Annotated in this window: 107 protein-coding genes, 3 pseudogenes and 1 riboswitch; of the genes and pseudogenes, 53 read left to right on the top strand and 57 right to left on the bottom strand. The window is 71.9% G+C overall.

Annotated features, from left to right (window positions below; genetic code table 11):
- Positions 1 to 30: 30 nt before the first annotated feature.
- Complete coding sequence (locus G3I77_RS20945) at positions 31 to 1,668, top strand: phospho-sugar mutase (RefSeq protein ID WP_248505959.1); 1,638 nt, start codon at positions 31 to 33, stop codon at positions 1,666 to 1,668.
- A gap of 36 nt (positions 1,669 to 1,704) precedes the next feature.
- Here G3I77_RS20945 and G3I77_RS20940 read toward each other — a convergent pair whose 3' ends face one another.
- Together G3I77_RS20940 and G3I77_RS20935 are read right to left on the bottom strand one after the other, a co-directional pair.
- On the bottom strand, positions 1,705 to 2,064 hold the full coding sequence (locus G3I77_RS20940) for a DUF6204 family protein (RefSeq protein ID WP_248505956.1): 360 nt from the start codon (positions 2,062 to 2,064) through the stop codon (positions 1,705 to 1,707).
- Between the two features lie 231 nt (positions 2,065 to 2,295).
- Complete coding sequence (locus G3I77_RS20935) at positions 2,296 to 3,000, bottom strand: PH domain-containing protein (protein ID WP_248505954.1); 705 nt, start codon at positions 2,998 to 3,000, stop codon at positions 2,296 to 2,298.
- A gap of 124 nt (positions 3,001 to 3,124) precedes the next feature.
- On the opposite strand from G3I77_RS20935, the gene deoC reads away from it, so the two are divergent.
- From deoC to G3I77_RS20920, 3 genes are read left to right on the top strand one after another with little or no spacing between them, the layout of a single operon-like run.
- Positions 3,125 to 4,087, top strand: a complete 963-nt coding sequence (gene deoC, locus G3I77_RS20930) for a deoxyribose-phosphate aldolase (protein ID WP_248506125.1) — start codon at positions 3,125 to 3,127, stop codon at positions 4,085 to 4,087.
- Positions 4,088 to 4,092: 5 nt separating this feature from the next.
- A complete protein-coding gene (locus tag G3I77_RS20925) occupies positions 4,093 to 5,550 on the top strand; it encodes an aldehyde dehydrogenase family protein (RefSeq protein ID WP_248505952.1) in 1,458 nt (485 codons plus the stop codon).
- A complete protein-coding gene (locus tag G3I77_RS20920) occupies positions 5,550 to 6,440 on the top strand; it encodes an aldehyde dehydrogenase family protein (protein WP_248505950.1) in 891 nt (296 codons plus the stop codon). The genes G3I77_RS20925 and G3I77_RS20920 overlap by 1 nt, the downstream gene beginning before the upstream one ends.
- A 111-nt stretch (positions 6,441 to 6,551) precedes the next feature.
- Here the strand turns inward: G3I77_RS20920 and G3I77_RS20915 are convergent.
- Positions 6,552 to 6,957 (bottom strand): annotated as a pseudogene (locus tag G3I77_RS20915) (hypothetical protein).
- Between the two features lie 56 nt (positions 6,958 to 7,013).
- Here G3I77_RS20915 and G3I77_RS20910 point away from each other — a divergent pair.
- Positions 7,014 to 7,721, top strand: a complete 708-nt coding sequence (locus G3I77_RS20910) for a uridine kinase (protein WP_374385991.1) — start codon at positions 7,014 to 7,016, stop codon at positions 7,719 to 7,721.
- A 40-nt stretch (positions 7,722 to 7,761) separates the two neighbouring features.
- On the opposite strand, the gene G3I77_RS20905 is transcribed toward G3I77_RS20910, so the two are convergent.
- Positions 7,762 to 8,988, bottom strand: a complete 1,227-nt coding sequence (locus G3I77_RS20905) for a S9 family peptidase (protein ID WP_248505946.1) — start codon at positions 8,986 to 8,988, stop codon at positions 7,762 to 7,764.
- Positions 8,989 to 9,746: 758 nt separating this feature from the next.
- The gene (locus G3I77_RS20900; protein WP_248505944.1) at positions 9,747 to 10,535 is read right to left on the bottom strand and encodes a SigE family RNA polymerase sigma factor; all 789 of its coding nucleotides are present in this window, start codon (positions 10,533 to 10,535) and stop codon (positions 9,747 to 9,749) included.
- A 238-nt stretch (positions 10,536 to 10,773) separates the two neighbouring features.
- Here G3I77_RS20900 and afsQ1 point away from each other — a divergent pair, with 238 nt between their 5' ends.
- The 5 genes from afsQ1 to G3I77_RS20875 all read left to right on the top strand — a co-directional run bounded on the left by afsQ1 (position 10,774) and on the right by G3I77_RS20875 (position 14,614).
- A complete protein-coding gene (afsQ1, locus tag G3I77_RS20895; RefSeq protein WP_184987488.1) occupies positions 10,774 to 11,451 on the top strand; it encodes a two-component system response regulator AfsQ1 in 678 nt (225 codons plus the stop codon).
- Complete coding sequence (locus G3I77_RS20890; RefSeq protein ID WP_248505942.1) at positions 11,448 to 13,052, top strand: HAMP domain-containing sensor histidine kinase; 1,605 nt, start codon at positions 11,448 to 11,450, stop codon at positions 13,050 to 13,052. The genes afsQ1 and G3I77_RS20890 overlap by 4 nt, the downstream gene beginning before the upstream one ends.
- Entirely contained in the window at positions 13,052 to 13,669 is a 618-nt protein-coding gene (locus G3I77_RS20885; RefSeq protein ID WP_248505939.1) for a hypothetical protein, read from the top strand. Before G3I77_RS20890 ends, G3I77_RS20885 begins: the two co-directional genes overlap by 1 nt.
- Before the next feature lie 85 nt (positions 13,670 to 13,754).
- Positions 13,755 to 14,339 (top strand): VanZ family protein, encoded by a 585-nt coding sequence (locus G3I77_RS20880; protein WP_248505937.1) that lies wholly within the window; start codon positions 13,755 to 13,757, stop codon positions 14,337 to 14,339.
- 62 nt (positions 14,340 to 14,401) lie between these two features.
- Positions 14,402 to 14,614, top strand: a complete 213-nt coding sequence (locus G3I77_RS20875; RefSeq protein ID WP_248505935.1) for a PspC domain-containing protein — start codon at positions 14,402 to 14,404, stop codon at positions 14,612 to 14,614.
- Positions 14,615 to 14,695: 81 nt separating this feature from the next.
- Here G3I77_RS20875 and G3I77_RS20870 read toward each other — a convergent pair whose 3' ends face one another.
- Together G3I77_RS20870 and G3I77_RS20865 are read right to left on the bottom strand one after the other, a co-directional pair.
- Positions 14,696 to 15,049, bottom strand: a complete 354-nt coding sequence (locus tag G3I77_RS20870) for an ATP-binding protein (protein WP_248505933.1) — start codon at positions 15,047 to 15,049, stop codon at positions 14,696 to 14,698.
- Positions 15,050 to 15,191: 142 nt separating this feature from the next.
- Positions 15,192 to 16,349, bottom strand: a complete 1,158-nt coding sequence (locus G3I77_RS20865; protein WP_248505931.1) for an adenosine deaminase — start codon at positions 16,347 to 16,349, stop codon at positions 15,192 to 15,194.
- Between the two features lie 123 nt (positions 16,350 to 16,472).
- On the opposite strand from G3I77_RS20865, the gene G3I77_RS20860 reads away from it, so the two are divergent.
- Positions 16,473 to 17,231, top strand: coding sequence for an alpha/beta hydrolase (locus G3I77_RS20860; RefSeq protein ID WP_248505929.1), 759 nt, complete (start codon positions 16,473 to 16,475; stop codon positions 17,229 to 17,231).
- 71 nt (positions 17,232 to 17,302) lie between these two features.
- Here G3I77_RS20860 and G3I77_RS20855 read toward each other — a convergent pair whose 3' ends face one another.
- A complete protein-coding gene (locus tag G3I77_RS20855; protein ID WP_248505928.1) occupies positions 17,303 to 18,265 on the bottom strand; it encodes a LysR family transcriptional regulator in 963 nt (320 codons plus the stop codon).
- Between the two features lie 62 nt (positions 18,266 to 18,327).
- Between G3I77_RS20855 and G3I77_RS20850 the strand changes: the two genes are divergently transcribed.
- The 3 genes from G3I77_RS20850 to G3I77_RS20840 all read left to right on the top strand — a co-directional run bounded on the left by G3I77_RS20850 (position 18,328) and on the right by G3I77_RS20840 (position 22,010).
- On the top strand, positions 18,328 to 19,599 hold the full coding sequence (locus tag G3I77_RS20850) for an MFS transporter (RefSeq protein WP_248505927.1): 1,272 nt from the start codon (positions 18,328 to 18,330) through the stop codon (positions 19,597 to 19,599).
- Positions 19,600 to 19,694: 95 nt separating this feature from the next.
- Entirely contained in the window at positions 19,695 to 20,843 is a 1,149-nt protein-coding gene (gene dnaN / locus G3I77_RS20845; protein WP_248505926.1) for a DNA polymerase III subunit beta, read from the top strand.
- 150 nt (positions 20,844 to 20,993) lie between these two features.
- Entirely contained in the window at positions 20,994 to 22,010 is a 1,017-nt protein-coding gene (locus G3I77_RS20840) for a sigma-70 family RNA polymerase sigma factor (protein ID WP_248505925.1), read from the top strand.
- On the opposite strand, the gene G3I77_RS20835 is transcribed toward G3I77_RS20840, so the two are convergent.
- Positions 21,894 to 22,280: an STAS domain-containing protein gene (locus tag G3I77_RS20835; protein ID WP_248505924.1), complete on the bottom strand. Its 387-nt coding sequence runs from the start codon at positions 22,278 to 22,280 to the stop codon at positions 21,894 to 21,896. The genes G3I77_RS20840 and G3I77_RS20835 overlap by 117 nt on opposite strands.
- 136 nt (positions 22,281 to 22,416) lie before the next feature.
- On the opposite strand from G3I77_RS20835, the pseudogene G3I77_RS20830 reads away from it, so the two are divergent.
- Positions 22,417 to 22,723: pseudogene (locus G3I77_RS20830) on the top strand (AEC family transporter); the annotation flags it as partial.
- A gap of 122 nt (positions 22,724 to 22,845) precedes the next feature.
- Here the strand turns inward: G3I77_RS20830 and G3I77_RS20825 are convergent.
- The 8 genes from G3I77_RS20825 to G3I77_RS20790 all read right to left on the bottom strand — a co-directional run bounded on the left by G3I77_RS20825 (position 22,846) and on the right by G3I77_RS20790 (position 32,825).
- Positions 22,846 to 24,129 carry a thymidine phosphorylase gene (locus tag G3I77_RS20825; protein WP_248505923.1) on the bottom strand — a complete coding sequence of 428 codons (1,284 nt, stop codon included), beginning with the start codon at positions 24,127 to 24,129 and terminating at the stop codon, positions 22,846 to 22,848.
- Positions 24,130 to 24,214: 85 nt separating this feature from the next.
- Positions 24,215 to 24,619, bottom strand: coding sequence for a cytidine deaminase (locus tag G3I77_RS20820; RefSeq protein WP_308311406.1), 405 nt, complete (start codon positions 24,617 to 24,619; stop codon positions 24,215 to 24,217).
- The gene (locus G3I77_RS20815) at positions 24,616 to 25,881 is read right to left on the bottom strand and encodes an ABC transporter permease (RefSeq protein ID WP_248505922.1); all 1,266 of its coding nucleotides are present in this window, start codon (positions 25,879 to 25,881) and stop codon (positions 24,616 to 24,618) included. Before G3I77_RS20815 ends, G3I77_RS20820 begins: the two co-directional genes overlap by 4 nt.
- Positions 25,878 to 26,996, bottom strand: coding sequence for an ABC transporter permease (locus G3I77_RS20810; protein ID WP_248505921.1), 1,119 nt, complete (start codon positions 26,994 to 26,996; stop codon positions 25,878 to 25,880). The genes G3I77_RS20815 and G3I77_RS20810 overlap by 4 nt, the downstream gene beginning before the upstream one ends.
- Positions 26,996 to 28,567 carry an ABC transporter ATP-binding protein gene (locus tag G3I77_RS20805; RefSeq protein ID WP_248505920.1) on the bottom strand — a complete coding sequence of 524 codons (1,572 nt, stop codon included), beginning with the start codon at positions 28,565 to 28,567 and terminating at the stop codon, positions 26,996 to 26,998. Before G3I77_RS20805 ends, G3I77_RS20810 begins: the two co-directional genes overlap by 1 nt.
- 211 nt (positions 28,568 to 28,778) lie before the next feature.
- A complete protein-coding gene (locus G3I77_RS20800) occupies positions 28,779 to 29,825 on the bottom strand; it encodes a BMP family protein (RefSeq protein WP_248505919.1) in 1,047 nt (348 codons plus the stop codon).
- A gap of 274 nt (positions 29,826 to 30,099) precedes the next feature.
- Positions 30,100 to 31,143 carry a BMP family protein gene (locus tag G3I77_RS20795; RefSeq protein WP_248505918.1) on the bottom strand — a complete coding sequence of 348 codons (1,044 nt, stop codon included), beginning with the start codon at positions 31,141 to 31,143 and terminating at the stop codon, positions 30,100 to 30,102.
- Between the two features lie 449 nt (positions 31,144 to 31,592).
- Entirely contained in the window at positions 31,593 to 32,825 is a 1,233-nt protein-coding gene (locus G3I77_RS20790; protein WP_248506122.1) for a M20 family metallopeptidase, read from the bottom strand.
- Positions 32,826 to 33,124: 299 nt separating this feature from the next.
- On the opposite strand from G3I77_RS20790, the gene G3I77_RS20785 reads away from it, so the two are divergent.
- A complete protein-coding gene (locus G3I77_RS20785; RefSeq protein ID WP_248505917.1) occupies positions 33,125 to 33,817 on the top strand; it encodes a class I SAM-dependent methyltransferase in 693 nt (230 codons plus the stop codon).
- Positions 33,818 to 34,098: 281 nt separating this feature from the next.
- Here G3I77_RS20785 and G3I77_RS20780 read toward each other — a convergent pair whose 3' ends face one another.
- Genes G3I77_RS20780 through G3I77_RS20765 form a run of 4 tightly spaced genes read right to left on the bottom strand, consistent with a single transcriptional unit; the run spans position 34,099 to position 39,014 of the window.
- Positions 34,099 to 35,325, bottom strand: a complete 1,227-nt coding sequence (locus G3I77_RS20780; RefSeq protein WP_248505916.1) for a hypothetical protein — start codon at positions 35,323 to 35,325, stop codon at positions 34,099 to 34,101.
- Positions 35,326 to 35,372: 47 nt separating this feature from the next.
- Positions 35,373 to 36,311, bottom strand: a complete 939-nt coding sequence (locus G3I77_RS20775; RefSeq protein WP_248505915.1) for an N-acetylneuraminate synthase family protein — start codon at positions 36,309 to 36,311, stop codon at positions 35,373 to 35,375.
- Between the two features lie 13 nt (positions 36,312 to 36,324).
- Complete coding sequence (locus G3I77_RS20770; protein WP_248505913.1) at positions 36,325 to 37,599, bottom strand: N-acylneuraminate cytidylyltransferase; 1,275 nt, start codon at positions 37,597 to 37,599, stop codon at positions 36,325 to 36,327.
- Between the two features lie 44 nt (positions 37,600 to 37,643).
- Positions 37,644 to 39,014, bottom strand: a complete 1,371-nt coding sequence (locus G3I77_RS20765; protein WP_308311405.1) for a DUF6716 putative glycosyltransferase — start codon at positions 39,012 to 39,014, stop codon at positions 37,644 to 37,646.
- A gap of 198 nt (positions 39,015 to 39,212) precedes the next feature.
- On the opposite strand from G3I77_RS20765, the gene G3I77_RS20760 reads away from it, so the two are divergent.
- The 4 genes from G3I77_RS20760 (at position 39,213) to G3I77_RS20745 (ending at position 43,836) form a co-directional block, all read left to right on the top strand.
- Positions 39,213 to 40,199: a glycosyltransferase family 2 protein gene (locus tag G3I77_RS20760; protein WP_248505910.1), complete on the top strand. Its 987-nt coding sequence runs from the start codon at positions 39,213 to 39,215 to the stop codon at positions 40,197 to 40,199.
- A complete protein-coding gene (locus G3I77_RS20755; protein ID WP_248505908.1) occupies positions 40,199 to 41,530 on the top strand; it encodes an alpha-2,8-polysialyltransferase family protein in 1,332 nt (443 codons plus the stop codon). Before G3I77_RS20760 ends, G3I77_RS20755 begins: the two co-directional genes overlap by 1 nt.
- Before the next feature lie 173 nt (positions 41,531 to 41,703).
- Complete coding sequence (locus G3I77_RS20750) at positions 41,704 to 42,858, top strand: acyltransferase family protein (RefSeq protein ID WP_374385968.1); 1,155 nt, start codon at positions 41,704 to 41,706, stop codon at positions 42,856 to 42,858.
- Between the two features lie 63 nt (positions 42,859 to 42,921).
- Positions 42,922 to 43,836 carry a class I SAM-dependent methyltransferase gene (locus G3I77_RS20745; protein ID WP_248505907.1) on the top strand — a complete coding sequence of 305 codons (915 nt, stop codon included), beginning with the start codon at positions 42,922 to 42,924 and terminating at the stop codon, positions 43,834 to 43,836.
- Between the two features lie 14 nt (positions 43,837 to 43,850).
- Here the strand turns inward: G3I77_RS20745 and G3I77_RS20740 are convergent.
- The 3 genes and pseudogenes from G3I77_RS20740 to G3I77_RS20730 all read right to left on the bottom strand — a co-directional run.
- Positions 43,851 to 44,112: pseudogene (locus G3I77_RS20740) on the bottom strand (TetR/AcrR family transcriptional regulator C-terminal domain-containing protein); the annotation flags it as partial.
- A gap of 66 nt (positions 44,113 to 44,178) precedes the next feature.
- Positions 44,179 to 44,826 carry a leucine efflux protein LeuE gene (leuE, locus tag G3I77_RS20735; RefSeq protein WP_248505905.1) on the bottom strand — a complete coding sequence of 216 codons (648 nt, stop codon included), beginning with the start codon at positions 44,824 to 44,826 and terminating at the stop codon, positions 44,179 to 44,181.
- 51 nt (positions 44,827 to 44,877) lie between these two features.
- Complete coding sequence (locus G3I77_RS20730; protein WP_248505902.1) at positions 44,878 to 46,458, bottom strand: methylmalonyl-CoA mutase; 1,581 nt, start codon at positions 46,456 to 46,458, stop codon at positions 44,878 to 44,880.
- Positions 46,459 to 46,599: 141 nt separating this feature from the next.
- On the opposite strand from G3I77_RS20730, the gene G3I77_RS20725 reads away from it, so the two are divergent.
- Positions 46,600 to 47,448 carry a L,D-transpeptidase family protein gene (locus tag G3I77_RS20725; RefSeq protein ID WP_248505900.1) on the top strand — a complete coding sequence of 283 codons (849 nt, stop codon included), beginning with the start codon at positions 46,600 to 46,602 and terminating at the stop codon, positions 47,446 to 47,448.
- Between the two features lie 158 nt (positions 47,449 to 47,606).
- Here G3I77_RS20725 and G3I77_RS20720 read toward each other — a convergent pair whose 3' ends face one another.
- The 4 genes from G3I77_RS20720 to G3I77_RS20705 all read right to left on the bottom strand — a co-directional run bounded on the left by G3I77_RS20720 (position 47,607) and on the right by G3I77_RS20705 (position 51,281).
- Positions 47,607 to 48,665, bottom strand: a complete 1,059-nt coding sequence (locus G3I77_RS20720; protein ID WP_248505898.1) for a hypothetical protein — start codon at positions 48,663 to 48,665, stop codon at positions 47,607 to 47,609.
- Positions 48,665 to 49,339 carry an RNA polymerase sigma factor gene (locus tag G3I77_RS20715; RefSeq protein WP_248505896.1) on the bottom strand — a complete coding sequence of 225 codons (675 nt, stop codon included), beginning with the start codon at positions 49,337 to 49,339 and terminating at the stop codon, positions 48,665 to 48,667. Before G3I77_RS20715 ends, G3I77_RS20720 begins: the two co-directional genes overlap by 1 nt.
- Positions 49,340 to 49,748: 409 nt before the next feature.
- The gene (locus G3I77_RS20710) at positions 49,749 to 50,510 is read right to left on the bottom strand and encodes a hypothetical protein (RefSeq protein ID WP_248505894.1); all 762 of its coding nucleotides are present in this window, start codon (positions 50,508 to 50,510) and stop codon (positions 49,749 to 49,751) included.
- Between the two features lie 153 nt (positions 50,511 to 50,663).
- A complete protein-coding gene (locus G3I77_RS20705) occupies positions 50,664 to 51,281 on the bottom strand; it encodes an RNA polymerase sigma factor (protein ID WP_248505891.1) in 618 nt (205 codons plus the stop codon).
- A gap of 216 nt (positions 51,282 to 51,497) precedes the next feature.
- Here G3I77_RS20705 and G3I77_RS20700 point away from each other — a divergent pair, with 216 nt between their 5' ends.
- Positions 51,498 to 52,685 carry an N-acetylmuramoyl-L-alanine amidase gene (locus G3I77_RS20700; RefSeq protein WP_248505889.1) on the top strand — a complete coding sequence of 396 codons (1,188 nt, stop codon included), beginning with the start codon at positions 51,498 to 51,500 and terminating at the stop codon, positions 52,683 to 52,685.
- 2 nt (positions 52,686 to 52,687) lie between these two features.
- Here the strand turns inward: G3I77_RS20700 and G3I77_RS20695 are convergent, their stop codons facing one another.
- From G3I77_RS20695 to G3I77_RS20680, 4 genes are all read right to left on the bottom strand, one after another.
- Complete coding sequence (locus tag G3I77_RS20695; RefSeq protein WP_248505887.1) at positions 52,688 to 53,083, bottom strand: hypothetical protein; 396 nt, start codon at positions 53,081 to 53,083, stop codon at positions 52,688 to 52,690.
- A 155-nt stretch (positions 53,084 to 53,238) separates the two neighbouring features.
- A complete protein-coding gene (locus tag G3I77_RS20690; protein ID WP_248505885.1) occupies positions 53,239 to 53,793 on the bottom strand; it encodes a hypothetical protein in 555 nt (184 codons plus the stop codon).
- Positions 53,794 to 53,901: 108 nt separating this feature from the next.
- Entirely contained in the window at positions 53,902 to 54,444 is a 543-nt protein-coding gene (locus tag G3I77_RS20685; protein WP_248505884.1) for a hypothetical protein, read from the bottom strand.
- Positions 54,445 to 54,540: 96 nt separating this feature from the next.
- On the bottom strand, positions 54,541 to 56,136 hold the full coding sequence (locus G3I77_RS20680) for a glycoside hydrolase family 20 protein (RefSeq protein WP_248506120.1): 1,596 nt from the start codon (positions 56,134 to 56,136) through the stop codon (positions 54,541 to 54,543).
- 290 nt (positions 56,137 to 56,426) lie between these two features.
- Between G3I77_RS20680 and G3I77_RS20675 the strand changes: the two genes are divergently transcribed.
- From G3I77_RS20675 to G3I77_RS20650, 6 genes are all read left to right on the top strand, one after another.
- Positions 56,427 to 56,924 (top strand): 2-oxo-4-hydroxy-4-carboxy-5-ureidoimidazoline decarboxylase, encoded by a 498-nt coding sequence (locus G3I77_RS20675; protein ID WP_248505882.1) that lies wholly within the window; start codon positions 56,427 to 56,429, stop codon positions 56,922 to 56,924.
- 192 nt (positions 56,925 to 57,116) lie between these two features.
- Positions 57,117 to 57,497, top strand: coding sequence for a succinate dehydrogenase, cytochrome b556 subunit (gene sdhC, locus G3I77_RS20670; RefSeq protein ID WP_031107855.1), 381 nt, complete (start codon positions 57,117 to 57,119; stop codon positions 57,495 to 57,497).
- Positions 57,498 to 57,502: 5 nt separating this feature from the next.
- Positions 57,503 to 57,985: a succinate dehydrogenase hydrophobic membrane anchor subunit gene (locus tag G3I77_RS20665; RefSeq protein ID WP_107455798.1), complete on the top strand. Its 483-nt coding sequence runs from the start codon at positions 57,503 to 57,505 to the stop codon at positions 57,983 to 57,985.
- Between the two features lie 19 nt (positions 57,986 to 58,004).
- Positions 58,005 to 59,759, top strand: coding sequence for a succinate dehydrogenase flavoprotein subunit (gene sdhA, locus G3I77_RS20660; RefSeq protein WP_248505880.1), 1,755 nt, complete (start codon positions 58,005 to 58,007; stop codon positions 59,757 to 59,759).
- The gene (locus tag G3I77_RS20655; RefSeq protein WP_248505878.1) at positions 59,759 to 60,538 is read left to right on the top strand and encodes a succinate dehydrogenase iron-sulfur subunit; all 780 of its coding nucleotides are present in this window, start codon (positions 59,759 to 59,761) and stop codon (positions 60,536 to 60,538) included. Before sdhA ends, G3I77_RS20655 begins: the two co-directional genes overlap by 1 nt.
- 152 nt (positions 60,539 to 60,690) lie before the next feature.
- Entirely contained in the window at positions 60,691 to 61,311 is a 621-nt protein-coding gene (locus tag G3I77_RS20650) for a Uma2 family endonuclease (RefSeq protein ID WP_248505876.1), read from the top strand.
- Positions 61,312 to 61,567: 256 nt separating this feature from the next.
- Here G3I77_RS20650 and G3I77_RS20645 read toward each other — a convergent pair whose 3' ends face one another.
- Positions 61,568 to 61,885: a hypothetical protein gene (locus G3I77_RS20645; protein ID WP_248505874.1), complete on the bottom strand. Its 318-nt coding sequence runs from the start codon at positions 61,883 to 61,885 to the stop codon at positions 61,568 to 61,570.
- The gene (locus tag G3I77_RS20640; RefSeq protein ID WP_248505872.1) at positions 61,885 to 62,277 is read right to left on the bottom strand and encodes a hypothetical protein; all 393 of its coding nucleotides are present in this window, start codon (positions 62,275 to 62,277) and stop codon (positions 61,885 to 61,887) included. Before G3I77_RS20640 ends, G3I77_RS20645 begins: the two co-directional genes overlap by 1 nt.
- A 119-nt stretch (positions 62,278 to 62,396) precedes the next feature.
- On the opposite strand from G3I77_RS20640, the gene G3I77_RS20635 reads away from it, so the two are divergent.
- From G3I77_RS20635 to G3I77_RS20625, 3 genes are read left to right on the top strand one after another with little or no spacing between them, the layout of a single operon-like run.
- On the top strand, positions 62,397 to 62,804 hold the full coding sequence (locus G3I77_RS20635) for a hypothetical protein (protein WP_248505870.1): 408 nt from the start codon (positions 62,397 to 62,399) through the stop codon (positions 62,802 to 62,804).
- A 12-nt stretch (positions 62,805 to 62,816) separates the two neighbouring features.
- Complete coding sequence (locus G3I77_RS20630) at positions 62,817 to 63,311, top strand: DCC1-like thiol-disulfide oxidoreductase family protein (RefSeq protein WP_248505868.1); 495 nt, start codon at positions 62,817 to 62,819, stop codon at positions 63,309 to 63,311.
- A gap of 32 nt (positions 63,312 to 63,343) precedes the next feature.
- Entirely contained in the window at positions 63,344 to 64,090 is a 747-nt protein-coding gene (locus tag G3I77_RS20625; protein WP_248505866.1) for a TetR family transcriptional regulator, read from the top strand.
- 56 nt (positions 64,091 to 64,146) lie between these two features.
- Here the strand turns inward: G3I77_RS20625 and G3I77_RS20620 are convergent, their stop codons facing one another.
- Positions 64,147 to 65,655, bottom strand: a complete 1,509-nt coding sequence (locus tag G3I77_RS20620; RefSeq protein WP_248505864.1) for a metallophosphoesterase — start codon at positions 65,653 to 65,655, stop codon at positions 64,147 to 64,149.
- 23 nt (positions 65,656 to 65,678) lie between these two features.
- Positions 65,679 to 65,918: an SCO4848 family membrane protein gene (locus tag G3I77_RS20615; RefSeq protein ID WP_086838581.1), complete on the bottom strand. Its 240-nt coding sequence runs from the start codon at positions 65,916 to 65,918 to the stop codon at positions 65,679 to 65,681.
- Positions 65,919 to 66,090: 172 nt separating this feature from the next.
- Between G3I77_RS20615 and G3I77_RS20610 the strand changes: the two genes are divergently transcribed.
- Entirely contained in the window at positions 66,091 to 67,386 is a 1,296-nt protein-coding gene (locus G3I77_RS20610) for a D-alanyl-D-alanine carboxypeptidase (RefSeq protein ID WP_248505863.1), read from the top strand.
- On the opposite strand, the gene G3I77_RS20605 is transcribed toward G3I77_RS20610, so the two are convergent.
- From G3I77_RS20605 to G3I77_RS20590, 4 genes are read right to left on the bottom strand one after another with little or no spacing between them, the layout of a single operon-like run.
- Positions 67,334 to 68,251, bottom strand: a complete 918-nt coding sequence (locus tag G3I77_RS20605; RefSeq protein WP_248505861.1) for a YihY/virulence factor BrkB family protein — start codon at positions 68,249 to 68,251, stop codon at positions 67,334 to 67,336. The genes G3I77_RS20610 and G3I77_RS20605 overlap by 53 nt on opposite strands.
- Positions 68,239 to 68,691, bottom strand: coding sequence for a GtrA family protein (locus tag G3I77_RS20600; RefSeq protein ID WP_374385947.1), 453 nt, complete (start codon positions 68,689 to 68,691; stop codon positions 68,239 to 68,241). The genes G3I77_RS20605 and G3I77_RS20600 overlap by 13 nt, the downstream gene beginning before the upstream one ends.
- The gene (locus tag G3I77_RS20595) at positions 68,688 to 69,632 is read right to left on the bottom strand and encodes a decaprenyl-phosphate phosphoribosyltransferase (RefSeq protein WP_248505859.1); all 945 of its coding nucleotides are present in this window, start codon (positions 69,630 to 69,632) and stop codon (positions 68,688 to 68,690) included. The genes G3I77_RS20600 and G3I77_RS20595 overlap by 4 nt, the downstream gene beginning before the upstream one ends.
- Positions 69,625 to 70,146, bottom strand: coding sequence for a phosphatase PAP2 family protein (locus tag G3I77_RS20590; protein ID WP_248505857.1), 522 nt, complete (start codon positions 70,144 to 70,146; stop codon positions 69,625 to 69,627). Before G3I77_RS20590 ends, G3I77_RS20595 begins: the two co-directional genes overlap by 8 nt.
- Positions 70,147 to 70,279: 133 nt before the next feature.
- Between G3I77_RS20590 and G3I77_RS20585 the strand changes: the two genes are divergently transcribed.
- Positions 70,280 to 71,662 (top strand): FAD-binding oxidoreductase, encoded by a 1,383-nt coding sequence (locus tag G3I77_RS20585; protein WP_248505855.1) that lies wholly within the window; start codon positions 70,280 to 70,282, stop codon positions 71,660 to 71,662.
- Between the two features lie 19 nt (positions 71,663 to 71,681).
- On the top strand, positions 71,682 to 72,437 hold the full coding sequence (locus G3I77_RS20580) for a decaprenylphospho-beta-D-erythro-pentofuranosid-2-ulose 2-reductase (RefSeq protein WP_248505853.1): 756 nt from the start codon (positions 71,682 to 71,684) through the stop codon (positions 72,435 to 72,437).
- Between the two features lie 13 nt (positions 72,438 to 72,450).
- Here G3I77_RS20580 and G3I77_RS20575 read toward each other — a convergent pair whose 3' ends face one another.
- Together G3I77_RS20575 and trpS are read right to left on the bottom strand one after the other, a co-directional pair.
- On the bottom strand, positions 72,451 to 73,029 hold the full coding sequence (locus G3I77_RS20575) for a 2'-5' RNA ligase family protein (protein ID WP_248505851.1): 579 nt from the start codon (positions 73,027 to 73,029) through the stop codon (positions 72,451 to 72,453).
- Between the two features lie 140 nt (positions 73,030 to 73,169).
- Positions 73,170 to 74,183: a tryptophan--tRNA ligase gene (gene trpS / locus G3I77_RS20570; RefSeq protein WP_248505850.1), complete on the bottom strand. Its 1,014-nt coding sequence runs from the start codon at positions 74,181 to 74,183 to the stop codon at positions 73,170 to 73,172.
- A 237-nt stretch (positions 74,184 to 74,420) separates the two neighbouring features.
- Between trpS and G3I77_RS20565 the strand changes: the two genes are divergently transcribed.
- Together G3I77_RS20565 and G3I77_RS20560 are read left to right on the top strand one after the other, a co-directional pair.
- Positions 74,421 to 74,876 (top strand): hypothetical protein, encoded by a 456-nt coding sequence (locus G3I77_RS20565; protein WP_248505848.1) that lies wholly within the window; start codon positions 74,421 to 74,423, stop codon positions 74,874 to 74,876.
- Positions 74,877 to 74,892: 16 nt separating this feature from the next.
- Complete coding sequence (locus tag G3I77_RS20560; protein WP_248505846.1) at positions 74,893 to 75,096, top strand: hypothetical protein; 204 nt, start codon at positions 74,893 to 74,895, stop codon at positions 75,094 to 75,096.
- 13 nt (positions 75,097 to 75,109) lie between these two features.
- Here G3I77_RS20560 and G3I77_RS20555 read toward each other — a convergent pair whose 3' ends face one another.
- The 3 genes from G3I77_RS20555 to G3I77_RS20545 all read right to left on the bottom strand — a co-directional run bounded on the left by G3I77_RS20555 (position 75,110) and on the right by G3I77_RS20545 (position 78,351).
- Positions 75,110 to 76,609, bottom strand: coding sequence for a glycine hydroxymethyltransferase (locus tag G3I77_RS20555; RefSeq protein WP_374385939.1), 1,500 nt, complete (start codon positions 76,607 to 76,609; stop codon positions 75,110 to 75,112).
- A riboswitch (ZMP/ZTP riboswitch) is annotated at positions 76,591 to 76,677 on the bottom strand. Its footprint overlaps the gene before it by 19 nt.
- A 122-nt stretch (positions 76,678 to 76,799) precedes the next feature.
- Positions 76,800 to 77,981, bottom strand: a complete 1,182-nt coding sequence (locus G3I77_RS20550; protein ID WP_248505842.1) for a glutathionylspermidine synthase family protein — start codon at positions 77,979 to 77,981, stop codon at positions 76,800 to 76,802.
- 16 nt (positions 77,982 to 77,997) lie between these two features.
- Complete coding sequence (locus G3I77_RS20545; protein WP_248505840.1) at positions 77,998 to 78,351, bottom strand: hypothetical protein; 354 nt, start codon at positions 78,349 to 78,351, stop codon at positions 77,998 to 78,000.
- A 125-nt stretch (positions 78,352 to 78,476) separates the two neighbouring features.
- On the opposite strand from G3I77_RS20545, the gene G3I77_RS20540 reads away from it, so the two are divergent.
- The 7 genes from G3I77_RS20540 (at position 78,477) to G3I77_RS20510 (ending at position 88,013) form a co-directional block, all read left to right on the top strand.
- On the top strand, positions 78,477 to 79,322 hold the full coding sequence (locus tag G3I77_RS20540) for a hypothetical protein (RefSeq protein WP_248505838.1): 846 nt from the start codon (positions 78,477 to 78,479) through the stop codon (positions 79,320 to 79,322).
- Positions 79,323 to 79,459: 137 nt separating this feature from the next.
- On the top strand, positions 79,460 to 80,038 hold the full coding sequence (locus G3I77_RS20535; protein WP_248505836.1) for an antibiotic biosynthesis monooxygenase: 579 nt from the start codon (positions 79,460 to 79,462) through the stop codon (positions 80,036 to 80,038).
- Between the two features lie 30 nt (positions 80,039 to 80,068).
- Positions 80,069 to 82,900: an aminodeoxychorismate synthase component I gene (pabB, locus tag G3I77_RS20530; protein ID WP_248505834.1), complete on the top strand. Its 2,832-nt coding sequence runs from the start codon at positions 80,069 to 80,071 to the stop codon at positions 82,898 to 82,900.
- Positions 82,897 to 84,420: an AMP-binding protein gene (locus G3I77_RS20525; RefSeq protein WP_248505832.1), complete on the top strand. Its 1,524-nt coding sequence runs from the start codon at positions 82,897 to 82,899 to the stop codon at positions 84,418 to 84,420. The genes pabB and G3I77_RS20525 overlap by 4 nt, the downstream gene beginning before the upstream one ends.
- A gap of 23 nt (positions 84,421 to 84,443) precedes the next feature.
- Positions 84,444 to 86,024: a class I adenylate-forming enzyme family protein gene (locus G3I77_RS20520; protein ID WP_248505830.1), complete on the top strand. Its 1,581-nt coding sequence runs from the start codon at positions 84,444 to 84,446 to the stop codon at positions 86,022 to 86,024.
- Positions 86,021 to 87,199: an FAD-dependent oxidoreductase gene (locus G3I77_RS20515; RefSeq protein ID WP_248505828.1), complete on the top strand. Its 1,179-nt coding sequence runs from the start codon at positions 86,021 to 86,023 to the stop codon at positions 87,197 to 87,199. The genes G3I77_RS20520 and G3I77_RS20515 overlap by 4 nt, the downstream gene beginning before the upstream one ends.
- A gap of 13 nt (positions 87,200 to 87,212) precedes the next feature.
- The gene (locus tag G3I77_RS20510; RefSeq protein WP_248506118.1) at positions 87,213 to 88,013 is read left to right on the top strand and encodes an aminotransferase class IV; all 801 of its coding nucleotides are present in this window, start codon (positions 87,213 to 87,215) and stop codon (positions 88,011 to 88,013) included.
- Positions 88,014 to 88,072: 59 nt separating this feature from the next.
- Here the strand turns inward: G3I77_RS20510 and G3I77_RS20505 are convergent, their stop codons facing one another.
- Positions 88,073 to 88,540, bottom strand: a complete 468-nt coding sequence (locus tag G3I77_RS20505) for a carboxymuconolactone decarboxylase family protein (protein WP_248505826.1) — start codon at positions 88,538 to 88,540, stop codon at positions 88,073 to 88,075.
- A 49-nt stretch (positions 88,541 to 88,589) separates the two neighbouring features.
- Positions 88,590 to 90,011: a PLP-dependent aminotransferase family protein gene (locus G3I77_RS20500; protein WP_248505824.1), complete on the bottom strand. Its 1,422-nt coding sequence runs from the start codon at positions 90,009 to 90,011 to the stop codon at positions 88,590 to 88,592.
- 47 nt (positions 90,012 to 90,058) lie between these two features.
- On the opposite strand from G3I77_RS20500, the gene G3I77_RS20495 reads away from it, so the two are divergent.
- From G3I77_RS20495 to G3I77_RS20485, 3 genes are read left to right on the top strand one after another with little or no spacing between them, the layout of a single operon-like run.
- Positions 90,059 to 90,577: a carboxymuconolactone decarboxylase family protein gene (locus tag G3I77_RS20495; protein ID WP_248505822.1), complete on the top strand. Its 519-nt coding sequence runs from the start codon at positions 90,059 to 90,061 to the stop codon at positions 90,575 to 90,577.
- A complete protein-coding gene (locus G3I77_RS20490; RefSeq protein WP_248505820.1) occupies positions 90,574 to 91,020 on the top strand; it encodes a carboxymuconolactone decarboxylase family protein in 447 nt (148 codons plus the stop codon). Before G3I77_RS20495 ends, G3I77_RS20490 begins: the two co-directional genes overlap by 4 nt.
- Positions 91,017 to 91,736: an isocitrate lyase/phosphoenolpyruvate mutase family protein gene (locus tag G3I77_RS20485; protein ID WP_248505818.1), complete on the top strand. Its 720-nt coding sequence runs from the start codon at positions 91,017 to 91,019 to the stop codon at positions 91,734 to 91,736. The genes G3I77_RS20490 and G3I77_RS20485 overlap by 4 nt, the downstream gene beginning before the upstream one ends.
- Before the next feature lie 6 nt (positions 91,737 to 91,742).
- On the opposite strand, the gene G3I77_RS20480 is transcribed toward G3I77_RS20485, so the two are convergent.
- The 9 genes from G3I77_RS20480 to G3I77_RS20435 form a co-directional block, all read right to left on the bottom strand.
- Entirely contained in the window at positions 91,743 to 92,699 is a 957-nt protein-coding gene (locus G3I77_RS20480; protein ID WP_248505816.1) for an ABC transporter substrate-binding protein, read from the bottom strand.
- Position 92,700: 1 nt separating this feature from the next.
- Positions 92,701 to 94,650, bottom strand: a complete 1,950-nt coding sequence (locus G3I77_RS20475; protein ID WP_248505814.1) for a proline/glycine betaine ABC transporter permease — start codon at positions 94,648 to 94,650, stop codon at positions 92,701 to 92,703.
- The gene (locus G3I77_RS20470; RefSeq protein ID WP_248505813.1) at positions 94,650 to 95,756 is read right to left on the bottom strand and encodes a glycine betaine/L-proline ABC transporter ATP-binding protein; all 1,107 of its coding nucleotides are present in this window, start codon (positions 95,754 to 95,756) and stop codon (positions 94,650 to 94,652) included. The genes G3I77_RS20475 and G3I77_RS20470 overlap by 1 nt, the downstream gene beginning before the upstream one ends.
- Positions 95,753 to 97,285 carry a GMC family oxidoreductase gene (locus tag G3I77_RS20465; protein ID WP_248505812.1) on the bottom strand — a complete coding sequence of 511 codons (1,533 nt, stop codon included), beginning with the start codon at positions 97,283 to 97,285 and terminating at the stop codon, positions 95,753 to 95,755. The genes G3I77_RS20470 and G3I77_RS20465 overlap by 4 nt, the downstream gene beginning before the upstream one ends.
- A gap of 111 nt (positions 97,286 to 97,396) precedes the next feature.
- Complete coding sequence (locus tag G3I77_RS20460; protein WP_248505811.1) at positions 97,397 to 98,917, bottom strand: aldehyde dehydrogenase family protein; 1,521 nt, start codon at positions 98,915 to 98,917, stop codon at positions 97,397 to 97,399.
- Between the two features lie 397 nt (positions 98,918 to 99,314).
- A complete protein-coding gene (locus tag G3I77_RS20450; protein WP_248505809.1) occupies positions 99,315 to 100,304 on the bottom strand; it encodes a malate dehydrogenase in 990 nt (329 codons plus the stop codon).
- 346 nt (positions 100,305 to 100,650) lie between these two features.
- A complete protein-coding gene (locus G3I77_RS20445) occupies positions 100,651 to 101,928 on the bottom strand; it encodes an XRE family transcriptional regulator (RefSeq protein WP_248505808.1) in 1,278 nt (425 codons plus the stop codon).
- A gap of 384 nt (positions 101,929 to 102,312) precedes the next feature.
- Positions 102,313 to 102,804 carry a DUF3017 domain-containing protein gene (locus tag G3I77_RS20440; protein ID WP_248505807.1) on the bottom strand — a complete coding sequence of 164 codons (492 nt, stop codon included), beginning with the start codon at positions 102,802 to 102,804 and terminating at the stop codon, positions 102,313 to 102,315.
- Positions 102,794 to 103,648, bottom strand: coding sequence for a bifunctional methylenetetrahydrofolate dehydrogenase/methenyltetrahydrofolate cyclohydrolase (locus tag G3I77_RS20435; protein ID WP_248505805.1), 855 nt, complete (start codon positions 103,646 to 103,648; stop codon positions 102,794 to 102,796). The genes G3I77_RS20440 and G3I77_RS20435 overlap by 11 nt, the downstream gene beginning before the upstream one ends.
- Before the next feature lie 277 nt (positions 103,649 to 103,925).
- On the opposite strand from G3I77_RS20435, the gene G3I77_RS20430 reads away from it, so the two are divergent.
- The 4 genes from G3I77_RS20430 (at position 103,926) to G3I77_RS20415 (ending at position 107,859) form a co-directional block, all read left to right on the top strand.
- Positions 103,926 to 104,504, top strand: coding sequence for a hypothetical protein (locus tag G3I77_RS20430; protein ID WP_248505802.1), 579 nt, complete (start codon positions 103,926 to 103,928; stop codon positions 104,502 to 104,504).
- Positions 104,505 to 104,738: 234 nt separating this feature from the next.
- Positions 104,739 to 106,304: a protein kinase gene (locus G3I77_RS20425; RefSeq protein ID WP_248505800.1), complete on the top strand. Its 1,566-nt coding sequence runs from the start codon at positions 104,739 to 104,741 to the stop codon at positions 106,302 to 106,304.
- A gap of 83 nt (positions 106,305 to 106,387) precedes the next feature.
- Entirely contained in the window at positions 106,388 to 107,104 is a 717-nt protein-coding gene (locus G3I77_RS20420) for an FHA domain-containing protein (RefSeq protein ID WP_248505798.1), read from the top strand.
- Positions 107,105 to 107,259: 155 nt separating this feature from the next.
- Positions 107,260 to 107,859, top strand: coding sequence for a M23 family metallopeptidase (locus G3I77_RS20415; protein WP_248505795.1), 600 nt, complete (start codon positions 107,260 to 107,262; stop codon positions 107,857 to 107,859).
- Here G3I77_RS20415 and G3I77_RS41225 read toward each other — a convergent pair.
- Positions 107,843 to 108,076 (bottom strand): DUF397 domain-containing protein, encoded by a 234-nt coding sequence (locus tag G3I77_RS41225; protein WP_374386060.1) that lies wholly within the window; start codon positions 108,074 to 108,076, stop codon positions 107,843 to 107,845. The two genes, G3I77_RS20415 and G3I77_RS41225, sit on opposite strands and share 17 nt — an antisense overlap.
- On the opposite strand from G3I77_RS41225, the gene G3I77_RS20410 reads away from it, so the two are divergent.
- From G3I77_RS20410 to G3I77_RS20400, 3 genes are all read left to right on the top strand, one after another.
- On the top strand, positions 108,075 to 108,644 hold the full coding sequence (locus G3I77_RS20410) for a peptidase inhibitor family I36 protein (protein WP_248505793.1): 570 nt from the start codon (positions 108,075 to 108,077) through the stop codon (positions 108,642 to 108,644). The genes G3I77_RS41225 and G3I77_RS20410 overlap by 2 nt on opposite strands.
- Before the next feature lie 136 nt (positions 108,645 to 108,780).
- Complete coding sequence (locus tag G3I77_RS20405) at positions 108,781 to 110,526, top strand: serine/threonine-protein kinase (RefSeq protein WP_248505791.1); 1,746 nt, start codon at positions 108,781 to 108,783, stop codon at positions 110,524 to 110,526.
- A gap of 178 nt (positions 110,527 to 110,704) precedes the next feature.
- Positions 110,705 to 111,049, top strand: a 345-nt coding sequence (locus tag G3I77_RS20400) for an ALF repeat-containing protein (RefSeq protein WP_248505789.1), incomplete at its 3' end; no start/stop codon positions are given.

Genomic DNA, 111,049 nt, shown 5'->3' with positions numbered 1-111,049 from the left:
CGATCAACAAGCGAGAGGCTGACACCGACCGTGCACGACGAACTCATCGCACAGGCCCAGGCGTGGCTCACCGAGGACCCCGACCCGGAAACCCGCACCGAGCTCGCCCGCCTCATCGACGCCCGGGACCACGCCGAACTCGCCGCACGGTTCAGCGGCACCCTCCAGTTCGGCACCGCCGGCCTCCGCGGCGAACTCGGCGCCGGCCCCATGCGCATGAACCGCTCGGTCGTCATCCGCGCCGCCGCGGGCCTCGCCGCGTACCTCAAGAAGCAGGGCCACGACAACGGCCTCGTCGTCATCGGCTACGACGCCCGCCACAAGTCGTACGACTTCGCCCAGGACACCGCCGCCGTCATGACCGGCGCCGGCCTGCGCGCGGCCGTCCTCCCCCGCCCCCTCCCGACCCCCGTGCTCGCCTTCGCGATAAGGCACCTCGGCGCGGTCGCGGGCGTGGAGGTCACCGCCAGCCACAACCCGCCCCGCGACAACGGCTACAAGGTCTATCTCGGCGACGGCTCCCAGATCGTCCCCCCGGCGGACATCGACATCGCCGCGGAGATCGCCGCCGTCGCGTCCCTCACCACCGTCCCGCGCCCCACCGAAGGCTGGGACACCCTCGACGACAGCGTCCTCGGCGCCTACCTCGCCCGCACGGACGCCGTCCTGTCCGAGGGCTCCCCCCGCACGGCCCGCACGGTGTACACGGCGATGCACGGCGTCGGCAAGGACGTGCTCCTGGCCGCCTTCGCCCGCGCCGGCTTCCCGGAACCGGTCCTCGTGGCGGAGCAGGCCGACCCCGACCCGGAGTTCCCGACCGTCGCGTTCCCCAACCCGGAGGAACCCGGCGCGATGGACCTGGCCTTCGCGACCGCACGCGCCGGCGGGACCGCCCCTGACCTGATCATCGCCAACGACCCGGACGCGGACCGCTGCGCCGTCGCCGTACAGGACGGCACCGACTGGCGCATGCTCCGCGGCGACGAGGTGGGCGCCCTGCTCGCGGCCCACCTGGTCCGCCGCGGAGCGACCGGCACCTTCGCGGAGTCGATCGTCTCGTCGTCCCTCCTCGGCCGGATCGCCGAGAAGGCCGGCCTCCCCCACGTCGAGACCCTCACCGGCTTCAAGTGGATCGCCCGCGCCGAGGGCCTGCGCTACGGCTACGAGGAGGCCCTCGGCTACTGCGTGGACCCCGAGGGCGTACGCGACAAGGACGGCATCACGGCCGCGCTGCTGATCACGGAACTGGCCTCGCAGCTCAAGGAGGAGGGCCGCACGCTCCTCGACCTGCTGGACGACCTGGCGGTGGAGCACGGCCTGCACGCGACGGACCAGCTCTCGGCCCGGGTCGAGGACCTCTCCCTCATCGCCGCCGCGATGCGCCGCCTGCGCGAACAGCCCCCGACGGAGCTGGCCGGCCTGCCGATCACCCGTACCGACGACCTCACCAAGGGCACGGCCGAACTCCCGCCCACGGACGGTCTGCGCTACACCCTCGACGGCGCCCGGGTGATCGTCCGCCCGAGCGGCACGGAGCCGAAGCTGAAGTGCTACCTGGAGGTCGTGATCCCGGTCGGGTCCCACCAGGACCTCCCCGCGGCCCGGGCGAAGGCGACGGACGTCCTGACGGCGATCAAGCGCGACCTGTCGGCGGCGGCGGGCATCTGACGACACCGGTGTGCCCGGCCCACCGGCGCGACGACTTCAGGAACTCTTCCGGGCGGCCTCCCGTCGCTGCCGCTTGCCGAGAGGCGCCTGGGAGAGGTCCTCGGCCGCGGACCTGAGGTTCTTGTAGCCGTACCCGCGCTGCTCCAGCCAGGCCCGCGCCGACTCCTCGGCCCGCTCGGTCGCCTCCAGGACGTCCTCCTCGGCCTCCCCGGAGTCCAGGAAGCGGAAGGTGAAGGCGGGCCGCACGGCCACGTCGTACGTGAGGCTCCCCTCGGGCGTGAAGGCCGCGCGCAGCACGTCGTGCTCCGCGGCCCGCTCCAGCAGCTCGGCCCGCTGCTCGGCGCTCAGCCCGTCTAAGACGCCGCGGACGGTGACACGGAAGGTACGGGTGCTCATGCCCCGAACCTAGGCTCGGGGAGCGCACCGGCTCCACCGCTTTTCGCGGCGGTTCCGCCGCTCGGGCCGTCATCCCACCGCGACCGGAACCGCTCGGGCCGTCATCCCACCGCAACCGGAACCGCACGGACCGTCATCCCACCGCGACCCGAACCGCTCGGACTGTTCGGCCCGCGCAACCGGAACCCACCGGACCGTTCAGCCCACCGCAACCGGAACCCACCGGACCGTTCAGCCCACCACCAGCAGAATCAGCACCAGCACCGCCCCGGCCGCCGCCGGCCCCAGCACCTCGTAGGCCCACCGCACGGTCACCTCGCCCCGCGCCGACTCCGCCTGGTGCCGCGCCTCGCGCAGCCCCCGCAGCTCGTCCATGATCCGGTCGGTCTCCGCCCGCGCGGGCCCGTCCGACACCGGCTCCCGGCTGAGGCCCTCGCCGAGCCCCGCGGTCATCCCGAGCGCGCTGCCGCGGCCCTCGTCCCGCCCCATCTGCCGCCGCGCGCGCGCCGTGTCCCGCATCTCGCGCCGCGCGGCCTTCTTGCGCGCGCGCAGCGAGACGGGCACGGCCCACAGCTGGTACTTCGCACCGGACTCGGTGAGGACCTCGTTCGAGTAGGCGGAGCGCAACGAGGCGACCTGCCCCCAGGGCACGACGACGAGGCGGAAGGGGTTGCGGATCCGCAGCCGGTCGTCGCCGGCGTACACGGCCGGCCGCAGGGTGAAGGCGACGACCAGCGGCACGACGAGGAGCAGCACGGCGAGCGCCATCCAGGGCGTGCGCCCCTCCCCGGAGATCACCGCGTCGATGCCGAGCCACCCGCAGATGCCGAGCAGCAGCACGCCACCGGCGATGGCCGGGGCCGACCGGTACACCCGGTCCTTGGACTCGGGCTCCGAAGGCTGCGGTGCCGGCGGCTGGGGTTCGGGGCTCGTCATGTCTCGATTCTGCCGGACCCGTCCGCGCGCCCCTCATCGGCCCGGGGACAATCGGCGGATCCGCCCCGAGAGAACCCGGGGGCTGTACAGCCGCTACGCGCGTAGATATGCTCGTCTGGTGACCATGCCCAGTTCTGCACTCACCGCAGCTCACCCCCTCAAGGACGTCGCCGCGTCCGACAGCTCGCTGCGCCGCTTCCTCCACGGGCTCCCCGGCGTCGACGCGGTCGGACTCGAGGGACGCGCGGCCTCCCTCGGCACGCGCTCGATCAAGACGACCGCGAAGGCGTACGCCATCGACCTCGCCATCTCGATGGTCGACCTGACGACGCTGGAAGGCGCGGACACCCCGGGCAAGGTCCGGGCACTCGGCGCCAAGGCGGTCCAGCCCGACCCGACGGACCGTACGACGCCCGCCACGGCGGCGGTCTGCGTCTACCCCGACATGGTGGCCGCGGCCAAGGAGGCCGTCGCCGGCTCCAGCGTCAAGGTCGCCTCGGTCGCCACGGCGTTCCCGGCCGGCCGTGCCGCGCTCGACGTCAAGCTGGCCGACGTCCGTGACGCCATCGCCGCCGGTGCCGACGAGATCGACATGGTCATCGACCGCGGGGCGTTCCTCTCGGGCCGGTACGTGAAGGTGTACGACGAGATCACCGCCGTGAAGGAGGCCTGCGGGACGGCAGCCCGCCTGAAGGTCATCTTCGAGACGGGCGAGCTGTCGACGTACGACAACATCCGCCGCGCGAGCTGGCTCGGGATGCTGGCCGGCGCGGACTTCATCAAGACCTCCACCGGAAAGGTCGCCGTCAACGCGACCCCGGCGAACACGCTGCTCATGCTGGAGGCGGTGCGTGACTTCCGTGCGCAGACCGGCATCCAGGTCGGTGTGAAGCCGGCCGGCGGCATCCGTACCTCCAAGGACGCCATCAAGTTCCTGGTGCTGGTCAACGAGACGGCGGGCGAGGACTGGCTGGACAACCACTGGTTCCGCTTCGGCGCCTCCTCGCTGCTGAACGATCTGCTGATGCAGCGCCAGAAGCTGGCCACCGGCCGCTACTCCGGTCCCGACTACGTGACGGTGGACTGATCACCATGGCACCCGTATTCGAATACGCCCCGGCCCCCGAGTCGCGCGCGATCGCCGACATCGCGCCCTCGTACGGCCTGTTCATCGACGGCGAGTTCGTCGAAGCGGCGGACGGCAAGGTCTTCAAGACCGTCTCCCCGTCCACCGAGGAGGTCCTCTCCGAGATCGCCCAGGCCGGTTCCGAGGACGTGGACCGTGCGGTGAAGGCCGCGCGCCGGGCCTTCGAGAAGTGGTCGGCGCTCCCGGGCGCGGAGCGCGCGAAGTACCTCTTCCGGATCGCCCGCATCATCCAGGAGCGCTCCCGCGAGCTCGCCGTCCTCGAAACCCTCGACAACGGCAAGCCGATCAAGGAGACGCGCGACGCCGACCTGCCGCTGGTCGCCGCGCACTTCTTCTACTACGCGGGCTGGGCCGACAAGCTCGACCACGCGGGCTTCGGCGCGAACCCCAGGCCGCTGGGTGTCGCGGGCCAGGTCATCCCGTGGAACTTCCCCCTCCTCATGCTGGCGTGGAAGATCGCCCCGGCCCTCGCGACCGGCAACACCGTCGTCCTGAAGCCGGCCGAGACCACCCCGCTCTCGGCGCTGTTCTTCGCGGACATCTGCCGCCAGGCGGGCCTGCCCAAGGGCGTCGTCAACATCCTCCCGGGCTACGGCGACGCCGGCGCGGCGCTGGTCGCCCACCCGGACGTGAACAAGGTCGCCTTCACCGGCTCCACGGCCGTCGGCAAGGAGATCGCCCGCACGATCGCCGGGACCCGTAAGAAGGTCACGCTCGAACTGGGCGGCAAGGGCGCCAACATCGTCTTCGACGACGCCCCCATCGACCAGGCCGTCGAGGGCATCGTCAACGGCATCTTCTTCAACCAGGGCCAGGTCTGCTGCGCCGGCAGCAGGCTGCTGGTGCAGGAGTCGATCCAGGAGGAGCTCCTGGAGTCCCTGAAGCGCCGCCTGTCCACGCTGCGCCTCGGCGACCCGCTGGACAAGAACACGGACATCGGCGCGATCAACTCCGAGGAGCAGCTCACGCGCATCACCTCGCTCGTCGAGCAGGGCGAGGCGGAGGGCGCCGAGCGCTGGTCCCCGGCGTGCGAACTGCCGGAGAGCGGCTACTGGTTCGCCCCGACGCTGTTCACGAACGTCACCCAGGCGCACCGGATCGCCCGCGACGAGATCTTCGGCCCGGTGCTGTCGGTGCTGACCTTCCGCACACCGGACGAGGCGGTCGCGAAGGCCAACAACACGCCGTACGGCCTCTCCGCCGGCATCTGGACGGAGAAGGGTTCGCGCATCCTGGCGGTCGCGAACAAGCTCCGCGCGGGTGTCGTCTGGTCCAACACGTTCAACAAGTTCGACCCGACGTCGCCGTTCGGCGGTTACAAGGAGTCGGGCTTCGGCCGCGAGGGCGGCCGCCACGGCCTGGAGGCGTACCTCGCCCCGTCGAGCCCGGAGGGCGAGCGTTAATGAATGCAGTTGATCGGCTCAACGTCCTGAAGACCTACAAGCTGTACGTCGGCGGGAAGTTCCCGCGTTCCGAGAGCGGCCGGGTGTACGAGGTGACCGACTCGAAGGGCAAGTGGCGGGCGAACGCGCCCCTGTCTTCCCGCAAGGACGCCCGGGACGCCGTGGTCGCGGCCCGCAAGGCGTTCGGCGGCTGGTCGGGGGCGACGGCGTACAACCGCGGCCAGGTCCTCTACCGCGTCGCCGAGATGCTGGAGGGCCGCCGCGACCAGTTCACCCGTGAGGTGGCCGACGCGGAGGGCCTGTCGAAGTCCAAGGCGGCTGCGGTCGTGGACGCCACGATCGACCGCTGGGTCTACTACGCGGGCTGGACCGACAAGATCGCCCAGGTGGTCGGCGGCGGCAACCCGGTCGCGGGCCCGTTCTTCAACCTGTCCTCCCCCGAGCCGACGGGTGTGGTCGCCGTCCTGGCGCCCCAGGAGTCGTCCTTCCTGGGCCTGGTGTCGGTGCTCGCCCCGGTGATCGCGACGGGCAACACGGCGGTCGTGGTGGCGAGCGAGAAGTCCCCGCTGCCCGCCCTGTCCCTGGCCGAGGTCCTGGCCACCTCGGACGTTCCCGGCGGCGTGGTCAACGTCCTGTCGGGCCGCACGGCCGAGATCGCCACCCCGCTCGCCGCCCACCAGGACGTCAACGCGATCGACCTCGCGGGCGCCGACGAGGTTCTCGCGAAGGAGCTGGAGATCGCGGCGGCCGACAACCTCAAGCGCGTGCTTCGTCCACAGCCTGTGGATTACGCGGAGACTCCCGGCATCGACCGCATGACGGCGTTCCTGGAGACCAAAACGGTCTGGCACCCCACGGGGTCACTGGGCGCGTCGGGTTCCTCGTACTAGACCCGACCCCCTCGATACGGAAGCCCCGGCCCTCCTCCGTCCAGGAGGCCCGGGGCTTCTCCGCGTTCGCCTCAGATGCCGAGCCGCTGCCCGATGCCGTCGAGCGCGCGGCTACTGCGAGAGCAGCCCCGCCGCCTGTCCCACATCCGGGATGCTCCCGATCGACTGCGCCTGCGCCACCGGCCCCGTCAGCGCCTGGGACGTCATCGGCCTGAAGTCCGCGAGGTCGGTGCCGATGCCGTTGTCGAGCGGGTCGACTCCGGTGCCGGCGAGCGGGTTGGGCTTGAGACCGGCGACCGGGCCGGTGACGTGGCCGAGGATGCCGGTCGTGGCCTGGAGGCCGGACTGCGGGTCGATCCTGCCGAGGGAGGTGGGCCGGGTGTTCACCACGCCCAGCAGCGACTCGGTGTCCGCCGCGGCCGTCGCGGTGCCCGCCCCCCAGCGCCGCGCCCGCGGCAGCGAGGACGGCCAGGGCACGCTGGGCGGCCGGCTTCCTGGAAGAATCGAGTCGGGCCATGGCTGCCACCTTCTGATGCAATGGGTAATCGTTTCGTGCCCGTGGGTAGTTGAGGTGTGACGCGCGCATCAAAGGCGACCCGCGGGGTCGTACGGCCCCCGGTGGATGCCTCACACTGGTGTCCCGTGAGTTCTCCACTGCCCCTATCGACGCGAGTCGTGCTGCTCTGCGGCCCTTCCGGCTCCGGCAAGTCCCTCCTCGCGGCCCGCTCCGGCCTTCCGGTGCTGCGGCTCGACGACTTCTACAAGGAGGGCGACGACCCGACCCTGCCCCTGGTGGCGGAGAGCTCCGACATCGACTGGGACCATCCGGACTCGTGGGACGCGGACACCGCCGTCGCCGCGATCACCCGGCTGTGCCGCACGGGCCGTACGGAAGTTCCCGTCTACGACCTCGCCCTCAGCGCCCGCACCGGCGGCGAGACGGTCGACATCGGACGGACCCCGCTGTTCATCGCGGAGGGCATCTTCGCCGCGGAGATCGTCACGCGCTGCCGCGAACTCGGCGTCCTCGCCGACGCGCTGTGCCTGAGCCGCGGCCCCGTGAAGACCTTCCGCCGCCGGTTCCTGCGGGATCTGAAGGAGGGCCGCAAGTCGGTGCTGTTCCTGCTGCGCCGCGGCTGGCGGCTGATGCGGCAGGAGCGCACGATCGTCGCCCGCCAGACGGCGCTGGGCGCGTACGCCTGCGACCGCGACGAGGCGATGGGCCGGCTGGCGGCAGCGGCGGCCGGCCGGTGCGCGAGCCTCGACACGGTGGCCTGGTGAACCGTGCGGGCCGGTGTACGTCGGCCCGCTGACGGCAGGCCTATGGACGATGGCCCCGCCCCAGGGTGCCCTCCAGCCAGTCGAAGACGAGCTCGCAGTGCTGCTGCGGCGCCATCGGCGAGCAGTGCAACTGGGCACCGGTGGCCGCCGTCAGCAGCTGGAAATCCTTGGGGGCACGCAGCAATTCGTAGAACGCGCGCGGCTGGCCGGGGTAGAACTGCTCGTCGTCGTAGTCCAGCACGAGCGTGGGGCACTTGATACGGCCCACCACCCCGGTGATGTCGAGCGCCATGATCCGTTGGGCCGGCGTCCAGAAGTCGGTGAAGATCCGGCCCTGACGGGCGGCCAGCATCGCGGGGATCGAGAACGGCTCGACCCGCTTCTCGATCGTCGCCGCTTCGTCCGGGCTCAGCTCGGGGACGACCTCTTCGTTCCAGATGCGGTTGGTCTCCGCCTTGTCGGGGCTCACGATGCTCCGGAGCTCCGGCGGAAAACCCAGCCACGGTGAGAGCACTCCCGGCATCGCGGCCAGCGCTGCGATCCTGCGTTCGAAGGCCGCTGCGCGCGGCGCGAGGTCGCCGCCCATCGACAGCCCGGTCAGGGCGATGCGCCGCTCGTCGACGTCCCTGCGGCGCTCCAGCCAGTCCACCAGGGGAGAGACGACCCGCTCCCAGCGAGGGGTGAAGACGACCTGGTCGACGAAGAGCAGCTGGCCCTGGCCCGGTCCGTCGTACACGAGCGCGTTCCAACCGCGGGCGAGCGCTGCGGAGACCCCGTACGTCCACATGTCGACGTTCTGGCCGTCGCTGCCGTTGGTGAGGATGACGGTCGGCCTGGCCCGGCCGGAGGTATCGGGGCGGAAGAACCAGACAGGGATGGACGTCCCGCCCTCGTACGGGACCTGATCGGTGATCGCTGCCGGTGTGCACAGCCGGGCGAACGTGTCCCAGGAGCGGCGCCCGGCGAGGTAGAGCTCTTCCTCGTCGCCGGGGGTGTCCGAGCCGAGCACGAAGAACAGCGCCTGGTCGTAGTACTGCGCCGCCCGCAGCGAGCGGGAGCGCCGGGTCTGCGGATGCCGGGTCGCGGTGGCCGTCAGCCGGTCCCCCCAGCGCCGGAACTCCTCGGTGAAGGTCTGCTGGTCCGCCCCCGCGGCGTTGATCGCGTTGACCGCGGTCAGGACCTCGCCTACCTCGCTCGAGCCGAACCCGGCGCCGCCCAGGGCCAGCAGCGCGGCGAAGTTGAGCGCGGGGTCCGTGAACAGCTGCATGGCTCCGGGCGTCGGCGACGCGGCCGCGGTCGTGGACGACGGGCTGGACGTGGCTGACCCACGGGCTCCGGCGGGTACCAGCGCGGAGGCCGTCGGCGCCGAGGCCACAAGGGCCGCCCCGGCTCCGGCCGCCAGGCCTGCGAGCGCCCCCCGCCGGGTAGGCCTCGCCGCTGTCTCTGAGGATGCGTTCGTCATGCCCGGACACGCTAGAAGCCTGCGTAGCCCGGCCCGCGGCGCCACTCCCACCGATCCTCCGAACGGCCCGCGCCCCAACGCCAGGGCGAGCGGCAGGCTGCCGTGCCCGGCGACGGACCGGTGGGGCTGCAGCCGGGCTGACCGCGCCGTGGACGGTTCCCTGCGAGGCCTGCCCTGTCCGGTCGATCAGGCCGGATCAGCGAGCGGGTCTAGCATGGTGCATCGCAGGCCGGAGGATGGGGGTCCCCGCCGAAAGCAGGGGGAGAGCCCGCGGAGCGTAGGCGACTGACGCAACGCAGCGTGCAGGCATCTCCCGTGCTCGAAGGGCTACGGGCAGCGCCGTGCCAGGGCACACGAGCCCGGCAAGATCGGCCGGACGGGGCCTGGCGGCGGGGCACAAGAGAAAGCGGGACCGGACGGACCCCCCGGCCCTCCAGTCCCGCTTCTGTACTCCCCCGTTGTGCTCCCCCGAGCCCCCCACTCTCCTGTGGAGACGCCCCCCAGCGTCTCTACAGTTCCCCAGTTCCCCCGTGGGCTCCCTTTGTGGTGCTCCCCCCCGACCTTCAGGCGACAAGCTCGCCGAAGGCGTCCTCCTCGTCACGGCCGAAGCTGAGGACCTCGTCCTCGCGCAGCCGGCGGAGCGACCGCCAGATGCTGGACTTCACCGTGCCGACACTGATGTCGAGGATCTCCGCGATCTCCGGGTCCGTGCGGCCCTCGTAGTAGCGCAGGACCAGCATGGTGCGCTGGAGTTCGGGCAGCCGGGCCAGTGCCTGCCACAGGACCGCGCGCAGCTCGGTGCCGCGCATCGCGTCCGTGTCACCGGGCGTCTCCGGCAGTTCCTCGGTCGGGTATTCGTTGAGCTTGCGGCGCCGCCAGGCGCTGATGTGCAGGTTGGTCATGGTGCGGCGGAGGTATCCGCCGACCGCCGCCTTGTCACTGATCCGGTCCCACGCCCGGTAGGTCGAGAACAGCGCGCTCTGCAGCAGGTCCTCGGCCTCGAAACGGTCGCCGGTGAGGTGGTAGGCGGTTGCGTACAGGGAGGCGCGGCGCTCCTGGACGTAGGCGGTAAACGCCGCTTCGGCATCTACGGTCTCCGTCAGCGAACGGCGCTCCCCCGAGCCCTCCCCGTACGCTGCTCCCCCGACGGTGCCCGCCGCGGTTGCCGCCGCGGACCCCTTGTTGATCTCCCCCGTAGGTGCGTCGACCACCGTCATGAACCCGGTGTGCTGACGCCCGGTGCCGCGAGCGCACCCCCGCCCGCTCACAGCACCGGACTTCTCGGAACCCCGGTGCACATCGTGCAGACGCGTGACAACTGCGCTGGTGCTGATGCCGTGCAGCGTGTTCATCTCGCGCCCCCCGTCGTGGACTTCCGGTGTGCGGCCCGCCTGTCTGGCGGGCTTCCTTGCCTGTGCCGAGAAGCTTGCCGCGGCACTTTCATGGCCGTGTCCGCCGACTGTCACAGACCTGTCACAGGGGTCGGCCACAGCTCGACCACAGGTCCCGCACACGCGTCGGCGGTACCGGCCACAACGACTGGGCCCCCACCGGTCGAACCTCGACCCCTCCATGGGCCAGAATGAGCGCGTGCCTTCCCTGTTGCTGATCGAGGACGACGACGCCATCCGGACGGCCCTGGAGCTCTCACTGACGCGCCAGGGTCACCGCGTGGCGACCGCTGCCAGCGGTGAGGACGGTCTGAAGCTCCTTCGCGAGCAGCGGCCGGATCTGATCGTGCTGGACGTGATGCTGCCCGGCATCGACGGGTTCGAGGTGTGCCGGCGCATCCGGCGCACGGACCAGTTGCCGATCATCCTGCTGACCGCGCGCAACGACGACATCGACGTGGTCGTCGGGCTGGAGTCCGGCGCCGACGACTACGTCGTGAAACCGGTGCAGGGGCGCGTGCTCGACGCCCGGATCCGGGCCGTGCTGCGGCGCGGCGAGCGGGAGTCGAACGACGCGGCCACCTTCGGCAGCCTCGTCATCGACCGCTCGGCGATGACCGTGACGAAGAACGGCGAGGACCTCCAGCTCACGCCGACCGAGCTGCGGCTGCTGCTGGAGCTGAGCCGGCGGCCGGGCCAGGCGCTGTCCCGGCAGCAACTGCTGCGGCTGGTGTGGGAGCACGACTACCTGGGCGACTCGCGGCTCGTGGACGCGTGTGTCCAGCGGCTGCGCGCCAAGGTCGAGGACGTGCCGTCGTCCCCGACGCTGATCCGCACCGTGCGGGGTGTCGGCTACCGGCTGGACACGCCTCAGTGACCCAGGCGCACCAAGGGGGGGCCCACGGCTGGACCGGGGCGCGCAAGGGAGTTCTGTCGCGGCTGCGCTTCACCAGCCTGCGGCTGCGACTGGTCGTCGTCTTCGGCCTGGTGGCCCTGACGGCCGCCGTGTCCGCGTCGGGGATCGCGTACTGGCTCAACCGCGAGGCCGTGCTCACCCGCACCCAGGACGCCGTGCTGCGCGACTTCGAGCAGGAGATGCAGAACCGGGCGGGCGCGCTGCCCGAGCGTCCGACGCAGGACGAGTTGCAGCACACCGCGGGCCAGATGGCGGGCAGCGACCAGCGCTTCAGCGTGCTGCTGGTCGGCCGCGACACCGAGGGCAGGACCGTCTACGGCAGCTCCGGCGGGCTGAGCGGCTTCTCGCTGCGCGACGTGCCGGTCTCGCTGCGCACGGCGGTGAACAAGACGCAGAAGCTCGACGGAGCCAACAAGCACCCGTACCACCTGTACTGGCAGCGGATAGTCGACCACGACACGCCGTACCTGGTGGCCGGTACGCGCGTGATCGGCGGCGGTCCGACCGGTTACATGCTCAAGTCGCTGGAGCCGGAGGCCAAGGACCTCAACTCGCTGGCCTGGTCGCTGGGCATCGCCACCGGCCTCGCGCTGATCGGCTCGGCGCTGCTCGCGCAGGCCGCGGCGACGACCGTGCTGAAGCCGGTGCAGCGGCTCGGGGCGGCCGCACGGCGGCTCGGCGAGGGCAAGCTGGACACCCGGCTGCGGGTCTCCGGGACCGATGAACTCGCCGATCTGTCGCGGACGTTCAACAACGCGGCCGAGGCGCTGGAGAAGCGGGTCGCCGACATGGCCGCGCGCGACGAGGCGTCCCGGCGGTTCGTGGCGGACATGAGCCATGAGCTGCGCACGCCGCTCACCGCGATCACCGCCGTGACGGAGGTGCTCGAGGAGGAGCTGGAGGCGGAGACGGGCAGCATGGACCCGATGATCGAGCCGGCCGTCCGGCTGGTGGTGAGCGAGACGCGGAGGCTGAACGACCTGGTCGAGAACCTGATGGAGGTCACCCGCTTCGACGCGGGCACCGCCCGGCTCGTCCTGGACGACGTCGACCTCGCCGATCAGATCACCGCCTGCATCGACGCCCGCGCCTGGCTGGACGCGGTCGAGCTGGACGCCGAGCGCGGCCTCCACGCCCGCCTGGATCCGCGCCGCCTGGACGTCATCCTGGCCAACCTCATCGGCAACGCGCTCAAGCACGGCGGCTCCCCGGTGCGGGTGTCCGTGCGGGAGGCGGACGACTCGATCGTCATCGAGGTGCAGGACCACGGGCCCGGCATTCCGGAGGACGTCCTGCCGCACGTGTTCGACCGCTTCTACAAGGCCAGCGCCTCCCGGCCGCGTTCCGAGGGCAGCGGCCTGGGCCTGTCCATCGCGCTGGAGAACGCCCATATCCACGGCGGCGAGATCACCGCGGCCAACTCGCCCGACTCGGGTGCGGTGTTCACCCTGCGGCTCCCGCGCGGCACCTCCCCCGCGGAGGAGCCGCCCGCCGAGGACGAGCTGACGCCCGAGAGCGACACCGACCGGCCCCAGGGCGAGGACTCGAAGGGGGACGCCTGATGTCCGCACGTCTCACGGCCGTGTCCCGGCTGCTCGCCGTTCCGGCTCTCGCCGTGCTGCTGGCCGGCTGCGGGATCCGGGCCACGGAGGTGCCGACCAACTTCGGGCCCGCGCCCTCGCGGGTGCAGTGCTCGCTCGCCGAGCCGGACGTCTCCACGCAGGCCGCCCGGGGGCTGCCGGTGCAGGTGTTCCTGCTGTGCGGCTCCTCGCTGGTGACCGTCGACCGGACCGTGCGGGTCCCGGACGGCGCGGCCGACTCCGAGCGGCGCATGCTCGTCGCGCAGGGCCTGCTGGACCAGCTCGCCACTCAGCCGTCGACCGCCGAGAAGGAAGCCGGCCACAGCACGGACGTCCGTGGCGGCATCACCGTCGGCGGGCCGCGCCCGGGCGACCCGGAGGACACGCTGCGGCTGAGCACGGCACCGGCGAGCCTCACCTCGTACGCCCTCGCGCAGATCGTCTGCACCTTCTCCGACTCGGCGGCGGCCGAGGGGGACGGCTCGGTGGTCCTGGGCGGACCCGGGTCCGAGTCCCCGCGCCGCTACGAGTGCACCGACGAGGTCCGGGCCCGGCCGGGCAGCACGGAACCGCCCTCGAAGGACGTGGCCGGGGAGTGACCCGCCCGGGCTGTGGCGCATGCCTCACCGGGATACCGGGGCCCATCCCGGAACCGACCCTGCCGGAGGCCGCGTCTAGGGAGGCGTGCAGCGTCAAGGCTCCATCGGCGGCAGCGCCGCGTTCCGCATCCGTGTGACAGGAGGTGTCCTCCTCGTCGCACACCTCGCGTTCGTCGCCTGGCTCACGCTGCGGCCGCTGGACGTGCCCTGGGTGATGCCCGCCAATCTGCGGCCGTTCGCCGGGATCCGGGCCGATCTCGCCCTGGGCTGGCCCGAGGCGGCCCGCCGGATCGGTGAGGGGCTGGCCCTGCTCGCCCCGCTGGGTGTGCTGCTGCCGTCGGTCCGCGGCAGACTGGACGTCTCGCCGCTGGCGTCCCTGCTGCGCACCGTCGCGGCCGGCGCCCTGCTCTCCTGGGGCATCGAACTGCTGCAGACCGGCGTGCCGGGTCAGGTCGTCGACGTCGACTCGCTGTTCCTGAACACCACGGGCGTGGCCCTCGCGCATCTGGCGCTGGTTCCGGCGGGCCGCTCCTGGCTGCGCCGTCGCACCACCGTCGGCCTGCTCGGCGTGCCCCTCCCCGCGGAGGAGCCGGCTCAGGGTCGGACCCCGACGATTCCCAGGGTCGGGATCGCCCCGTGGAGCGACGCTTTGCCCCCTTCGTCTCCGTAGCGTGGAGTGCAGATGGGGTACTCGGACGAGAGACCTCACACACCCTCACGAAGGAGTCGCACATGTCCCGCCTCGCCCGCCCCACCCACGGCCGCATGATCGGCGGAGTGTGCGCCGCGCTGGCACGGCGCTTCGGCACCTCCGCGACGACGATGCGGGTGATCTTCCTCGTCTCGTGCCTGCTGCCCGGCCCGCAGTTCCTGCTGTACATCGCGCTCTGGATCGTGCTGCCCTCGGAGGACAAGGTGCACGGCAACACCCAGACGGCCTGGTGACGCCCGTCTGCGAGAACGCCGAGGGGGCGCACCCCGTGCGGATGCGCCCCCTCGGCATGTGTGGCCGCCTCGGCGGGAGGGTCAGCCGACCGGCACGCCGTTCACCGGCAGGCCGTGCGTGGGCAGGCCCTGCACCGGGAGTCCGCCCAGCAGCTTGGCGGCCGGGCCCGTCGGGCCGTTGGCGAGCACCTGCTCGGCGACCGGCTGGGCGGCGGCCAGACCGGCACCGGCCGCCGTCTGCCCCTGACCCAGCGCCCCACCCGAGCCCGGCAGCGTCGTGGAGAGCTGCTCCGCCGGGAGCGCCGCGGTGACGGTGTCCAGCGTCTGGGCGGTGTCCGGGAGGGCCGGGGCGGCGTTGGCGGCGCCCGCACCGGCGGCGGCGAAGGCGGCACCGAGAGCGGCGACACCGAGGGACTTGGCAGCAGACTGCTTCATGAAATGCGTCCTCGTAACGGGATGACGGGGGTGGGTGAACGGTCCAGCGACCGTAAACACCCAGCACCACCCCCCGCAAACATCGAAATGCGGACGGATGGTGAACACCGTCCGCATCCGCTGCGTGCCGAATACTCCCAGATCAGCCCTCTGAATCGGCAGAACCGCTGGTGGAAGCGGCCTGCCGGAACAGCCATTCGGATTTCAGCTCGGCGTATCCGGGCTTGATCACGTCATTGATCATGGCCAGTCGTTCATCGAAAGGAATGAACGCTGATTTCATCGCATTGACGGAGAACCACTGCATGTCGTCGAGCGTGTATCCGAACGCCTCGACGAGGTGCTCGAATTCCCGGCTCATGCTGGTGTGCGACATAAGACGATTGTCCGTATTGACTGTGGCACGGAAATGCAGCCTGCGCAGCAGCCCGATGGGGTGCTCGGCGTACGAGGCGGCCGCCCCGGTCTGGAGGTTGGAACTCGGGCACAGCTCCAGGGGGATGCGCTTGTCCCGGACGTAGGAGGCGAGCCGCCCGAGCTCGACGCGGCCGTCCTCGCGGACCTGGATGTCGTCGATGATCCGCACGCCGTGCCCGAGCCGGTCGGCGCCGCACCACTGCAGGGCCTGCCAGATGGAGGGCAGCCCGAAGGCCTCGCCGGCGTGGATGGTGAAGTGGTTGTTCTCGCGCTTGAGGTACTCGAAGGCGTCGAGGTGCCGGGTGGGCGGGTAGCCGGCCTCGGCGCCCGCGATGTCGAAACCCACCACTCCCAGGTCGCGGTGCCGGTTGGCGAGTTCGGCGATCTCCAGGGCACGGGCCGCGTGCCGCATGGCGGTGAGCAGCGCGCCGACGCGGATGCGCAGGCCGTTCTCCCGTGCGCGCCGCTCCCCTTCCCGGAAGCCCTCGTTGACGGCCTCGACGACCTCTTCGAGGCTGAGGCCGCCCTCCAGGTGCTGCTCGGGGGCGTAGCGCACCTCGGCGTAGACGACGCCGTCCCCGGCCAGGTCCTCGGCGCACTCGGCGGCGACCCTGACCAGGGCGTCGCGGGTCTGCATGACGCCGACGGTGTGCGAGAACGTCTCCAAGTACCGTTCCAGGGAACCGGAGTCGGCGGCCTCGCGGAACCAGGCGCCGAGCTTCTCCGGGTCGGTTTCGGGGAGCTGGGAGTAGCCGTTCTCGCGGGCGAGTTCGACGATCGTGCCGGGGCGCAGACCGCCGTCGAGGTGGTCGTGCAGCAGAACCTTGGGCGCCCGGCGGATCTGGTCCGGTGTCGGGGTGTTCGCAATGGTCTGGCTCGTCATTTCCGCACTCTAACTCCTACGCGCGTAGATGACGCGTTCCCGGATGCTTTGCGTTTTCGTCGATACGTAACGGTGACCCCGACGTCGGGTCGAGTACACCCGCGCTTCTGACACTGTTCTGTCATGGCACACCAAGCGACGCCGGTTCGCAGGGCCCGGCTGGGCAGGGCACTCGGTCCGGAGCCGACGGCGGTGAGCGGCGCGGTGCTGCTGCTCCCCGGCGGCGACCAGGTCTCCGGCCGCAGACCGTCGCCCATGCTGGCGACCGCCTCCGTGCGCGCCCTCGGGCGCCGCCTGGCCCGCGCGGGCCGGGACGAGGGTCTCGCCACGCACGTGGTGCACTACCGCTACCGCGGGTGGAACGGCGGCGAGGCCAATCTCGCGCAGGACGCGACATGGGCCGCGGGCGAGGCCGTACGGCGCTACGGGGACGTCCCGGTCTGCCTCGTCGGACTCGGGATGGGCGGCCGGGCGGGTTTGCGGGCGGGTGGCCACGAGGCCGTCAACTCCGTGCTGGCGCTTGCTCCTTGGCTGCCGGAGGAGGACGCCGCGGCGCCACCCGAACCGGTGAAGCAGTTGGTCGGGCGCCAGGTGCTGATCGTGCACGGCACGAACGACGGGCGGACCGATCCCGAGCTGTCGTTCCGGCTGGCGGCGCGGGCGAAGAAGGCGAATCGGGACGTGTGCCGGTTCGAAGTGCACGGGGACGGCCACGGGTTGCACCAGTACCGGGACGAAGTCCTCGCACTGGCGGAGGACTTCGTGATGGGTGCGCTGTTCGGGCGGGCGGTGTCGCGGCCCGTGCGGGACGCGTTCGCGGCGCCGCCGCCGTTGGGGCTGCGGATGCCGTTGGCCGCGGGGTTCAGCCCTTCTCGGCGGTAGCGCCGTCGGGGCGCCTGTGGTTTTCGGAGTGTGGGCGTCTGAGTGGTTGCTCGCGCAGTTCCCCGCGCCCCTTAGGTGGGCAACAAACTGCCTCTTCTTGAGAGCAGGAACTTCTTGAAAGCCGCTACCGGAGGCGTGTCCGGGTGGCCTTCCAACCAGGCGACCCCGATTTCGCGGGCCGCCCTTGGGGCCGTGACCGTCAGTTCCACCACTCCCGGGCGGGGAACGGCTGGTGGGGGCAGGAGGGCGACTCCGAGACCGGCCGCCACCAAGCCCCTCAGGGTTTCCGCCTCCTCCCCCTCGAAGGCGATGCGGGGCTTGAAGCCGGCCTCCTTGCAGAGGTCGTCGGTGATGCGGCGCAGGCCGTAGCCGGGTTCCAGGGTGACGAAGGTTTCGTCGGCCGCCTCGGCGAGACGGATGCGGCGGCGGCCTGCGAGGGAGTGGTCGGCGGGGACGACCAGGCGGAGCTTCTGCTCGTCCAGGCGGCGGGCCACCAGGTCGGGGGCATCCGGCACCGGGGACGTCAGGCACAGGTCGAGCTCGCCGGCGCGAAGGCGTTCCAGCATCGCCTCGCCGTAGTTCTGGACGAGGCTGAAGCGGACGCGCGGGTGGTCGGCGCGGAAGGCGTGCAGGAGGCCCGGGACGGTCTCGGCGCCCATGGTGTGCAGGAAGCCGAAGGCGACCTTCCCGGTGGTCGGGTCGGCGTCGGCGCGCACCTCCTCGACGGCCCGCTCGACCTCGGCCAGGGCGCGTTCGACGGAGGTCAGGAAGGTGCGGCCGGCCGGGGTGAGGGAGACCGTGCGGCCGTGCCGGGCGAACAGGTCGACGCCCAGGTCCTGCTCCAGGCGGGCCATGGACCGGGAGAGGGTCGACTGCGGGACGTCCATCTCCTGGGCGGCGCGGGTGACGTGCTCGGTGCGGGCGACGCCCGCGAAGTACGCGAGGCGCGGCGCCAGCACCTTCGACATCTCTGCCCTGTCTTCTGTGTCACTGCTTGGTGACAGGCGACCCTGTGAGCTCGGTTGATGCATCATGGGAACGATTATGACCGTTCCATGCATTGGACGGATGAGTGCGGCGTACGTAGGTTCGAGGCATGTCTCCCGCCAGTACCGGGGCGTCCACCATCGTGGGCGCCGATGCTTCTGTTCCTGCCGCCGACTCACGCGTGTCCCCGGGCGGCCCCGGCTACCGCCGGATGAGCTTCGCCCTCTTCCTCGCGGGTGTCGCGACCTTCGCGCTGCTGTACTCCACCCAGGCACTGCTCCCGCTGATCTCCGGCGAGTTCGGGGTGGCGGCGAGCGACGCGAGCTGGACGGTGGCCGCCGCGACGGGCGGGCTGGCGCTGTTCGTGCTGCCGATGAGCGCCCTGTCGGAGCGCTTCGGACGCCGTACGGTGATGACCGCCTCGCTGGCCGTGGCCGTCACGCTCGGGCTGCTGGTGCCGCTGGCCCCCTCCCTCGGAGTGCTGATCGCGCTGCGGGCGCTGCAGGGCGCCGCCCTGGCCGGGCTGCCGGCGTCGGCGACCGCGTATCTCGCGGAGGAGGTCAGCCCGAAGGCGCTGATCACCGCGATCGGACTGTTCGTCGCGGGCAACAGCGTGGGCGGGATGAGCGGCCGGGTCATCACCGGCTGGGTCGCGCAGGAGTGGGGCTGGCGGGTCGCCGTCGGCGTCATCGGCGTGATCGCGGTGGCGTGTGCGGTGGCCTTCCGGCTGCTGCTCCCCGCCCCGAAGCACTTCAGGGCCGGTTCGCTGCGGCCGCGCGTCCTGGCCCGGACGGTCCGCGACCACCTGTCCAACCCGCTGCTGTGCCGGCTGTACGCGATCGGCGCGCTGTTCATGACGGTGTTCGGCGGCGTGTACACGGTCATCGGCTACCGGCTGACCGAGGCCCCGTTCTCGCTGCCGCAGGGCATCATCGGCTCGATCTTCCTGGTGTACCTGGTCGGCACGGTGTCGGCGTCGACGGCGGGCCGCCTGGTCGGGCGGCTCGGCCGCCGGGGCGCGCTGTACGCGGCGGGCGGTACGACGACGGCGGGCCTGCTGCTGTCCCTGGCGGGCTCCCTCCCGCTGGTCCTGCTGGGCCTGGTCCTCATCACGGGCGGCTTCTTCGCGGGCCACGCGGTCGCCTCCTCGGCGGTCAGCAAGACGGCCGCGCACGGCCGCGCCCAGGCCTCGGCGCTGTACCAGTCGGCGTACTACATCGGCTCCAGCGCGGGCAGCACGGTCGGCGCGATCGCCTTCCACGCCGGCGGCTGGGCCGGGACGGTCGGGGTCGGACTCCTGGCGGTCGTCGGCGTCGTGACGATCACCGTCTTCGGGACCCGGGCGGCACGCCTGCAGCGCCGGCAACTGGCGGCTGCCTGAACACCGGTGACATCCCCCCTGCTGGGGGCCGGTTGTCAGTGGGTGCGGATACCGTCCGCGCCGACTGATCACCGGACCGAGCAGGGGGATTTTCCATGGAGTTCCGGGTCGACCGTACGGAGTTCGCCGACGCCGTGAACCGGGCGGCACGCGCACTGCCCGGGCGGACGCCGGTGCCGGTGCTGGGCGGGCTGCTGCTGGAGGCGGACGCGGGGCGGCTGGCCGTGACGGGGTTCGACTTCGAGGCGGCGGTCCGGGTGGAGGCCGACGCGGAGGTCGCGGCGCCCGGGCGGGTGCTGGTGCCGGGGCGGCGGCTGCTGGACGTCTGCCGGGTGCTGCCGGACGGGCCGGTGGGCTGTGTCCTGGAGGGCTCGCGGTTCACGGTGGAGGCGGACGGCACGCGTTTCGGGCTGTCGACGCTGCCGCTCGCGGAGTACCCGTCCCTGCCCGCGCCGCCGGGGCCCTACGGCACCGTCGACGCCGCCGCCTTCGCGACCGCCGTCGCCCAGGTCGCGGTCGCCGCCGGACGCGACGACACGCTGCCCCTGCTGACGGGCGTACAACTGCGCCTGGACGGCGAGGAGATGACCTTGTCGGCGTCGGACCGCTACCGGTACGCCGTGCGGCGGCTGGAGTGGAAGCCGGAGGCCACCGCCGGTGACGGGGTCGTGGAGATGCTGCTGCCCGCGCGGCGGCTGCTGGACGTGGCGCGGTCGCTGGGGCGCGGCGGGGACGTGCGGATCGGCTGGGAGCCGGGCGGGGGCGGCGGGCTGATCGGCTTCGAGGGCGGGCGGACGCGGACCGCGCTGCGGCTGCTGGACGGGCGGCTGCCCGCGTACACATCGCTGTTCGACATGACGGGGGCCGCGGTCGCCGAGGTGCAGCGCGAGGGGCTCGCGGAGGCGGTGCGGCGGGTCGCGGTGGTCGCGGAGGCGAACAGCCCGGTACGGCTGGACTTCTCGGCCGACGGCTCCGTACGGCTGCGCGCCGGCTACGGGGACGACGTGGCGGCCCAGCGGCTGGCCGCCGCGCTGAGCGGCGCCGACGAGATGCCGGTGGCGTTCAACCCGGCCTACCTGCTGGACGCGCTGGCGTCCTTCGAGAGCCCGCGGGTGCGGCTGGAGCTGCTGGGGGCGGGGCAGCGGGCGCTGCTGCACGCCGTGCCGGGCGACGGGGAGGCGGGCACGGCCGCGGCGGCCGGGGAGCACCGGCATCTGCTCATGTCGGTCAAGGAGCTCGTGTGAAGGCCCGCGGGCCCGTCGCAGCCGGTCTGGATCACTGCTTCCACCTGCGCGTTTGTGCGCTCGGGGGGCCGTTGTCAGTGGGCTGCGGTAGCTTCCGAAGTGCTGGGGCGCGAAGGCGCGTGAACAGAACTTCCACAGGGGTGGGTGGAGATGGCGAACGGCACGGCGACACCGACGGACCTGGACATCAGGCTGGAGGCACACCGAACCGAGCTCACGGGGTACTGCTACCGGATGCTCGGCTCCTCCTTCGAGGCCGAGGACGCGGTGCAGGACACGATGGTCCGCGCCTGGCGCAGCTACGCCACGTTCGAGGGCCGCTCCAGCCTGCGCTCCTGGCTCTACCGCATCGCGACCAACGTGTGCCTGGACATGCTGACCGCGGGCAACAAGCGCGCCCGGCCCATGGACCTGACCGAGTCCACCCCGCTCGCCCAGGCCGCCCTCTCCCCCCGACCGGACAACACCTGGCTGGAGCCCATGCCGGACGCCCGTGTGCTGCCCACGCCCGACGATCCGGCGGAGGCGGCGGTCGCCAAGGAGTCCGTGCGGCTCGCCTTCATGGCCGCCCTGCAGCAGCTCCCGGCCAAGCAGCGGGCCGTGCTGATCCTGCGCGAGGTCCTGGCCTGGAAGGCCAGTGAGGTCGCCGAGCTGCTGGACACCTCGGTGGCGTCGGTGAACAGCGCCCTCCAGCGGGCCCGCGCCACCCTGGCCGAGCGGCAGGAGCCGGGCGCCGACGCGGCCGTCTCCGACCCGCTGGACGAGGACCAGCAGAAGCTGCTGGACCGCTATGTGGCGGCCTTCGAGGGCTACGACATGACGGCGCTGACGGCCCTGCTGCACGAGGACGCGGTCATGACGATGCCGCCGTTCGACCTGTGGCTGACCGGCACGCGGGACATCACCGGCTTCATGACCACCCTCGGCGCGCCCTGCGCGGGTTCCCGGCTGGTGCCCGTCCAGGTCAACGGCCTGCCGGGGTTCGCCCAGTACAAGCCGGACCCGGACAAGGGCGGCTTCATGCCGTGGGCGGTCCAGGTGCTGGAGATCTCAGACGGCCGGATCACCGGGTTTCACTGCTTCCTCGACACCCAGCGCTGGTTCCCGCTCTTCGACCTGCCCCTCCACCTCGAAGCGGAGACCGACCAGGTCGAGCAGGGCGCGTAGGGCGGGGTCGGGGTCCCGCAACCGGATCCGGCCCCCGGCCCGGCGGGCGGCCAGCTGGAGCCTCGCCAACAGGTCGACGGCGGCGAGCCCCGGCGGCCCCAGGCCTGCCACATCGCACACCACGACCCGGGCACCGCTGCCGTGCAGCAGTGCCCGTACCTCGTCGCTGAGCCCTCTCACCTCGTCCCGGGTGACAGGGCCGGGCAGTACGAGCACGGGCGGTGTCATGGCGTCCACGATCGGTAGACCGGGCGGGCGGCTGTAACTCATCGCGTCTGTGCGTCCTGTCGGCGCCGCAAGGATCACATTGACCCGGGCGGCGCCTTCCCCAGAGGGTTGGCTGTATGCCCCAACCATCTGCCCCTGCCGCGCTGCCCGATGCCCTCTTCGCCGGCCGGGAGGCTCCGTGCAGGGGGTGCTGAGCAGGGTTCGCGGTCATCGCCGTCGTCATCGGCGTCGGCTATCTGATCGGCCGCCGGGGGTATCTGGGCGACGGCGGCCGCGAGGTCCTGACCAAGCTCGCCTTTCACGTGGCGTCCCCGGCGCTGCTCTTCACGACCCTCGCGCAGGCCGACCTGTCCGTGATCTTCTCCGACCGGCTGCTGGTCACGGCGATGAGCACGGCAGCGGCGGCGGGTGTCTTCGTGGCGGTGGGTGCGGCGCGTGGCTGGGGCGTGGGCCGCACGACGATCGGCGCGCTGTGCTCCAGCTGGGCGAGGTGCCGGCCAGGGAGGCGATCCTGCTGTCGACGGTGCTGGCGGTGCCGGTGCTGGTGGTGGCGGCGGTGCTGGGGTGACGGTGCCCGGGGGGACCGTCACCCCGTACCAGGCCGGGATCAGGCGATCCGCTCCAGCACGACCGGCGACGCCGTGAAGTCCGTGCCGGGTGCTGCGACGTCGTAGGAGTCCTCGATCGCCTGGAGGGCGTACTCGAAGCGCTCCGGGGTGTCGGTGTGGAGGGTCAGGAGGGGCTGGCCCTCGGTGACCGTGTCGCCCGGCTTGGCGTGCATCTCGACACCCGCGCCCGCCTGCACCGGGTCCTCCTTGCGGGCCCGGCCGGCGCCCAGGCGCCAGGCCGCGACGCCGATGTCGTAGGCGTCGAGCCGGGTCAGGACGCCCGAGGCCGGGGCCTTGATCACGTGCTGCTCGCGGGCCACCGGAAGCGTCGCGTCCGGGTCGCCGCCCTGGGCCGCGATCATGCGCCGCCAGACGTCCATCGCGGAGCCGTCGGCCAGGGCCTTCGCCGGGTCGGCGTCCCTGATGCCCGCCGCGTCCAGCATTTCGCGGGCCAGGGCGACCGTCAGCTCGACCACGTCCGCCGGGCCGCCACCCGCCAGGACCTCCACCGACTCGCGGACCTCCAGGGCGTTGCCGGCGGTCAGACCCAGCGGGGTGGACATGTCCGTCAGGAGCGCGACCGTCTTCACGCCGTGGTCGGTGCCGAGGCCGACCATCGTGGAGGCCAGTTCGCGGGCGTCCTCGATGGTCTTCATGAAGGCGCCGGTACCGACCTTCACGTCCAGGACCAGCGAGCCGGTGCCCTCGGCGATCTTCTTGGACATGATCGAGGACGCGATCAGCGGGATCGCCTCGACCGTGCCGGTGACGTCCCGGAGGGCGTAGAGCTTCTTGTCGGCGGGGGCCAGGCCGTCGCCCGCCGCGCAGATGACCGCGCCGGTGGTGTCGAGGACGTTCAGCATCTCCTCGTTGGACAGCAGGGCGCGCCAGCCGGGGATCGACTCCAGCTTGTCCAGCGTGCCGCCGGTGTGGCCGAGGCCGCGGCCCGACAGCTGGGGGACGGCCGCGCCGCAGGCCGCGACCAGGGGGGCCAGCGGCAGCGTGATCTTGTCGCCGACGCCGCCCGTGGAGTGCTTGTCGGCGGTCGGGCGGGACAGGGACGAGAAGTCCATGCGCTCGCCGGAGGCGATCATCGCGGCCGTCCAGCGGGCGATCTCGCGGCGGTTCATGCCGTTCAGCAGGATCGCCATGGCAAGTGCGGACATCTGCTCGTCGGCGACCTCCCCGCGGGTGTACGCGTCGATGACCCAGTCGATCTGTGCGTCGCTGAGCTCGCCGCGGTCCCGCTTGGTGCGGATGACGGAGATGACGTCCATGGCCATGGCTTGGCTTCCTTCCGAGGGTTCCAGAAGCCGTACGGCCCCCCTGAGCCGGTCGCGTGAGCAACTCAGAGGGGCCGCACGGAAGTTACTTGCTGAGGTGTTCCGGGCCGAAGGCCTGGGGCAGCATCCGGGACAGCGGCAGGATCCCCGCCGGTGTCTCCAGCAGGAGATCCGGGCCGCCGAACTCGTGGAGCAGCTGGCGGCAGCGGCCGCACGGGACGAGCGTGTCGCCGTCGCGGTCGACGCAGGTGAAGTGCGTCAGCCGGCCGCCGCCGGTGTTGTGCAGCTCGGACACCAGGCCGCATTCGGCGCAGAGTCCGAGGCCGTACGAGGCGTTCTCGACGTTGCAGCCGGAGATGATCCGGCCGTCGTCGACCAGGGCCGCCACGCCGACCGGGTAGCCGGAGTACGGGGCGTACGCCCGGGACATGGCGTCCCGGGCCACCGCGCGCAGCTTCTCCCAGTCGACGGCCGGGCCGGTGCCGGTCACTTGCCCTGACCCTTCCGGTACGGCATGCCGTTCGCCCGCGGCATCCGCAGCCGCTGTGCGGACAGGGCGAGGACCACCAGGGTGATGACGTACGGCGTGGCGGAGACGACCTGGTTCGGGACCTCGTCGGTGGTCGCGTACCAGGCGAACACCAGGAGGCCGGCGATCAGGGTGGACCCGGCCGGGACGTACTTCTTGCGGACGGCCAGCCAGATGGCGCCGATGATCAGCAGCAGGGCGCCGAGCAGCAGCAGGGCGTGGACGTTGGCGGAGCCGCCGCGCAGGTTGAGGCTGTCGGTGTAGCCGAACAGGCCCGCGCCGAGGGCGAGGCCGCCCGGCATCCAGTTGCCGAAGATCATCGCCGCGAGGCCGATGAAGCCGCGGCCGCTGACCTGGCCCTCCAGGTAGAAGGGGTTGGCCACGATGGACAGGAAGACACCGCCGAGTCCGGCCAGACCGCCGGAGATGACGACGGCGATGTACTTGTACTTGTAGACGTTGACGCCGAGGGACTCGGCGGCGACCGGGTTCTCACCGCAGGAGCGCAGCCGCAGGCCGAAGGCCGTACGCCACAGGATCCACCAGGTGGCGGGGATCAGCGCGACGGCGATCAGGGTCAGCCAGGAGACGTTGGTGACCAGGCCGCCGAGCAGGCCGGCGATGTCGGAGATGAAGAACCAGCCCTGGTTGTTGAGGTCCCTGAGCGCGTCGGACAGGCCCGGCACGGTGAAGTTGCCGAGGGATTCCACCGCCGGGGACTGCTTGGCGGAGCCGCCGGTGTGGCCCTCGAAGGCGAGGGGCGCGAGGTAGCGGGTGGCGCCGAGGGCGAGGATGTTGATGGCCACACCGGAGACGATGTGGTTGACGTTGAAGGTGACGGTCACGAAGGCGTGCAGCAGACCGCCGATCGCGCCGCCGGCGATGCCCACCAGGACACCGGTCCACGGGCCCCACTGGAAGCCGGCCCAGGCGCCGAACCAGGTGCCGAGGATCATCATGCCCTCGAGGCCGATGTTGACCACGCCCGCGCGCTCGGCCCACAGACCGCCGAGACCGGCGAGGCCGATCGGCACGGCGAGCTGGAGGGCGGTGGACATCTGGCTGACGTTGGTGATGCCGTCGGCGCCGGTGATGAGGCGGACGATCGAGGTGAGCGCCAGGCCTCCGGCGATGATGAGTAGCAGGACGGGCCACGACAGGCGGCGGCCGGTCGGCGCCGCGGGCTGCAGCGTGGGCTGGTTGACGTCGGTCGCGGTGGTCATCGGCCAGCCACCTCCTTCGTGTTCTGAGCGCCGAGGACGTGACCGGCGGCGAGTTCGGCACCGACGCGACGCTGCTGGCGGCGCAGACCCCATTCGCGGACGGCCTCGTAGGAGACCACGACCGAGAGGACGATCAGGCCCTGCATGATGACCGCGATCTCCTTGTCGTAGCCGTGGAAGTCCAGCTCGGGCGAGGCCTTGTCGAGCCAGGCCCACAGCAGGGCGGCGAAGACGATGCCGACGGGGCTGTTGCGGCCGAGCAGGGCGATGCCGATGCCGAGGAAGCCGATGCCGGTGGGGAAGTTCAGGCTGTAGGTGTGGGTGTCGCCGAGCAGGATCGGCAGGCCGGCGAGGCCCGCGATGCCGCCGGAGATCAGCATGGCGCTGAGCACCATGCGCCCCGGGTCGACGCCGCTGGCCGCGGCGGCGGTCTGCGAGGCGCCGGAGGCGCGCAGGTCGAAGCCGAAGCGGGTGCGGTTGAGGACGATCCAGTAGCCGATGCCGAGCAGGGCGGCGAGCAGCACCAGGCCGTAGATCTCACCGGCGTCGCCCATGGGGATGCCGGGGATCCAGCCGGACTCGTACATCTCGCCGGTGGTGTTGTTGTTGCCGACCTTCACACCGAAGACGTTCGGCAGCCACAGGTAGGCGATCACGGAGGTCGCGATCGCGTTGAGCATGATCGTGGCGACGACCTCGCTGACGCCGCGGGTGACCTTGAGGACACCGGCGATGCCGGACCAGAAGGCGCCGGTGAGGACGGCCGTCAGGAGCAGGAGCGGGACCTGGAGCGCGGCGGGCATGTTCACGTGGGCGCCGACGACGGCGGCCATCATGGCGCCGAGCTGGTACTGGCCGTCGACGCCGATGTTGAACAGGTTCATCCGGAAGCCGATGGCCACCGCGAGGGCCGCGATGTAGTACATCGAGGCCTGGTTGATGATCAGGACCTGGATGTCGGAGAAGCCCAGCTGCTCGAACATCAGGGCGAACGGCTCGATGGGGCTCTTGCCCGACGCGAGCAGCACGATCGCGCTCAGCACGAAGGCCACGGCCAGCGCGATGACCGGTCCGGCCACCGCGAGGAGCACGCGCTCCTTGTCGAACTTCTTCATCAGCGGGCCTCGTCTTCCGGAGACTCGGGGGCGTCGGCCTTCGAGATCTCGGGGGTCTCTTCGTGCTCGAGGTGCCCGGTGGCGGCGCCGGTCATGGCCGAGCCGAGCTCCTCGGGGGTGATGGTGGCCGGGTCGGCGTCCGCGACCAGCTTGCCGTTGTAGATCACGCGCAGCGTGTCGGACAGGCCGATCAGCTCGTCCAGGTCCGCGGAGATCAGCAGCACGGCCAGACCCTCGCGGCGGGCCTCGCGGATGTGGTCCCAGATGGCGGCCTGGGCGCCGACGTCCACGCCCCGGGTGGGGTGGGCGGCGATGAGGAAACGCGGCTTGTGGCTCATCTCGCGGCCGACGATCAGCTTCTGCTGGTTGCCGCCGGACAGGGAGGCGGCGGTGACGTCGATACCGGGGGTGCGGACGTCGTAGTCCGTCACGATCCGGCGGGTGTCCTCCTGGGCCGCCTTCGGGTCCAGCCAGACGCCCTTGGCGAGGGGCTTCTCGGTGACGTGGCCGAGGATGCGGTTCTCCCAGAGGGGCGCCTCCAGCAGGAGGCCGTGGCGGTGCCGGTCCTCGGGGATGTAGCCGATGCCCTGCTCGCGGCGCCGGCGGGTGGGCCAGGCCGTGATCTCCTCGTCGGCGAGCCGGATGGTGCCGGAGTCGGCGTGCCGCAGACCGATGAGGGCGTCGACGAGCTCGGTCTGGCCGTTGCCCTCGACACCGGCGATGCCGAGGACCTCACCCGCGTGGATGGTGAAGCTGATGTCGTCGAGGAGGGCCTTGCCGCCGGGGGCCGCGAGGCGCAGCTTGTCGACGGTGATGACCGGGCGGTCGGTGACCGTGGACTCGGCCGTCTCGGGCGTGGGCAGCTCGCTGCCGACCATCATCTCGGCGAGCTGACGGGGCGTCGTCTCGGCGGGGACGGCCGTACCGACGGTGGTGCCGCGGCGGATGACGGTGATCTCGTCGGCGACGGAGAGCACCTCGCCGAGCTTGTGCGAGATGAAGATGACCGACAGGCCTTCGGAGCGCAGTTCGCGCAGGTTGGCGAAGAGGGCGTCCACTTCCTGCGGCACGAGCACGGCGGTCGGCTCGTCGAGGATGAGGGTGGTGGCGCCGCGATAGAGGACCTTGAGGATCTCCACGCGCTGGCGGGCGGCGACGCCGAGCTCCTCGACGAGGAGGTCGGGCTTGACGTCGAGGCCGTAGCGCTCGGAGAGCTCCTTGATCTTGCGGCGGGCCTTGGCGCCGATGCCGTAGAGCTTCTCGCTGCCGAGCACCACGTTCTCGAGGACCGTGAGGTTGTCGGCGAGCATGAAGTGCTGGTGGACCATGCCGATGCCGCGGACGATGGCGTCGGCCGGCGACGAGAAGCTGACCTGCTCGCCGCCCACGGCGATGGTGCCCTCGTCCGGCTTCTGCATGCCGTAGAGGATCTTCATCAGCGTCGACTTGCCGGCGCCGTTCTCACCGACGAGGGCGTGCACGGTGCCCTTGCGGACGCTGAGGTGGATGTCGTGGTTGGCCACGACTCCGGGGAAACGCTTGGTGATCCCGGCGAGTTCGACGGCGGTCACCGATTCGTTGACCGCCGCTCCGGCCGGAGGGCTGCTGGACGCGTTGATGGCGCACTCTCCTGGGGACGGGGGCCGTCTACGCGCGTAGCGCCCCTACGGCATACAAAGGGGCCGACGCCCCGCGCCAACGGGGTACGAGGAGCAGCCTCCCCGCACCCCGTCGAGCGGACGTAACCCCGGGGGTTACCGCCTGCTTCGAGGCAGTCGCTCGTCAGCTGCTCTTGACCTTGATCTCGCCGCTGATGATCTTCTCCTTGGCCGTCTTGATGGCTGCCTGGAGCTCGGCGTCGTCCGCGAACTTCGGGTTGGAGTTCGACAGGCCCACCTCGCCGGTCTTCAGATCGCCACGAACGATACCGGTCTCGGGCTTGCCGTCCTCGACCGACTTCGCCAGGTTGTACACCGCCTTGGCGACGTCCTTCATCGCCGAGGTCAGGATGGAGTCCTTGTACTTGGCAAGGGCTTCCTGCTCGTACTGGTCGGAGTCGACGCCGATGGCCCACACCTTGTTGGCGGCGGCGGCCTCGATGACACCCTGACCGGACAGGCCGGCGGCCGCGTAGACCACGTCGGCCTTCTTCTCGATCTGACCCTCGGCAGCCGTCTTGCCCTTGTCGGGGCTGGCGAAACCGCCCTCCTCGGCCGTCTGGGTGAGGTACTGCGAGAGCACCTTGACCTTCGGGTCGGTGTCCTTGACGCCCTGCGCGAAGCCCGCCTGGAACTTGTGGATCAGCGGGATGTCGACACCGCCGACGAAGCCGACGACCTTGGACTTGCTGGTCTTGGCGGCGGCGACACCGGCCAGGTAGGAGGCCTGCTCCTCGTTGAAGACCAGGTCGGCGACGTTCTTGGTGTTGATCGTGGCGTCGTCGACGATGCCGAAGGTGGTGTCCGGGAACTTCTCCGCGGCGCCCTTCACGGCCGAGGCGTACGCGTAACCGACGCCGATGACCGGGTTGTAGCCCTGCTTGGCCAGCGAGGCGAGGCGCTGCTCCTTGTCGGCGTCAGTCTCGCCCTCGGTGGGCTCCACGTCGGCCGTCTGGTACCCGAACTCCTTCTTCGCCTGCTCGAGGCCGGCGTAGGCCGCGTCGTTGAAGGACTGGTCACCCTTGCCGCCGACGTCGTACGCGATGGCGAGACCCTTGTCGCCCTTCGAGTCCGACGACCCGGAGGTCGAGGTGCTGCCGCAGGCGGAGAGGGCGAGGGCCAGGGAGGCGGTCGCTGCGCCTGCGACCGTGATCCGGGAAATCCGGCGCATGTGTGGGTGCTCCTGTCGTACAAGCGCCGGGACGGAACAGCTTCGGCGCTGGCTTCGCCGCAGATTAACGCGCGTAGACCTGCCTGAAAACCCCTTCTGTCCACCTTGTTATGCGCCCGTGGCCAAGCCATCACCGGGCCTTGGCCGGGGTGTTGCCGACCGCAAACGGGAGGTGGCGCTGGGTGATCCGGTTCCGGGGCGCCGGGAAGCACGGAGCGGGCGGACACCTGGGTGTCCGCCCGCTCCGTCGCCCTGCGACAGCGTTCTGCTCGGTCTACTCGGTCTTGACCTTGATGGAGCCGTCGTTGATGCCCGTCTTGGCCTTGTCCACGGCCTCCTTGAGGCCCGCGACCTTGGCGAACTCCGGGTTGGACTCGGAGAGGCCGACGCCGTTGACCTTCAGGTCGAAGGTCTGCGTGCCGTTCAGCGGCTTGTCGTCCTGGACCGACTTGGACAGCGCGTAGACCGCACCGCCGACGTCCTTGAGCGCGGACGTGAGGATGGAGGCCTTGTACGGCGCGAGAGCGGCCTGCTTGTACTGGTCGGAGTCGACACCGATCGCCCAGACCTTCGCCTTGGCGGCGGCCTCGATGACACCCTGGCCGGACAGACCGGCGGCCGCGTAGAGCACGTCGGCCTTCTTCTCGATCTGCCCCTCGGCGGCGGCCTTGCCCTTGTCGGGGCTGGCGAAACCGCCCTCCTCGGCCGTCTGCGTGAGGTACTGCGACAGGACCTTCACCCCGGGCTTGGTGTCCTCGACGCCCTGCTTGTAGCCGGCCTCGAACTTGTGGATCAGCGGGATGTCCACGCCGCCCACGAAGCCGACGACGTCGCTCTTCGTGGCCTTTGCGGCGGCGACACCGGCGAGGTACGAGGCCTGCTCCTCGGCGAAGACGAGGGAGGCGACGTTCTCGCCCTCGACCACGGAGTCCACGATGCCGAACGTGGTGTCCGGGTACTTGGAGGCCACGGCCTTCATCGCCGGGCCGTAGGCGAACCCGACGCCGATGACCGGGTTGTAGCCCTGCTTGGCCAGCGACGCCAGGCGCTGCTCCTTGTCGGCGTCCGTCTCGCCCTCGGTGGGCTCGATGTCGGCCGTCTTGTAGCCGAACTCGTCCTTGGCCTTCGTCAGGCCGGCGTAGGCGGCGTCGTTGAAGGACTGGTCGCCCTTGCCGCCGACGTCGTACGCGATGGCGACGCCGCGTTCGCTGCTGTCGCTGTCGCCGCTGTCACTGCTGGTGCCGCCGCAGGCCGTGGCGACGAGCCCGAGCGACGCGACCCCCACCGCGACACGGGTCAGTTTGGAAATCCGACGCATCTGAAGTTCCCCATTCTCCAAAGCCCCGCAGTGGGTGCTCGGTTCGGCGCACATTAACGCGCGTAGACACTCCTGGGAACGGTTCGCCGCGGGGCCGTTATCCATTCGTGCCGATGGCCGGTTACGCCCTTGTGAACCACGGGATCGAACGGGGTCGAAAGGTGTACTCGGGGACACGGCACGTGCCTGCTCGCCACGGGCTCCAGGCTGCCGTGGGGCTGCGCCGCTCGCAACCGGAGGCTCCGCCGGGGTTGGCGAGCGGGTCGGCCGGGGGCCCAGGGGTTGTCGCCGCCGGGGCCGGCCAGGGCCAGGGGGCTCGGGGCGTCGCCGCCGGGGCGGCCTGTGGGGGCTCGGGGTGTCGTTCCCGTGCGGCGCCGTCGTGGCTGGTCGCGCGGTTCCCCGCGCCCCCGAGAAGGTGGGACCTCCCCGCGCCCCCAAGTGGGCGGGATCTAGCGGAGCCCGTTGACCAGGGCCGCTGCCGTGAAGAGTTCCACGCCGACGGTGATGGCCGACTCGTCGACGTCGAAGTCGCCCTGGTGGAGGTCGCGCACCTGGCGTTCGCCGGGGGTGCGGACGCCCAGGCGGGCCATGGCGCCGGGGACGCGCTCCAGGTACCAGGAGAAGTCCTCGCCGCCGAGGCTCTGCTCGGTGCCCTCGACGGACTCGACTCCGCGCCGGGCGATCATGGCGTCGCGCAGCAGCTCGGTGACGCCGGGCTCGTTGACGACGGGCGGAACGCCGCGCACGTAGTTGATCTCCGACTTGGCGCGGTACAGGTTGGCGATCTCGTCGATGGCCGCGACCACGACGTCGGGGGCCTGCCGCCACGCGTCGATGTCGAGGCAGCGGACGGTGCCGGAGAGCTCGGCGTGCTGCGGGATCACGTTCGGCGCGTGGCCCGACTCGACGCGGCCCCAGGTGATGGCGAGCCCGCTGCGACTGTCGAAGCGCCGGCCGACCAGCGCGGGCACGTCGGTGACGACGCGGGCCGCGGCGGTGACCAGGTCGGTCGTGAGGTGGGGGCGGGCGGTGTGGCCGCCCGGGCCGTCGAGACCGATCTCCAGCCGGTCGCAGGCGGAGGTGATGGGGCCCTCGCGGAGTCCGATCTTGCCCGCGTCCACGCGCGGGTCGCAGTGCACGGCGATGATCGCGCCGACGCCTTCCAGCGCCCCGCACTTGATGACGTCGGCGGCGCCGCCGGGCAGCACCTCCTCGGCGGGCTGGAAGATCAGCCGCACGGGGCGGGGCAGCGCACCCTGCCGGTGCAGTTCGGCGAGGACGAGGCCGGCGCCGAGCACGACGGTGGTGTGCACGTCGTGACCGCAGGCGTGCGCGCGGTCGGGCACGGTCGAGCGGTACGGGCAGTCCGCCTTGGTGTCCGGGATGGGCAGGCCGTCGATGTCGGCCCGCAGGGCGAGCATGCTGGGACCTCCGTCCCACTGCTCGCCCTCCACGCCGATGTCACAGACGAGTCCGGTCCCCACGGCGAGGACGCGCGGCTTGAGGCCGGCCCGCTCGAGCCGCTCCTTGATCGCGGCGGTCGTGCGGAACTCCTGGTTGCCGAGCTCCGGGTGCATGTGCATGTCGCGTCGGAACGCGATGAGCTCGGCCCGCAGAGCGTCGGGCAGCGCACCGGGAAGTACGGCTCCCCCGGGAAGATCGACCTCGGACTCCGGTGACATCAATTGCTTCACCCTCTGAAGGGTAGGGCGCCGGGGCGGTCTCCTGACCCTGGATCAACAAAACTTCAACCCGATAGGGGAAGAAAATATGACCGCCGGGCGCATAGCTATCAACTGAGATGGGTAAACTGGCCTGCTTTTTAGGCCGGGCCGGGCCGCCCATCCCCCAGAGTGTGACTTCGGCCACATCGGCGTCACGACTCCGGTATCCATCCATCCTCTCCACGGATACCACGCCCTGCGCGGCGAACACGGGCTTGTTCATCTGCCGGACGCGCGCCCCCGCTAGTGTGCGCCTCGTGCGCGCCCCCGATTTCCTACAGTCCACGCAGGCCTCGTACGACGTCATCGCCGAGGCGTATGCCGCCGAACACCCCGACAGCCTGGCCGGGAGACCGCTGGAGAGTGCGCTGCTCACGGTCTTCGCGGAGCTGGCCCGGGCGCTCGAGGGGCCTTCGCGGGCTCCGGTCGCCGACCTCGGCAGCGGCCCCGGGTACGTGGCGGCGCGGTTGCACGGTTTCGGCCAGCCGGTGTTCGGGATCGACGTCTCGCCCCGCATGGTGGCGCTCGCCCGCCGGGCGCATCCGGAGCTGAGGTTCCACGTCGGGTCGATGACGGCGCTGGACCTGCCGGACGAGACGCTCGGGGGCATCGTCGCGCTCTACTCGATCATCCATGTGCCGGACGAGCACCTGCCGTCGGCGTTCGCCGAGTTCCACCGCGTCCTCGCGCCGGGCGCGCCCGTCCTGCTCGGCTTCCAGTCCGGGGAGGAGAGCGGGCATCTGCGCGCGTCCGAGCGCTACGGCCTGGAGATCTCGCTCGACTACCACTGGCGCACGCCGGAATCCGTGGCGGACCTCCTCGCGGAGGCGGGCCTGGACCTGTACGCCCGGGTGCTGCGCGAACCCCAGGGCGAGGAGAGGATGCCGCGCGCGTTCCTGCTCGCACGCAAGCCCGCCGCGGCCGCCGGGCCGGACACCGAGGCCTCCTGACGAGCCCGGCCCGGGCAGCTCGCCGACGCCGGCCCAGGCTCTTCCGCGCGGCGGCGACCGCCCCTGCCGGACACGCCGGGCCAGGGGCGCCCGGTAACACCGTCACGACCGGCCCCCGGCCCGCAGCCGGCACACCGCTGCCGCGGCGCCGGCCCGGGAACGCACCGCGACACCTTCAGCCCGCCCCTGCCCCCGCCGCCACCGCGTCCCGCGCGACCACCGGGCGGCCAACGCGCCACAGCACCGTCGCCAGGGGGCCCGACCGGCCCCTTGAGGAGCCCCTAGCCCGCGGCCACCGCCCCCGCAGCTCCCGCCGTCCCGGCCGGGCCGCTCATGCCCGGGGGAGCCGAGGTGCCGGAGAAGGTCGCCGTCCCGGGGAAGCGCGTCGGGCCGAGTGGGTCCCGGGTGCCCGTGACGGTGTCCGGGTCCGTCGGATCCGTCGGGTCCGTCGGGTCCGTCGGGGACAGCCGGTGGACGTCCCGGGCCGTGCCCGTCACCCCCGACAGGAAGCCCTGGGCCCGCGGGGACGCGGTGTCGGTCAGCCACGCCGGGTCGATGTCGCAGACCGCGACTCGGACCTCCGTGCCGGACAGGGCCAGGGGGAGGGTGTGGACGACCGTGGACGGGAAGCTGAGGACCGTCCGGCCGATGGGGCCGCGGCGGGCGATCAGTTCGAGGGGGAGTTCGGGGCGGACGATCTCCAGGCCCGTAGCGGCCGCGAGGCGGTGGAGCTTGTCCGTGCTCTCGCGGCGGTGGGCGAAGTAGCGGGTGGCGCCATGGGCCCTGGCCAGGGCGTGGACGGCCTCCAGGTAGCGGCCGTCGTCCACCACCCCCGTCTCCACCAGGGACGTGCCCACCATGTCCGCGCCCTTGGTGATGCGCGGCGGGCCGAAGCGGGCCCGGGTCCAGGCGAAGGTGTGGGCGGTGACCGTGACACCCGCGGGGGTCTCCTCCATCGGCATGGAGGAGAAGATCTCGATGTGGCGACGGTCGTCGGGGGTCAGCCGGCGGCGGGCCGAGGCCGACACCGGCGCGAAGATCACGTCCCGCGGGCCGGGGCGGCCGCCCTTACGGTGCCAGCGCACCAGCCGTTCGCCCCGGGCCAGCTGCCCGACGAACTCCATCGTCGCCGTGCCGTCGTCGACGACGACCAGGTCACGGGCGCGGGTGATCGTCAGCAGCAGCTGGACGTAGCGGGAGAAGGGGTCCCCCAGCACGACCCGGCGCGCCCTGCGGAGCAGGCCGGTCAGGCCGCCGACGGTCTGGAAGGGCGCCAGGGGCCCGCCGCGCGCTTCCTCCCAGCGGACCTGGTGCCCCTCGTCGCGGGCCAGGTCGGACATCCGCCGCAGCTGGCCGCGCGTCATCGGGTCGACGGGCGACAGCACCACGAGGGTGAGCCCCACGCCGGGCGCGTGCGCGTGCGCCCACTCCAGCACGTTCAGCAGCTGTACCGGGCTCTCGACGAAGGCGAGAGTGTGGGGGCCGGCGTTCCCGGCGCGGGGGCTCATCGACGTACGACCGTCCCGTCGTAAGGGGGGTTGTGGGGGTGGTGCGTTCAGACGCCGACCGGCTCGCCCGCCGCGTCGGCGATCTCCGCCTCGGCGACCACACCGGCGACGCGGCGCAGCTTCTTCATCGGGCCGAGCTCGGACTCGTAGACCTTCTTGACGCCGTCACCGAGGGAGGCCTCGATGGTGCGGATGTCGCGGACGAGGCGCGTGAGGCCCTGCGGCTCCACGGACGCGGCCTGGTCCGAGCCCCACATGGCGCGGTCGAGGGTGATGTGGCGCTCGACGAAGGTGGCGCCCAGGGCGACCGCGGCGAGGGTGGTCTGCAGGCCGGTCTCGTGGCCGGAGTAGCCGATCGGGACGTTCGGGAACTCCTGCTGGAGGGTGTTGATGACGCGCAGGTTGAGCTCGTCGGCCTTCGCCGGGTAGGTCGACGTGGCGTGGCACATCAGGATGTTGTCGGAGCCGAGGACCTCGACCGCGTGGCGGATCTGCTTCGGCGTCGACATGCCGGTGGAGAGGATCACCGCGCGGCCCGTGGAGCGCAGGGCCTGCAGCAGCTCGTCGTCCGTGAGGGAGGCGGAGGCGACCTTGTGGGCGGGGACGTCGAACTTCTCCAGGAAGGCGACGGCCTCGGTGTCCCACGGGGAGGCGAACCAGTCGATGTTCTTCGACTTGCAGTAGTCGTCGATGGCGCGGTACTCGTCCTCGCCGAACTCCACGCGGTGGCGGTAGTCGATGTAGGTCATCCGGCCCCAGGGCGTGTCGCGCTCGATGTCCCACTGATCGCGCGGGGTGCAGATCTCCGGGGTGCGCTTCTGGAACTTGACGGCGTCGCAGCCGGCCTCGGCGGCGGCGTCGATCAGCTTGAAGGCGTTCTCCAGCTCGCCGTTGTGGTTGATGCCGATCTCGCCGCAGACGTAGACCGGGCGGCCCGGGCCGACCTCGCGCGAACCGAACCGGCGGATACGGGAGTTGGTGCTCATGGCAGAGATGTCCTTACTTGGTGAGGGAATCGAGAGAGGGGCCGAGGATCCAGCTGGCGATCTCTCGGATCGCGCCGTCGCCACCGGGGACGGTGGTGACCGCGCGTGCGGCGCCGCGCACGACGTCGTGGGCGCTCGCGACCGCCACGGGCCAGCCCACGAGGGCGAAGCACGGGAGGTCATTGACGTCGTTGCCGACGTAGAGCACGCGCTCCGGCGCGATGCCCTGCTCCTCGCACCACTGCTTCAGCGCGAGGTCCTTGCGGTCGATGCCGTGCAGCACCGGGAGCTTGAGCTTCCGGGCCCGGGCGGCGACCACAGGGTTCTGTTCCGTGGACAGGATCAGCATCTTCAGGCCGCTCCTGCGGAGGGCCGCGATGCCCAGTCCGTCCCCGCGGTGCACGGAGACGAACTCCCGTCCGTCGGAGTCGACGAGCACCCGGTCGTCGGTCTGGGTGCCGTCGAAGTCGAGGACGACCGCGTCGATGTCGTCGGCGGTCGGGAGCGCGCCGGGCCGGTCCGCGTCGAAGAGCGGGGCGAGGGCCCGGGCGCGGGCGAGGTCGTGCGGGTCGTCGATCTCCAGCACGCGCGCGGGGTCCGTGCGGACCAGCTCGGTGCGGCCGAAGAAGCGGTGCCGGTGCTTGCGGAAGCCGGTCGCCTCCATGGCGTAGGCGGCGCCGGTCTCCAGCAGGTCCTGGGGGCGGTCCTGGCGGCGGGGCCGGAAGGACTTGTCGTGGTTGACGCCGTAACCGCCGCCGACCGCGGCGTCCTGCTCCGCGACGGATCCGGCAGCGACGACGTCCTCGGCGGACTCGGCGTCCCGCCAGATGAACCCGTGGAACGGTGCCACGGTCACCGCGGTGTCGGCGCCGTTCTCGGCGATCGCGCCCGCCACCCCGTCGATGTCCTCGCGGACGATGAACGGGCTGGTGCACTGCACGAGCAGGACGACGTCCACCGGCGCCCCGTGCAGGGCCTCGTGGGCGTCCATGGCGTGCAGGACGGCGGCCTCGGAGGTGGCCGTGTCGCCGGCGATGGCGGCGGGCCGCAGCACGACCTCGGCGCCGGCCTGGCGGGCGGCGGCCGCGATGGCCTGGTCGTCGGTGGAGACCACGACGTCGGTCACCAGCCGGGCCGACCGGCACTCGCGCACCGCCCGGGCCACCAGCGGGACACCGCCGACGGGCAGGAGGTTCTTCGCGGGCACGCCCTTGGAGCCGCCGCGCGCGGGGATCACCGCGAGCACGCGGCGCACCGAGGCGCCTCGGCCCGCTTCGGGTCGGGACATGGGGACTACTCCTTGGGCTCCGTGGGCGGAGGTCTCGGGGCGGCTCACAGCTCGCCCATCCGCCGGATGACGGGCGCCACGCGCTGCACGCCGTGCCGGTAGGCGCCGCGCGCCGCCCGGCGCACGATCTGCCGGACCGGTCCGGGCTCCGTGTCGGCGGCGGGCGCGCCGGGCAGCGGGGTGCCGTCCGGGCCGAGGTGGTGGCGGGCGAGGATCCCGGGCAGATAGCCGGGTGCGGTGACGGGGGTGTAGTACGGGGTCAGCGGGGGCAGGCCGCCGGGCCGGTCGAGCAGCTCGGCGATGCGTGTGCGTGCCGCGTCGAAGGCGGAGTCATAGGATCCGTCCGCCGCGACGCCCTGCCGGGAGACCCACTCCTCGTCGGGCTCGGGCCGGTGCCCGGCGTCGAGCTGGTCCCAGGAGGCGAGGCAGCCGGAGCCCACGAAGTGGTGGTTGCCGAGCGACTCGCGGATGCCGAGGTCCGTCAGCACGACGGTCGGCACACGGCGGTGCAGCGACTCCAGGGCGGCGGTGGAGCTGACCGTCACCAGCAGGTCGGTGCGGTCGAGGACCTCGCCCATGTTCCCGTACACCAGGCGGAAGTTGTCCGGCGGATCGAGGCGCTGCACCAGCTTCTGGTACGGCAGTTCCTCGATGTGGGTGGTGTGTTCGCCCGGCTTGGAGCGCAGCTTCAGCAGCACCTCGCGCTCGGGGTGCCTGCGGGCGTGCTGCACCAGCCGGTTCAGCAGGTACGTACGGTCCTTGCGGCTCTCCGGGACGGAGGGCTGGGCGGCGAAGACGACCGTGGAGGGCCTGCGCCCCTGCTCCGCGGAGGGACCGTGCTCGCCTTCGTACGGCGCTCCCCCGAGGAACGGCAGAGCCACCTCGGTCACCGCGGAGGCGTCGGCGCCGACCCCTTCGTAGACGGCCCGGAAACGGTCCGCGTCCTGGCGGGAGTTGGCGAGGACCAGGTCCGCCCCGTGCCGCAGCAGCAGGCCGTCGGCGAGCTTCTCGTAGACGACGCCGACGTAGCCGGTGACGACGACGGGCCGCTCGGTGCGGTCCTGCCAGACGCGCCCCAGGCCGTGCAGCATCGCCTGCACACCGCCGCCGACGAGGGAGAGGACCAGGACGTCGTAGGACTCCTCGGCCATGGCGCGCAGGAACTCGACGGCGGTGACCTCCCGCAGCGAGTCGGCGCGCACGCCCACTTCCGCCAGCTGGCGCGGGGTGGGCGTCGCCCGGCCGCGCAGCAGGAATCCGTCGAGGAGGGGGCCGACTTGCGCGCCCTCGCGCGGTGCGGTTTCCATGGACGGTCCCGGGGCGATGCGGTCCGCGGTCAGCGCACCCCATTTCCATCGGGTGTCTGAGTCCGCGAGGACGGCGATTCGCGGGCGCTTCGGTGTACTTACTGGCACGTCGAAGACGCTAGGAAGCGAATCCGAGGTATGGCGGAACCGCGACTCAACGAAAAGTTAACAACAGCCCACCGAGAGCCGAACTGGCCTGCTGGAAAGCGGGAAGTACACGGGGTGCACCGTTCTGACACATGGAGTTCACTCGGTGTACCTTCACCGGAAAGTTCCGCTGCCGGGCGGGCTCCTAACGTTTTGCGGGTGCCTAAGCTTTCCGTGATCGTGCCGTTCTACAACGTGCAGCAATATGCCCCGGACACCCTCAGAAGCCTTCGGTTGAACGCCGACCGCGATTTCGAGTTCATCCTGGTCGACGACCATTCGAAGGACGAAACTCCGGCCATTCTCGAACGAGCGGCCGAGGACCTTTCGGATGTCGCCCAGGTGCGGTACATCCGCCACGAACAGAACGGTGGGCTCGCCACCGCCCGCAACACCGGCCTGGACGCGGCGCAGGGCGAGTACCTGACGTTCCTGGACGGCGACGACTGGCTGGCCCCCGGCTACCTCACCGAACTGGTGTCCGCGATGGACGACTTGGGGTGCGACTTCGTGCGCACCGACCATGTCCAGGCCACCGCGCGCGCCCGTTCCGTGCACCGGGTCCCGGTCGGACGGCGCTGGGAGGCGTTCGACCCGCGGGAGGCGATCCTCCCCGCCCACCGCTCCACCTCCGTGGACTACGCCTACGCCTGGGCCGGCGCGTACCACCGCCGGCTCGTCGACAAGGGCGTGCTCCACTTCACCCACGGGCTGCGCACGGCCGAGGACCGGCCGTGGATCTGGAAGCTGCACCGGGAGGCGGAGTCGTTCGCCGTGGTGAGCCTGCTGGGCGTGTTCTACCGCCGCGGGGTCGCCTCGTCCCTGACGCAGATCGGCGACGTCCGCCAGCTCGACTTCATCCGGGCCTTCGACCAGGTGATCGAGGAGACGGCCGCGGACCGCGAGGCCGACCGGCTGCTGCCCAAGGCGGTGCGGACGTACTGCGCGATCATCGCCCACCACCTCTCCAACGAAGACAGGTTCGAACCGGCCGTGGCCAGGCAGCTGCGGTCGATGAGCGCGGCGGCCATCCGGCGCATGCCGCAGGACGCACTCGCCGACGCACTGGAGGCCATGGACATGGACCGCTCGTCCAAGCTGCGGCGGCTGCGGCGCCGGGTGACCACGACGGGAGCGGCCGCCTGATGCCCGGGACCACTCAGATCTTCTGCGCCTCGACGCTGTACGGCGTCGCCACCCTGGCCGCCGCTATCGACTCCGACCTCTTCGAGGAACCGGACCGCCGGGTGCTGCTGGTGTTCAACAACTCCGCGACCCCGGAGACCACTCCGGCCCTCGACGAGATGCCGGGCTTCGCCCCGCTGCGTGAGCACTTCGACGAGGTGCTGTCCTGGAACGAGGCCATCCGCCCCTTCCACCCGGGGGCCTGGGCGCCGCGCGCCGACGACATCCCGCTGTTCGAGCGTTATCTGCGGATGCTGTGGGGCCTCGGCGACGACCGGGTGAGCCTGGTGCTGGAGTCCATCCAGGTCGCGCCCGCGCTCACGGTGGCCCAGCTGTTCACCGACGCCCCCGTCGACGTCTACGCCGACGGGCTGATGAGTTACGGCCCCACCCGCAACAAGCTCGACCCGCTGGTCGGCACGCGCGTACGGCGGCTGCTGCACCTCGACCTGGTGCCGGGACTCACGCCGATGCTGCTCACCGAGTTCGGTGTGCCGGCGCATTTGGTGCCCTCACCCGCGTTCCTGAAGGTGCTCGGCGAGGTCACCGAGACCGTGCCCGAACTGCCGGACCTGCCCGGCGACTCGGCGCTGCTGCTCGGCCAGTACCTGTCGGCGCTGAACATCCTCTCCCCCGAGGAGGAAGAGGACCTGCACGTGCGGATGATGCGGGGCGCCGTCGCCCGTGGCCACCGCACGGTCGTCTTCAAGCCCCACCCGACCGCACCGGCCCGCTACAGCCGCGCCCTGGAGACCGAGGCGGAGAAGCTCGGTGTGGACCTCACGGTCCTGGACACGCCCGTGCTCGCCGAGGTGCTGTTCGACCGGGCCCGGCCCGCGCTGGTCGTCGGCTGCTTCTCGACCGCGCTGTTCACGGCCTCCGCGTTCTACGACCTGCCGGTCGCCCGCATCGGAACCGAGCTGCTGCTGGAGCGGCTGACGCCGTACCAGAACAGCAACCGGGTTCCGACCACCCTGGCGGACGCGCTGCTGCCCGATCTGGCGAGCGGCGAGGACGGTGACGTCCTGCCGGCCGAGCGGCTGTCCGCCCTGGTCACGGCCGTCGGGTTCACCATGCAGCCGCAGATCCACCCGGAGCTGCGCCCGCAGGCGGAGCAGTTCCTCGCCCGGCATCTCGGCCCGCGCACCCGGCGCTACTTCAAGAAGCGCCGTCTCACCGCGCTCGGACTGCCCGGGGGTATTCCGCAGCGGCTGGCGTTCCTGCCGCGCAACTCCACGGCACGCCGGGTGGTACGGCGGGCCCGGGCCCTGCGCAAGGCGGTGCGCCGCTGAGCCGGTCCCGCCCGGCGGCCCGCCCCGGCGACATCCAGATGAACCCATGGGGACGGGCGGGCGAAGCCTGTCGCCGTCGAACATCATTGCGTCAACTCGCGTCCTAGGGTGACAGGCGCCCGCCCACAGGCGGCTCAGGCGAAGGACATACGAGCCACACAGAGGTTTCCAGCGTGACCGAGACGGTCGTCAGCACCCGTAAGCCCCAGGCCGGCGTCGCCCCGCTGGTCGAACCAGCGGGCGCCACGACCCACCCACGGCGCAGAGCGGACTCCGCCGGCCGGCTGCGCGCCCTCGACGGACTGCGGCTGGTGGCCGCGCTGATGGTGGCGCTGTACCACTACGGCGGGCGCGGCGGTGAGGTCGCCCAGGCCTGGGGCACCTCACCCAGGGACCAGTTCCCCACCCTGCACTCGCTGTTCGCCTACGGCTGCCTCGGCGTCCAGGTCTTCTTCGTGATCAGCGGGTTCGTGATCTGCATGAGCGGCTGGGGCCGTCCCCTGACGTCGTTCTTCGCCTCCCGGGCCTCCCGGCTGCTGCCCGCCTACTGGGTGGCGGTGCTCATCGTCACGGCGGTGTTCGCGCTGCCGGTGGTGGCCTACAAGGCGGTCTCGCCCAGCGACGCGCTGGTGAACCTGACCATGCTGCAGATGCCGCTCGGCGTGGACCGGGTGCTCGGGGTGTGCTGGACCCTGTGGGCGGAGGTCCGCTTCTACGCGCTGTTCGCGCTGTGCGTCGTGCTCCCGGGGGCGGACCGCTGCCGGGTGATCATGTTCTGCGCGGGCTGGATGCTGGCGGCGGTGATCGCCGAGAACGCGAACATGCCGCTGCTCGACATCGTTCTGATGCCCGAGTACGCGCCCTTCTTCATCGGCGGTGTCGGCCTCTACCTCGTGCACCGCGACCGGCGGGACGTCTACGGGTGGGGCATCGTGGCCGTCAGCTGGCTGATCGGCCAGCACTACGCGGTGCGGGGGCTGTGGCACGCGCCCGACCCGGAGGCGTTCTCCTACCGCTCCTCGTTCGGGATCGTCGCCGTCGTGACCCTCGGCTTCGTGACGGTCGCCGCGATCGCGCTGGGCCTGCTGAGCCGGGTGAACTGGCGGTGGCTGACGGTCGCGGGAGCGCTGACGTACCCCTTCTACCTGGTCCACGAGCACCTCGGCTGGGTGGTGATCCACGCCCTGCACCGCGGTCTCGGGCTGCCGTCGGGGGTGACGTTCGCGCTGACGGTGACGTCAATGCTGCTGCTGGCGTTGTTGCTGAACAAGTATGTGGAGAAGCCGCTGACGCCCCGGCTGCGGGCAGCGCTGGCGAAGGCCCGCTGACCTGTTCACGGCACGTTCAACCGGCCGTCGGTTTGGGCAACGCTCGGAGAGAAGGCTCGTCTCATGACCAACGCACAAGCGACCGACAAGCACCCCGGCGAACTCGCCGACGTCCCGGGCTGGTTCCCGGCGCTGGACCAGATGCTGTTCACCTGGTTCCTGGAACAGCAGAAGAAGGCCGGCACAAAGGGCGACCTGCTGGAGCTCGGCGTCTACATGGGCAAGAGCGCGATCCTCCTCGGCCACCACCTCCAGGACGGCGAACTGTTCACCGTCTGCGACCTGTTCGAGGGCGACGCCCCGGACGAGGCCAACAAGGCGGAGTCCTCGAAGTCGTACGCCTCGCTCACCCAGCAGGCGTTCGAGCGGAACTACCTCTCCTTCCACGACACCCTGCCGACGGTGATCACCGGCCCCAGCTCCCTGGTGTCCGAGAAGGTGGCGGCGGACACCTGCCGCTTCATCCACATCGACGCCTCGCACCTGTACGAGCACGTCCACGGCGACATCGGCGCGGCCCGCGACATCCTGCTGCCCGAGGGCGTCGTGGTCCTCGACGACTTCCGGTCCGAGCACACCCCGGGTGTCTCGGTCGCCGCCTGGGAGGCCGTCCTCAACCGCGGTCTGCGCCCGATCTGCCTCAGCACGCAGAAGCTCTACGCCACCTGGGGCGATCCCGAACCGCTCCAGGAGGAGCTGCTCGCGATGCTCCAGCAGCGCTCGGACTGCGGGGTGAGCGTGCAGGAGGCGGCGGGGCACCGGCTGATCCGGGCCCGCTCCCGGGGCATGAAGCCGCCGTCGTTCCCGCCCTCACGGCACTACGTGGAGCCGGTGCCCGCGCCGGCCCCCACGGTCGCCGAGTCGCGTGCGGCGCGCCCGGCCCGGCCCGCCCCGTCCCGGATCCGCCGGCTCGCCAAGGACCTGCTGCCGCCGGTGATCACCCGGGCCGTACGGCGGGCCCGCGCGAAACGGTCCTGACGCGCCGGACCGCGTCATGAGACCCCGTAGCGCGCCCCGATCCCCCCGATCACGAGGGCGAGTCCCTCCTCGAAGTGCCGGTCGTAGTCCTCGAAGATCTCCGCGCCCGCCTGAGCTGCTCGATGCCGGTGAAGCGTGAGCCGCTGAACACCTTCGCGCGTCCCGGTAGCCGAGCCGGGCCGCGCGCAGGCCCCGGTTGGCCTTCAGCAGCCGCTCCTGCCCGATGTCGGCCGGATCGAGCGCGGTTCCGGCGACCATCCGGCGGTGCACCTCCGTCCCGGGGACACGGCGGCCGGACTCCCGGACTACCTGGCCCGCTTCGGCCGGTGCCAGGCCGGGGCCCTACGAACTCGCCAGTGACAGCTTCACCGCGAACCCCAGGAACAGCGCACCCGCCGCCGAGGTCGCACCCGCCGACAGGCGCCTGCGGCGGCGGAAGGCGGCGGCCAGCCTGGTGCCGCCGAATATCAGCGCGCTGAGGTAGAGCACGCTGGCGAGCTGGGCGAGGGTGCCGAGGACGACGAAGGACAGGGCGGGGTAGGCGTACCCCGGGTCCACGAACTGCACGAAGAAGGCGACGAAGAAGAGGATCGCCTTGGGGTTGACCAGGCTGACGACGAAGGCGCGGCGGAAGGGCCGCTCCTCGGCGGGCGCGGGCGCGTCGTCACCGGCGGTCCGCTCCCCGCGCGTCCGCCACATGCTCCACGCGGCCCGCAGCATGCCGATGGCCAGCCAGGTCAGATACCCGGCCCCCGCGTACTTCACGAGGGCGAACAGCACGGCGTTCGCCTGGAGCAGCGAGGCGACTCCGGCCGCGGACAGCGTCATCAACACCGCGTCCCCGCACCAGACTCCGGCAGCGGCGGTGTACCCGGCACGCACGCCACGGCGGGCGGCCACGGACAGCACGTACAGCGAGTTGGGGCCGGGCAGCAGGACGATCAGCACGAGGCCCGCCAGGTAGGTGGGCAGATCGATGACACCGAACATGCGCATGAGTGTCGCACGCGGGTCTGACATCCCCGCCCGGCTGTCTGCCGGTCAGAAGACGTCGGACGGGACGTACGCCCCCCACACCTCGCGCAGCGCGTTGCAGACCTCGCCGACGGTCGCCCGGGCGCGCAGGGCCTCCTTCATCGGGTAGAGGACGTTGTCCTCTCCCTCGGCGGCCTTCTTGAGGGCCGCCAGGGCCGCGTCCACGGCCGGCTGGTCGCGCTCCGCGCGGAGCTCGGCCAGGCGTTCGGCCTGCCGGGCCTCGATGGCCGGGTCGACGCGCAGCGGCTCGTACGGTTCTTCCTCGTCGAGCTGGAAACGGTTGACGCCCACCACGACGCGTTCGCCGGTGTCGGTCTCCTGGGCGATGCGGTAGGCGTTGCGTTCGATCTCGCTCTTCTGGAAGCCCCGTTCGATGGCGTCGACGGCGCCGCCCAGTTCCTCGACCTTGGCCATCAGTTCCACGGCCGCGGCCTCGACGTCGTCGGTCATCCTCTCGATGACGTAGGACCCGGCGAACGGGTCGACGGTCGCCGTCACGTCCGTTTCGTAGGCGAGGACCTGCTGGGTGCGCAACGCGAGGCGGGCGGATGTGGCGGTGGGCAGGGCGATGGCCTCGTCGAAGGAGTTGGTGTGCAGCGACTGCGTCCCGCCCAGCACCGCCGCCAGGCCCTGCACCGCGACCCGGACCAGGTTCACCTCCGGCTGCTGGGCGGTCAGCTGCACGCCCGCCGTCTGGGTGTGGAAACGCAGCATCAGCGACTTCGGGTCGGTCGCGCCGAACTCCTCGCGCATCACCCGCGCCCAGATCCGGCGCGCGGCACGGAACTTGGCGACCTCTTCCAGGATCGTGGTGCGGGCCACGAAGAAGAACGACAGCCGGGGGGCGAAGTCGTCGACCTCCATGCCCGCCGCGACCGCCGTGCGGACGTACTCGATGCCGTCGGCGAGGGTGAAGGCGATCTCCTGCGCGGGCGAGGCGCCCGCCTCGGCCATGTGGTAGCCGGAGATGGAGATGGTGTTCCAGCGCGGGATCTCGGTCCGGCAGTACTTGAAGATGTCCGCGATCAGCCGCAGTGAGGGCTTGGGCGGGAAGATGTAGGTGCCGCGGGCGATGTACTCCTTCAGCACATCGTTCTGGATCGTGCCGGTCAGCCGGTCCGCGGGAACGCCCTGCTCTTCGGCGACCAGCTGGTACATGAGAAGCAGCAGGGCCGCCGGGGCGTTGATCGTCATCGACGTCGAGACGCGGTCCAGCGGGATCCCGCCGAACAGCACCCGCATGTCCTCCACCGAATCGATCGCCACACCCACCTTGCCGACCTCGCCGTGCGCGATCGCCGCGTCGGAGTCGTGGCCCATCTGGGTGGGCAGGTCGAAGGCGACCGACAGACCTGTCGTGCCATGAGCGATCAACTGCCGGTACCGGGCGTTGGACTCCGTGGCCGTGCCGAAACCGGCGTACTGGCGCATCGTCCAGGGCCGGCCCGTGTACATCGACGGATACACGCCCCGGGTGTACGGGTACGCCCCGGGCTCCCCCAGCTTCTCCGCCGGATCCCAGCCCTGAAGGGCCTCCGGCCCGTAGACCGGCTCGATCGGCAGTCCGGACTCCGACTCACGCGCCATGGTGGGTTGCCTCCCGCAGAGCAGTGACCTCGCTCACCCACCATGCCCCCTGGTTCGCGGCGGGTCACGCCCGGGGAACATCTCAGGTGACATCCGGGCACACCGGTGAGACGAGCGGGGGGCCGCGTGCGTACCACGGGCATGGGGAGAGCATTCGTGGCGGGACTCGCCGTGGTGGCCGCGCTGACCGGCTGCACGGTCCAGGCCCCCGACGGCGAGGGGAAGCGCCGCTCGCCGGTGCACATCGAGCTGCCCAGCGGCACCCCGTCCCCGGACCGCACGCCCGCCGGTGGCGGCGACGAGCCGAGCGCCGCGCCGGCGCCGGACGACGACAAGCCCGGTGCCGCTCCCGCCCCGCCCCGCGTGCTGTGGTCCCGCGGCGCCACCGGGCGGGACGTCCGGGAGCTCCAGGCCCGGCTGCGGCAGGTCGCCTGGCTGTTCGACGGGCCGACCGGGACGTACGACGAGCCGACGGAGCGGGCGGTCAGCGGCTTCCAGGGCAAGCGCGGGCTGCCGCGCACCGGGAAGACCGACGCCGTCACCTGGCAGCGGCTGCTGCGCATGACGCGCGAGCCGGGCCGGTGGGACCTGTACCTGATGGGCGGCCAGCCGGCCGACCCCCCGGACGCGCGCTGCCGGACCGGCCGGGTGCTGTGCATCGACAAGACCAGCAGGACACTGCGCTGGATGGTCGACGGGCGGACCCTGTCGACGATGGCGGTCCGCTTCGGCTCGCAGTACACGCCGACCCGGGAGGGCGTCTTCTCCGTCTACTGGAAGTCCCGCGACCACGTCTCGACGCTCTACGACTCGCCCATGCCCTACGCGATGTTCTTCAGCGGCGGCCAGGCCGTGCACTTCTCGGCGGACTTCGCCGCCCGGGGCTACGCGGGCGCCTCGCACGGCTGCGTCAACGTACGGGACGAGGCCGCGATCGCGGAGCTGTACGCGCAGGTCCGCAACGGCGACAGGATCGTCGTGTCCTGGTGACGGCGGGGAGAGGAAGTGTGCGGCGCGGGCGGGACCGGGGGAACGTGTCCCGCCCGCGCTCAGGTGCACGAGCCGTAGGTACGGGGGGAACCCCGGCTCTGTGCGACGGCCGATGACCAGTCGGCTCACTCATTACTGCGCCAGGGCGGCCGAAAACGTCACACCCTCGGCCAGGAGATTTTCAGCGAGTGCGAAACCGCAGGTCGCAGCGGTGCGACAGAGCCCCGGAGCCGGTCACGGTCCGCGTCGTCATCGTCGTCGTCCTTCTTCTCGGCGCGCTTCTCGGCCTGCTTCTCGGCCTGCTTCTCGGCCTCACGGCCGGCCTTGTCCTGCTTCCGGTCCCGGTCCGCGCCCTTGCCCTGGTGACGGCCCCTGTCCGCGTGGTCGTCGTTCCCGCGCTCCCCCGAGCGGGGGTCCGCCTTGGACAGGACGCCCTTGCAGTACTTCCACGCCCGGAGGCCGCCCGCCGCGTCCCGCAGAGCGCGCCTGCGGTCGGGGTCCAGCCGCTTGCCGTCGCGGAGGTCGCGGCAGGCGGAGGTGATCTCCCTGCGGTGGTCGCCGGAGCGGTTCTTCCGGTCGTCCGGCTTCGGGGCCGCGTCGTCGCGCTCCGCGTCCTCGCCCTGGGCACCGGCCCCGCCCGGCGAGGTGCCGCCCGGGGCGTCGTCGGGGGTCGAGCCGCCCTGCGCGGCGTCGCTCGGCGAGGGCGACACCAGCGGGCGTTCGGGATGAGTGACGGAGGCCGAGACGGAGGCGCCGGGGTTGGGCTCGTCGCCGCCGAACGGTGCCCTCAGGGCTCCGGTTCCGGCCGCGAGGGCGACCCCGCCGGCCATGCCGACGGCCAGCACGGCGGCCAGCGCGAAGCGGGCGGGACGGGCCCAGCGGGGCCGCCGGGCGATGACGGTGCCGCTGCCGCCGGGGGTTCCGATACGGACCAGCCCCGCGTCGGCGACCTCGGCCGCGTCCCGTCCGCCGGTGACCGAGCGGGCCGCTGCCCCGTCGGCGCGTTCCGCGCGGGCTTTGCGGAAAGCGGCCACCGCGGCGGCCTCGCCGGGGAGTTCATCGCTGGTCAGCGGGGGTGTGGCGGACAGCGCGCCGAGGGTCCTGGCGAGGTGTTCGGCCTGGTCCCGGCCGGCTCCGTCGACAGCTTCGAGTGGCTCTCCGCTCAGCAAACGCTCCGCCGTTTCGCGGTCCAGCCACCTGTACTGCTCGTCGGCCATCACACATCCTTCTGCGTCCGCGCAACGCTATGCGTCACACCTGCGGACGTCACGGCACCGCCGCGCGGTTCTCGCTGGGGCGGCAGTGCGTCGAGCACCCCGGCCGATTCCGGATCGGCCTGCGGGTCGTCGCCGAGCAGCTCGGCGAGCCTCTTCAGACCCCGGTGCGCCGCCGTGCGGACCGCGCCCGGGCGCTTGCCGAGCGTCTCGGCGGCGGTCTTCGCGTCGAGTCCCACCACCACGCGCAGCACGACCGCCTCGGCCTGGTCCTGCGGCAGCCGGGAGATCAGGGAGAACGTGCCGTCGGTGGCGAGCGCCTCGATGGCCTCGCCGGCGGTGTCCGACTCGGCGGCCCGGCCGGTCAGCTCGGTCTCGTCACCGCCGATCGCGGGCCGGCGCCCGCGCATGCGTATGTGGTCCAGCGCGCGGTTGCGGGCGATCCGGGCGGCCCAGCCGCGGAACCGGTCCGCGTCGCCGGTGAACCGCTCCAGATCGCGGGCTATCTGAAGCCACGCCTCGGACGTCACGTCCTCGGCGTCGGGATCGCCGACCAGTGTCCGTACGTACCCGAGCAGCCGCGGATGCACGGTGCGGTACACAGTCCGGAACGCGTCTTCGTCTCCGTCCTGTGCCGCGCACACCGCGGCGGTCAGCTCCGCGTCGTCCCCCAGCACCGCGCGCCCTTCTGCGCCTCAACCGGCGCCGCTCTCGCGGTCCGGGTTCTCGCCGTCGTGGTTGCTCAATTGGTGGTTGCGGTTACAAGCCCGCAGGTTGTTGCGGTGGTCTTGCCGCCTCCGCGTTGGCGCGAATGGCACGTTACGACCTGAAACCACTCCCCGTCCATGTCCGTCCAGGATGCAACTAAGCCGTGACGCGGTGGGGTGTGACAGAAAACGCACACGGGGCGCTGTAGGAAGTACGGGCCGCCGCGCGGCCCGTGCCGCGCGACGGCCGGGGCCTCTCCTGTGGGGGGTGGCGGCCTCGGCCGTTGCCATGGCGGGTGCCGGCGCACGGGCGGAATCGCCCGGCGGTCACGGCCGCCGTTCGCGGAATCTCTTACTACTGACGGCCGTTGGCCGGGAGCTACTGGCGGCCGTTGGGCTGGGAGCGCTTGCCCTCGCTCCGGCTCTTGCCCGTGCCGCCGTCCGGCCCGTCGCCCGCACCGCTGTTCGGGGCGGGAGTGCCCTCGGCCTTGGCGGGGTCGTCGTTCTCCGCGCCGCCGCTCCTGCCCTTCGGCTCGTCCAGCTGCCCGGCGCAGTACGCCGTGACGTTCCTCTCACCGCCCGCGGCGGCCACGAGACGCTGCCAGGACGTCGCCTCCATGGCCTTGCCGCGTCGCCCGGCCCGCTCATAGGCGCGGCAGTGGGCGGCCTCGGTGTCCTGGGCGGTGTCCGGCCGGTCCGGGTGCGCCGGGGCCGAGCCGGTGCCGGGGCTGTGGCTGCCGCGAGGAGGCGTCCCCGCCGGGTCGCGCGGGGCACTGCTCGGGGCGGGCCGACGCTCGGGGGTGTCCTTCGTGCCGTCCTCCGACGATCCCGCCACGCCGATCGCCGCCACCGCGACGCCGCCCAGCGTGAGACTGGCGAGCAGCAGGGAGAGCGTCGTCTTCAGGGACCGCCCCAGGCAGCGCCGTTCCCGGGCACGCCAGTCGTCCCGGCGACGGGTGCGCGTCCGCGGGGCACCGGCGTCCCGGGCGGCCCGGAAGGCGGCCACGGCCCGCTGTTCGGCCTCGGCGTCGACACCGTCCCGGATGAGGGAGGCGACGATCAGCGCCTCCACGTCGGAGTCGAGGACGGCGTGCCGGGAACCACGGCCGGAAAGCCCGCCGTCGCTCTGCCGTTCACCCATGTCCGTGTCCGTCCCTGCTCGATCCGATCGATCCGTCTGTTCCGCCTGCGCCTGCCGGCCCGCCGGGCCCCAGTACGTCCCGCCGGTCCGCCCTGTTCAGAGCGCCGAGTCCGCGCGACCCGCCCGGACCGTCCGCGAAACCACCGGTTCCGCTCACGTCGACTCACCCAGCGTCCGGTGAGCCTCATCCGTCACACTCTCCACGCCCAGCTGCCCGGCGAGGCGTTTCAGGCCCCGGTAGGCGGCCGTGCGCACCGCGCCCGGGCGCTTGCCCAGGACCCGCGCGGCGGCCGGGCCGTCGAGACCGACCACGACGCGCAGCAGCACGGCCTCGGCCTGGTCGCGCGGCAGGCCCCGGACCAGCTCCAGGGCCTGCTCGGTGGAGATGGCCTCCAGCGCCTGGTCATGCGTGCTCTGCGGTCCGGGCAGTTCCAGGACGTCCTGCTCCAGCGCGGACGACCGGGGCCGTACCCGCTGCCGGCGCAGGTGGTCCAGCGCCCGGTGCCGGGCGATGGTCGCCGTCCAGCCGCGGAAGCCGGCCCCGTCGCCCCGGAACCGCCCGAGGTCCCGGGCGATCTCCAGCCAGGCGTCGGACGCCACGTCCTCCGCGTCGTCCCCGACCAGGCCGCGCAGATAGCCGAGCAGTCCGGGCTGCACAAGCCGGTAGGCGACCGCGAAGGCCGCCTCGTCACCCTGCTGGGCCCGCGTGACGGCCGCGCCCAGTTCCCCGTCGTACGTCTGCCCTCGCCGGGGTTCCGCTCCCTGACCCAAGTACCGTCCTCGTCCGTGCCGAGTGCGCGCCCTCCCACGCTCATCAGCGCCGGTCCGCACGGAAGTGTCACAGCGCGTCAGGCACGGGGCGCCGACGACCGTTCGGGTCAACCCGGCCCGCCGTTCTCGGGAGCCCGGCCCCGCAGAGGTTTCGGCCAAGTGACGTACCGGGGAGCTCTGCTCGCGATGGAACCGCCCACGAAAGGCGAGCGCCGTATGACACCCCGCCTCCTGCGCACCGCCGTCGCCACCGCTCTGGCCCTCGGTGCCCTCGGCCTGACCCAGCCCGCCCGGGCCGTCTCCTCGGACGGTGTGCACACCGTCCGGGTGCCGGGCGGCGACCCCCGTGAGCGGTCCCTCGCCCCGCGCACCACCGAGCCGTTCAGCCTGATCGGTGTCACCTGGGACGACCCGGACGCGACCCTGGACGGCACCGTCCAGGTGCGCACCCGCTCCCGGGAGAGCGGCGCGTGGAGCGCGTGGCGCCCCCTGGAGACCGACGTCCGTACGCCCGAGGCCGGCCCCGAACGGGACCGGGCCGGTGTGCGCGGCAGCACCCAGCCGCTGTGGACCGGACCCTCGGACGGCGTCCAGGTGCGCGTCTCGGGCTCGCGCCTGCCGGCGGGGCTGCGCGTCGAACTGGTCGATCCCGAGGCCGGGTCGGACGGCGTGCACACCGCGGTCGTCGAACCGGACGTCGTCGAGAGGGACGTCGTCGAGCCGGCCGCCGGGCCGCTCGCGGCCGAGCGTCCCGCCGTGACGTCGCGCGCCGCCTGGGGCGCCGACGAGTCCCTGGTGAAGGACCCGCCCACCTATACCGGCGACACCAAGGCGATGTTCGTCCACCACACGGCGGGCACCAACGACTACGCCTGCTCCGAGTCGGCGTCCATCGTGCGCGGCGTGTTCCTCTACCACGTGCAGAGCAACGGCTGGAACGACATCGGCTACCACTTCCTCGTCGACAAGTGCGGCACCGTCTTCGAGGGCCGTGCGGGCGGTATGGACAAGCCCGTCCTCGGCGCGCACGCCTACGGGTTCAACACCGCCACCAGCAGCGTCTCGGTGCTCGGCAACTACTCCACGACGGCCACGAACGCCGTGGTGCGCGAGTCGGTCGCGAAGGTCACGGCGTGGAAGCTCGGCCTCTACGGCATCGACCCGACCGGGACGGTCGTCCTGACCTCCGGTGCCGACAACGGCAAGTACAAGCTAGGCCAGAAGGGGACCTTCCACCGCATCTCCGGCCACCGCGACGGCTACCCGACCGAGTGCCCCGGGCAGAACCTCTATGACGACCTGCCCGAGATCCGCACCCTGGCCGCGAACGCCGGCAAGACGGCCGAGGCCGCTCAGGAGCCGCCGGTGCCCCGGGACGAGGACGAGGACGTGCTCGCGCGCTGACGCTACCGCCGGGACCCGGTGCCCACCGCGTCCCGGCACAGCAGCCGCAGCGATCCATGACCGGCGTAGCAGCGGCGGGCCTCGTCGATGGGGTCCCACAGGCGCCCGTCGGGGGTGCGGAGCCAGTGGTCGCCGCCCGTCGCCCACCACTCGGCGCCGGTCTGACGCGCCATCACCTCACCGGCATAGGCGCCGAAGCCGCGCAGCACCGCCTCGACGGCGGCGTAGGGCGCTCCCTCCCGCCGTATCCCCTCGATCATCCGGTCGATGCTCCACAGGCTCTGCGCCGAGTAGTCGAGGCGCAGTCGCGCTCCCTCGCGCATCGTCGCCACTGTGTCCGCCGCCCATCGCAGCGGCTTGGCAGCCGCCGATGGCCTGGTCTCCGCTTGAGTCGTCACATCCCGGAAAGCGCTGCGGCGAAGCGTTTCGTCACCCGGAATCGGCGACTTCCCCGAAGCGGCGCAGGACCACCCCACCTCGCTCAAGGGACAGTCACAGGACCCTTCCAGGAACCGGGTTTAGGCCGGTCAGGGCTATCGGCGGGCGCCGCCCTTCAGCCCTGTTGCCGGCTCCGGCGGGACACCACCGCGCGCAGTACCCGCCGCCCCTCCACCGACACCTCCAGCGCCCGGCGCAGCCCGGCCGGGCCGTGTCCGGCCAGGACCTCCAGGACGGTGATCTGGCGGCGCAGTTCGGCGGCGACGAGGGGTGACATGCCGTCCGTACGGCCCTCGCGGCGGGAGTCGACGGACGAGGCGTCGTCCTCGGCGGTGTCCAGGAGCCGGTGGATCTGCAGGGAGGCGACGGAGCAGGCGTCGGCCCACACCCGGACTTCCGCGGCGGACCGCTCCACGGGAGCGGCCTCGAGCATCCGGTGGGCGAGCACGACCGCCTCGTCCCCGGCGCCGGCCGCGTCCAGCTTGCCGCGCGCCTGCTCCAGGCGTTCGCCCCATTCATCGGCACCGGCGCCGTCGCTGAGGCTCGCCCACACCGGCCGCAGGATCTCGTCGTCGCCGCCCAGCAGGGGCACGCACCGATCCATACAAGCCAGCCCGCTCGCGGCCAGCCCGCGTTCGTCGGCCTGTGCGATCAACTCCACCAGGCTCATCCACGCCTCCCTCCGCGGGCCTTCTCCGGGGCCCGATCAGGCCACTGCCAGCCCTCACCCCTCACGGAACCCGCACTTCCCCTTACTGCGTGCAACGGCCCCGGAGTGTCACAGGGGCCCCACGCCCAGTCTGTCGAGGAAGCGGAACAAGAGGTTTTCGGCCTGGGGGTCCCCCCGCTCGAGCGAAGCCGAGAGTGGGGGAGGCTCGGGGTCTGACGTCAGTACGTCCATCAGGGCGTCGGCGTTCACCTCGCACCCGGCCTCGGCGGCCCAGCGCACGGCGCGCTCGGCGGCGTCGCCGGGTTCCAGGAAGTAGTCCTCCAGCGTGAGGCCCTCCCGGTTCGCCCCCAGGTACCCGGCCATGGCGGAGCGCGCGAGACAGGTCGTCCACGCCCCGCTCTCCACAGCCGCGGCCTCCAGCACCACGCACTCGCTGTTCATGACGTACCCGAAGAGCGCGGGCGCCCCGGTCTCCTGGGCGAGGGCGTTCATGTTCCCGATGTCGCCGTCGCTGCTCGGGTACTCCCACACCTGCCATCCGCCCGGCGCGAAGGCGCGCTGCGTCGGACCGTCCCCGGCCGCCGCCAGCGCGTCCAGCTCCGGCAGCGGCCGCTCCCCCCGCCCGACGACGAAGTATCCCCAATAGCCCATGTCCCGGTTCCCCCCGGCATATTCGACGCTGCCCTGCGTCAGAAGACCACCACAGTCGTACGGGAGTTCGCAGCCGTATGAGCCAATTCGTGCCGGTCAGCCGAGCCTGTCCGCCAGTGCCCGGAACTCCGTCCAGGACAGCTCGGGCTTGTCCGGGTCCCACAGCTTCTGGACGGTCGCCCGCAGCGGCATCCGGATCCCGGCCGCCACCTGGTCCTGCGTCTGGGAGTTCGCGAGGTCGCACCACACGGCGAAGGACCCGCCGAGGATCTGGCCGTCATAGCGCGCCGGCACGGCCGCGGTGCCGCGCAGCACCCGCGGCGTCCACTGCTCGTAGATCCGCTGCCCCGTCGGGTAGACGAAGGTCTGCGGCTCGCCGAGCACGTAGTACAGGAACTCGTCGTTGTAGTTGATCACCTTGCGGCCGGCTTGCAGGTACTCCAGGGGCGCCCGGGCGCCGATCTCCTTGCCGGTCCAGTAGGCGACCTGGATGTCCTTGGCGGCCTGGACGGACGTACCGCGGAAGAAGCCGTCGTTCCACGCGCGCGGGGTGCGCTGGTGGGCCCGGACGGTGTCGGCCCGGTCGTTCAGCCAACCGGTCGCGAGGTCGGCGACCGTCGCGCCGGAGCCGTACTTCTCCTGGGCGGCGGCGGCCAGCTGCGGGAACGACGCCTCCGGGTCCGACCGGGTCAGCGCCTGGTACTCGTCACCGCCGAGGTGCCACGGCCCGCCGGGGAAGAGGTCCGCGTACTCGTTGAGCAGGTCGTCGACGATCTCGGCGCTCTCGGCCTTGGAGATGTCGATGGCGCCCTGCACCGCCGACCCCTGCGCGCTGCGCAGCTGCAGGTCGGGGTGGGCGTCGAGGACCGCGCCGAGGTGCCCGGGCGAGTCGATCTCGGGCACGACCGTGATGTGCCGGCTCCGCGCGAGGTCGATGATCTTCCGCACCTGCGCCTTGGTCAGATGCTGCTCGGACACGATCTCGGGATGCGAGGACGACTCGATCCGGAATCCCTGGTCGTCGGAGAAGTGCAGCCCCAACTGGTTGAACTTCAGATCGCCCAGCTCCCGGATCCGGTCCTCGATCCAGCCGGCCGTGAAGGGCTTGCGGGCGATGTCCAGCATGAACCCGCGTGACGGCTTGGCCGGCTCGTCCTTCACGACCCCCTCGGGCGCCGTGCCGCCGCCGTGCGTCTCCTGCTTGAGCGTGCGGGTGCCGTAGAAGACCCCCGCGTCGGACGGCCCGTTGATCTCCGCCCGCCCGTCGCGCACGGTCATCACGTACGACTCCGGGTTCGCGCCCTTGTCGCCGTTCAGCGCCAGCCGCAGGTCACCGGCCCGCTTGTCGTCCTTCTCGCCCGCGTACGCCATGCCCAGCTCGCCGGCGACCAGGCGCCCCTCGTCGGCCAGGGCCGGGTCGTCCACGACCACCCGGTTGCCCTTCTCGGGGCGCCAGCCCGGGCCGCGCGCCGGCTCGTGGTCGCGCACGGCGGGGATGGTGCGGGGCGCCTCGGACAGGGGGTAGGAGCGGGTCGGGCTGGGGGCCGCCTCCGGCGCTCCGTCCGGGGGCGCGGCCGCGGTGCCCCCCTGCGAGGATCCGGCCTGCGAGCCCGTGGACCCGCCGTCGCCGCCCGAGGCCGCCCAGAGCCCAAGACTCACCCCGGCCGCGACCACGACCAGGGCTACAGCCATGGCCACGACCAGCACCTGCCGCTGTTTCTCCTGCTTCGCCGAAGTCCGGCGCCTGTGCTGACTCACACGGCCAACCTAAAACCCGAGACCGCCTGGCGCGCGTCCACCACGCGTTCCGAAACCCTCTCTCCCGGGTGAAATTCATGCATCCTTCGGACACGTCATGGCCATACTCGATAGCGTGACGTCACATCTCTCACAACTTGCCCTGCCGACACACGTGACGCCCACGAGGACCCACGCTGCCTGCGCACCCTCTCCCAGACCTCCCCGGCCGGCTCGCCATACCGGTGGAGCACTTCTTCAACGCAGCCTCCGCACAGGAGCTGGAGCAGGCCCTCCTGTCCTGCCTGCGCAGCCTGCGCTGGGCCCGGCGCGTCGCGGACCACCGCCCCTATCCGGACCTGGACTCGCTGCTGGCCGCCGCGGACGAGGCGGCCTACGACCTGACCTGGCCCGACCTCACGGAAGCACTGGCGGCCGAGCCCCTGCCCACGCTCCCGCCGGACACCTACTCCGCGGCCCACACCGCCCTCAGCGCGGCGCACGCCGCATACGAGGCCCGCTTCGGGCACGTGTTCGTCATCTGTCTGGACGGCGTCTCCCCGTCCGAGACCCTGGACCGCCTCCTCGAAGCCATCCGGTCACGATTGACGAACGATCCGGAAGAAGAGCGGGCGGTCGTGGCCGATGAGCTCCGGCGCCTGGCGAGCGGGCGGCTGGTCAGCGCCCTCAAGGGCGCGGGGAACCGCGCGAACCACCACAGCACACCCGCACCCGGCGGATAACAGGACACCCCACCCCAGAAGCTGTTTCCGCTAGCCCGTACGCATGCCAGTTTGATCACACAGCCAGACCCCGGCGCAGCCCGGCCGCAGCACATCGCTACGATGCTGGGGGCCGGTGGACCGTACCCGGCCGGGCCCGACCGACACACCAAGCCGGCGCGGCCCCAATCCCCGCTCCCGGAGGAAACTTCCGTGCCGGCTGGAACGCTGTACCGCGGCCGGGAAGGAATGTGGTCCTGGGTGGCTCATCGAGTCACCGGCGTCCTCATCTTCTTCTTCCTGTTCGTCCACGTGCTGGACACCGCCCTCGTCCGCGTGTCCCCTGAGGCCTACGACACCGTCGTGGCCACGTACAAGACGCCGATCGTCGCGCTGCTGGAGTACGGCCTCGTCGCCGCCATCCTCTTCCACGCGCTCAACGGCCTGCGTGTCATCGCCGTCGACTTCTGGATCAAGGGCGCCCGCTACCAGAAGCAGATGCTCTGGACCGTCGTCGCCCTGTGGGTCGTGCTGATGCTCGGGGCGATCTACCCCGTCCTCGGCCACGCCGCTCGTGAACTCTTCGGGAGCTGACGCCAATGTCCACGTCTGAGAAGACCGCCGCCGGTGTCGGCCCCGTCGAGGGCGGCGCCGTCTACACCGTCGACAACCCGGCGCCCTTCATCGAGGCCCCGCGCCAGCGCACCAAGAAGACCCCGAAGACCACCCGGGGCAACTTCGAACTGGCCGCCTGGCTCTTCATGCGCCTGTCGGGCGTCGTGCTGGTCGTCCTGGTCCTCGGCCACCTGCTGATCCAGCTCGTGCTGGACGGCGGCGTCTCCAAGATCGGCTTCGCCTTCGTGGCGGGCCGCTGGGCGTCCCCGTTCTGGCAGGTCTGGGACCTGCTGATGCTGTGGCTCGCCATGCTGCACGGCGCCAACGGCCTGCGCACGGTCATCAACGACTACGCGGAGCGCGCGAACACCCGGCTGTGGCTCAAGGGCCTGCTCTACACCGCCACGGTGTTCACCATCCTGCTGGGCACGCTGGTGATCTTCACCTTCGACCCGAACATCCGCTAGGCACGGGGTTGCGAGAATCATGAAGATCCACAAGTACGACACCGTCATCGTCGGCGCCGGTGGCGCGGGCATGCGCGCGGCCATCGAGTCCACGAAGCGCAGCCGCACCGCCGTGCTGACCAAGCTCTACCCCACCCGCTCCCACACGGGCGCCGCGCAGGGCGGCATGGCCGCCGCGCTCGCCAACGTGGAGGAGGACAACTGGGAGTGGCACACCTTCGACACGGTCAAGGGCGGTGACTACCTGGTCGACCAGGACGCCGCCGAGATCCTGGCGAAGGAGGCCATCGACTCGGTCCTCGACCTGGAGAAGATGGGCCTGCCGTTCAACCGCACCCCGAACGGCACCATCGACCAGCGCCGCTTCGGCGGTCACTCGCGCAACCACGGCGAGGCCCCGGTCCGCCGCTCCTGCTACGCGGCCGACCGCACGGGCCACATGATCCTCCAGACGCTGTACCAGAACTGCGTCAAGGAGGGCGTGGAGTTCTACAACGAGTTCTACGTCCTGGACCAGCTGATCACCGAGGTCGACGGCGTCAAGAAGTCGGCCGGTGTCGTGGCGTACGAGCTGGCGACCGGTGAGATCCACGTCTTCCAGGCGAAGTCCGTGGTCTACGCGTCCGGCGGCTGCGGCAAGTTCTTCAAGGTGACGTCCAACGCGCACACGCTGACCGGTGACGGCCAGGCGGCGGTCTACCGCCGCGGCCTGCCGCTGGAGGACATGGAGTTCTTCCAGTTCCACCCGACCGGCATCTGGCGCATGGGCATCCTGCTGACGGAGGGCGCCCGCGGTGAGGGCGGCATCCTCCGCAACAAGGACGGCGAGCGCTTCATGGAGAAGTACGCGCCGGTCATGAAGGACCTCGCGTCCCGTGACGTCGTCTCGCGCTCCATCTACACGGAGATCCGTGAGGGCCGCGGCTGCGGCCCCGAGGGCGACCACGTCTACCTCGACCTCACGCACCTCCCGCCGGAGCAGCTGGACGCGAAGCTCCCGGACATCACGGAGTTCGCCCGCACCTACCTCGGCATCGAGCCCTACACGGACCCGATCCCGATCCAGCCCACCGCGCACTACGCCATGGGCGGCATCCCGACGAACGTCGAGGGTGAGGTCCTGGCGGACAACACCACGGTCGTTCCCGGTCTGTACGCCGCGGGCGAGGTCGCCTGCGTCTCCGTCCACGGCGCCAACCGCCTCGGCACGAACTCGCTGCTGGACATCAACGTCTTCGGCAAGCGCGCCGGCATCGCCGCCGCGGAGTACGCGCAGAAGGCCGAGTTCGTCGAGCTGCCGGAGAACCCGGCGGAGCTCGTGGTCGAGCAGGTGGAGCGGCTGCGCGACGCCACCGGCACCGAGCGGGTGGCGGAGCTGCGGCGTGAGCTGCAGGACACCATGGACGCCAACGTCATGGTGTTCCGCACCGAGCAGACGATCAAGACGGCGGTCGAGAAGATCGCGGAGCTGCGCGAGCGCTACAAGAACGTGGCGATCCAGGACAAGGGCAAGCGGTTCAACACGGACCTGCTGGAGGCCATCGAGCTGGGCAACCTGCTCGACCTCGCCGAGGTCATGGCCGTCTCCGCGCTCGCCCGCAAGGAGTCCCGCGGCGGTCACTACCGTGAGGACTACCCGAACCGCGACGACGTCAACTTCATGCGGCACACCATGGCGTACCGCGAGGTCGGCGCCGACGGCTCCGAAACCGTCCGTCTCGACTACAAGCCGGTCGTCCAGACCCGCTACCAGCCGATGGAGCGTAAGTACTGATGGCTACCCCTGTTCTGGACAAGGAAGACGCGGCCGGCAAGCCCGAGCCCGGTTTCGCCGACTCCCCCTACATCACGGTCACCTTCCGCATCCGCCGGTTCAACCCGGAGGTCGCGGCGGACGCCACCTGGGAGGACTTCCAGGTCGAGATCGACCCGAAGGAGCGCGTCCTCGACGCCCTCCACAAGATCAAGTGGGACCTGGACGGCACGCTGACGTTCCGCCGGTCCTGCGCGCACGGCATCTGCGGCTCGGACGCCATGCGGATCAACGGCAAGAACCGCCTGGCCTGCAAGACGCTGATCAAGGACATCAATCCCGAGAAGCCGATCACGGTCGAGGCCATCAAGGGCCTCACGGTCCTGAAGGACCTCGTGGTCGACATGGAGCCGTTCTTCCAGGCGTACCGCGACGTCATGCCCTTCCTCATCACGAAGGACACGAACGAGCCGACGCGTGAGCGTTTCCAGACGGCCGAGGACCGCGAGCGGTTCGACGACACGACGAAGTGCATCCTCTGCGCGGCCTGCACCACGTCGTGCCCGGTCTTCTGGAACGACGGCCAGTACTTCGGCCCGGCCGCCATCGTCAACGCGCACCGCTTCATCTTCGACTCGCGTGACGAGGCCGGCGAGCAGCGCCTGGAGATCCTCAACGACCGCGACGGCGTCTGGCGCTGCCGCACGACGTTCAACTGCACGGACGCCTGCCCGCGCGGCATCGAGGTCACGAAGGCGATCGCCGAGGTGAAGCGGGCGCTGATCACGCGCCGCTTCTGAGCTCGGCCGCTTACTCATGAGGGCCCTGTTTCCGCTGGAGACGGGGCCCTCTGGCATATGCCACACCTTCGAGTGAAGGCGCCCGGGACGGACGTGCGGGCCGGGTCCGACCTACGATGATGCTCTCGGCACCAGTTCCCAGGAGGCATCTGATGTCCGCAGCTTCCGTCGAGCAGCCCTTCCACGACGAAGAGCCGGTCACCCTGACGACCATCGCCGACGAGATCATGGAGCGCCATCCGGGCTACCGCGTCGAGATCATCGGAGGCCATCTCCTCGTGACCCCGTCCCCGGATGCACCTCATGCCCGAGCCCTCACCGGCCTCATGGTCCCGTTCATCGCCGCCGGCCTGCACAACGGCGAGACCGAGGTTCTCCAGAATGTCGGCCTCTGGCTCCCCACCGGCGCCGAGGACTACGCCATCCCGGACCTCGTGGTAGTGGACGCCGACATCGACGACCACCTCGTCGAGAACAACGCGTACGACCCGGCCTGTTTCCGTCTCGTACTGGAGGTCACCTCCGGCAACTGGAAGGACGACCTCAAGACGAAGGTCGCCGCCTACGCCGAGGCGAAGGTCCCGGTCTACGTCGTCGTGGACCGCAAGCACCAGCGCCTCCACGTCCTGACCGCCCCGGTCGGAGGCACCTACGAGAACCACCGTCCGCATGCCCCGGGCGAACTCGTCACTCTGCCGGACTCCATCGGTGCCAAGGTGACCCTCGACGTGGCGGAAATCCTCAAGGCCGGCCGGCCGAGGGTGAGCGACTGAGTCGCAGGGCGGCTCGATCTTCGACGGCCACGCATGGGCCGGTTCGCCCAACACGTCGTACGTGAAGCACTGGGTGTCCCATGTGCTGCCCGTCGCCTCGCTGAGCTTGCGTGCGTTGGAGGTGATGGTGCCGGTCGCGTCGTAGGAGTAGCGGCTCCGGTACGGAGATCATCGCCCGTGCCGACTACTGGAAGACCCGTATCGGCATCGGGTGACGTCGCCGGGGCGTGCGGCCGGGGCTCGTCTCACAACTGGCTCAGGATCGCAGGGTCAGGTTCTCCGCGCCGCCGAGGCCCTCGGAGACCAGGGCGCACAGGGCGAGATGGCGGCAGCGGGCCTCCGTGTCGTCACCGGCCTGGTCGAAGCGGTCGGCCAGGGCGTGCAGCAGCTCGCGGCGGTTGTCGGCCGGCAGGGCCCGGAGCTGGTCCAGCACCTGCTCCCAGCCTCCGCCCCAGCTGCCGCGGCTGGAGTCCATGATGCGCAGTGCCTCGTCGGCGACCCGGCCGGTGTCGCCGTCGGCGATCCTGTTGCGCAGCCGGTCCGTGTGCGACCGGGGGGTGCGGAAGGCAGTCATCAGCCACCGACCAGGGGGACGAGCTTCAGGAACGTGACCTCGGTGCCGAGGGTCAGCTCGATCTCCTCGTCCGGGTCGGTGACCTGACGGTCCCCCACCAGCACCAGGAAGCCGTTCCCTGCGAAGGCCCGCTCGGCCAGGGCCGTCTGCGCGTCGGGGTCGATCCGGCGGGGCGTGCGCACCGCGTAGCCGTTCAGCACGCGTTCGGTGTCCTCGGGCCGCACGAGGCCCTGGAAGACCTCCGGCGTGCGGGCGTTGTACTCCGCGACCTCCTGGAACACCCGGCGCCGGATCAGTTCCCGTACGGTCAGCCGCTCTTCGGCGATCTCCAGCCCCCAGGCCGTCCGCCGCTCCCCCGCCGTCGTCTCGTCGACGAACGTCACGATTCCCATGCCGACGACGGTACGAGGCGCCACTGACAATCACCCCGGACCTCGTGTTGAACATGTTCAAAAGTAGGTCTAGAGTCGCCCCCGACAGCATTTTGAACGTGTTCAAGAAGGGTGGGGCAATGGACCGCACGGTCATCGCCTACGTCATCTACCTGCTGGTCAGCATCGGTCTGACCGTCTGGGTGGCCCGCACGCTCAGCAAGAACGGGAGGATCTTCCTCGCCGACGTGCTGCACGGCAACGAGAAGCTCGCCGACGCCGTCAACCACCTCCTGGTGGTCGGCTTCTACCTCGTCAACCTCGGGTTCGTCGCGCTGTACCTGAGCGACGACGAGACCATCACCGACGCGCGCGGCATCTTCGAGGCCCTGTCGACCAAGCTCGGCGTGGTGCTGCTGGTGCTCGGCGTGATGCACCTGGGCAACGTCTACGTGCTCAACCGGATCCGGCGCCGGGGCGCCATGGAGCGGGAGCAGGTGCCGCCGGTGCCGCCGCAGGGCTGGGCCGCCCCGTCGGCGCGGGCCTGAGCGGAGGCCCGCGTGAACGCGATCGCACCGGTCCGCCGGCTCACCGTCCTGTACGACGCCGAGTGCTCCCTGTGCGCGTTCCTGCGCGACTGGCTCCTGCGGCAGCGCCAACTGGTGCCGCTGGAGCTGGTCCCGGCCGCCTCCGAGGAGGCCCGGCGGCGCTTCCCCGGCCTCGACCACGGCGCCACCCTCGACGAGATCACCGTCGTCGGCGACGCCGGGCAGGTCTACCAAGGGCCCGCCGCCTGGGTCGTCACCCTGTGGGCACTGCGCGAGCACCGGCCGCTCGCCCACCGGCTGAGCACCCCGTCCGGCGCCCGGCTCGCCAAGGGGGCGGTGCTCGCCGCCGCCAAGTGGCGCGGGGCGCAGGGGCACCGGGGGCGGCGCGGCGGCGCGCGGTGGGACGGCCGGGTGTACCGGCGGGCGGACGGGTGGTCGTACGACCCCGCCGGCGGCTGGAGCTACACCCCACCGGGCTGCGCCGACGGCACCTGCGCCCCTCGGTAGCCGCACCGGTGCTGACGTTAGGCTCTCTTTCCGTGCCCGCGAAGAACGACGGCCCCGACGACGGCGCCACCCCCACCAAGTCCGAGCAGACCCGCGCCCTGATCCTGGAGACGGCCATGCGGCTGTTCCAGGAGCGCGGCTACGACAAGACGACGATGCGGGCCATCGCCACGGAGGCCGGTGTCTCCGTCGGCAACGCGTACTACTACTTCGCGGGCAAGGAGCACCTGATCCAGGGCTTCTACGACCGGATCGCCGCCGAGCACCAGGTGGCGGTCCGGGAGATCCTGGACCGGGAGAGCGACCTGGAGGCCCGCCTGGCGGGAGTGCTGCGGGCCTGGCTCGACATCGCCGCGCCGTACCACGAGTTCGCGGTGCAGTTCTTCAAGAACGCCGCCGACCCGGACAGCCCGCTCAGCCCCTTCTCCCCCGAGTCGGAGCACGCGCGCGAGGAGGCCATCAGCGTCCACCGGGAGGTGCTCGCCGGGGCCACGAAGACCAAGGTGCCCGAGGAACTGCGGGAGATCCTGCCCGAGTTGATGTGGCTGTCCCAGATGGGGCTCGTCCTGTACTGGATCTTCGACCGCACCGAGGGGCGCGAGCGCAGCTACCGGCTGGCCGAGCGCGGCGCCCGGCTCACGGCGCGGGGCGTCGCCCTGGCCCGCTTCCGGGTGCTGCGGCCGCTGGTGCGCGAGGTGCACGAGCTGTTCACGGAGTTCCTGCCGGGCATGACGAACGCCATCCCCGACCCGGCGGCCCGGCGGCGCACCGATCCCTGAACCTCGGCCGGGGCAGGCCGTCGCCGCACAGGTCGACGGGCCGAGGGTGCGCGCGGTCAGGCCTGCTTCGACGCGAGCTCGATCAGGGTGATGTCCGACGGTGCGCCCACGCGGGTGGGCGGGCCCCAGGCGCCGGCGCCGCGTGAGACGTAGAGCTGGGTGTCGCCGTAGCGCTCCAGGCCGGCGAGGGTGGGGTTGACGCCGGAGGCGATGAGGTTGCCGGGCCAGAGCTGGCCGCCGTGGGTGTGGCCGGAGAGCTGGAGGTCGACGCCGTGCTCGACGGCGTCGTGGATCTGGACGGGCTGGTGGGCGAGCAGCACGCAGGCGCGTGCGGTGTCCCGGTCGCCGAGCGCCTTCGCGAAGTCGGGGCCCTGGCCCTCGTCCTCGCCCGCGACGTCGTTGACTCCGGCCAGGTCGAAGTACGGCATCTCCCTGCGGGCGTTCTCCAGGGGGTGCAGGCCCAGGCGGCGGACCTCCTCGACCCACTGCCCGGCGCCGGAGAAGTACTCGTGGTTACCGGTGACGAAGTAGGACCCGTGGCGGGCCCTCAGCTGGGCGAGCGGGGCGGCCGCCGGGCCCAGGTCCTTCACACTGCCGTCGACCAGGTCGCCGACGACCGCGATCAGGTCCGGCTGGGTCGCGTTGATCGTGTCGACGACCTTCTGCGCGAAGCCGCGTCCCAGGACCGGGCCGAGGTGCACGTCACTGACCACGGCGATCCGGTACCCGTGCGCGGCGCGCGGCAGTCTGGCCAGCGGCACGGTGACCCGCTTGACCTTCGGCCCGCGCAGCACGCCGTACGTCCCGTACCCCACGGTCCCGACGGCAGCGGCCGCTGCGGCCCCGGCGACGACCCGGGAGACGAAGAGGCGGCGGGAGGGGCCGGTGGGGATGACGGCGTCGGCCGTGTCCGGGGCGGCGGAGGGCTCCGCGGAGCCCTCGGGGGTGTCGGATACGGGGGCGCTCTGCGGGTGGGGAGCGGTCGCGGAGGCGGTCGCTCCACCGGCACCGCCCGCCTGCGAGGCGGTCGCGGGCGCGGTCGCGGGGGCCGTGCCACCGCCGCGGTCGGGCCGGGAGGCGGTCGCCGGGGGCGTGCCGCCGCCGTTCGTCTGCGGGGCGGTCGCCCCCGGGGAGACGGTCGCGGCGGGAGGTCGGTCCGCCGTCGTGGCTTCGGTGGGGCCGGCCCGATCGGGGGTCGGAGCCGGCTCCGGCCCGGGCTGCGGGCCCTGGTCCGTTCGTCTCGCCCGGTGTTCGAGGAAGCGGCGCAGCAGCGGGCGGACGATCTCGCCGGCCAGCACCGCCAGCAGCAGGTATATCGACAGGGCCAGCCACAGGAAGCCCGGCCAGGCGAGGACCTGCTGGAGCCAGAACGGGGCGCCCGCGCGTTCCGCGACCAGGGCCGTGATCGCCAGGATCCAGCCGCCGGCGATCAGGACCGCACCCGCGCGGCGCGTGCCGCCCGGGCCTCGGGTCGTGTCGCGGAACAGACGGCGCCAGACGTACCAGTTGGCCGTCACGATGACGGCCAGGACCAGCGCTGCGACGAGTACGAAAACGATGACCACGGTGTCGTGTCTCCCGATCGCCGCTATGACGTCCGGCGCAGTGCGCGCAGACCACGCAACCCGATGGCCCCGACGGCCGTCCCCAATACGAAGGAAACGACGGCGAGCAGCAGGTGCACCCAGAAGTAGGCCGTGGGATGACCGTCGTCGAACGCGAGCCCGCTGCTGTCCTTGACAAGGTTCTTGACGAAAGTGATCCAGATGACCCAGCTCCACACCCCGAAGGCGAGCAGGAACCAGGAGACGGGGCGGCTGAGCTTCACAAAATCAGACCTTTCATCACAGCGCCGAGCTCCCGGGGCCGGCCGGGGGTCCGGGGGTTGTCCCCCGGATGAGCACAGCATGAGACCAGTATCGCCAGAGCCTGTCCGGTTCCTTTCCCGGGGTGGGGCCGGGGGCGGGACTTCCCCCCGTGCGGCATGTACGTTTCCGACCGTGCCCGCTCCGAAGAAGACCATCAGGCGATCCCTGCTGGTCACCTCCGCCGTCCTGTCGTCCCTCGCCCTGGCCGCACCCGCCGCCGTCGCCGCCCCGAGCCCCTCGGGCAGCCCGTCGGCGAGCCCCTCGGCCACTCCCCCGGCGTCGATGTCGACCGTGGGCGGCGCCCGGCTCGGGCAGCCGGGGACGCAGGTGAACCTGGCGAGCGGCGTGCCGGTGCTCCCGAAGGACCTGAGCGCCCGCTCCTGGATCGTGGCCGACGCCGAGTCGGGTGATGTGCTGGCCGCGCACAACGCGCACTGGCGCCTCGCCCCGGCGAGCACGCTGAAGATGCTGTTCGCGGACACGCTGCTGCCGAAGTTCCCGAGGGACACCAAGCACAAGGTCGTCCCCTCCGATCTGGCGGGCATCGGCTCGGGCTCCAGCATGGTCGGGATAAAGGAGGAGGAGACGTACACGGTCCACGACCTGTGGCTCGGCGTCTTCCTGCGCTCCGGCAACGACGCCGTGCACGTGCTGTCGGCGATGAACAAGGGCGTCGACAACACCGTCGAGGAGATGAACGAGCACGCCGAGGAGCTCCAGGCCCTCGACACGCACGTCGTCAGCCCGGACGGCTACGACGCCGAGGGGCAGGTCTCCTCCGCGTACGACCTGACACTGATCGCCCGCTCGGGGCTGCAGAAGAAGGACTTCCGGGAGTACAGCTCGACGGTCAGCGCCAAGTTCCCGGGGCAGACGAAGAAGGGCAAGAAGGTCCGCGAGTCCTTCGAGATCCAGACCACCAACCGGCTGCTCGCCGGCGACTCGGACGTGCCCGTCTACCAGGGCATCGCGGGCGTCAAGAACGGCAACACCACCAACGCCGGCGCCACCTTCACCGGTGTCGCCGAGCGGAACGGCAAGGTGCTGCTGGTCACGGTGATGAAGCCGGAGAAGGACGAGCACAACGAGGTCTACAAGGAGACGGCCCGGCTGTTCGACTGGGGCTTCAAGGCGGCCGGCAAGGTGCGGCCGGTGGGCGAGCTGGTGCCGCCGAAGAGCGCCGCGCAGGCCGGTGCCCAGCCCGGCGCGAACCCCTCGGGCGAGGCAGGCGGCTCCGGGGACGGCGGCGGCACGGCCGGGACCGGTGGGAAGCCGGTGGCCGGCGCCCCGGCCGCGGACGGCTCCAGCGGCATCGGGACCGCGCTCGGCATCACAGGCGGGGTGCTGGTGCTGCTCGCGGGCGGCGCGTTCCTGGTCAACCGCCGGTGGCCGCTGCCGGATCTGGTGCGCCGCCGGACGCGCCCGTGAGGCCCGGGACTTCGTCCTCCTTGCTCTGCGTCGCCGTCCAGGCGGCGCAGAACAGCACCAGCTTCGAGGTGAAGTTGATCCACAGCAGCAGCGCGACGGGCACGCCGAACGCGCCGTACATGCTCTTCGCGGCCACGCCCTGCAGATAGCCGCTGAGCAGCAGCTTCAGCAGTTCGAAGCCGATCGCGCCGGTCAGCGCCGCCACGAACAGGCGGTGGCGCGTGGGCTCGACGCCGGGCAGCAGGGTCAGGACGTAGAGCAGGAGCAGGAAGTCGGCGAGTACGGCGATCAGGAACGCGGCGATGTGCAGCAGGACGCCGCTCCAGCCGCCCTCGTCGATGCCCAGCTGCCGGGTGATCCACCCGATCATCGCGGAGGCGACGGCGGAGGCGGCGATGGTGACGAGGAGCGCGCCGCCGAGGCCGACCAGGACCCCCGCGTCCTTGGCGTAGCGCAGGGCCGGGTTCTCCTCGTCGTCGGGCAGCTCCCACACCGCGCGCAGGCACTCGCGCATCGAGCCGGCCCAGTTGATGCCGGTGAACAGCAGCAGGGCGCCCGCGATGAGGCCGATCGTGCCGGCGTTGTCCACCAGGCCGGCGATGTCCAGTTGGTCGGAGATGCCGGGCACCTGCTCGGCGATCTTGTCCTGCAGCGTGTCCTGCTGCTCGGTGCTGAGCGTGGCGGCGGCGATGGTGGCGGACACCGTCAGCAGCGGGAACAGTGCGACGAAACTCGTGAAGGTCATCGCGGCGGCCAGCCGCGTCCACTTCACGCGGTCCAGCCGCTCGTACGACCGCCACGCGTGCGTGATCATCAGTCGCTCCGCCCACGGCCCGATCACCGGGAGCTTTTTCAGCCAGTCCATGATCCGACTCTGCCCTCCGCCCGGAACACCCATGTACGGGTACCCCAGAACCGCAGGACTGTGGCCAGTGCCATACCGATGACCGCGCCGGAGACGGTGTCCGCGCGCTGCGAGGTGAGTCCGAGGCCGTAGTGGCTGACGGCCAGGCAGAGCAGTTGGACGGCGGCTCCGGCGAGGTTCACCGCGAAGAACGCGGCGTACGGGCGCAGACCCGGTGCGCGTGTGGTCCGGTAGGGGCCGAGGGCGTTGCCCGCGTAGGCGACCGTGCAGGCGGCCAGGAAGGACAGGGACTTGGCGGTCAACGGGTCGAGTCCGGCGGGTCCGCGCAGGCCGGTGAAGAGGGCGAGGTCGACGGCGTAGGCGAGGAGACCGACGGTGGCGAAGCCGAGCAGTTCCCGGCGGCGCGGGAGCACGGGGCTCCGCCACGCGCGCGTGGTCACCAGTTCGCCACGGCCAGGCCGTACATCGCCACCCAGGCCACGCCGATGAGTGCGAGGGCGCGGTCGCGCAGGACGACGTCCTCGGGTTCGCCGGCCGTGCCGCGGTCGGCGAAGACGGCATACCTGAGGATCGCCAGGATGAAGGCCACCATGGACAGTTGGCGCCAGGGCAGCACGCTGGTGTGCGGGACGCCGCCCTCCTCCATGGCCCACAGGCAGTAGCCGAGGACGGCGACGCCGGCCGCGAGCTGCCAGACGAAGCGGAGGTAGCCGGTGGTGTACTCGGTGAGCAACGCGCGGGTGGCGCCCGCCTTTCCGGCCATCTGTACGGCCTCCGAGTAGCGCTTGGCCGACACCATGAACAGCGCCCCGAAGCCGGTGGTGATCAGGAACCAGCGCGACAGCGGGATGCCGAGGGCGAGTCCGCCGACCATGGCCCGCATCAGGAACCCGGTGGTGACGACGGCGAGATCGACGACGAGGACGTGCTTGAGGCTGATGCAGTAGGCCAGTTGCATGGCGAGGTAGGCGGTCAGCAGGGCGGCGACGGCCGGGCCGCACAGCCAGGCCGCCGCGGCGGGCGCGAGGATGCCGAGGCAGCCACCGACGGCGTAGGCGACGGGGACGGGGACCTGCCCGGCGGCGACCGGGCGGTGCCGCTTGGTGGGGTGGGCACGGTCGGCGTCGGCGTCGCGGGCGTCGTTGACGAGGTAGACGGCGGCGGCGCAGGCGGTGAAGAGGACGAAGACGAGGGCGACCTGGATCAGGGCGTGCCGGGAGAAGAGCTGGCCGGCGGCGGCCGGGGCGGCTACCACGAGGACGTTCTTGACCCACTGCCTGGGGCGCGCGGTCCTGAGGAGACCGGCCAGGAGACGGCCCTTGCGGGGCGGTGCGGGCGGCTCCTGGTGAGTGCGCTGCCGCAGGACGGCCGTCTCAGTCATGGTGGGCGCCTTCCCGCATCCAGCGGGCGCCGAGCCGGGCCGTGAGGGCGCCCAGGGCCGCGCCTGCGGCGACGTCGGAGGGGTAGTGGACGCCGGCCACGAGACGCGAGACGCACACGGCGGCGGCGAGCGGCGGGACCGCGTGTGCGCCCAGGGCGCCGAAGGCCACCGCGGCGGCCGCGGCGGAGGTGGCGTGCGAGCTGGGGAAGGAGTGCCGGCCGGCGGTGCGCACCAGGGGCTCGACGTGTGCGGGGCGCGGCCTGCGCACGACCCGTTTCACCCCCATGCTGACGAGGTGCGCCCCGGCGGTGAGGGCCGTGCCGCGCAGCCAGGCGCCGCGTCGTCCGCCGTCGACGGCGGCTCCGGCGAGCCCCGCCGCGAGCCACAGCGCAGCGTGCTCCCCCGCCCAGGACAGGGCACGCGCGGCGCCGGCCACACGCGGGTCGGTGCCGCACGCCCTGAGCGCCGAAACGATCCGGTGGTCCATGTCGTGCAGGTCGTCGAGGTCGTCCATGTGGACTCACTGTTCACGCCCATCAGGCCTGAACTCCGGCAATATTGAGCGACATCCCATTAATCACCCATTTCGGGGAGGGATGCCATGTTCGCTAACTAATCGCTCACACTTGGGCGATACGGTCACGGACATGTCTGCCGACACCGATTTCGACCCGGACGTCATGGGCCTGGACCACACCACCGTCACGGGCTGGGGTCGCACCGCCCCCACCGCCGCCTGGCTGATCCGCCCGCGCACGTACGAGGAGGCCGCGGCCGCCGTCCGGGACTGCGGGGCCCGCGGCCAGATCCCCCGGGGCCTGGGTCGGGCGTACGGGGACGCGGCGCAGAACGCGGGCGGGTCCGTGCTCGACATGACCGGCCTGGACCGGGTGCACGCGATCGACGCCGACGGCGGGACCGTGCTGTGCGACGCGGGCGTCTCCCTGCACCGGCTGATGGAGGTGCTGCTGCCGCTCGGCTGGTTCGTGCCGGTCACCCCCGGCACGCGCTACGTCACCGTCGGCGGGGCGATCGGCGCCGACATCCACGGCAAGAACCACCACGTCTCCGGCTCCTTCGCGCGGCACGTGCTCGCCCTCGAACTGCTCACCGCCGACGGCGAGATCCGCACGGTGATCCCCGGCACGCCGCTCTTCGACGCGACGGCCGGCGGCATGGGCCTGACCGGTGTGATCCTCACCGCGACGATCCGGCTCCAGCCGGTCGAGACCTCGCTGATGTCGATCGACACCGAGCGGGCGACGGACCTCGACGACCTGATGGCCCGGCTGGCGGCCACCGACCACCGCTACCGCTACTCGGTCGCCTGGATCGACCTGCTGGCCCGGGGCGCCGCCACCGGCCGCGCGGTCCTCACCCGCGGCGACCACGCACCGCTGGACGCGCTCCCCGCCCGCCTGCGCCGGGACCCGCTCGCCTTCCGCACCCCCCGGCTCCCGGCCACCCCCGCGATCCTCCCCGAGGGCCTGCTCACCCGGACGACCGTGGGCCTCTTCAACGAGCTCTGGTACCGCAAGGCCCCCCGCGCGCGGACCGGTCAACTCCAGCGCATCTCCGCGTTCTTCCACCCGCTGGACGGCGTGCCCCACTGGAACCGCGTCTACGGCCGCGGCGGCTTCGTGCAGTACCAGTTCGTCGTCGGCTACGGCCGGGAGGACGCCCTGCGCCGCATCGTGCGCCGCATCTCCGAACGCCGCTGCCCGTCCTTCCTGGCCGTCCTCAAGCGCTTCGGGGAGTCCGACCCGGGCTGGCTGTCCTTCCCGGTGCCGGGCTGGACACTGGCGCTGGACATCCCGGCGGGCCTGCCCGGCCTCGGCGCGTTCCTCGACGAACTCGACGAGGAGGTAGCCGCCGCCGGCGGGCGCGTCTACCTCGCCAAGGACGCCCGGCTGCGCCCGGAGCTCCTCGCGGCCATGTACCCGCGCCTCGGCGAGTTCCGCGAGCTGCGCGGCCGGCTCGATCCGCGCGGGGTGTTCGTGTCCGACCTGGCCCGCCGCCTCAGTCTCTGAGCAACCTCTAGGAGCTGTCATGAAGGATGCCTTCGGCCTCCCCCAGTCCCTGCTCGTCCTCGGCGGCACGTCCGAGATCGCGCTGGCCACCGCCCGCAGGCTGATCGCCCGCCGCACCCGCACGGTCTGGCTGGCGGGCCGCCCCTCCCCCGCCCTGGAAGAGGCCGCCGGGCAGTTGCGCGGGCTCGGGGCCGACGTGCACACCGTCGCCTTCGACGCGCTCGACCCGGCCTCCCACGAGGCCGTGCTCGGCAAGGTCTTCGCCGAGGGCGACATCGACATGGTGCTGCTCGCCTTCGGGCTGCTCGGCGACCAGGCCCGCGACGAGCGCGAGCCGGAGGCGGCGGTGCGGGTCGCGCAGACCAACTACACCGGCGCGGTCTCGGCGGGTCTGGTGTGCGCCCGCTCGCTCCAGTCCCAGGGGCACGGCTCGCTGGTGGTGATGTCGTCCGTCGCGGGCGAGCGGGCCCGCCGTGCGAACTTCATCTACGGCTCCAGCAAGGCCGGCCTCGACGCCTTCGCGCAGGGCCTGGGCGACGCGCTGCACGGCACGGGCGTGCACGTCATGGTCGTACGCCCCGGATTCGTCCGGACGCGGATGACGGCCGGTCTGCCCGAGGCGCCGCTCGCGACCACGCCCGAGGCGGTCGCCACGGCCGTGGAGCTGGGGCTGCGGCGCCGCTCGGAGACGGTGTGGGTGCCGGGGACGCTGCGCGTGGTGATGGCGGCGCTGCGGCACCTGCCGCGCGGGGTGTTCCGGCGGCTGCCGGTCTGACCCCCTGGGCGGATCAGCGGGTGGGGACCGAGCCGCGCTCCACGCGCCCGGCCTGCGGGGGGACCACCGAGCCGCCGAAGGGGAACTCGCGGAGCTTGCGCCAGACACCGTCGGCGCCCTGCTCGTAGAGGGCGAAGCCGGTGCAGGGCCACTGGGCCTCGTAGCCGGCGAGTTCCTCGAAGGCGCGGTCCATGGCCGCCTCGTCGATGCCGTGCGCCACGGTGACGTGCGGGTGGTACGGGAACTGCAGTTCGCGCGCGGCCGGACCGGCGGGGTCGCGGACCTGCTGCTGGAGCCGGGAGCAGGCCTCCGCGCCCGCGGCGACCCGGACGAACACCACCGGCGACACGGGCCGGAAGGTGCCGGTGCCGGACAGCCGCATGGGGAACGGGCGGCCCGCCGCGGCGACCTCGGCCAGATGCGTCTCGACGGCCGGCAGGGCGGCCTCGTCGACCTCCGTCGGCGGCAGCAGGGTGACGTGCGTGGGGATACCGTGAGCCGAGGCGTCGCCGAAGCCCGCGCGCAGCTGCTGGAGCTCGCTGCCGTGAGGCTCCGGGACCGCGATCGAAACGCCGATCGTTACGGTCCCCACGTCGTCTCCTGTCGTGTCAGTGTGGCCGCTGATACGACCACCCGGTTATCGACTGTACGGCCACGACCGGGTTACGGGCAGGCGCAACCGGAGTGATGTACAGCGCTGTTCGGTGGTACGGCTGTGCGCGGGGGGCGGGTTCAGTGCTTGGCGGGCAGGAAGCCGACCTTGTCGTAGGCCTGCGCGAGGGTCTCCGCGGCGACCGCGCGGGCCTTCTCGGCGCCCTTGGCGAGGATCGAGTCGAGCGTCTCGGGATCGTCCAGATACTGCTGGGTGCGCTCCCGGAACGGCGTCACGAACTCGACCATGACCTCGGCGAGGTCCGTCTTGAGCGCGCCGTAGCCCTTGCCCTCGTACTTCTCCTCCAGCTCGGCGATGCCCGCCCCGGTGAGTGTCGAGTAGATGCCGAGGAGGTTGCTGACGCCCGGCTTCTCGGCGACGTCGTAGCGGACCACGGTGTCCGTGTCGGTGACGGCGCTCTTGACCTTCTTGGCCGTGGCCTTCGGCTCGTCGAGGAGGTTGATGAGGCCCTTCGGCGTGGAGGCCGACTTGCTCATCTTGATCGACGGGTCCTGAAGGTCGTAGATCTTCGCCGTCTCCTTGAGGATGTACGGCTTCGGCACGGTGAAGGTCGGGCCGAACCGGCCGTTGAAGCGTTCGGCGAGGTCGCGGGTGAGCTCGATGTGCTGGCGCTGGTCCTCGCCGACCGGGACCTCGTGGGCCTGGTAGAGCAGGATGTCCGCGACCTGGAGGATCGGGTACGTGAACAGGCCGACCGAGGCGCGCTCGGCACCCTGCTTGGCGGACTTGTCCTTGAACTGGGTCATCCGGCCGGCCTCGCCGAAGCCGGTGAGGCAGTTCATGATCCAGGCGAGCTGGGCGTGCTCGGGGACGTGGCTCTGCACGAAGAGCGTGCAACGGTCCGGGTCGAGACCCGCCGCGAGGAGCTGGGCCGCGGCCAGGCGGGTGTTCGCGCGCAGGTCCTTCGGGTCCTGCGGGACGGTGATCGCGTGCAGGTCGACGACCATGTAGAACGCGTCGTGGGTCTCCTGGAGGGCCACCCACTGGCGGACGGCGCCGAGGTAGTTGCCGAGGTGGAACGAGCCGGCGGTGGGCTGGATCCCGGAGAGCACGCGAGGTCGGTCAGAGGCCATGCTCACCATTCTCTCAGGTCCCGGGGGCCGGTCCGGAACCGGTCGGAAACAGACGGGATCCCGTTCGGCCCCGGCGGTGCAACAAGAGGGTGAGGCACGGGAGGGGGCTGTCCCGGCGGTGCTCGGGGCGGTGCTGACGTGGAGGGGGAACGGATGCGGGCACGAGGCGGGGCGGGGAGAGGGCAGGGCCGGGGCCTGGCGGGGAGAGCACGGCGCCGGGGCGGGGTGGGGCGGCGCGTGCTGGTGGGGACGGCGGCGGCCGTTCTGGCCGGGTGTGCGACGGTGACGACCGCCGTGGCGCTCCCGGCGCGGGGGCGGGACGTCCCCGACGTGGCGATGGTCGTCGCGGGCGGCACGGGGCGGACGACGGCGGTGCGCTCGGGCGAGCCGGCCTTCGCCCGCCTCTGGCAGCTGTTGCAGGCCACCCACACGGGGACGGAACGGGTGCCGGAGGAATGGACGGTGGGGGACTTTCCGCAGGTGAGGCTCACCGTGGTGTGGGGTCTGTCCGGTGTCGGCGGCCGGCCGAGCACGAACCGGCCGCCGGGCGGGGACGTGGCCGTCGAGCGGCAGGACCAGCCGGTGGTGGCCGAGGACGGCATGCCCTGGGTGCGCTCGGATCCGACGCCCGCCGTGGAGGACGACGACATCCGCCGGCACCGGGCGCCGCGGTCGGTCGCGGCTGCTCGGTGACGCGGCGGGCGGGTCCGTGGCGAGCCCGGCCGCGGACCTGGCCGGTCCGGTGCGGGGCGATGTCCGGCGGGCGGTGGCGGGAGGGGCGCTGGCGGGAGGGGCGCTGGGGATCGCGGCCGGTGCCGGCGGCACGCTGCTGATACGCCGCGCGGCGGCCCGGCGGGAAGCCGGGCCGCCGCGGGAGGAGCCGCGTCAGGTGCTGATCGACCTGGACGAGTGACGAGCCTCGGGCGTCAGCCCAGGTCGATCTCCGGGTACAGCGGGAAACCGGCCACGAGGTCGGTGGCACGGTGGGAGATCTCGTCGGCGATCTTCGCGTCGAGGACGTGCGACGCCTTGGAGGGGGCGCCCGACTTGGTCGTGCCCGCTTCCGTCGTGGTGAGGACGCGGTCGATGAGGCCGGCGACCTCGTCCATCTCGGCGGTGCCCAGGCCGCGGGTGGTCAGGGCGGGGGTGCCGATGCGGATGCCGGAGGTGTACCAGGCGCCGTTCGGGTCGGCGGGGATGGCGTTGCGGTTGGTGACGATGCCCGACTCGAGCAGCGCGGCCTCGGCCTGGCGGCCGGTGAGGCCGTAGGAGGAGGCGACGTCGATCAGGTTCAGGTGGTTGTCCGTGCCGCCGGTCACGAGGGTCGCGCCGCGGCGCATCAGGCCTTCGGCCAGGGCGCGGGAGTTGTCGACGATGCGCTGGGCGTAGGCCCGGAAGGACTCCTGACGGGCCTCCGCGAGGGCCACGGCCTTGGCGGCCATGACGTGCGGGAGCGGGCCGCCGAGGACCATCGGGCAGCCGCGGTCGACCTGGTCCTTGAGCGAGTCGTCGCACAGGACCATTCCGCCGCGGGGACCGCGCAGCGACTTGTGGGTGGTCGTCGTCACGATCTGGGCGTGCGGGACCGGGTCGAAGTCGCCGGTGAGGACCTTGCCCGCGACCAGGCCGGCGAAGTGCGCCATGTCGACCATGAGCGTCGCGCCGACCTCGTCGGCGATCTCGCGCATGATCCGGAAGTTCACCAGACGGGGGTAGGCGGAGTAGCCCGCCACGATGATCAGCGGCTTGAACTCACGGGCGGAGGTGCGCAGCGCCTCGTAGTCGATGAGGCCCGTGGCCGGGTCGGTGCCGTAGGAGCGCTGGTCGAACATCTTGCCGGAGATGTTCGGGCGGAAGCCGTGGGTGAGGTGGCCGCCTGCGTCCAGGGACATGCCGAGCATGCGCTGGTTGCCGAAGGCGCGGCGCAGCTCGGCCCAGTCGGCCTCGGAGAGGTCGTTGACCTGGCGGACGCCGGCCTTCTCCAGGGCGGGGACCTCGACGCGCTGGGCGAGGACCGACCAGAAGGCGACGAGGTTGGCGTCGATGCCGGAGTGGGGCTGGACGTAGGCGTGGCGGGCGCCGAAGAGCTCCTTGGCGTGCTCGGCGGCGAGCGACTCGACGGTGTCGACGTTGCGGCAGCCGGCGTAGAAGCGGCGGCCGATGGTGCCCTCGGCGTACTTGTCGCTGAACCAGTTGCCCATCGCCAGGAGCGTGGCCGGGGAGGCGTAGTTCTCGGAGGCGATCAGCTTGAGCATCTCGCGCTGGTCGGCGACCTCCTGGCCGATGGCGTCCGCTACGCGGGGTTCGACGGCGCGGATGACGTCGAGGGCGGCGCGGTAGGCGGTGGAAGCGGGGGACAGGGGCTCGGCTGGCATGGTGGACCTCCGGACGTTGCGTTCAGCGTTCACGGTACGGCCCAGGCGCACGGCTCTCGTCTCTCGGACCGCTCCCCGATGGTTCGTCCCATCCCAGCGCGCCAGTCACGGCCCGGCGATCAGCGTACCGGCTGGGTCGGGGAAGCGTCTGCCGGGTGGGTGAGCGTTGCCGGGTGCGGGTGCGTTGTGGCTGGTCGCGCAGTTCCCCGCGCCCGTGGGGGGACGTCCCCCTCAGGGGCGTCTAAAGGATCACGTGCGGCAGGAAGCGGGCGTACTCGTCCGTGATCAGGCCCGATGATTCGCGGATGCCCAGGCCCGCCGACTCGCTTTCCACGACCCAGGCACCCAGGACCACCCGGTTGCCGTCGAAGTCGGGCAGGGGGGCCAGTTGCTGGTAGCAGCAGGGCTCGTCGCGGAGGGTGGGGGCGGATCCGGGCTCGTGGACCGTGACGCCCGCGCCCTCCCGGCCGAGGAGCGGCTTGGCGACCCAGCCCTTGGGAGGCAGGTCCCGGGGGCCGTCCAGGTAGGCGGGGAGGAGGTTCGGGTGGTCCGGATACAGCTCCCAGAGGATCGCCAGGAGTGCCTTGTTGCTGAGGAGCATCTTCCAGGCCGGCTCCGTCCACAGGGTGGAGCCCGTGCCGCCGCCGTTGTCGAGGGTGTCCAGGACGTGGTCCGCGAAGCGGTCGGTGGTGAGCCATTCCCACGGGTAGAGCTTGAAGACGCTGCGGATGAAGCGCAGGCGCTGGTCGACGAAGCGGCCGAAGAGGCGGTCCCAGCCGATCTCCTCCATGGAGATCCACTCGGTGGCGAGGCCCGCCTGCTCGGCGGTTTCCTTCAGGTAGGCGACCGTCATCATGTCCTCGCCGAGTTCGTCGGCGGAGGAGTACGCGAAGTAGAGGGGGCTGCCCGGCGGGAGCAGGGCGGCCTGGCTCTTCCACGCGTCGATGAGGCGTTCGTGGAGGGAGTTCCACTGGTCGGCGCCGGGGAAACGGTCCTCCATCCAGAACCACTGGGGGGACGCGGCCTCGACCAGCGAGGTGGGGGTGTCGGCGTTGTACTCCAGGAGCTTGGCCGGGCCGGTGCCGTCGTAGCGGAGGTCGAAGCGGCCGTATACGGAGGGGAGTTCGGCTCGGCGCTGCCAGGACTCGGCGACCGAGCGGGCGACTCGGGGGTCGGTGATGCCCAGGTCGGCGAAGCGGTTGCGGGTGACGATGTGGTCGGCCGCCGCCAGGCACATGCGGTGGAGGTCCTCGACGACCTCTTCGAGGGCCTCGATCTCCTCCAGCGAGAAGACGTAGTACGCGCTCTCGTCCCAGTAGGGGCGCAGGGAGTCGTCGGGGTAGCGGGTCAGGGGGTAGATCAGGCCCTGTTCCTCGACGGTCTGCTGCCAGCCGGGGCGGGGCTCGATGGTCCGGCGTTCCATCTGCTGTGCCCGCCCGTCAGCCGCCGCCGCTGCCGGAGCCGGAGCAGCCGAAGCCGCCCCGGTCGACGGCCTCGCTGCGGCTGAAGGTGCCGTGGTCGGCGTAGCCGCCGCTGACGTCGGCGTCGTAGTACCAGTCGGCGTCGGTGCTCTGGGTCTTGCCGGTCTTCTTGCGGCCCTTGCCGGACGTGGACGAGCCGGACGAGCAGTTCTTGTCGGCGACGATCTTGTAGCCGTTGATGTAGTCGTAGCTGTCCCGGTCCACACAGCGGCGGTCGGGGTCGGATCCGCAGGCGGACAGGGCCGCCGCGAGGACGCCCATGCCGCCCAGCACCACCGTGCTCGAGCGCAGCCGTCGCCGTGTTTCGGCCATGTGCGTGTCTCCCCGTGTCTCCCCGTTGTGCACTGACAGACGGTCAGCCTAGAGATCGGTGTGAACGGGCGCGCATGGCCCCCCGCCCGTGACCGCTCCCCTACTGTCGATTTGTGATTTTTGGAATGGTGTGTGCCCTCGGCGCGGCCGTCTGCTTCGGTACGGCGACCGTGTTGCAGGCGATCGCCGCGCGCTCGGCGGCGGCGACCGGGCCGGGCGGGGACGTGGCGCTGCTGTGGCGGGCGCTGCGGCAGTGGCGGTATCTGGCCGGCCTCGGGCTGGACGGGCTCGGCTTCGTGTTGCAGATCCTCGCGCTGCGGTCGGTGCCGATCTACGCCGTGGGGGCGGCGCTGGCCGCGAGCCTCGCGGTGACGGCGGTGGTCGCCGCACAGCTGCTCAAGGTACGGCTGAGCCGGGTCGAGTGGGCGGCGGTGGCGGTGGTGTGCGCCGGGCTCGCGCTGCTGGGGCTGGCGTCCGGGGCGGAGGGCGACGAGGCCGGGCCGGCCGGGCTGAAGTGGGCGATGCTCGGGGCGGCGGCCGGGGTGCTGCTGCTCGGGCTGTCCGGCGGGCGGCTGCCGGAGCGGGGGCGGGCGCTGACGCTCGGACTGGGGGCGGGGCTGGGGTTCGGGGTGGTGGAGGTGTCGGTGCGGCTGATCGACGGGCTGTCCCCCGGCGAGCTGTTCCCCAATCCGGCGACGTACGCGCTGCTGCTCGGCGGCGGGGCGGCGTTCCTGCTGCTGACCACGGCCCTGCAGCGCGGGTCGGTGACCACGGCGACGGCCGGGCTGGTGCTCGGGGAGACCGTCGCGCCCGCGCTGATCGGCGTGGTGTGGCTCGGGGACCGTACGCGGCCGGGGCTGGGGTGGCTGGCGATCCTCGGATTCGCGGTGGCGGTGGCGGGGGCGCTCGCGCTGTCGCGGTTCGGGGAGGCGCCGGTGGAGGCGGAGGAGAGCGCCGTCGCACCGCAGTGAGCGGACATGCTTTCCCCACTGCCGAAAGCCTTCACCTTCCGGACGACTTGCGGGCGACTTCAGGGCGACTTACGGGCGTCCCGAAAAATGTTTGTTGAATCTTGAACGCGAGGTGAGCGCTTTCCGTATGGGACGGCGTGACCAGTAATCCCGTCACGGTCACCGTGGCCTATCGCGTGGCGCCGGGCCGTGCGGCCGACTTCCACTCCTGGGGGTGGGCCTTGCTGGGCGCGACCGCGCGGCAGCCGGGGTTTCTGGGGGGTGGGGTACTTGTCGACGGAGGGGCGGAATGGCATGTCGTCTATCGCTTCGCCAGCGAGGGTTCGGCCCTGGCCTGGGAGAAATCACCCTCCCGGGAACAGTGGGACGCCCGGCTGGAGGGGGTCGCCCGGGAGGCGGAGCGCCGGAGGGTGCCGGGCGCCCGGGCCTGGTTCGACGCGCAGACGCTGACACCCGCGCCGCCGGCTCCGCCGTCGAAATGGAAACTGTGGTTCGTGAATATGAGCGCGGTTTTCCCGCCGGTGCTCCTGTTCAATCTGACGGTGCTTCCCTATCTCGGTGACCTCAATGCACTGTTTCGCACGCTGTTGTTGTGTCTGTGTGTGACGGCCCTTGTCACCTGGATTCTCATGCCGCGGCTCCAGCGTTTCTTCAGGAAATGGCTGTACCCGTCGCTCCAGGCACTGCGCGGGCGGCACAAACGCCGGGCCACATAGGCCCGCGAACGAACAGAGGGAGGTGGGCGGGTGAAGACCCTGCTCATCGACAATTACGACTCGTACACGTACAACCTGTTCCAGCTGCTCGCCGAGGTCAACGGCGAGGAGCCGGTGGTGGTCCGGAACGACGCGCCCGTCGACGGTCTTCCCGACCTCCGGGCGTTCGACAACCTCGTGGTGTCCCCCGGCCCCGGGCATCCGGGCGAGGCGCGGGACTTCGGCATCGGGGGCAGGCTGCTCGCGACCTCCCCGGTTCCCGTGCTCGGTGTGTGTCTGGGGCACCAGGGCATCGCGCTCGGGGAGGCCGGTCTTGTGGGGCCCGCTCCGGAGCCGCGGCACGGGCATCTGTCCACGATCCGGCACGACGGACGGGACCTGTTCCACGGGCTGCCGCAGCAGTTCACCGCTGTCCGCTACCACTCACTGGCCGTACGCGAGCCGCTGCCGGAGACGCTGGAGGCCACGGCCTGGGCGGAGGACGGCGTCCTGATGGGGCTCCGGCACCGCAGCCGGCCGCTGTGGGGGGTGCAGTTCCATCCCGAGTCGGTCCTCACCGAGTACGGGCACCGCATGCTCGTGAACTTCCGGAACCTCACCGCCGAGCGGGCCGGAAAGCTGCGCCCGAAGAACACGGCCGTGCCGTCGCAGCCGTCGCACGAGGGGGTCAGGCGGCGGCCCGTCGTCCCGGAGTGCGACGCGGGGGTCCGGGGGCGGACGGCGGTCCTTCCGGGCGCCAGTGGTCTTCGCCGGCCCGTGGCCGCGGCCGTCTTCCAGGTCGCTGCCGTCTCCCAGGGCACGGCGAACCCGCTTGGCGGGGCCGGGGCGGTCGCGTTCGGCGAAGCCGCCGCGTCGAGCGAGGCCGCCCCGGCGGAGGGGGCGTCCGGCGGAGCCGTCGGGTCCGCAGGGCGGGGGACACCCGCCGAGGCCGTCCCATCCGCCCCGGTTGCCCCGACGCCCGGCGGCGCCGGCCCGACGGGCGCAGCCACTTCACCGACCGGGACGGTCCCGGCCGCAGGGCAGGCGACGACCCCCGAGGTCTCCCCATCACCCCCGGCCGCTCCGGCGTCTGGCGGGGCCGTCCCGCCCGCCGGGCAGGAGACACACACCGAGACCGCCCTGTCCGCCCCGGCGCCCCGCGGCGCCAACCCGTCGAGCACGGCCACTCCGGACCCCGGGGCCGTCCCGCCCGCGGGGCAGGAGGCGCCCGCCGAGGTCGCCTCATCCGCCCCCGCGCCCCGCGGCGCCGGCGCGACGGGGGCGGCCGTCCCGTCGGCCAGGGCCGTCCCGGCCGCAGGGCGGGAGGCGATCGCCGAAGTCGGTCCCGTCGGTGTTGCCATTCCACGGCCCCGGCGCCCCGGGCGGGTCGGGTACCGGCTGCACACTCGGCGGGTCGCCGGTGCCGTTGATGCCGAGGCGGTCTTCGAGCGGATGTTCGCGGGGTCGCCGCGGAGCTTCTGGCTGGACAGTTCGCTGGTCGAGCCGGGGCGGTCGCGGTTCTCGTTCCTCGGGGACGACCAGGGGCCGCTCGCCGAGTTCGTGCGGTACGACGTCGGTGCCGGGCGGTGTGAGATCGAGCGGGCGGGCCGGCCGGTGCGGCGGGTCAGGGCGAGTGTCTTCGACTACCTCAAGCGGCAGTTGACCAGCCGCCGGGTGGACGCGACCGGTCTGCCGTTCGACTTCACCGGCGGTTACGTCGGCTACTTCGGCTACGAGGTGAAGGCCGACTGCGGGTCGTCCAACCGGCACCGCTCCCCCGCCCCGGACGCCGCCTGGCTGTTCGCCGACCGGGTCGTCGCGGTGGACCACGAGGAGGGCTTCACGTACGTCGTATGCCTGGCGGAGGACACCCCGCAGGCCGCGCGGGAGGCCGCCGACTGGCTGGAGGGCGTGCTGGCCGACCTCTCCTGCGTGGCGGCGGAGCGGCCGCCGCTGCCCGGACCGCCGGTCCCGGCCGACCCCGGCGCCGCCGAGCCCTGGCTGGTGCGCGACCGGGCGACGTACCTCGCGGACATCGAGGCGTGCCGGCGGGCGCTGCGGTCCGGCACCAGCTACGAGGTCTGTCTGACGAACGCCGCCCGGTTGCCCGCTCCGCCCGACGCGCTGGAGTTCTACCGGACGCTGCGCCGCGACAACCCGGCCCCGTACGCGGCGTTCCTGAGATTCGGGGAGCTGGAGGTGGCCGGTTCCTCACCCGAGCGGTTCCTGCGGATCGGCCGGGACGGCACCGCCGAGGCCCGGCCCGTGAAGGGCACCGCACCTCGGGGCGCGGGGCCGGAGGAGGACGCCCGGCTGCGGGACGCGCTCGCGTCGGACGCCAAGACCCGGGCCGAGAACCTGATGATCGTGGACCTGCTGCGCAACGACCTGGGGCAGGTCTGCCGGACCGGGACCGTGCGGGTCTCCAAGCTGATGGCCACGGAGACGTACGCCACCGTGCACCAGCTGGTGTCGACCGTGGAGGGCAGGCTGCGGCCGGGCACGGACGCGGTGGACTGTGTGCGGGCCTGCTTCCCGGGCGGGTCGATGACCGGCGCGCCGAAGCTGCGCACGCTGGAGATCATCGACTCGCTGGAGACCGAGGCCCGCGGCGTCTACTCCGGCGCCCTCGGCTACTTCGGGTGCGGTGGCGGTGCGGACCTCAGCATCGTGATCCGGACCGCCGTCGTCGCCGACGGTGTGATGCATCTGGGCGCGGGCGGCGCGATCGTGCTGGGCTCCGATCCGGACGCGGAGTACGAGGAGATGCTGCTGAAGACGGCGGCCCCGATGCGGGCCCTCCATCAGCACACGGCCGACCGGATGCGGCGGCAGGGCCCGCCGGGGCAGAAGGCCGGGGCGGCCGGGGAGGGCCGGCGATGACCAGTCCGCAGGTCACGCTGAGCCCGGCCGAGGCCGAGGCGCCCGGGAATCTCGCGGCCCACCTGGCGGAGCTCGCCGAGCGGCGCGGGTGGGGTGGGCGGGCCGCCTTCCACCAGGGGCACCGGGCCTGGACCCACGGTGAGGTGCACGACCTCGCGGCCCGTGCGGCGACCGTGCTCGCCGGGCACGGGGTGCGCCCCGGCGACCGTGTGCTGCTCGCGCTGCCGGACTCCCTCGCCTGGGTGACGGCGTTCCTCGCCACCGCCCGCCTCGGTGCCGTCGCGGTCCCGGTCAACCCCGAACTCCCCGCCGCCGACCACGCGTTCCTGGCCGAGGACACCGACGCCGTGCTGGGTGTGACGGGGCCGGGTCTGGAGGAACGGTTCGCCGGCCGGGCGGAGCTCGGTGCCGACCGACTGATGGCCCTCGCCCCCGCCGCCGAGCCCACTCCCGCCCATCAGGCCGGCCGGCACACCCCGCTCTACGTGCAGTACACCTCCGGCACGACGGGCCGGCCCAAGGGCGTCGTGCACACGCACGGCGATCCACGGACGTATCACGACCTGGTCGGGCGGCGGGTACTGCGGATCACCGCGGACGACGTCACCCTGTCGGTGTCGAAGCTGTTCTTCGCCTACGGGTTCGGCAACGCCTTCGTCTTCCCGCTGTTCTCCGGCTCGTCGGCCGTGCTGGTCGACCGGCGGCCCGGTCCGGCCACGATCGACGAGCTCGTCGCCCGGCACCGGGTGACGCTGCTGTACTCCGTGCCGTCCGCGTTCGCGGCGCTGGTCGCCGAGCGGGGTCACGGGCACGAGGGCTGCTTCGCCTCGGTGCGGGCCGCGGTGTCGGCCGGTGAGGGGCTGCCGGAGGGGCTGGCCCGGCAGGTGACCACACTGCTGGGCGCGCCGGTGCTGGAGCAGCTCGGCTCCACCGAGGCCGGGCACGCGTTCTGCGCCAACGGCTTCGCCCACAACCACCCGGGCACCGTCGGCCCTCCCGTCCCCGGCTTCGAGGTGGAGCTGCGCGACCGTGACGGCCATCCGGTGCCGGACGGCGACGAGGGCGAGATGTGGGTGCGCGGGCCGACGGTGACACCCGGCTATCTCAACCGGCCGGAGGAGACCGCCCGGACCCTCGTGGACGGCTGGCTGGCGACGCGGGACCGGGCCAGCCGCGAACCGGACGGCACCTACCGGCATCTGGGCCGCGTGGACGACATGGAGATGGTCGGCGGCATCACCGTCTCCCCGCTGGAGGTGGAGGCCGTGCTGCGCGGCCATCCGGCGGTGCGGGAGGTGGTGGTCGCGGCCGTCCCGGACGGGCGCGGCGCGAGCCGGCTGCGCGCCTTCGTGGTCCCCGCCCCGCCCGTCCGGGACGGCCTGGCCGAGGAGTTGATCGGCCTGGCGCGCGAGAGCCTCGCCGCGTTCAAGGTCCCCCGCAGCGTCAGCTTCGTCCCGTCGCTGCCCCACACCCCGACCGGGAAGCTCCGCCGCCATCTGGTGCGCAAGGGCGCCTGGTGAACACCACGGAGAGGAACGCCCCCATGCGACAGCCCCTGCTCGCCGACCGAGGGTTCTATCTGGGACCGGTCTTCCGGCGTGCGGCCGACCGGCACGGGGCGGTCTTCGTCACGCTCGACCGGCCGCTCGACGTCGCCCCCGACCTCGGCGTCGACCTGAGCTACCGCGTGCTGGCCGATGTGGTCGAGGAGTTGTCCGGCCGGTTGTGGGAGGCCGGGGTGCGGCCCTCGGAGCAGGTCGTCGTGCACAAGGCCGACAACGTCGACATCATGCTGCTGACCTGTGCCGTCTCCCGTATCGGGGCCGTGCCCGTGCTGTTGTCGCCCGCGCTGGCCCCCGCGGTGGCCGGGCAGCTTCTCGCACGGCTGCGGCGGCCCTGGCTGGTCACCGACGGCCCGACGCTGGACGGCCTGAAGGACGTCGACCTGTCCGGGCCGGTGCGGCGGACGCTGTCCGTGGACGACGCGCCCGGGGCCGAGCCGCTGGCGGCGTACTCCGGCTCCGAACCGCCCCCGCCCGTCCGGCTGCACCCCCGCGAACCCGCCCTGATCACCCACAGCTCGGGCACCACCGGCGTGCCCAAACTGGCCGTGCACTGCGCGCGGACCATGTGGAACCGGCTCGTGCCGCAGCAGGCGATGGGCCGGCCCACCCGGGGCGAGACCGCCGCGCTGCACCTGTCGTTCGTGCACTCGCGCTTCTACCATCTGCTCGGCGTCCTGCTGCACTTCGGCAGCCCGCTCGTGCTGATCACCGACCCGGACCCGGCCGCGGTCGGCCCGCTGCTGGTCCGGCACCGGCCCGGCATCGTGGAGACGCACCCCAACACGTTCGTGCTGTGGGAGGAACTGGCCGGCGCGCCCGGAGGGCCGCTGTCCCGGGTCCGGTCGTACGGCTCGACGTTCGACGCGATCCATCCGCGCACCGTGCGGCGGCTGCTGGGCGCTTCGCGGCGGCGTACGCCCTGGCTGATCCAGCTGTACGGGCAGAGCGAGACGGGCCCGGTGGCGTTCCAGGTGGTGACCCGGCGCGGTGCGGCCCGGGCGGACGGCCGCCGGGTCGGGTTCGCGATACCCGGCTTCACCCGGGTCCGGGTGACCGGCGCCGGGGGCGGGCGGGTGCCGCCCGGCACACCGGGCCGGATCGAGGCGCGCACCCGGGGCCGGATCCTCACCTACCTCGGCATGCCGGAGCGCTACGACCGCCAGCTCACCGACGGCTGGTGGGAGATGGGCGACCTGGGCTACCGGAGCCGTCTGGGCGCGCTGTACCTGATCGACCGGGAGGTCGACCGGATCGACGCGGTGCACAGCAACCTGGAGGTCGAGGACACGCTGATGTCCCGGCTGGAGGAGCTGCGCGAGGTCGTGATCGTTCCGGGGGCGGACCGCGAGCCGGTGCCGGTCGTGTGCGTGCGCGGGGATCGGCCCCTGGATCCGGAGCGCTGGCGGCGGGCCACGGCCGGGCTGCCGGCGATGGCCGAGCCCCGGCAGTGGCGGTTCGAGGAGCTGCCGATGACGGCGACCTGGAAGGTGAAGCGGCTGGAGATCGCCCGGATGCTGTCCGGTGTGCCGGATTCCAGGGCCGAAGGCGCCCGGGCATGACCCCGGTCGTGGTCGTGGGCGCCGGACCGGTGGGCCTGTCGGCGGCCCTCGCGCTGCGGGCGCACGGCCTGCCGGTCACACTGCTGGAGGCCGATCCCGAGGACCGTGAACGGCCCGGCAGCCGGGCCCTGTTCGTGCACCGGGAGACCCTCGCCCTGCTGGACGCGACGCAGCCCGGCCTCGCCGCCGAGATCACCTCGTACGGACGGACCTGGCACACCAGGCGCACCCTCTACCGGGGACGCGAGGTGTACGCCCGCACCTTCCCGCCCCCGTCCGGCCCGCCGCCCTTCACCAGCCTGCGCCAGACGGACACCGAACGCTTTCTGCGCGCGGCCTGTGCGCGGGCCGGGGTCGACGTCGTGTGGGACGCCCGCGTGACGGGTGTGCACAGCACGGAGAGCGGGGTCCTGCTGACGGGTGCGGACGGGCGGGAGTGGAGCGCTTCCCACGTCGTCGCCGCCGACGGGGCGCGCTCCGCGGTCCGGCGCGAGCTGGGCATCGAGCTGGAGGGCACCCGCGGCGAGGGCTTCCACGTCGTCGTGGACGTCGCCGATGTGCCGGGCGCCGAGCTGCCGTTGGAGCGGGTCTTCCACTACGAGCATCCCGGGGCCGGTGGGCGCAGTGTGATGCGGGTGCCGTTCACCGGGGGCTTCCAGATCGACCTCCAGTGCGGCGACGACGACCGGCCGGAGGAGTTCGGCACCGAGGAGGCGGTACGGCGCCGGCTGCCCGCGATCGTCGGGGACGGCTACGGGGAGCGGATCCTGTGGGTGTCGACGTACCGCTTCCTGCGCGTGGTGGCGGCCTCGTTCACCGATCGGCACCGGCGGGTGCTGCTGGCCGGTGAGGCGGCGCACCTCTTCCCGCCGTTCGGGGCGCGCGGGATGAACAGCGGGATCGCGGACGCGGCGGCGGCCGCCGAGGCGATCGCCGCGGGCACCGGCGAGGCGGTCGCGCACTTCGCGGAGGTGCGGCGCGCGGCGGGCCTGTTCAACATGGCCGCCGCCGGTAGGGCCCTGGACCATCTGAGGCCGCGCCGCCGGATCGTCCGGGTCGGGCAGCGGGCCGCGGCGGCCCTGGCGCCGGTGCTGCCGTGGTGTGGATCCTGGCTGGAGCACGCGCCGTACGGGCCCCGGCACGGGGCGCCCGCCGTCGCGGGCCGCACGTACTGAGGAGGACCTCGTGGTGACAAGACCGGCGGTGGCGGAGGGCCTGTGGGCGTGGACGCCCGGCCGTGGCCTGGCCCCGGCTCCGGAGCGGACGGCGGGAGGGCGGCTGCTCGTCGCCGACTCGTGGCTGCTGCGCGAGGGCAGGGTGCGGGCCTACGCCCGGCACCGGGAGCGGTTCTCGCGGTCCTGCGGTGAGTGCGGCGGGCCGGAGCCACGCCGGCTCGTCGCGTTCTGGCAGGACGTGACCGCCGCCCTGCCGCGCACGGGGGCGTGGTTCCCCCGGGTGGAACTCGCGGCCGGGTCCCTGGAGCTGCGGCTGCTGCTGCGGCCCGCTCCGCCGCTCGGCGCGGGGGTGCGCCTCTGGGCGGCGGGCCAGTCCGATCCGCGGACCGTGCCCCGCCGCAAGGGCCCGGACCTGGACACCCTGGCCCGGGTGCGGCGCCGGGCCGCGGGCGAGGGCGCGGAGGAGGCGGTGCTGATCGCCCCGTCGGGCACGGTCCTGGAGTCGGCCACCGCCAGTGTCCTGTGGTGGGAGGACGACACCCTGTGCCTGCCCCCGCCGCGGCTGCCCGTGCTGCCGGGTGTGACGGCCGGGCTGGTCCAGGAGCGGGCGCTGCGCTCCGGGTTCCGGATCGCGCACCCCGAGCGGACCGTGGCCGAGCTGGACGGCCGTGAGGTGTGGCTGGTGAACGCGCTGCACGGGATCCGGCCCGTGACGGGCTGGATCGGACGGCCGATGGGAATTCCTCCGGCGGAACGGGCCGGGGAATGGCGGACATGGCTGGACGGCATGATGGAGCCGCTGCCGACCGAATGAACAGCGGGGAAAAGCGACGCCGGATCGAATGAGACCCGGCGGCTTTTCTCCTGCCCTTTTCAGCTTTTCGGAACCATACGTGTCGCTATCGCGATGCGGTTGTAGGCGTTGATGACGGTGGCCGACCAGATGAGGGCCGCGAGCTGGTTCTCGTCGAACACCCCGGCCGCCTCGGCGTAGACCGCGTCCGGTACGCGGCCGTCGTGAACCAGCGTCACCGCCTCGGTCAACGCCAGGGCGGCGCGCTCGCGTTCGGTGAAGAAGGGCGTCTCCCGCCAGGCGTTCAGGGTGTGGAGGCGCTGCTCGGACTCGCCCTGTTCGCGGGCGTCCCGGGTGTGCATGTCGAGGCAGAACGCGCAGCCGTTGATCTGCGAGGCGCGGATCCTGACGAGTTCCAGCAGTTCCGGCTCGAGCTTGGCGTCCTCGGCCGCGGAAACGGCGGCGGCGTGCAGGGAGCCCATGGCGGCGGAGACATCGGGGGTGATTTTCTTCAGGGCCACGCGGGATATGGAAGAACGTTCACTCATGGGGTGACCATATCCTTCGGACTGTATGTCCGAGGTGGAATGCGCTCGATTATCCGGGCAGTACCGCGCACAGCGCGTCCAGCGCCCCCGACCAGGCGTGGTCCGGCGGTGTGCCGTATCCGACGACCAGGGCGTCGACGGGCTCGGCCCGCGCGGCGGGGTTGCTGTAGCGGGCGAGGCCGTGGAGCGCGAGACCCCTCCAGTGCGCCGCCTGCACCACCGACTGCTCGGTGCCGGGCGGCAGGCGCAGCAGGACGTGCAGACCGGCCGCGATGCCGGTGACGCGGGCTTCGGGGGCCCGGGCGGCGACGGCGGCGACCAGGGCGTCCCGGCGGCGCCGGTAGCGCAGGCGGGTCGCGCGGACGTGCCGGTCGTAGGCACCGGACGTGAGGAACTCGGCCAGGGTCAGCTGGTCCAGCACCCCGCACGTGTCGACGCCGCCCTTCGCCGCCGCGACCTCCTCGGCGAGGCCCGGCGGCAGCACCGTCCAGGCCAGCCGCAGGCCGGGCGCGAGGGACTTGCTCGCGGTGCCCAGGTAGACCACCCGGTCGGGGTCCAGGCCCTGGAGCGCGCCGACGGGCTGCCGGTCGTAGCGGAACTCACCGTCGTAGTCGTCCTCCAGTACCAGCCCGCCGGTGCGCCGCGCCCAGTCCACGACGGCCGCACGGCGGTCGCGGTGCAGGGGCACGCCCATGGGGAACTGGTGGGCGGGGGTGAGGAGAACGGCCTCGGCGGCCGCCGGCCCGCCCGGGTCGGTGCCGAGTCGGTCGAAGGGCAGCGGGGTGGTGCGCAGCCCGCACGCGGCCAGGATCCTCCCGTGCACGTCGAGGCCGTACGACTCGACCGCGACCGTCCGTGCCCCGCGGGCCCGCAGGACCGTGCCGAGCAGCTTCAGGCCGTGCGCGAACCCACCGCACACCACGATCCGTTCGGGGTCGGCGCGCACGCCCCGGGCCCGGGCGAGGTACCCGGCGAGCGCGTCCCGCAGCTCGGGGCGACCACGCGGGTCGCCGTAGTCGAGGGCGTGGTGCGGGGCGGCGGTGAGGGCGCGCCGGGCGGCCTTGAGCCACTCCGCGCGCGGGAAGGACGCGAGGTCGGGGCTGCCGGGGCGCAGATCGTAGGCCGGGCGGGTGAGGGCACGGGGGTGGGGTGCCGTGCCGGACGGCGGGACGACCTCGCTCCCCCACTGCCTGAAGGGCGTGGGAGGTACCCCCATCGCGACCCGGGTGCCCGAGCCCTGCCGGGCGGTGAGCCAGCCCTCGGCGACCAGGTCGGCGTAGGCGTCGGCGACGGTGTTGCGGGCGATGCCCAGGTCGGCGGCGAGCGCGCGGGAGGAGGGCAGCCGGGTGCCGGGGGCCAGCCGGCCGGAGCGCACCGCCTCGCGCAGGGCGTCTGTCAGCCCTCGGCGCAGGCCCGGCCCGGTCGGTTCCACATGCAGGTCGATGCCCAGAGTGGCCCAAGGTTCCGCCATGGAAATGGACCATACTCCTGGGCTGCTTTCTTCCTAGGGTCGAGGGCATGACGACGCATCCCGACGACACGACGACCACGACGACCGTGGAGTACGCCCCCGAGCGGCCCGCCCGCCTGGAGTGGGCCAAGCACGCGCCCGAGGTCTACAAGGCGATGATCCGGCTGGAGACCGCCGCCCGTAAGGGCCTCGACCACACGCTGTACGAGCTGGTGAAGATCCGCGCCTCCCAGATCAACCACTGCGCGTTCTGCATCGACATGCACACCAAGGACGCCCTCGCGTCCGGCGAGAGCGTCGAGCGGATCGTGCAGCTCAGCGCCTGGGACGAGTCGCGGCACTTCTACACCGCGAAGGAGATCGCGGCGCTGGAGCTGACGGAGGCGGTGACGGTCCTCACGGACGGCTTCGTGCCGGACGAGGTCTACGACAACGCCGCCGAGCACTTCGAGGAGGCCGAGCTGGCGCAGGTCATCGCCGCGATCACGACGATCAACGCCTGGAACCGGTTCGGGGTGACCTGCCGCATGGCGCCGGGCCACTACCAGCCGGGGCAGTACAAGTGACGACCCGCACCCGGCTGCTGGATCCGGCGGTCGCCCGGGCCATGTCGGCTCTCAGCGCCACGGCGAAGAAGGGTCTCGGCGACCCGGCCCTCGCCGAACTCGTCGTGATCCGCGCCTCGCAGCTCAACCACTGCGCGTTCTGCCTCGACATGCATCTCGCGCTCGCCCGCGCGTCCGGGGTGAGCGAGCGGCAGCTCGATCTGCTGGCCGCGTGGGAGGAGGCCGAGGAGGTCTTCGACGAGCGGGAGCGGGCCGCGCTGGCGCTGACGGAGGCGGTGACGGTCCTCACGGAAGGCTTCGTGCCGGACGAGGTCTACGACAACGCCGCCAAGCACTTCGACGAGACGCGGCTGGCCCATCTGATCGGGCTGGTCGTCGCCATCAACAACTGGAACCGGGTGATGGTCGGTCGCCGGATTCCGCCAGGGGGTTACACGCCATGAACAAGGCCGATCTGTTCCGCGCCCTCCACCACCACCGGGTACCCGGCGATCCCCTCGTGCTGCCCGGGCCGTGGGACGCGGCCAGTGCGCGGGTGTTCGCCGAGGCCGGGTTCCCCGCGCTCGCCACGCCCAGCGCCGGGGTCGCCGCCTCCCTCGGGTACGAGGACGGGCAGGTCCCGGCCGACGAGATGTTCGCGGCGGTCGCCCGGATCGTCCGGGCCGTCGACGTGCCGGTGTCGGCGGACGTGGAGGGCGGCTACGGGCTCGCGCCGAAGGAGCTGGTGGAGCGGCTGCTGGAGATCGGGGCGGTCGGCTGCAACCTGGAGGACTCCGCGGACGGGGTGCTCAAGGACCCCCGCGCGCACGCCGGCCGGCTGGCCGAGGTGCGGGAGGCGGCCGGTGACCGGCTCTTCGTCAACGCGCGCGTGGACACCTTCGCCCGCGGGGTCGACGACCCCGACCGGGCCATCGAGCGGGCCGCGCTGTACGTCGCCGCGGGCGCCGACTGCGTGTACCCGATCGGCGCCCCGCCGGAGGTGCTGCCGCTGCTGCGCGCCGGGATCCAGGGCCCGATCAACGTGGGAGCCCCGACCGACGGTGGCCCCTCACCCGCCGAACTCGGCGCGCGAGGGGCCACCCGGATCACCTTCGGGCCGGGACTCCAGCGGCGGGCCACCCGGGCCCTGCGGGAGATCGCCGCCGGCCTGCGACCCTAGGGACGCTCAGGACAGCCACTTCTTCCACGTGGACTCGTGGCTGTCCACCCACTTCTTCGCCGCGTCCTCCGGCGTCATCTTCTTGTCGGCGATCATCAGGGAGACCTCGTTCTGGTCCTCGGTCGTCCACTTGAACTTCTTCAGGAAGGCCGCCGCCTTGCCGCCGTTCTTCGCGAAGTCCGTGTTCAGGTACTTCTGCAGCGGCGTGTGCGGGTAGGCGCAGGCGACCTTCTCCGGATCGGCGTCGCAGCCCTCCTTGTACGGCGGCAGCTTCACCTCGGTCATCGGGACCTTCTTGAAGAGCCACTGCGGCGTGTACCAGTAGGTGAGGAAGGGCTTCTTCTCCTTGGCGAACTGCCGTATCTGGGTGATCTGCGCCGCCTCGGAGCCCGCGAACACCACCTGGTAGTCCAGCTTCAGGTTCTTCACCAGCGCCTTGTCGTTGGTGACGTAGGACGGCGAACCGTCCATCAGCTGGCCCTTGTCGCCGCTCTCCGGGGTGCGGAACTGATCGGCGTACTTGTTGAGGTTCTTCCAGTTCGTGATGTCCGGGTGCTGCTTGGCGAGGTACGTCGGGACGAACCAGCCGATGTGGCCGGTGACGCCGAGTTCACCGCCGGGGCTGATCGTCTTCTTGTCCTTGACGTACCGCTGCTCCTGCTCGGGGTGGCCCCAGTCCTCCAGGAGCGCGTCGACGCGGCCCTGGCTGAGGGCGTCCCAGGCGGGCACCTCGTCCACCTGGACGGTGTCGACGCGGTAGCCCAGCTCGTGCTCCAGGATGTACTGGGCGACGGCCACGTTGGCCTGCGCGCCCACCCAGGACTGCACGGACAGGGTCACGGTCTTGGCGCCCTGCGCGCCCGCGAAGGGCGAGGCCTGCTTGGTCATGTCGGCGGCGCCGCAGCCGGTGAGCAGCGCCAGCGAGCTCACCGCGGCGACCGCGGCAGTGGTACGGACTCGCATGTCACGCTCCCTTCTTCGCGCGGCGTTCGGTGGGCTGGGTCACCCGGTCGAGCATCAGGCCGAGGCAGACGATCGCCCCGCCGGCCACCAGACCGGTCGCCAGGTCGCCCTGGGCGAGGCCGAAGACGACGTCGTAGCCGAGGGCGCCACCGCCGACCAGGCCGCCGATGACGACGACGGCGAGGACCAGGACGAGGCCCTGGTTGACGGCGAGCAGCAGCGCCGGGCGGGCCAGCGGGAGCTGCACCTGCCTCAGCTGCTGCCAGCTGGTCGCACCGAGCGAGCCGGAGGCCTCCAGCGCGGCCGGGTCGACCTGGCGCAGGCCCTGGGTGGTGATGCGGACGACGGCCGGCAGCGCGTAGACGATCGCGGCCGCGACGGCCGGGGCGCGGCCGACGCCGAACAGGGCGACGACCGGGATCAGGTACACGAACTGCGGCATCGTCTGGAACACGTCGAGGACCGGACGCAGCGCCCGCTCCAGGCGGTCGCTGCGGGCCGCGGCGATACCGACGGCGAAGCCGACGGCCAGGGTGACGGCGACGGCCGCCAGGACCTGGGAGAGGGTGTCCAGGGACGGCTTCCAGACGCCGAGGACACCGATCGCGGCCATGGCGAGGACGGCGGTGAGCGCGGTGCGCCAGGTGCCGATCACCCAGGCCAGGGCGGCGACGATCAGCAGGACCGACCACCAGGGCAACGCCTGCAGGCCGTCGCGCACCGGGTCGAGGACCCAGGTGGTGAAGTGGCCCGCCCAGTCGGCGGTGCCGCCGATGACGGGGACGCCCGAGTACAGGTGCGCGGTCATCCAGTCGACGGCGCGGTTGACGGGTTCGGCGATGCCGACGACCCAGGCGTCGGGCCAGTCGAGGCGGCCCGCGAGCCGCCCGGCGACCGCCACGACGACGACGCCGGCGAGGGCGTAGAGCCAGCCGCGGCCGCTGTGGGGCTCGGGTTCGGCGCCGAGCCGCTCCCCCGCCGCCCCGGTGACGCGGTCCAGGACGACGGCCAGCAGCACGATCGGGATACCGGCGGCGAGCGCGGCACCGACGTCGACCGAGGCCAGGGCCTGGTAGACGCGGTCACCGAGACCGCCCGCGCCGATGACGGCCGCGATGACGGCCATGGACAGCGCCATCATGATCGTCTGGTTGACGCCGAGGAGGAGTTCCTTGCGGGCCAGCGGGACCCGGGCGGTCAGCAGGCGCTGGCGCGCCGTGGAGCCGAGCGACTCGACGGCCTCCAGCACCTCCTTGTCGGCGCCGCGCAGACCGAGCGAGGTCAGGCGGGCCATGGGCGGGGCGGCGTAGATGACGGTGGCCAGCACGGCCGCCGGGACGCCGATGCCGAAGACCAGCACGACCGGCAGCAGGTAGGCGAAGGCGGGCAGCACCTGCATGGTGTCCAGGACCGGCCGCAGCACGCGGTCCATCCGGTCGGACAGCCCGGCGGCGAGACCGAGCAGCACGCCCACCGCGACCGACGCGAGGACCGCGACGACCATCAGGGCGAGCGTCTGCATGGTCGGCACCCACATGCCGAGCAGCCCGCAGGCGAGGAACGCGGCTGCCGTGCCGAGCGCCAGCTTCACGCCCGCCACGCGCCAGGCGACCAGCGCGCCCAGGGCCGTGACGCCCGCCCAGCCGACGGCGAGCAGGGCGAGGTAGACGGCCCGTACGGCGATGACGACGACGTTGCTGACGTGGCCGAAGAAGTACAGGAACAGCGGGTGGCTGTCGCGGTTGTCGATGATCCAGTCGCTGACCTTGGCGAGCGGCTCGGAGAAGTCGACGGTCAGCGCGCTCGGCCAGGTGCCGCTCGACCAGCGGGCGATGGCCAGCGGCACGAGGATCGCGGCGGCGAGGGCGAGCAGCAGCAGCTTGCGGACGGCCGGGTGCTTGAGGAGGGCGGGCAGGCCGAGGCGCGGCGGGGACGCGGTGATGGTCGCCATCACACCGCCTCCTCGGGCTGCCGCGGCCCGGGCGGAGCGGTCTGCTCCGTCCCGGCGACCACGCCGAGGAGCGTGTCGGCGTCGACGACGCCCACGCACCGGCCCTCGTCGACGACCCGGGCCGGAGCGCCGGCGCGGGCGACCGCCTCGATCGCCTCGGACACCGTCGCGTCGGGCCGCACCGCGGGGCCCCTGCCGTCCTGGTCCGCCGAGGGGCGGCGCATGGCCGAGCGGACGGTGAGGACCTGCTCGCGCGGGACGTCCCGGACGAACTCGCGCACGTACTCGTCGGCGGGCGAGCCGACGATCTCCTCGGGCGTGCCGAGCTGCACGACGCGGCCGTCGCGCATCAGGGCGATACGGTCGCCCAGCTTGAGGGCTTCCTGGAGGTCGTGCGTGATGAAGACCATCGTGCGGCCCTCTTCGTGGTGCAGCCGGATGACCTCTTCCTGCATGTCGCGCCGGATCAGCGGGTCGAGCGCGCTGAACGGCTCGTCGAAGAGCAGGACCTCGGGGTCGACGGCGAGCGCGCGGGCGAGGCCCACGCGCTGCCGCTGGCCGCCGGAGAGCTGGCCCGGGCGGCGGTGCTCCATGCCTTCCAGACCGACCTTGGCGACGACCTCCGCGGCCCGCTCGCGCCGCTCGGACTTGCCCATGCCCTGGATCTCCAGGCCGTAGGCGACGTTGTCGAGGACGGTGCGGTGCGGCAGCAGACCGAAGTGCTGGAAGACCATCGCGGCGCGGTGGCGGCGCAGTTCGCGCAGCCGGGAGCGGTCCATGGCGCGGACGTCCTCGCCGTCGATGGCGATGGTGCCGGCCGTCGGCTCGATCAGCCGGGTCAGACAGCGCACCAGCGTGGACTTGCCGGAGCCGGACAGGCCCATGACGACGAAGACCTCGCCCTTGCGCACGTCGAAACTGACGTCCCGGACGGCGGCCGTGCAGCCGGTGCGGGAGCGCAGCTCGGCGGGGTCGAGGGCGGCGAGCTCGGGGTCGGCGGGAACGCGGTCGGCCTTGGGGCCGAACACCTTCCACAGGCCCTCCACCGAGAAGACGGGTGTGGTGTCCATGGTCTGCTCCGTGGGGGGTTCGAGGGTCGCGGTCATCGGGAACCGCCACCGATCAGCTCGGCGGCCTTCTCCCCGACCATGAGCACGCCGATCATCGGGTTGACGGTGGTCATGGTGGGGAAGACGGAGGCGTCCGCGATGCGGATGCCCTCCAGGCCGCGGATGCGCAGCTCGGGGTCGACGACGGCGGAGGGGTCGTCGGCGTCGCCCATCCTGCAGGTGCCGGCGGGGTGGTAGACGGTGTGCGCGACCTTGCGGGCGTACTCGCTGAGCTCCTCGTCACCGGTGACGTCCGGGCCGGGGCAGACCTCGCGCTTGAGCCAGCCGGCCAGCGGCTCGGTCCCCGCGATCTCGCGGGCGATCCTGATGCCGTCGACGAGGGTGCGGCCGTCGTAGTCGTCCTCGTCGGTGAAGTAGCGGAAGTCCAGCGCGGGCTTGACCTCGGGGTCGGCGCTGGTCAGGTACAGCCGGCCGCGGCTCTTCGGCTTGGGGATGTTCGGGGTCATCGAGACGCCGAACTCGGGCCGCTGGTAGCCCAGTCGCTCCGGGTTGTCCGTGAACGGGACCTGGTAGAAGTGGAACATCAGGTCGGGGTGCGGCAGTTCGGGGTCGCGGCGCACGAACAGGCCCGCGTCGGAGTCCATCGCGGAGTTCTCCGGGATGGGGCCGTTCGTCTCCCAGACGATGACCGACTCGGGGTGGTCGAGGAGGTTCTCGCCGATGCCCGGCAGGTCGTGCGTGACGGGGATGCCGAGCTTCTCCAGGTCGGCCTTGGGGCCGATGCCTGAGTGCATCAGCAGCCGGGGCGAGTCGACGGCGCCGGCACACAGCACGACCTCGTTGCGGGCCTTGACGAGGATCTCCTCACCGTCCTTGGTGCGCACGTGGACGCCCTCGGCGCGGTCGCCGTCCAGCTCCAGCTTGTACGCCCAGGTCTCCAGCAGGATCGTCAGGTTGGGGCGCTCGTCCATCACCGGGTGGAGGTAGGCCACCGACGCCGAGGACCGCTTGTTGTTCTCGGGGTGGTAGGCGAGGTCGAAGAAGCCGACGCCCTCGGTGAACGGCTTCTTGTTGAAGCCCTCGACGCGCGGGACACCGAGCGTCTCCTGGGCCGCGTCGACGAAGTCGCGGGCGATGGCGTTCCGGTCCTTCTCGTCGACCGGGACGACGTTGTTGAGCAGCCGGGCGAAGTACGCCTCCATCTGCACCGCGCCCCAGCCCTTGGCGCCGGCGGCCTCCCACTCGTCCCAGTCGGCGGGCAGCGGCTTGAAGGCGATCAGGGTGTTGTGCGAGGAGCAGCCGCCCAGGACGCGGGCCCGGCTGTGCCGGATATGCGAGTTTCCGCGTGGCTGTTCGGTGGTGGGGTAGTCGTAGTCGAGCTCGCCGCCGAGCAGGCCCATCCAACGGCGCAGGGTCAGCACGTCGTCACGGCCGACGTCGCTGGGGCCGCCCTCGATGACGGCCACGGTGACGTCCGGATTCTCGGTCAGGCGGGAGGCGATCACGGAACCTGCGGTTCCGCCGCCTATCACGACATAGTCGTACTCGTGACTGGTGTGGGACATGGCGTACTTGCTCCAGTGGGGATGAAGGGACGGGCTTCGGGGATGGGGACGTCATCCCGGGGTGTGGAGGTCAGCCCGGGATGGGGGGTCGGCAGCCCGACGGGGAACGGGTCAGCCCGCGAACCAGCGCACCGGCTTCGGAGCGAGGTTCTGGTAGACGTGCTTGGTCTCGCGGTACTCGGCGAGCCCGGCGGGGCCGAGTTCGCGGCCCACTCCGCTCTTGCCGAAACCGCCCCACTCCGCCTGCGGCAGGTAGGGGTGGAAGTCGTTGATCCAGATCGTGCCGTGGCGCAGCCGCCCGGCCACACGGCGGGCGCGGCCCGCGTCGGAGGTCCAGACGCCGCCCGCGAGGCCGTACTCGGTGTCGTTGGCGAGTGCGACGGCCTCGTCCTCGGTACGGAAGGTCTCGACGGTGAGGACCGGCCCGAAGACCTCCTCCCGGATGACGCGCATCTCACGGTGGCAGTGGTCGAGGACGGTCGGCTCGTAGAAGTAGCCGTTCTCCGGGCGCTGCGGTGACGGCTCGGGGCGCTTGCCGCCGGAGCGCAGCACCGCGCCTTCCTTGAGGGCGGACTCGACGTACATCTCGACCTTGGCGCGCTGCTGCTCGGAGACGAGCGGGCCGCACTCGACGCCGTCCTCGGTGCCGCGGCCGAGGCGGATCTTGTCGGCACGCCGGGCGAGTTCGGTGACGAAGCGGTCCCGGACGGACTCCTCGATGATGAGGCGGGCGCCGGCCGAGCAGACCTGGCCGCTGTGGATGAAGGCGGCGTTGAGGGCCTGGTCGACGGCGGTGTCGAAGCCCTCCTCGGTGGCGCAGGCGTCGGCGAAGACGACGTTGGGGTTCTTGCCGCCGAGTTCGAGGGCGACCTTCTTGACGGTCGGGGCGGCGGCCTCGGCGACCTTGGTGCCGCTGACCAGGCCGCCGGTGAAGGAGACCAGGTCGACGTCGGGGTGCTCGGACAGGCGCGCACCGACGGAGTGGCCCGGCCCGGTGACGATGTTGGCGACCCCTTCGGGGAGCCCGGCCTCGACGAGCAGCTCGATGAGCGCGATCGTCGTCATCGGCGTGATCTCGCTCGGCTTGACGACGAAGGTGTTGCCGGCGGCGAGAGCGGGGGCGATCTTCCAACTGGCCTGGAGCAGCGGGTAGTTCCAGGGCGTGATCATCGCGCAGACGCCGACGGGCTCGTGCACGACGACGCTGTGGATGTCGGTCGAGCCGGCGTCCACGACCCGGCCGGGGGCCTCGCCGGCGACCAGGTCGGCGAAGTAGCGGAAGGCGTCGGCGACGCAGTCGATGTCGACACGGCCCTCCTCGACGGTCTTGCCGGCGTCGCGGGCCTCCAGCCGGCCCAGCTCCTCGCGGTCCCGCACGAGCAGGTCGGCGACGCGCCTCAGCAGCGCGGCCCGCTCGGTGACGGGCGTGCGCGGCCAGGGCCCCTGGTCGAAGGCGCGCCGGGCCGCGGCGATCGCCAGATCGGTGTCCTTCTCGTCACCCTCCGCGACCACGGCGAAGGGCAGGGCGTCCGCTGGGTCGAGGACCTCGCGGGTGGCTCCGGAGGTGGCCGCACGCCACTCTCCTCCCGCATGGATGGTTTGACGCGCCTGAAGTTCGGTACTTTCCGCCATGATCGCTCTTTGCCTTCCGTTCCTGATCAGCGCCCCTGCGTCACATACGTGTCACTAAGAGACCGAGTTCGCCTGCCCTACTCCCTCGGATGCATGCGCGTCCATGGCCGAAAGTGCGCTGTGTCACGGGAGATGCGGGCGAATGCCCCCAAAACACCCACAGATGCCCGCCATGGCGGGCGTACTCCTCGATCAGGGCGACGGGCGTCCGCCGTGCGCTCGGGGAACGCCCGTCACGGGTGGTGAACGCGCCGAGCCGGCCGGCGTCGCTCACGGCGAGTACCTCGCGCGGATGCGCCCGCGACCGGCGGCTCCGGAAAAACGCTGAGGGAAAGACCGCGGGCCCCGTACCGGAAGGAACCGGTACGGGGCCCGCGTACGAGCGGGAGAGGCTCGGTCAGATGAGGCCGAGGCCGCGGACCGCCTCGCGCTCCTCCTCGAGCTCCTTGACGGAGGCGTCGATCCGGGCGCGGGAGAACTCGTTGATCTCCAGGCCCTGGACGATCTCGTACGTGCCGCCCTTGGTGGTGACGGGGAAGGAGGAGATGAGGCCCTCCGGGACGCCGTAGGAGCCGTCCGACGGGATGCCCATGGAGACCCAGTCGCCGTCGGCGGTGCCGTTGACCCAGCTGTAGACGTGGTCGATGGCGGCGTTGGCGGCGGACGCGGCCGACGAGGCGCCACGGGCCTCGATGATGGCGGCGCCGCGCTTGGCGACGGTCGGGATGAAGTCGTCGGCCAGCCACTTCTCGTCGTTCACGACCTCGGCGGCGTTCTTGCCGGCGATGGTGGCGTGGAAGATGTCGGGGTACTGGGTGGCGGAGTGGTTGCCCCAGATGGTCAGGCGCTTGATGTCGGCGACCGTCGAGCCCGTCTTCTTCGCGAGCTGGGTCAGCGCGCGGTTGTGGTCCAGGCGGGTCATCGCGGTGAACCGCTCGGCCGGTACGTCCGGCGCGGCGGCCTGGGCGATGAGGGCGTTGGTGTTGGCCGGGTTGCCGACGACCAGGATCTTGACGTCGTCCGCGGCGTGGTCGTTGATGGCCTTGCCCTGCGGCTTGAAGATGCCGCCGTTGGCCTCCAGCAGGTCGCCGCGCTCCATGCCCTTGGTGCGGGGGCGGGCGCCGACGAGCAGACCGACGTTGGTGCCGTCGAAGGCGACGTTCGGGTCGTCCGTGATGTCGATGCCCTGCAGGAGCGGGAACGCGCAGTCGTCCAGCTCCATGGCCGTGCCCTCGGCCGCCTTCAGGGCGGGCGTGATCTCCAGCAGGCGCAGCTTCACCGGCACGTCCGCGCCGAGCAGCTGACCGGAGGCGATGCGGAAGAGCAGGGCGTAACCGATCTGGCCGGCCGCGCCGGTGACGGTGACGTTCACGGGAGTGCGGGTCATGGCGTTCTCCGTATGACAGCTGGCGGTGGGGCGGTCCCTGCCCCGGACGTTTGATCGATCTCTTGGCGTCAAGAGATCCATCCAGCGGTCAGGCTATCGCGCATCCGGGATCCCGGACGTCCGGGTCGGTGTGGCCCGGCCCACAACACCGTCCCCGCCCCGGCGTACGCCCCCGCACCCCACGCGAGAGGCGGCCGCCCGTCCGGGAGAGGAGGACGAAGGCGGCCGCCTGGGGGGATACCGACCATGCCGGACTCCCGTGGGGGTACGGTTCGCCTGCCCCCGATCCCGGTGGGCATTCCTGCCCCCTTCGGAGATTCTTCCCCCGGCCCGGCGGACCGCTCCCCTAGTCGGTGCAGCCCTGCTGCCCGGCCGCCAGCGTCGCGCAGGCCTTGGCGTCCGCGGCGCTCTTCACGGCCACCATCGGGGTGTAGGCGATGGCGTCCCCGGCCGCGGTGATGCTGCCGGTCTGCTTCGCCTTGCCCGAGCTGATCTGGACCTCGTCGCCCTGTACCGCCTGGGTGATACGCCCCCAGGCCGCCTTGCAGGTCTCGCTGTAGCGGACCTCGACGACGGTCGTGCCGACGGTCGCGGTCTGGGCCGTGGTCACCAGGTCACCGCTGCACCCCATGGCCTCCGCGTCCTTGCCGGTGCAGCTGTCGCCGCTGCACTTCACACCGGGCGGCAGCTTCGGGTCGGTGCTGACGGTCGGCGAGGGCGACTTGGCGCCGCCCTTGGCCTCGTCGTCGCCACCGCCGCCGGTGAGGTAGAACGCGCCGGCGATCACCACGAGTACGCCCACGACGCCCGCGAGGAAGGTCGCGGTCCGCTTCTTGCCCGCGGGCGCGGAGGCGGCGCGGCGGGTCCCCCCGGCACCACCGGCCCGGCCCGGGACGGCGTCATGCGGTTCGCCGTACGAACCCGCCCCGGCGCCGGATGCCCGGCCGGGGCCGCCGGGCGACCCGGTGGGGGTCCCGGATCCCCTGTCGGCGCCCGGACCGGCGGAGCGCCCGCCCGTCCGCGACGGGCCCTGGTACCCGGCCATCCCCCACGAGTTGACCTCGGGCGCGGCGGCCCGGCCGCTCTCCTCCCGCACACCCGCGCCGGTGGAGTCCTGGACCTCGGGAGCCGTCGGCTGCACCGGCACGCTCGGGGCCACACCGGCCGGTCCCGCGATGCCCGGGGTGACCGTGGAGCTGCCGCTCCGGCGGGCGGGCTTGCCGCTGCCCGCGGAGGCCGCTCTGCCCTCGCCCGCCGAGGCCGCCTTGCCACCGGCCTTGGGGTCGGTGAAGTCCTGCCCGCCGAACTCCCCGAGCGCGGCGCGCGCCTGGGAGATCCGGATGGCCTCCATCGTCATGTCGTGCCGCATCTCCGAGCGGCTCCAGGCACGCTCGGCGAGCTCCCACATGGTGGTCAGGTGCACCGGATTGGTGCCGGTGACCTCGGCAAGGGCCACGATCGCGCCCTTCGGCGCGAGCAGCCGGCCGTTCAGGTAACGCTCCCACGACGTCTTGCTGTAGCCCGTGCGGTCCGCCACCGACGCGATGCCGAGTCCGCTGCGGTCCACGAGCCTGCGCAGCTGGCTGGTGAACTCCCTGATCTGTGGATCGAGCTCATCCGGCAAGGCCCTCCAACGAGGCATTGCTCCCCCTCTTCCCCCCGGTCGTGCTGATATTTCTCGCGCTGTTCGCCCCGCGCGTGGCGGCCTGGGCCGAGTCCCCGTTCTGGATACCCACAGGGATGCGCCCACTCAGGATCTCAGTTCCCTGACGGGGGGCGCACAGGAGCATGGTGACCGCGCGCGATACACCCTGGACCGTCCCGATTGTCCCTGCCAACCCCGTCGACATACGACTTTGTGCCGTATCGAAAGCGAGACGTACCGGAACTGTCACTTCCGTGCCACAGCGCACTGACAGCCGTTGAACAGGCCGTTCGGGGTGCAGGAGGGTGGGTCGTGGGCGGCGGCCCGTCCTTCCTCGGGGGAGAGGACGGGCCGCCGTCCCCGTCATTCGTTGGTGACCGTGAAGTGCAGGGTGTCCTTCAGGAACGGGATCTGCAGCCACGGATTCGGCTGCACCATCAGCGCGAGCAGGACGATCACGCTGCCCAGCAGGCCGTAGGTGACGATGTCCGTGAAGCGGGAGCGGACGGCGAGCATGCCGACGTCCGGCAGCAGCCAGCGCATCACGCCACCGCCCAGCAGGGCGACACCGATCAGCAGCGTCCCGATCCGGAACTGGCCGAACGCGGTCACCAGCAGGCCGACCCCGGCCAGCCCCAGCACGGCGAGCACGGGCCACTGCCGCGCCGGCGCGGGAGCGTCCCCGGGCGCCGCCCGGCCACCGCCCTCGGGCCGCGCGGTGTCCTTGGTGAACAGCGGGAAGCGCCGGGTGACCCGCCGCGGCCGCCCTTCGGCGTCGGGCGCGCTGACGGGGTCCCGGACCGTGAGTTCCTCGGGTGACTCGTGCCCGCTCGGGGCCCCCTGCTCAGCCGACACTGCGCTCCGCCGCCTCGACCACGTTGACGAGCAGCTGGGCACGGGTCATCGGGCCGACCCCGCCGGGGTTCGGGGAGATCCAGGCGGCGACCTCGGCGACGTCGGGGTGGACGTCGCCCACGATCTTGCCCTCGGCGCTGCGGGAGACGCCGACGTCGAGGACGGCCGCGCCGGGCTTCACGTCCTCGGCACGGATCAGATGGGCGGAACCGGCGGCGGCCACGATGATGTCCGCGCGCTTGAGGTGCGCCGACAGGTCACGGGTGCCGGTGTGGCACTGCGTCACGGTGGCGTTCTCGCTGCGGCGGGTGAGCAGCAGCGGCATCGGCCGGCCGATGGTCACGCCGCGTCCGACGACCACGACCTCGGCGCCCTTGATCTCCACGCCGTAGCGGCGGAGCAGGGTCAGCACGCCGTTCGGGGTGCAGGGCAGCGGGGCGGGCTCGTTGAGGACGAGGCGCCCCAGGTTCATCGGGTGCAGCCCGTCCGCGTCCTTGTCCGGGTCCATCAGCTCGAGGATGCGGTTCTCGTCGATGCCCTTGGGCAGCGGCAGTTGCACGATGTACCCGGTGCAGGCCGGGTCCTCGTTGAGCTCGCGGACGGCCCGCTCGATCTCCTCCTGGGTCGCCGTGGCGGGCAGTTCGCGCTGGATGGAGGCGATCCCCACCTGCGCGCAGTCGCGGTGCTTGCCGGCGACGTACTTCTGGCTGCCGGGGTCGTCCCCGACCAGGATCGTGCCGAGGCCGGGCATGACGCCCTTCTCCTTCAGCGCCGCCACGCGGGCGGTCAGATCGGACTTGATCGCGGCTGCGGTGGCCTTGCCATCGAGAATCTGGGCGGTCATGGCTCCATCCTCGCGGATGACCCCGCCACGGTTCCAATCCGGCCGCAATCCGGGCACCGGGGGTTCGTCCTCCCGTATCCGCCCATGATCAGCGATGTTGCACTTGCACAACACATCGGGAATGCGGCTGGACAAGCCGGTCAGTGGTGAAGAACGATGAGCCGACAAGTGCCGCGGGCAGCTCAACGGGGGGACGGTCGCAATACTGAAGAACTTTCCTCCGTGCGGATGTCACGCGTCGTCCCCGCACTCGGATTTCAACGGAGGAAAGTCCCCCATGAGCTACGGCGACCCGAACAACCCCTACGGCGCTCCCCAGGGGCAGCAGCCGCAGCAGCCGGGCTACGGCTACCCGCAGGACCAGGGGCAGGCTCCCGGTTACGGCTACCCGCAGGCCCCTCCGGTCTCCCCCTACGGCGGCCCCGCCGCGCCGACCACGATGCCCGGCTCGGTGAGCGCGGCCCGCGTGATGATGTGGGTGATCGTCGGTCTGCAGGTCCTCGGCGTGGCCATCTTCGCCTTCTCCGCCGTGGCCCTCAACGCCGCGAAGGACGACGAGTCCCTCAAGGACAACACCGCCTTCCAGGACCTGGTCGGCGATTCGACCGGCCTGATCTGGGGCTACGTGGTGTTCGGCCTGGCCTGGCTGGTGTTCGCGGCCGTCCTGGCGACCAAGTTCAAGAACGGCGGCAACGGCGCCCGGATCACCATCCTGGTCTTCGCCATCATCACGGCGGTCCTCGGCATCTACCCGTTCGTCATCGTCGGCCTGGTGCACACCGTCCTGGCCATCCTGGTGGCCGTCTTCGTCGGCAACGCGGGCGGCAAGGCCTGGTTCAACCGCCCCCGGTACTGAACGGGCCCGGTCGACCGGACCAGTTCACGCCAATCACATCCAAGGGCCGTGTCTCACCCGTACGAGGGGGGCACGGCCCTGGTGCGTCGCCCTAGTCTGACGGTGGTAGCTGTTCAGGCACGGGGAGAGCACCTTGTACAGCATCGTCGTGGAACCTCCGCCGACCACGGAGGACGAGCGAAACCGGGCCCCCGTCGGACTCGCGCCCGACCTCGACCGGGCCGGGGCGAGAGGGTGACCGAGGCGTACGCCGTGCCCGTGCCCAAGGGCTACCGGGTCGGCGTCTGGGAGGTGCGCGAGCCCATCGCGACGGGCGCCTTCGGCAGCGTGTACGCGGCCCGGCGCGTCGGTGACGGCACCGGACTGCCGCCCACGGCCGCGCTGAAGTTCCTGCCCACCGGGACGGCCACGCCCCGCCGGCTGACCCACCTGCGCGAACTGGTCGAGCGGGAGGTCGAGCTGTACCGGCGGCTGAGGCATCCGCGGCTGGTGCGGATGTACCAGACGCTGACGGTCGACGACCCGGGCCATCCGGATCTGGACGGCGCCACCGTCCTCGTCCTGGAGAAGGCCGAGGGCAGTCTGTCGGCCCTGCTCGCCGCCACGCCCCGGCCCGCGTCCGGTCCCGCGCTGCTCGCGCAGATCGCCGAGGGCCTCGCCCAGCTGCACGACGCCGGCTGGGTGCACGGCGACCTCAAACCGGCCAACGTGCTGCTGATGGCGGACGGTTCGGTGCGCCTCGCCGACTTCAACATGGCCGCCGAGCTGGAGGGCACCCACGCCTACACGCCGGCTTTCTCCACCCCCGACTACACCCCGCCGGAACTCCTGTGGACCGAGATCGGCGAACGCGGCCGCCGCATCCGCCCGTCCGCCGACATCTGGGCCTTCGGCGTCCTCGCCCACCTCGTGCTCACCGGCTCCTTGCCGCTGCCCGGCGCCACCCCGACCGCCCGCCGCGACGCGGCGGCGGCCTACGCCCGCGGCGTCGACGAACTGCGCCTGTCGCCCGAACTGCCCGACGACTGGCGGGAGATCGTGCGCGCCTGCCTGACCCGCACGCACCAGCAGCGCATCGGCTGCGCGGCGCTGCTGCGGCGCGTGACAGCGGCCGCCGGCCCGGCCCGGCGCGCCTTCCGCCTGCCCGGCCCGCACCCCGCCCGCCATCGCTTCCGCCGCAGGTCCGTCGCGGCCGTCCTGGTCTCGGCGGCCACGGCCCTGGCCGCCCTCGGCTACGGCATCAGCGTCTGGGCCGGCGCCGGGGGCACCGGCGGCAGCGGCTCCGGCGCGACCGCGAACGTCACCGCCGCCGCGTACGGCGCCTCGGAACTGCGCACCGACCGGGGCGTTCCGCCCGCCTACCGCCTGCTGATCGTCGAGACGGCGCACGACTGCGACCAGAAGGAGGTCACCCCGGTCCTGATCGCCGCCATGCTGAAGGTGGAGAGCGACTTCGACCCGGACCTCTCCGACCCCGCCGACAACGAGTACGGCATCGCCCGCTGGACCCCGAGCGTCCTGCGCTGGTGGATGAACGAGGACGGCACCCCCGGCGAGACGGTCCCCCAGCCCCCCTTCCCACCCGCCGAGTCCATCCCGGCGATGGGCCGCTACCTGTGCTGGATCGCACCGCGCCTGCACGCGGACCTGCCGGGCGACCGGCGGGTCCAGATCGCGGCCGCGTACCGCAGGTCGTACCGGACGGTGAACGCGGCGGGCGGCGTGCCCCCGGACGTCCGCGCCTACGCCGGCCGCATCGCCCACTTCCTGGAGGAGTACGCGCCGCCCGGCAAGAAGTGACACGCCGATTTTGCCCAACCTTGAGGTAAGCGCACTCTCCCCTCCTACCCTGGGCTCAGTTTCTTCAGGGGGAGGAAGCCGTCATGCACAGCATCATTGTCGTGCCCATGGACAGCTCAGGCCCGGACGATCACATTCACCTCGACCCCTGCGAGTCCCTGACCTTCGGCCGGGCCGCACGACCACACGGTCCGCACCTGGTCATCCCGCACGAGGGCGTCTCCAGAGAGGCCGGCGAGATCACGGCCGCGGGCGCCTACTGGAGACTCAGCAACCTGAGCAGCGCACAGACGTACGTGGCCGAGAACCCGGAAGGTGCCGGCGAGCACATCAAGGTCCCTCCCGGCCGGCTCGACGCCCCGGTGCCCTTCGAGTTCTCGCGCGTGGTCCTGCCGGCCGGGAGCGAGTTGCTGAGCTTCGACGTATGGGCCCCGCGCCACGACTATCTCGACCGCACCGGCCCGAGGGGCGGGACCCGCACCGCGTCCGCCTTCCCGCTCGACCGTGGCAAGCGGTACTTCCAGGTGCTGGTCGCCCTGTGCGCGGCACGCCTGCGCGGTGAGCCGCACGCCCCCCTGCCCACCGCCGAGGAGCTCGTCGAGCAACTCCGCCCGCTGGCGGCGGCAACGTCATCTGCGACTGGGCGAAGACCACCAGGCCGAGGTCGGCCTTCAACAACGGCTACACCGGGGATCCGCACGCCGACGTCAAGCTCTTCCGCGAGGCCGACAGGAAGAAGCCGTTCGGATGCCTCCAGGAACTCCAGAAGATCAATTTTCCCGACCCCGGCGGCCTGGTGATCCGCTCCCACGAGTGGGTGTCAACCTGCTGAACCCTACGACTTTCGAGGTACCGCGTTCGCGGCTGCCACCGGATGCTCGACGAGTCGGCACCGAGAGCGACACAAGAACGACAGCAGAACATCAACGGGGAGATACGGATGAGGACAACAGACATGACCCGCCGCACGGCGGCCGTGGGACTCGCGGCCGGTGCGCTCGCGCTCTCCTTCGGCCTCGAGTCCGCCGGTGCGGCCACGGCGGCACCGACCTCCACCCCGGCGGCCGACGTGACCGTGGCGGCCGAGCCCACGTTCCAGATGCCGTTCGCCTGCAACACCCACTGGCGGCTCGATACCTACGGCAGCGGCCACAATCCGGCCCTGGACATCGTCGTGAAGGGCAACACGGGGTCGTCGGGCAAGTCGGTGTACCCCGGCTACAAGGGCAAGGTGGCCCGCACCTTCTGGGACCGGGGCGCAGGCAACGTCATCGTCGTCGACCACGGCAGCGGCTGGTACACGGCGTACTACCACCTCAAGGACAAGCACGACAAGTACGTCCAGAAGGGCGACACGGTCACCGCGAAGACCAGGATCGGCCGCATCGGCGCCACCGGCAGCAACAGCGGCGGCTGGGCGCACCTGCACTACGAGCAGCGGTACAAGTCCAACGGCATCCCGACGGAGGCCAACCGCAAGCCCGTGCACTTCAACGGCAAGCGGTACACGGGCACGGGGAACACGTGGAAGGACGTCGTCAGCAAGAACTGCTGACGTAATCGACGAAGAGGGCCCGGTCCTGGTGGGGGAACACCAGGACCGGGCCCTCGGCGTTCTTGGAGTCACGGACGGGCCCCGGAGGCCGGACCGTGTGGTGCGAACTCCCGGCACCACCCTGAAACATTGCAGGTACTGCTTCGCTGCGACGACGTCCAGAGTGATGTGTGCGCCGCCACGGGGGATGGCGCTTCGACCACACAAGGAGTGACATGCGCACAGCACGCTTGATGACCACTGCGATCGCGACGGCCACCCTGGGGGTGCTCGTCTCGACAGGAGCGGCACAGGCCCAGCCGTCCGCCGGTCACGGGGTTCTGGCCTCGTACCAGGGCAAGACCATCGACCTGTCCAAGGGCTGGCAGGGCGCCCACACCTGCGCGGTCTTCACGCAGGACGACATCCGCTGCTACAGCAGCGCGGCAGCCGGTGAAAAGGCGTCCGGCTACAACCGGGCCGCCGACTCGGTGGCACTCGGCGCCGCCGAGGTGGGCGCCGCCGCCGTGCCCGCCTGCGCACGCGACTGGCTGTGCCTGTACCAGTACAAGAAGGGCGAGGGCAAACGGCTCATCTTCAAGGACGAGCACTGGCAGAACCTCGATGACTACGGCTTCGACAACAAGACGTCGTCGTGGCGGAACAACCAGGGGGACGGGGACACGGGGAAGCTGGCTCGATACGAGAACGGCAGCACCAGCGGCTGGAACATCAAGCTCAGCGCGAAGGGCTACGTGAGCGACCTGGGTTCCAAGGACAACCAGGCCAGCTCGGTCCACGGCTGACGGCACAAGTACACACGTACACACGTGATCTACGGCCCGCCGGATCTCCGGCGGGCCGTTCGTCTGGACGGTAGCCTTCCGTCAAACTGCCGTGACGCGAGCGTTAGTTGCGGGTCCGCAGCACATCGGGGGAGCCATGTCAGACCAACGGCCGATGCCGCCGCACTCTCCGGCGTCCGGGTACGCCGCGTTGGAGCAGGCCGGCGCGAGTCCCTTACGTGCCAGGGATCCGGGGCAGATCGGCCCCTACGTGCCCCTCGGGTTACTCGGCAGCGGCGGCATGGGCCGCGTCTACCTCGCCCGCCCCGCGGAAGGCACCCCCGGTCTCGCCGCCGTCAAGGTGATCCGCCCCGAGTACGCCGAAGACCCCCGGTTCCGGCGGCGCTTCGAGCGGGAGGCCTCCGTGCACACCCGGCTGCGTACGCCGCACGCGCCCCACCTGCTCGGCAGCGGGTTCGAGGACGAGTTGCTGTGGATGGCCACCCGGTACCTGCCCGGCCTCAACCTCGCCGACGCCGTCCGCGAGTGCGGTGCGCTCGAGCCCGCCGGGGTGTGGAAGCTGGTGGCGGAGCTGGGGCGGGCGCTGTCGGCGCTGGCCGCCGCCGGGGTCGTACACCGGGATCTCAAGCCGTCCAACGTGATCCTGTCGCCGCAGGGCGCGCACGTCATCGACTTCGGCATCGCGCGGGCCGTCGACAGCAGCTCGATCACCACGACCGGCAACCGGGTCGGCACGCCGGCCTACATGGCGCCCGAGTACCTGCGCGAGGGCCGCTGCGACACCGCCTCCGACGTCTTCTCTCTCGCGTGCACGATCGTCTACGCCGCCACCAGGCGGGCCCCCTTCGGGGACGGCACGGGCGTGGACGTCATGCACCGGGTCGCCTTCGAAGAGCCCAAGCAAGAAGTCATGGCCGAACTGACGTCCGCCGCCCCCGCGTTGGCCGCGCTGCTGTCCGCCTGCCTCGCCAAGGACCCGGTCGGGCGACCCACCCCGCAGCAGTTGGTCGACGCGGCCGCGGCGACCGGTCACGGCCCCACTCCTTCCTGGCAGGAACCGCTGGCCACCCGGCTGCTCGCCCGGCAGCGGGGCTGTCAGTTGCTGGAACGTTCCTCCGCCGAGGAGACCGGCCACTTCCGTGCGCCGACGCCGCCGGAACGGCACCGCGACCCGGCGACGCCGCCCGTTCAGGACGCCTCCTCCGCCGCGCCCCCCACCGGCGAGCACGCTGACCGCCGTAAGCGACAGGCGCCCTATCTCGCCATCGCAGGCGTCATCGCCGTGTTCGTCGTGGCCGCGGGCGCCTTCCTCCTCACCCGTCCGGACTTCTACGACACGGCATTGGCCTCGCCGACAGCCTCCACCGACGTCACTCACATCGACGGACCGGCCTCGGTCCTGCCCGGCTCCTCCGCCTCACCCTCCGCCACCGGGGAGAAGAAGCCCGGCACGGAGGAGGCGAAGGAGGAAGCGCGGGAAGACGCCGACAGTGATTCGTCAAGGCCAGCGGGTCGTGCCGGCGGAGCAGGAGCCACCCCCGACGGCGCCACCGCGACCTCCGGCAGCGCCGATACCGGGAGCGGCGACAGCGCCCCGGCCCCCACCGGGACTGCGACGAGACCCGCCACCCCGCCCTGGATCTCCGAGTGCACCCACTACTCCGGCACCGAACTCACCCGGCGCGGCGACCGTGGCCGGCGCGTCGTCCAGGTGCAGTGCATGCTGACCGAACGCGGCTACGACGTGGGCGGCACGGGCGAGGACGGCCGGTTCGGCAAGGACACCGACGCGGCGGTGCGGAAGTTCCAGCGCGCCGGGGGACTGAACTCCCACGGCAAGGTCGGACCCGAAACGTGGGCGGCACTGCGCAGTTCGAAGTGACGGGTGTGCCGGGTGGCCCTCGGCCACACACCGGCAACGGCACAGCCCGAGGACTGCCCGCCCTTGGCAGTGATCCACCGAACCGGGAATGCGAGCATGCCCGGGTCGGTGGCCACGGCACCCGTCCGGTGCCCGCCCCGCTCACCCCGATTCCCTACACCTGAAGGCAGGTCCACGCATGAGACTCACCCGCGGTGCACTGATCGTCGCCGCCACCGTCCTGACGCCGGCCATCCTGCTCACCTCCCCGGCCTTCGCCGCCGGCTCGCCATCCGCGTCCACCGCGGTGACGGCGACGTCGCAGACGGACGGCACGCCGGTGGACGAGATGGACGAGCATGACCTCCGTGTCGCGATCCTGCGCATCCTGGCCGACGAGGACAGCGGCCGCGGAGTCACCCGCGAGGCCAACGAGGCGCTCGACGGCACCGTGGAGGACATGCGGGAGTTCCTGAAGACGGGCTACCGCCTCGCCCAGGCCGAGGACGACCGCGTCGCCATCGCCCGCATCCTCGCCGACCCG

It is taken from the genome of Streptomyces sp. D2-8 (assembly GCF_023184515.1).
In the GTDB taxonomy this organism is placed as follows: domain Bacteria; phylum Actinomycetota; class Actinomycetes; order Streptomycetales; family Streptomycetaceae; genus Streptomyces.
This window is presented reverse-complemented; position numbering and strand designations above follow the sequence as displayed.

Excerpts from the sequence above, each read along its gene's own strand:
- G3I77_RS20525 (WP_248505832.1), top strand. The coding sequence starts at position 82,897 with ATGACCAGTCCGCAGGTCACGCTGAGCCCGGCCGAGGCCGAGGCGCCC.
- G3I77_RS20855 (WP_248505928.1), bottom strand. The coding sequence starts at position 18,265 with ATGATGCATCAACCGAGCTCACAGGGTCGCCTGTCACCAAGCAGTGAC.
- G3I77_RS20700 (WP_248505889.1), top strand. The coding sequence starts at position 51,498 with ATGACACCCCGCCTCCTGCGCACCGCCGTCGCCACCGCTCTGGCCCTC.
- G3I77_RS20500 (WP_248505824.1), bottom strand. The coding sequence starts at position 90,011 with ATGGCGGAACCTTGGGCCACTCTGGGCATCGACCTGCATGTGGAACCG.
- sdhA (WP_248505880.1), top strand. The coding sequence starts at position 58,005 with ATGAAGATCCACAAGTACGACACCGTCATCGTCGGCGCCGGTGGCGCG.
- deoC (WP_248506125.1), top strand. The coding sequence starts at position 3,125 with ATGCCCAGTTCTGCACTCACCGCAGCTCACCCCCTCAAGGACGTCGCC.
- G3I77_RS20590 (WP_248505857.1), bottom strand. The coding sequence starts at position 70,146 with ATGGACGACCTCGACGACCTGCACGACATGGACCACCGGATCGTTTCG.
- G3I77_RS20780 (WP_248505916.1), bottom strand. The coding sequence starts at position 35,325 with ATGAGCCCCCGCGCCGGGAACGCCGGCCCCCACACTCTCGCCTTCGTC.
- leuE (WP_248505905.1), bottom strand. The coding sequence starts at position 44,826 with ATGTTCGGTGTCATCGATCTGCCCACCTACCTGGCGGGCCTCGTGCTG.
- G3I77_RS20850 (WP_248505927.1), top strand. The coding sequence starts at position 18,328 with ATGTCTCCCGCCAGTACCGGGGCGTCCACCATCGTGGGCGCCGATGCT.
- trpS (WP_248505850.1), bottom strand. The coding sequence starts at position 74,183 with ATGGCCTCTGACCGACCTCGCGTGCTCTCCGGGATCCAGCCCACCGCC.
- G3I77_RS20450 (WP_248505809.1), bottom strand. The coding sequence starts at position 100,304 with ATGACCCGCACTCCCGTGAACGTCACCGTCACCGGCGCGGCCGGCCAG.
- G3I77_RS41225 (WP_374386060.1), bottom strand. The coding sequence starts at position 108,076 with ATGTCACTCCTTGTGTGGTCGAAGCGCCATCCCCCGTGGCGGCGCACA.
- G3I77_RS20655 (WP_248505878.1), top strand. The coding sequence starts at position 59,759 with ATGGCTACCCCTGTTCTGGACAAGGAAGACGCGGCCGGCAAGCCCGAG.
- G3I77_RS20465 (WP_248505812.1), bottom strand. The coding sequence starts at position 97,285 with ATGTCCCACACCAGTCACGAGTACGACTATGTCGTGATAGGCGGCGGA.
- G3I77_RS20595 (WP_248505859.1), bottom strand. The coding sequence starts at position 69,632 with ATGACTGAGACGGCCGTCCTGCGGCAGCGCACTCACCAGGAGCCGCCC.
- G3I77_RS20405 (WP_248505791.1), top strand. The coding sequence starts at position 108,781 with ATGTCAGACCAACGGCCGATGCCGCCGCACTCTCCGGCGTCCGGGTAC.
- G3I77_RS20415 (WP_248505795.1), top strand. The coding sequence starts at position 107,260 with ATGACCCGCCGCACGGCGGCCGTGGGACTCGCGGCCGGTGCGCTCGCG.
- G3I77_RS20505 (WP_248505826.1), bottom strand. The coding sequence starts at position 88,540 with ATGAGTGAACGTTCTTCCATATCCCGCGTGGCCCTGAAGAAAATCACC.
- G3I77_RS20635 (WP_248505870.1), top strand. The coding sequence starts at position 62,397 with ATGGACCGCACGGTCATCGCCTACGTCATCTACCTGCTGGTCAGCATC.
- G3I77_RS20680 (WP_248506120.1), bottom strand. The coding sequence starts at position 56,136 with ATGGCTGTAGCCCTGGTCGTGGTCGCGGCCGGGGTGAGTCTTGGGCTC.
- G3I77_RS20485 (WP_248505818.1), top strand. The coding sequence starts at position 91,017 with ATGAACAAGGCCGATCTGTTCCGCGCCCTCCACCACCACCGGGTACCC.
- G3I77_RS20420 (WP_248505798.1), top strand. The coding sequence starts at position 106,388 with ATGCACAGCATCATTGTCGTGCCCATGGACAGCTCAGGCCCGGACGAT.
- G3I77_RS20810 (WP_248505921.1), bottom strand. The coding sequence starts at position 26,996 with ATGAAGAAGTTCGACAAGGAGCGCGTGCTCCTCGCGGTGGCCGGACCG.
- G3I77_RS20925 (WP_248505952.1), top strand. The coding sequence starts at position 4,093 with ATGGCACCCGTATTCGAATACGCCCCGGCCCCCGAGTCGCGCGCGATC.
- G3I77_RS20690 (WP_248505885.1), bottom strand. The coding sequence starts at position 53,793 with ATGAGCCTGGTGGAGTTGATCGCACAGGCCGACGAACGCGGGCTGGCC.
- G3I77_RS20540 (WP_248505838.1), top strand. The coding sequence starts at position 78,477 with ATGGTGTGTGCCCTCGGCGCGGCCGTCTGCTTCGGTACGGCGACCGTG.
- G3I77_RS20470 (WP_248505813.1), bottom strand. The coding sequence starts at position 95,756 with ATGACCGCGACCCTCGAACCCCCCACGGAGCAGACCATGGACACCACA.
- G3I77_RS20685 (WP_248505884.1), bottom strand. The coding sequence starts at position 54,444 with ATGGGCTATTGGGGATACTTCGTCGTCGGGCGGGGGGAGCGGCCGCTG.
- G3I77_RS20580 (WP_248505853.1), top strand. The coding sequence starts at position 71,682 with ATGAAGGATGCCTTCGGCCTCCCCCAGTCCCTGCTCGTCCTCGGCGGC.
- G3I77_RS20800 (WP_248505919.1), bottom strand. The coding sequence starts at position 29,825 with ATGCGCCGGATTTCCCGGATCACGGTCGCAGGCGCAGCGACCGCCTCC.
- G3I77_RS20665 (WP_107455798.1), top strand. The coding sequence starts at position 57,503 with ATGTCCACGTCTGAGAAGACCGCCGCCGGTGTCGGCCCCGTCGAGGGC.
- G3I77_RS20430 (WP_248505802.1), top strand. The coding sequence starts at position 103,926 with ATGAGCTACGGCGACCCGAACAACCCCTACGGCGCTCCCCAGGGGCAG.
- G3I77_RS20885 (WP_248505939.1), top strand. The coding sequence starts at position 13,052 with ATGTCCGCACGTCTCACGGCCGTGTCCCGGCTGCTCGCCGTTCCGGCT.
- G3I77_RS20940 (WP_248505956.1), bottom strand. The coding sequence starts at position 2,064 with ATGAGCACCCGTACCTTCCGTGTCACCGTCCGCGGCGTCTTAGACGGG.
- G3I77_RS20480 (WP_248505816.1), bottom strand. The coding sequence starts at position 92,699 with ATGCGAGTCCGTACCACTGCCGCGGTCGCCGCGGTGAGCTCGCTGGCG.
- dnaN (WP_248505926.1), top strand. The coding sequence starts at position 19,695 with ATGGAGTTCCGGGTCGACCGTACGGAGTTCGCCGACGCCGTGAACCGG.
- G3I77_RS20860 (WP_248505929.1), top strand. The coding sequence starts at position 16,473 with ATGGCACACCAAGCGACGCCGGTTCGCAGGGCCCGGCTGGGCAGGGCA.
- G3I77_RS20815 (WP_248505922.1), bottom strand. The coding sequence starts at position 25,881 with ATGACCACCGCGACCGACGTCAACCAGCCCACGCTGCAGCCCGCGGCG.
- G3I77_RS20495 (WP_248505822.1), top strand. The coding sequence starts at position 90,059 with ATGACGACGCATCCCGACGACACGACGACCACGACGACCGTGGAGTAC.
- G3I77_RS20720 (WP_248505898.1), bottom strand. The coding sequence starts at position 48,665 with ATGGCCGACGAGCAGTACAGGTGGCTGGACCGCGAAACGGCGGAGCGT.
- G3I77_RS20755 (WP_248505908.1), top strand. The coding sequence starts at position 40,199 with ATGCCCGGGACCACTCAGATCTTCTGCGCCTCGACGCTGTACGGCGTC.
- G3I77_RS20585 (WP_248505855.1), top strand. The coding sequence starts at position 70,280 with ATGTCTGCCGACACCGATTTCGACCCGGACGTCATGGGCCTGGACCAC.
- G3I77_RS20870 (WP_248505933.1), bottom strand. The coding sequence starts at position 15,049 with ATGAAGCAGTCTGCTGCCAAGTCCCTCGGTGTCGCCGCTCTCGGTGCC.
- G3I77_RS20475 (WP_248505814.1), bottom strand. The coding sequence starts at position 94,650 with ATGGCGACCATCACCGCGTCCCCGCCGCGCCTCGGCCTGCCCGCCCTC.
- G3I77_RS20920 (WP_248505950.1), top strand. The coding sequence starts at position 5,550 with ATGAATGCAGTTGATCGGCTCAACGTCCTGAAGACCTACAAGCTGTAC.
- G3I77_RS20645 (WP_248505874.1), bottom strand. The coding sequence starts at position 61,885 with ATGACTGCCTTCCGCACCCCCCGGTCGCACACGGACCGGCTGCGCAAC.
- G3I77_RS20640 (WP_248505872.1), bottom strand. The coding sequence starts at position 62,277 with ATGGGAATCGTGACGTTCGTCGACGAGACGACGGCGGGGGAGCGGCGG.
- G3I77_RS20460 (WP_248505811.1), bottom strand. The coding sequence starts at position 98,917 with ATGGCGGAAAGTACCGAACTTCAGGCGCGTCAAACCATCCATGCGGGA.
- G3I77_RS20435 (WP_248505805.1), bottom strand. The coding sequence starts at position 103,648 with ATGACCGCCCAGATTCTCGATGGCAAGGCCACCGCAGCCGCGATCAAG.
- G3I77_RS20550 (WP_248505842.1), bottom strand. The coding sequence starts at position 77,981 with ATGGAACGCCGGACCATCGAGCCCCGCCCCGGCTGGCAGCAGACCGTC.
- G3I77_RS20790 (WP_248506122.1), bottom strand. The coding sequence starts at position 32,825 with ATGTCACCGGAGTCCGAGGTCGATCTTCCCGGGGGAGCCGTACTTCCC.
- G3I77_RS20865 (WP_248505931.1), bottom strand. The coding sequence starts at position 16,349 with ATGACGAGCCAGACCATTGCGAACACCCCGACACCGGACCAGATCCGC.
- G3I77_RS20410 (WP_248505793.1), top strand. The coding sequence starts at position 108,075 with ATGCGCACAGCACGCTTGATGACCACTGCGATCGCGACGGCCACCCTG.
- G3I77_RS20520 (WP_248505830.1), top strand. The coding sequence starts at position 84,444 with ATGCGACAGCCCCTGCTCGCCGACCGAGGGTTCTATCTGGGACCGGTC.
- G3I77_RS20605 (WP_248505861.1), bottom strand. The coding sequence starts at position 68,251 with ATGGACTGGCTGAAAAAGCTCCCGGTGATCGGGCCGTGGGCGGAGCGA.
- G3I77_RS20875 (WP_248505935.1), top strand. The coding sequence starts at position 14,402 with ATGTCCCGCCTCGCCCGCCCCACCCACGGCCGCATGATCGGCGGAGTG.
- G3I77_RS20745 (WP_248505907.1), top strand. The coding sequence starts at position 42,922 with ATGACCAACGCACAAGCGACCGACAAGCACCCCGGCGAACTCGCCGAC.
- G3I77_RS20710 (WP_248505894.1), bottom strand. The coding sequence starts at position 50,510 with ATGGGTGAACGGCAGAGCGACGGCGGGCTTTCCGGCCGTGGTTCCCGG.
- G3I77_RS20515 (WP_248505828.1), top strand. The coding sequence starts at position 86,021 with ATGACCCCGGTCGTGGTCGTGGGCGCCGGACCGGTGGGCCTGTCGGCG.
- G3I77_RS20900 (WP_248505944.1), bottom strand. The coding sequence starts at position 10,535 with ATGAACACGCTGCACGGCATCAGCACCAGCGCAGTTGTCACGCGTCTG.
- G3I77_RS20795 (WP_248505918.1), bottom strand. The coding sequence starts at position 31,143 with ATGCGTCGGATTTCCAAACTGACCCGTGTCGCGGTGGGGGTCGCGTCG.
- G3I77_RS20835 (WP_248505924.1), bottom strand. The coding sequence starts at position 22,280 with ATGAGTTACAGCCGCCCGCCCGGTCTACCGATCGTGGACGCCATGACA.
- G3I77_RS20825 (WP_248505923.1), bottom strand. The coding sequence starts at position 24,129 with ATGGCCATGGACGTCATCTCCGTCATCCGCACCAAGCGGGACCGCGGC.
- G3I77_RS20840 (WP_248505925.1), top strand. The coding sequence starts at position 20,994 with ATGGCGAACGGCACGGCGACACCGACGGACCTGGACATCAGGCTGGAG.
- G3I77_RS20725 (WP_248505900.1), top strand. The coding sequence starts at position 46,600 with ATGGGGAGAGCATTCGTGGCGGGACTCGCCGTGGTGGCCGCGCTGACC.
- G3I77_RS20730 (WP_248505902.1), bottom strand. The coding sequence starts at position 46,458 with ATGGCGCGTGAGTCGGAGTCCGGACTGCCGATCGAGCCGGTCTACGGG.
- G3I77_RS20775 (WP_248505915.1), bottom strand. The coding sequence starts at position 36,311 with ATGAGCACCAACTCCCGTATCCGCCGGTTCGGTTCGCGCGAGGTCGGC.
- G3I77_RS20935 (WP_248505954.1), bottom strand. The coding sequence starts at position 3,000 with ATGACGAGCCCCGAACCCCAGCCGCCGGCACCGCAGCCTTCGGAGCCC.
- G3I77_RS20770 (WP_248505913.1), bottom strand. The coding sequence starts at position 37,599 with ATGTCCCGACCCGAAGCGGGCCGAGGCGCCTCGGTGCGCCGCGTGCTC.
- G3I77_RS20650 (WP_248505876.1), top strand. The coding sequence starts at position 60,691 with ATGTCCGCAGCTTCCGTCGAGCAGCCCTTCCACGACGAAGAGCCGGTC.
- G3I77_RS20545 (WP_248505840.1), bottom strand. The coding sequence starts at position 78,351 with ATGGCCGAAACACGGCGACGGCTGCGCTCGAGCACGGTGGTGCTGGGC.
- G3I77_RS20905 (WP_248505946.1), bottom strand. The coding sequence starts at position 8,988 with ATGCAGCTGTTCACGGACCCCGCGCTCAACTTCGCCGCGCTGCTGGCC.